Genomic DNA, 103002 nt, shown 5'->3' on the forward strand with positions numbered 1-103002 from the left:
GGCCGCGAACGCGAGCGCGGCGTCGGCGCGCTCGTCGGCGGCGGCCGTGGCGGCGCGGGCGTCTTCCGCCGCGGTCGTCGTGGCGGCGCGGGCGTCTTCCGCCGCGGTCGTCGTGGCGGCGCGGGCGGCAACACGGGTTGTGGTGGTGACCGTCGGCGCGCCGGCCGTGTCGGCGAGCCACGCGAGGGTGATGCCGTCGGTGAGGGCGACCAGGTGGGCGGCGGTCTGATCGGTGCCGGCCGGCCACGCGCATCCGCTTCGGGCCGCCGCCTCGGCCAGGGCCTCCGCGGCGAGGCGGCGGTAGCGGGCGTACTGGCGGGAGGCGAGCGGCTGCATGCCCTCGGTGCGCATGGCGTACTGGGTGAGCTCGAACATGGCGCGCTCCCGGGCGGGGTCGGCGCGCACGCCGTCGAAGTAGCGGCGGAGTCCGGCCGCGAGGATCTCCTCGAGGGTGCTGCCGACCGTCGGTTCGAGTTCGAGCGCGGTCGCCTCGGCGTGCACCACCTGCTCCACGAGCTCGCCGAGCAGCTCCTCGCGCGAGGCGAACGCGTAGTGGAAGCTCGCGAGCTTCATGCCGGCCTCGTCGACGATGGCACGGGTGGTAGCGGCCCCGACGCCCCCGCGCGCGATCACGGCGAAGGCGGCGGCGAGCAGTCGCTCGCGGCGCTCGGCGACAGGCAGACGCGACATCGTCCCCCTCGAGGTCGGCAGGTGTGGGTCAGTTGACCCAGTTGCGTCAGTATGCCGCAGGGCGGGTCGCGAGTCCATGCTTCGCCTCCGAATTCCCTCACAAAGGCCGAGGGGTCTTGGTTCACGCCGCGCGGTCTGGCTGAATGATGTGAGGTGTCGGGATCGCAGAAGTGGCGGGGGGAGGCGACGTCGCGCACGCGTGACGTCGCGACCGGTCGATCCCGCGAACGGCCTGCATCGATGCGCCGAGCCGCACACCGCGCTCCGGCGGTCTCTCCGTCCAGGGTTCGCCGTGCCGCAGGACCGCTGCTCCTGGTCCTCGCCACCATCGTCCTCCTCGGCCCGCTGTTCTCGGCGCCCTCGCTGGCAGCCGCCGCGGCTCCGGCGACATCCGAGACACCCGCTCCGCAGCCGGAGCCCGCTCCCGACGATGCGCCCACGAGCGGCCCGGACCTGACCGCCCCGCCGACCACACCGCCCCCGCCTGCACCCGCCCCCGAGCCCGCCTCAGCCGTCATCACCTCCCCCGCCGACGGCGTGCTCCTCGACGGCGCCACGACCGTCGCCGGCACGGCGGAACCGGGTTCGAGCGTGCAGATCAAGCTCGGCGGGTCGGCCGAGCCCGTCTGCATCGACACCGCCGACGCATCCGGAGCCTTCGCCTGCGACGTCTCCGGCCTCGCCAGCTCCCCTGCCACCACCGTGCGGGTGGTCGCCCTCAGCACGGGCGCCGAGCCCACCGAGGCCTCGGTCACCGTACGGGTGCTCACGGCGCCCGTCGTCTCCGGCGGACCGCGTGGATCGCTCACCAACGGCGTCGTGCTCGGCTCCGCCTACCCCGGTGCGAGCGTGACCGCCGTCGCCGGGGCGTTCGAGTGCACCGCCACGGCCGATGCCTCGGGGGCCTGGACCTGCCCCCTCGGCGGCGGCATCACCGACGGCGAGCACCTCGTCTCGGCCGCCCAGTCCACGAGCTGGAGCGGCGGCGCCTCGGCCGTGAGCCCCGCCGTCGCGGTGCAGGTCGACGCGACCGTGCCCTCGGCCCCCGCACTGCAGTCACCCGCCGGCCCCGGAACGCTCCCTGCGACGGGCGCGGTGTTCAGCGGGCTCGGTGAAGACGGAGCCAGGGTGTCGGTGTTCGCCGGTGCCCACGTGCTGTGCGAGACGGTCGTCGCCGGCGGATCCTGGTCGTGCCAGGCCGGAACCGTGCCCGCCGGCAGCTACAACGTCGCCGTGCTGCAGCAGGATGCTGCGGGCAACGTGAGCGTGCAGTCGGGCGCGCTCGTGATGACCTTCTCGGGGTCGGTGCCGAGTCCGGGCGCCACCCCCGGGGCCGCTCCGCAGCCCGGCCCCACGGCGACGTCGCCGGGCAGCGCCGCGCCCGTGCCCGGAACCGAGGGCGGAGACGCTTCCGACGCGCCCGGCTCAGGCTCCGGCTCCGAGGCGGGCTCCGGCACGGGCTCCGGATCGGGCGGGCGGCCAGGCGATGGGTCCACAGGCCCCGGCGCCGTGGCGCCGATGCCTGACGGCTGGGCCGACGGCACCCCCTTCTCCGCTTCTCTGCAGCCCGCGTTCGGTTCCGCCGCCGCACCGCTCTGGTGGGTGGCTCTGGTCATGGCAGGAGCCGCCCTGCTGCTGCTCGTGCTGCCCGCGCGCCTGCTCGAGAAGGCCCTCCGCGGGCCGCGCGGCACGGCGGCAGCCGTCGCCCCCGACCCGGGCCGCCCAGCACGCTCCTCGGCCGCATCCGCGCTCGGGCGGCTGACGGGCCGCAACCGTTCGCGCGAGGAGTTCGAGCGCGCCCCCGACGTGCGCGTCAGCCCCTGGGTCTCACGCGCCGCCACCCTGCTCGCCTCGGCGGCGATCGTGACGCTGTCCGGCCCCGTGACGGGCGAGCCCGCCTACCTGCGGCTCTACCTCGCAGTGGTCGCGGCGGTGGTGGTGGTGAACGTGGCCGCCACCGTGCTGCCCGCCGTCATCGCCCGGGCGGCGTTCGGCATCCGCTCGACTCCCCGGCTTCGGCCCGCCCTGCTGCTCGTGTCGGTCGCGTTCGCGCTCGTGTCACGGATGGCCGGGATCGAACCGGCCCTCGTGTTCGGGCTGGTCGCCGCCCTCGTCCTCGCCGCGCCGGCCGCCTCCGCCCGCAGCGAGCGCGCGACCCTGGGGCGGTTGGCGACCGTGCAGCTCCTCGTGCTCCTGCTGGTGGGCGGAGCCGCCTGGGTGGCTGCCGGACTCATCACGGGCCTCGCCGGTGATGGCGCCCCTGGTTTCTGGGTCGTGGCCGCCTCCGAGCTGCTGCACACGATCGTGCTCGCCGCCCTCGGCTCGGCGTCGCTGCTGCTCGTGCCGGTGGCACGCACGAGCGGGCGCCGCATCCTCGACTGGTCGCCCGCCCTCTGGCTCCTGCTCGCCATCGTCTCGTTCAGCTCGCTCACGATGCTGTTCGTGCCCTCGCTCGCCGCCACCGCAGCCGCCGGGGGCGTGCTGCCCCTCGCACTCGTGGCCCTCGGTTTCGCGGCGCTCTGCGTCTCGGTCTGGGTCTGGCAGCGCTTCGTCGCGGCAGCGACCGACGACGACTGAGCGGATGCGGACCACTCGGGCTCTGTGACGGAATCTGACACCGGGCATGCGCTCACCGCACCCTCCGCGACCGATCGTCTTAGGATCGCCGTATGACGAACGCGCAGACCTCATCCGACGACCGCGATCGCAGCCGCGAGCCCGACGCCGCCCCCACCGAGCACCAGTTCGCGGAGTCGGTGACGCCCGACGAGTTCAAGGCGGCGTTCCGCAACCACCCCGCCGGCGTGGCCGTCATCACCGCTGACGCGGGCGACGGCCCGGTCGCCCTCACCGCCACGAGCGTCTTCTCCGTGAGCGTCGCGCCTCCGCTCCTGGTCTTCTCGGTCTCCGAGCTCTCCTCCTCGACCCCGACCATCCGCCGCGCCGACACCGTCGTGGTGCACCTGCTCGGTGCCGCGCAGATCGACATCGCCAAGCTCGGGGCCACGAGCGGCATCGACCGCTTCGCCGACACCTCGATCTGGGAGCGCCTCCCCACGGGCGAGCCGCACTTCCCTGCCGCGCACGCGTGGATCCGTGGCCGCGTGGTGAACACGATGGATGCCGGGGGCTCGACGGTTGTCGCCGTCCAGGCGCTCGAGACCCACGCGCCGCCCGCGGGCGACCCGTCGGCCGATGCCCGCGAAGCCGAGCCGCTCGTCTACCACAACCGCACCTGGCACCGTCTCGGCGACCACTCCAAGATCGACTGACGTCCGCTCCTGCGGACAACGACAAACGTCGCGCCGACCGGACCCGAAGAGGGCTCAGTGGGCGCGACGTTTGTCGTTGTCTGCAGAACGCCGCGATCAGCCGTGCTGGGCGCGCAGCCGCGGCAGGATCTCCTCGCCATAGAGCTCGATGAACCGCGCCTGGTCGGCGCCCGGCCCGTGGAACACGAGGTGCCGGAAGCCCAGCGCGATGTACTCGTTGATGCGCTCCACGTGCTCATCCGGATCCGTCGACACGATCCAACGCGACGCCGCCCGCTCGATCGGCAGCGCGTCAGCGAGGCGCTGCATCTCCATCGGATCCTCGACGCCCATCTTCTCCTCCGGCGTGAGGGCGAGCGGAGCCCAGTAGCGCGTGTCCTGCAGGGCGCGTTCCCGGTCGTGGTCGAACGACACCTTCATCTCCATGAGCGTGTCGACCTCGCCCTCGGCGCGGCCGCCCTTCTCGATGCCCTCCTCGAGCGCCGGCAGCAGCGTCTCGGTGTAGAGCTCGCGCTTCTTGCCGGAGGTCGTGATGAAGCCGTCCGCGATCCGGCCGGCCAGTCGCGTGGCGGCGGGGCCTGAGGCGCCGATGTAGATCGGCACGGGCGTCTCGGGGCGGTCGTAGATGGTGGCGTTCTCGGTGCGGTAGAACTGGCCGTCGAAGGTCACGCGCTCCTCGCTCCAGAGCCGCTCGATGAGCTGGATGGCCTCCTTGAGGCGTGCGAACCGCTCCTTCACCTCGGGCCACGGGATGCCGAGCGCGACCTCGTTGAGCGCCTCGCCGGTGCCGACGCCCAGGATGACGCGCCCCGGGTAGAGCGCCCCGAGCGTGCCGAAGGCCTGGGCGACGACGCCGGGGTGGTAGCGGAACGTGGGGGTGAGCACGCTCGTGCCCATGACGATCGTGGAGGTGCGGGCACCGAGCGCACCGAGCCACGGCATGGCGGCCGGTGCGTGGCCGCCCTCGTGGTTCCACGGCTGCAGGTGGTCGGAGACGAAGATCGAGTCGAAGCCGGCCTGCTCGGCGAGCACGCCGTACTCCAGGAGCTCCCCGGGCCCGAACTGCTCAGCCGACGCCTTGTACCCGAACCGGATGGGAGTGCTCATGCCTGTGGTCGCCCTTCGCTCCGCGCCGACCGTCGGCCCGGACGTCCATTCTAGTGACGGCGAACAGGTCAGCTCCGGATGAGCGCGACCGCCTCGTCGAAGCTCGTGACCGGTGTCATCATCGAGCCGACGTCGTGCGCGAGACTCTCCCCGGACCCGTTCGAGACGACGATCACGCGCGCGTCGGCGAGCCGGCAGACCCTGATCTTGTAGTTGATGGAGACCCGCTCCCCCTCGCGCTGCTGCACGATCACGACGTCCGGCGGGAACGCCGGGTCGGTCAGCATCTGGCCGAGCGAACCGGCCGCGATCCTCAGATCGACCCCGGGCACCTGCGAGAGCACCTCGGCGCGCTGGGCCAGAACCCCGGCGTCGGCGTCGAACAGACCCACCGTGGTCTGCCCGCTGCCGATCCCGGTGGCGGGCATCATCCCATTGCTCATCATCGAGGCCTCTCGGGTCGCCGGTCGTCATACCGACTCCCTCAACTTACGACGATAGCGACCCGGTTGCACTACCGAGACCGTAACGAGGCCTCTGCCGCTGCCTGCGCCTCGACCTCAGGGAGCGCCGCGCAGGCTCTCGCAGGGGATGCCGTCGTTGTCCTGGTCGAGCTTCGCGATGTCTCCGTACCAGGGGTAATACGTGTCGAACCAGGCCTTGGCAGACGCGTAGTCCGGGAAGTCGCCGCAGTTCTTCGAGTCGCCCGGGTTGCTTGGCGCCGCGGGCGGTGCGGGCGGCTGCGGCGCAGGCGGCGCAGGCGGCGCGGGCGGCGGGGGCGGCGGCGCACACACCTCGAGCCGCGTGGCCGCATCGCTGACGGACGCCTGTCCACCGAACACGATCGGAGTGCCGGCCCCATAGGCCTGCACACGATCGCGGATGGCCTCGGTCACGCAGGCTCCGGGAACGACGAGCAGCGGAGACTTCACGCTCCCGGCGAGCACACCGCCCGAGAGGGCGTCGGCGAAGGTCTTGCCGGTGGCGAAGAACACCCGGTCGGCAGAGGGGATCGCGTAGGAGTTGAGTGTCACCGAGACCTCGTAGCGGTTCTCGCCGCCGCGGCGCACCGTCGGGGCCACAGCGGAGAACGCCGACTCCACGCTCGTCGGCACCGAGGCCGTGCCGCCCGCGATGACGATCTTGCTCGGCCGGAGCTTCTGGGCCAGGGCTGCGGCCCGCCCGTCGAGACCCGGCTCCCAGCCGTTCACGAGCAGAACGGCGCCACCCGCCGCGGAGGCAGCGGGGCTGGCCGAGAGCGCATCCGGGAACGTGACTCCGGTGGCGACGTAGAGAAGCGGCGCTCCGGATGCTCCGAAGGCGTCGTCCACGACGGCCCGGGAGACCTCGTAGCGATCGGCACCGCCCAGCCGCACGACCTCGGCACCGGGAACGGCGCTCTGCACGGCGGCGAAGACGGCCCCGCTCACGGAGGCCTGGCCACCCACGATCACGACGCGCCGGGGCGCGAGCCGCCGGAGCTCGGAGGCGACGGACACGGGCAGGGCCTCCGCCTTGGTGAGCAGAAGGGGGCCGCCCTGCTTCACCGCTGCAGGACCGGCACTCAGCGCATCGGCGAACTTGGCGCCCGCCGACAGATAGACCACCGGCACGCCGGCCGGCCACTCGCGGGCGATCGAGACCGCCACCTCGTAGCGGTCGCTTCCGCTGTAGCGCGCTCGCGACACCCCTGGTGTGGCGAGCGCAGCGGATGCCTCGAGTGCGTCGGCGTCTGTCGCCTCCTCCGGGATGGGGGCCGGGTCGGGGGTCGGAGCGTCCGATGACGCTATTCGACGGCAGTAAAGGTGCGACAGCCCCCGTTCGAGTGTCCGGGGGTGCGGTTAGGGTCGGCTTGCGCGGGCCGGCGCGAGGAGGAGACCATCACCCGAGAGGAACACCCGTTGCCCGACTGGCGCCCTGTGCAGAGCATCCTGCCGATCGAATTCTACTACCCCCGGCCCGGCACGAAGGAGCCGTTCGCCATCATCCGCTGGGTCGACCTGCGGCTCGAAGGCGAACCGGTGTCGCGGTGGCGCGCGGTGACATACCGGGAGCCGCGCCGCCTCATCGGCGACGGGTACTTCCAGGAGCTCGACGACGCGGCGACGGCCTGTCATCGGCTCGCCATCACCTCCACCGTGCCCGCCGCGCTCGACGTGCAGCGCCGCTGAGCCGGGTGGGAACGCAAACACCCCCCGCCGGGTCGCAGCCCCCACGCTGCGACCCGACGAGGATGCTGGGTATTCGGAGCCGACATCCGATCGGATTGGGTCGTTTCTGTCGAGACGTGCCGCTCGGCTCGCCGGGGAGTACTTTGGCCAACGGATGGGGGTTCCGCGTGGGGTAAGGGCCCCCATCCACCGTCCGCGCGCGAGTCGAATCCGGGCGCGTGCCGAGCGAGATGAGTCTGAGAGGGCAGTGACGCTCATCGATGTGGGGGAATCGACGCGCGCCACTGCCCCGTCTGAGGATCGAGCCGAGGTCTAGGACGCGAAGGTGCCAGTGTATGTCCTTCGGCTGCTCGCCATCGACCTCGCGCCTCGGCAACTCCGCGTGTGGGAGGCATCCGCAAGGCCCTGGGCCGCACGGAGTGGAGCCCCGCCCTACCCATGGGCGGGGCTCCTGAGTGCCGGGGTGGGGATGCGGCACCGACCCGAACCGGGACCGCTTACCGGGCTTCTCGTTGACCAGTCTCGCCGGGGTGTGTGCAGCGGGGTAGAGCCTTAGGTCACTGGCATGAGCGGGCATCGGGTACCCCCAGAGGGATTCGAACCCTCACTCCAGGTCAAGAACGCCGACTCTAAGTCGCAAGTCCCGCGTATTTCCGGGATACTTCAATCATACAGACGTCGTTGAATCATGCCCTCTATCGCCAAGTGTGGGCAAAGTGTGGGCACGTGCGTAGGCCTGGAATCGTCATGGGCGCACCCAGAAGCGGCTGGCAGGCTCTCCCTACTGCCCGCCACGCGGAGCTCACTCCGGGTTCGCGCTCGATCGTCAGAAGCAGATGTTAGTCACCCAGAGTTGTCCAACAGCCTGTTGGGCAACTCTGGGTGACTGTGGGTAAAGCTGTCGGCCCGGGACTCCAGGAGTTCCACGGCCGCTCGGTATCACATTCATGCACCCGTACCGGAGTCTCCTCCTGGGACCACTGATTCGGGACGAGCGAACCCTAGTGACCGGCCTCGCGAGCTGTGGCCGATGGTCAATCAGAATCAAGGCGCGCCGCAGCCCAATTAGCGAGAGCTATCGCACGCGATCGCGTCAAGTCGTCACGAAGAACATCGGGGTACTTAAGTTGCCGAACGGCATACGCGAGCACCAGGGCCGAGTACTCTCGAGCGGACGAAAAGGATTGATTTGACCAGTCGGCAAGGAACGCAAAGTAGTCAGGAGCTGGACAATCGTCAAGGAAGGCGTCCGTGGCGAACTGCCCGCATTGATCAATGGTTGGCCACGCTGCGCCGAAGAGTGGGGAATCCGGGTGGAATAGGGGCCCTAGATGAAGTGCGAGGACGTCGACGAGCGCACTGCCGCTCGTCTGGCTATCGAAATCGATGATGACAGGGTGGCCGTCTGCCACTAGAACGTTGCCGGGATGAAGGTCGCCGTGGCGCGGCGCGGACCTCGTCGCCGCAATCCGAGAGCCCGGCGGTACATGGATGCCGAACCTCACTCCGCGTTCGACTACTGTCGACCAGGGCGCGAATGGCGCCGCGATCTCTTCGATCGACACGTTCGCTCGCTGGCCGCTTGACATCTGCCCGAGACTGTCTCGAAGGATTCCAATTGCCGCAACGGCCGTCGCCTCGTCAGTATCAATCAAGTCAAGGAGTGGAGTAGGGCTGGAGCCCACAAGTTGTTGGATCGTGACGTAGAAACCGCCGCAAAACCCTTTAATCGTATCTACCACGCCCGCGGTGATCTGGGCCGGACACAGGTTCTGAAATCCTCCTGGCTCGCGTGTTTTGATCTGTCGCTTGGCGACGACGCGGGCGATAGAACCGTGATCGCTCTCGACCGTGCACAGCCAAACGGGTGAGCCCGTTAGTCCGCCGCTGAGTGTATGTGCGTCGATCGAACTCCCGCCGAACTCAAACGCAACACGTCGAAGCAACCGCCGATTGTGCGCCGTGAGTTCGGCGGGGTCGACACCAGTGATCTGAATATCCTGCAGAGCCGACAACGCATGGTGCACCCTCCCCACGTACTCATCGAATTCGAGGGACTGACCTTTTTCGAAGAGGCGCACTCGGTCGAAGACAAATGCGTCGTTCCCGAGTGACACGATCCCGCGCTCGGTTGTTGCGAACTGCAGATGCTCAAAGCCGGTATGCCCGCTGAAGACGATTGCAGCTAGGTCCGGATGCTTCAGCAACATAGCTGTGAGCAGGTCATCGCCCACTTCGTCGCTCGGCGCCTCGCCGGGGCGGAAGGGAAGTCGCCGGTCTAGGACCAGGAGATCGATGAGGTCCGCTGTCGAATCGACGTGCTCCTGCGCAGAGAGCGCGTCGGCGTAGACCACGACATCGAAACCAGCCGCTTCCAACGCATCAGTCGTGAACTGTGCCGCGGTCGGCTCGTCTTCAACGAGAATGGCTCGGAATCTAGGCACGAAATCTCTCTCCCCGCAGTGAAAAGACCACGGTTCCTCCGCTTGCCTGAAGCGTGAAACTGTATCGCAAGCGGTCGGCGGCCATTCGCATCGCGGTGACACCGAGTCCTTTGTGGCTGTCCTTCGTCGAAGCGCCCGTCTGCGCGACATGCTCCATCTCGAATGCCTGGCCCTGGAAACGATTAGTGACGGTAACCCAAAACTGCCGGTCACTGACTCCATGCCGCACGAGGATCGGAGCTCCTGGCAGCCCTGCTGAAGCTTCCTGCGCGTTCAATAGCGCATTACCTACGACGATGGCGAACAACCCGGGATCTGTATCGATTGAGTCGTCGTCGCCTGTGTTCGCCTCGACAACCTGCTCAGGAAAGCCTTCTGGTTGGCAATCCACGATGAGATTGAGGAGCGACGTTCTCGAATATCTCGGCAGGCGATGTGCCGCAGCCAGCGTCTCGAGACCCAATAAACGGCGTCGTAGGAGATCGATGTTCTTGAACGTCTCGCTCGCTTCGTAGCGGTCTCCGATCTCTTTAGCCGCACTCCGCCGAATCCACCCGATGATAGGTTCTGTCTCGTGTCGGATTAGACCGCTCAATGCGTCGAGGATGTCCGGGGAAGCGGGAGCTTCCTGAGGTTGGTCGCCGACGGCTGGTGCCGGAGTCTGCTGGGCCTGCCGCGCGGCAGCCTCCAGCAATCCCCGCACCGCGGGAACTGTCTCTTCCGCGATGGCAGTAGTCAACAGGCCGATGTCGCCAGGTGCTGCGTTCCGCACATACCAATCTGCGGCAGTGACGCGCTCAGACGGCAGCCGACTACGCAGTGCTTCGCTCGGGGGCTGATTAATTGGACTCAACCTCGTGCTCCGCGTAGAACTCGGCTCGACGGAGGAAAGCATCGCGCCCGCCTTCCATCAACCCAGTAATCGTGTCCACGATCGGCTGCGACTCGAATGATCCTCGATTAACCACGAAGCCCCGGGTGCCGTCGCTTTCAAGCGAAAGGACGACCTCCGCAGACGCCAGCACTGGGATGTTTGCGTTGTGCGTTGCGACGACTGTCTGCGCGCCCCGTTCTTCGCGCATCATCAAGGACGTAATGATGTTCTTTACCAGATACGCATTATCGAGGTGGTCCTCGGGCTGATCCAAAATGAGAATGCGAGATCCTTCAGTGAGCACGATCGGAAGAGTTACGGCGCACTTCTGCCCCGTCGAAAGATCTTCGACACTCTTCTGGATCGCGCCGTCGATCAACCGAAAATCGACCCGATCATCGAGTGTCGCTTCTGCTAGCGACGACACACTCTCCTCGTTTTGTAGGGCTGCCAAGACACGAGTTGCGCGATCAGTTCCCACATTGGTCGCTTCGGATAGGCCAACGAGATCGTTGTTCTCTACGTACGAGAGCAGTTGGCGAGGCAGAAGCGACCGAGCCATCGAGTCCGCAAGTGCTCGGTATTGGAGTCCCGAGCCTTGTAGAAGTTCGATCAGAAGGTCGCGGAACTTCGTCGAATCAGCGAGATGATCAACGCTGACTACTACTCGTGACTCCAAGTCCTCCGAAACGGCCTGGGCAACCGCTCGGCGCGCTTCGAAAAGTCCTTCCTGCCAATTCTCATACTCATCGAGCAATTGAGATCGCTCGGAGACGAGCTCGCTGGCCGACGCTTGCAACTCGAGAAGCGCAGCCTCCAACCGAGCGACTTCAGCAAGCTCTGCATCTATGTTTCGAAGTCTGGCAGTGATCTGGCCCAGTCCGCGCTCCGCGGTCTCCAGCTCTGCCCGGACCGGCGCCGCCTTCAGTCGTAGCCGATTTTGCTCATCGAGCAAGTCTCTGCGAACAAGGTTGAGTGCAGACTCGAGCTCGGATATCCCGCTGACCAGCTCCTCACCTAAACGAAGAAGCGATGAGACCCGAGGTTCCACCTCAGCAGCAACGGCCACCCCATTTTCTCGCGACGGAACCGCCCCAATCGCCGCTTGCAGTCGCTGGGCCAGGGCGAAGGCGTCTGCGATGCGGCTTGTGGTTCGTTCGCTGGCTTCTGCGTGGCCACTAACGGCGAGCAACTCCGCTTCTAGGGCTCGGAGCAACTCGCGTCGTTCTCCAAGATCCGCCGAGGAGTCAATCAATAGCTCGCGCTCCTGGTCAGCAAGCGCCGTGCGATCGGCCTCTAAGAGCGCGCGTCGGGATGCCTGCTCCCTTGCCTGCTCCGCGTCTTGTCGTACCCGAGCCAAATCACGTGTCAGGCGTCCGGCGAGTTCCAAGCTTGGAGGTGCTGCCGAGACGACCGCGCGCAGATCGATGAGATTCAGCCGGCTGGCGGAATTGGATGCAATCCGCTCCAGCTCGTTTTGCCCAAGCGCGAGCGCGGCAGTAGAGAGCTCGCCAGACCGGCCATTCCCCTGCGCGTCAACAACCAGATGGTACGAAGAGTGTTCGTCCTCCACATCCAGCACCACTTCGCCTGCGCCAAGAAGGTGAGTGATGGCCTTTCGCTGGCGCTTAGCCTCGGCTTCGTCCGCATGCTCGATTCCAAGCGCGTGCCGGATTAGTTCGAGTAGCGTGGTTTTACCAGATCCTCGCGGCCCGATGACGACATTGAGTCCCCGCGATAGCTCGACGTCGAGCCCGGCAAGGAATCCACCATTCACGCGCACTCGCGATATCCACACCTCGCTATCTTCTCGTGATTTGAGCGGGAGACCAACCACGATCCGAGGCACCCAGTCCTCAGACGGAGCTCACGAGTGCCACCCAAGCTCAGTCAGCAACGAGAATGGCTACCAACCCATGACCGCGCAGCCTGCAGATACGACTGCGAAACGGGATAGCGGTTACGCGATACATCCACACCGCGACTGAATCCTAGATGGCTCACGATCAGGTTGAATTTTCGCGAGGAGCCCTGAGGTGGGGGCCGTCGAACGCTGTTCTAGGAGATGTGCGCATCAGTTCTCCGACATGATTCTCGAACGCGATTGCCGGGGCGGAACCGAAGCCATCTGCTTCCCAGCTGCACGTGGCATCCATCTGAGGGGTTCGATACTCGGCCGTGAGTCTCCCGAAGATGAACGCTAGTGCTTCGATCAACGCTTCCATGACCTGAGCGTCGTCGGGCGCTCTGAACGCCCAACCAATGGCGGGGTCGCCATCAGCTCCCTCCGGGACCCTTCCGGCGCGGCGAGAGAAGAGCACAATGTGAACAGGTTGCTTTGCACTTCCGTTAGTCAGCCAATCGAAAGTCGCGTGCCCAGGCGAGTGATCGAGCACGGTCCGGAAGTCCCTGGCGGACATTAGTGCCCGGTACGAGGAGTTGCGTCGGCGCAGATACCCGGATCTAAGAAAGTCGATGAACTTTGCAATCGACCGGGTTGGGACATCTGCGCGCGTGACTCGCTTCGCATAGTTCAGGAACGCCGCGAGAGCAGAGATCGTCGCGTAATACGTCTGGAAGAAGTCCTGGGTCGTGTCGAACAGATCGTGCTGTTGCGCCTCCGAAGGCGCCACAAGGCCGAGTCCGGTGCGGGGAATTCGCGCGCGAACGGCCTCAATCGCTTTCCGTTTGCGTTCGAGCCGATGGAGCGACTCCTCCAAATGGCGAGTGGCCTGACGGTGTTGAGGACTCAGATCGCAGTGCGAGGCGTGATGCAGCCAATATGTGATTTGGCTGTCGTACGGTTCCACGTTCGCATCCTCTCACGAGCCCACGTGGTAGACGACTTGCACAAGCCGAACGCTGCACTCGGATGCCCCGCGCCAAGACCTATCACTCTTGTTCGAATTACGCGCCATCGTCAGATCCGCTCGTACAACGACGTTTCTCTCCACACCGAATGCTCACCCTCTTCACCACTTCCCACCCCGCCCCGTCTGGCTGTTTGCCTGTCGCATATCCAACTCACTTCTTGCCTGCGCCACCGCAACCCCTCTACTTCCCAACCTCCGTCAAAATGCAACGAAGTTTGGGGGAGGTTGGGAAGCGAGCTCCGCTCGGGGGTGGCGGTGGCGCAGGCAAGAAGAGGGATAGACCCTTCCGGTACCCATTCCCGCCTAGGGAAGAGGTAACGGCACCCCCGCCCAGCGAGGTGTTGACGCCCGAATATCGTGCTCAAATCTGCCGCAATCGCGCCTCGCGCGTACTGCTCCAGTTCTGCTCCTTCCTGTTCTCTTCTTGTTAAGGGGGCAACTGAGTGGTCCCCTGATCGATAAGTTTTTGGTCCCCTTAGGGGGTCAGAGACTCGCCCCCTACGAGGACCATTCTGTGGACCCCTAGCCGGTGGAAGATGGAATGGAAGATCGGGGAAGGGGCGACACCACATGGCGACGATCACGCCGTATGAGACGAAGGCTGGGAAGCGATACCGGGTGAGGTATCGCAAGCCGGACCACTCGCAAACCGACAAGCGAGGATTCACTACGAAGCGAGAGGCCGAGATCTTCGCGGCGAGCATCGAAGTCGCCAAGACTACCGGCGCCTTCGTCGACGCCACCGCAGGTCGATCGACGGTTGGCGCACTCGGCGCCACCTGGCTGGCCCACAAGGTGCCCATGAAGCCCTCTGCACGCAACTCCCTGCAGATAAGCTGGCGCGTTTACGTGGAGCCTCAGTGGGGCAATCGCGCGGTGTCGACGATCAGGCACAGCGAAGTGCAAGCGTGGGTCACTGCGATGACCTCGGGTGCCGCGCGAACCGCCTACCGCACTCCTGGCCCGCGGGGTGCGTCGACCGTCATCCGCGCCTACGGAATCCTGGCGGCCGTTCTCGATGTGGCCGTGAAGGATCGGCGACTCTCATCCAACCCCGCCCGCGGCGTGGACCTCCCTCGGAAGATCCGTAAGCCTCATCCGTACCTGTCACACGAGCAGGTCGAGCTCCTCGCCCAAGCATCGAAGTCGAATGGCACGCTCGTGCGCGTTCTGGCGTACACGGGTCTTCGATGGGGTGAGGCGACGGCACTCAGAGTCCGTGACGTCGACGCGCTGCGCCGCCGGCTCCAGGTCCACGAGAACGCGGTGCTCATCGGCGGGAAGACATCGTCGGATCTCCGAAGAGTCATGAAGCTCGGAGCGTGCCGTTCCCGAAATTCCTCATCCAGCCGTTAGCGCAGCTGTGCGAGGGTAAGCGTCGTGAGCAGTTGGTGTTCGGGAATGGAGACCAGTACACGCTGACCCCCTCGACACGTGACGGGTGGTATCAATCTGCCATCGCGCGGGCTCAACGAGCTGACGAATCGTTCCCCAAACTCACTCTGCACGATCTACGACACACGGCCGCCAGCCTCGCCGTCTCTGCCGGCGCGAACGTGAAGGCTTTCCAGCGGATTCTCGGACATGCCTCGGCCGCCATGACATAGGACACCTATGCCGATCTGTTCGACGACGACCTCGACGCAGTTGGAGACGCCCTCGATGACGCACGGGATCTTTCAAATGTGGGCAAACCGTGGGCAGAACCTGAATTGGCCGGGGCCGAATCAGCTCACTTCCGCGGAAATAAGAGGATCTGCGAAACCTTTCATGGGTACCCCCAGAGGGATTCGAACCCTCACTGAAACGATTTTAAGTCGTCTGCCTCTGCCGGTTGGGCTATGGGGGCGGGTGCTTCATGGTACCCGGGCGCACACGACTGCGCCGCGCATCCGGGCCCCGGGGGGCGGATGCGCGGCGCAGGTGATGGAGGGGCTACTCGCCGGCGGGCGACGACTTCGCGGCGGCCTTGGCGCGCGGCTTCGACGCGGCCTTCGCCTTGGCGGGAGCAGCGGATCCCGCCGCCGGCGATGAGGCGGGGGCGTTGTCCGGCGACTCGGGCGCCGAGTCGGTGGCCGCGACGCCGTTGACCGCAGCCGTGGCCGCGGGCTCCGACGAGTGCGAACCGGGCAGCTCGGGGTTGCCGGGCGCCGAGCTCGACTTCGTGGTCGTGGGCGCTGCCGCTCCGGCCGGGATCGGAGTGCCCGCCGCCTTCACCGCAGGCGTCGACGCCGTGGCCGGTGCCGACTTGGGCCGCGCCGCGTACTGCTCGAACGCCGCCCGCGGCTTCACGCGCGCCTCGAGCGAGACGTTGTCGCGGCCGAGGAAGAAGTTGTGGATCCAGCCCCAGATGACACGGATCTTGCGCTCCCACGACGGCATCGCGAGACCGTGGTAGCCGCGGTGCGCGAACCAGGCCAGGAGGCCCTTGAGCGCGATCTTGCCCGACTGGAACACGCCGATGCCGAGACCGAGGCCCGCCACCGCGCCCATGTTCTTGTGGAAGTAGTCCTTGACGCCCTCGCCCCGCAGCGAGGCCACGATGTTCTTCGAGAGCAGCTTGCCCTGGCGCACCGCGTGCTGCGCGTTGGGCACGCAGAAACCGCCCACGCCACCACCGGTGAGATCGGGCACGGCCGCCACGTCGCCCGCACCCCAGGCGCCCTCGACGATTCCGTCGTCGCCCTCGACCCGCAGGTCGGCGCGCACGCGCAGACGCCCGCGCTCCTCGATGGGGAGGCCGTAGTGCTTGATGTCGGGGGTCGCCATGACGCCGGCGGTCCAGATGATGACGTCGCTCTCGAACGACTCACCGGTGGAGAGCTCCACGACGCCGTCGACGGCCGACTTCAGCTGGGTGTCGAGGTGCACCTGGGCGCCGCGCTCGGCGAGGTTGTCGATGACCCAGAGCGAGGTGGGCAGGCTCACCTCGGGCATGATCCGGCCCATGGCCTCGATCAGGTGGAAGTGCGTGTCCTCGAACGCGATCTCGGGGTAGCTCTTGATGAGCGCCGAGACGAACGAGCGGAGCTCGGCGAAGACCTCGATGCCGGCGAAGCCACCACCGACCACGACGACCGTGAGCAGGCGCGTGCGCTCGGGACCCGGGGGCATCGTGGCGGCCTTGTCGAAGTTGGTGAGGATGCGGTCGCGGATGGCGGTCGCCTCCTCGATGGTCTTCAACCCGATGGCGTTGTCGGCGACACCCGGGATCGGGAACGTGCGCGACACGGCACCTGCGGTGACGACGATCTGGTCGTACGACTCGTCCCACGGCTCACCGATCTCGGGGGTGATCGTGGCCGTCTTCGCGGCGTGGTCGACGGCGGTGACCTTGGCGGCGACGACGCGCGTCTTCTTGAGGTGACGGCGGAGACCCACCACGGCGTGACGCGGCTCGATCGATCCGGCGGCCACCTCGGGGAGGAAGGGCTGGTACGTCATGTACGGCAGCGGGTCGACGACCGTGACCTCGGCCTCACCGGAACGGAGCCATTTCTCGAGCTTCCAAGCGGTGTAGAAACCGGCGTAGCCGCCGCCGACGATCAGGATTTTGGGCACGATGAAACGATCTCCTCAGTACAGGGCCTGCGTACAGGCTACTACTTGCGGAGCAGCCCCCTGAAATGCGAGACGGCCCCCAGAGCGAACGTCGCCATCAAGATGAGGAACCCGAGCAGGAGCCCCAGCGGCACCGCCCAGTGGATCAAATTGTACACCCCGGCGTCGGACGAGTCCGTGGGGCCCGCCGCCTCCGGGTCGCCCGCGTCGGGCGCGCCCGAACTCGGGTCGGCCGACGGCGCCGGGATCACGAGCGTCTCGAGCGACGTCGTGCTCGAGGAGGGCCGGTAGGTGGCGATCCACGCCGCGAGATCGCCGATGGGGTTCGCGCTCACGGGCTCGACCGCGGTCGTCATCGCCGACGCCGCATCGATAAGTCCGTAGCCGTAGATGGGCCCAGGCACCGGATCGCCCTTCGGCGTCGCGGTCGCGATGATGCGGTTGATGACATTGGCCGCGTCGAGCTCCGGGTACGCCGAGCGCACGAGCGCCGCGAGACCGCTCACGAGTGGCGCCGCCCCCGAGGTGCCGCCCCAGAGCACGTAGCCCCCGCCCGGCACCACGCCCACGAGCTGCTCGCTCGGGGCCGCGACGGCGATCGTGATGCCCTGCGACGAGGAGTCGAGGCTCGCGTCCCCCGCCTGGTCGACACCCGCCACGGTGACGACTCCGGGGATGGTGGCGGGAGCACCGACCTCGGTGGTGCCGCTCCCCCGGTTGCCGGCGGCCGCCACGACCACGACGTCGTTGTCGAAGGCGTAGGAGAACGCGTCGTCCCAGCTCTCGGGCCAGTCGAGGCTGTTGCGGGTGAGCGACATGTTGATGACGTCGGCGCCGTGGTCGACGGCCCAGCGCACGGCCTCGGCGATCTGCTCGTCCGAGCCCACCGAGCCCTCGCCGAGGTCGACCGAGATCGACAGCAGCGACGCCTCGGGTGCGACACCGATCACGCCGCTGCCGAACGACGTGCCGCGGCCGGCGATGAGCGAGGCCACCATGGTGCCGTGCTCGGGGCTCTCGCCCACCGGCGTCTGCCCGTCGGGCGAGCCGGCGCCCGAGAAGTCTGCTCCGTCGACCACGGCGCCCTGGAGCTCGCGCACGCTGCCGTCGATCCCGGTGTCGATCACCGCGACCACGGCGCCCTCGCCCTCGGTCGTGTTCCACGCCTGACGGAAGCCGTAGTCGGCGAGCCAGTACTCCATGTCGCGGATCGAGTCGGCACGCGCGGCCTCGAGGCCGCCCACGGGCGCGATGACGCCCACGACCACCATCGTCGAGGCAGCCGCCGCCGCGAACGCGGCGACCCTCAGACGGCCGAGGCGACGGATGCCCATCAGGGCTCGATCGCGTAGTCGACGCACTCGCACACGGTCGGCGACCAGTCGCCGCGCTCGAGCGCGAGATCGCCGATCGGGTTCACGCCTGGGCCCGCCGCGAGCGAGTGCGCGGCGAGGGCGTGCAGGCACTTGACCCGCACGGGCATGCCGCCGGCCGAGATGCCGGAGATTTCGGGCACCTCGCCGAACTGCCCGCGGTCGGCGAGGTACGCGGCGTGGGCAGCGTGATAGGCGGCCGACGTCTCGTCGTCGCCCAGCGCATCCTGCAGCTCCACCATGACGTGGTCGGCCTCGAGGTCGCTCATGGCGGCCGTGGCTGCAGGATGCGACAGGTAGTAGAGGGTGGGGAACGGAGTGCCGTCGGCCAGCCGCGGGGCCGTGGCCACGACGGTGGGGTTGCCGCACACGCAGCGCGCTGCGATGCCGAGCACGTTCCGCACCGGTCGCCCGAGCTGGGCGGATGCCACGGCGATGTCGTGCTCCGTCGCGGGCTCGAAGGGCGGGGTGGTCATGGGGTGATTCCGTTCGCGTCGAGTTCGGCGGGCGTGGCGTCCGAGAGCCCCGCGGTCATGCCGGAGGCGAAGAGCGACGAGAGCCAGTCGACCTCGGTGGTGCTGATGGTGTCGCTGACACCGCCGGTGGTCTGCTCCGGCTGCTGCTGGTCGTCGATCACGAGGAAGCTCGTCTCGCCCGGCATGACGTAGTAGAGCCGGTCGCGGGCCTCGGCCTTGATGTAGGCGGGATCGCTCCAGCGGGCGATCTCGCTCGTGAGGTCGTCGTTCTCCTCGACCCGCGCATCCACCGCCGCCTGCAGGGCCGCGAGCTCCTGTCGCTGCTCGACGTAGACCCGGAGACCGGGGGCGATGATGACCACGAACATCACGATGACCAGGAACATGAGCACCGTGAAGCCGGAGAAGCGGATGCTGCGGAGCCAGCTCGCGCCCACCGCACCACCGGATCCCGGCTGCGCGGCACCGGACTGCGGCAACGCCACCGGCACCCGGGCTGCCCGAGGGGAACCCGCTGCCGGTGGTCGCTGCCGCATGAAACTGCCTTCGATCGGATCTCCTAAGCGGAGAAACGGGGGAACGCGCCGCGGCCGGCGTACACCGCGGCCTCGGCGAGCTCTTCTTCGATCCTCAGCAGCTGATTGTACTTCGCGACACGCTCGCTGCGGGCAGGCGCACCGGTCTTGATCTGGCCGGCGTCGACGGCCACGGCGAGGTCGGCGATCGTGGTGTCCTCGGTCTCGCCCGAACGGTGCGAGAGGATCGCGGTCATGCCCGAGCGCTGCGCCAGCGAGACGGCGTCGAGGGTCTCGGTGAGCGTGCCGATCTGGTTGACCTTCACGAGGATCGAGTTGCCGGTGCCCTTCGCGATGCCCTCGGCGAGGCGCGTGGGGTTGGTGACGAACAGGTCGTCGCCGACGAGCTGCACCTTCGAGCCGATCTCGGAGGTGAGGTGGGCCCAGCCGGCCCAGTCGTCCTCGTTCAGCGGGTCCTCGATCGAGACGAGCGGGTAGTTCGCCACGAGGTCGGCGAAGTAGGCCGACATCTCCTCTGCGGAGCGCTGGGTGCCTTCGAAGGTGTACGAGCCGTTGTCGTAGAACTCCGAGGCGGCCACGTCGAGCGCGAGCGCGATGTCCTTGCCGGGGGTGAAGCCCGCCTGGGTGATGGCCTCGAGGATGAAGTCGAGCGCCTCACGGTTGTTCGGGAGCTCGGGGGCGAAGCCGCCCTCGTCGCCGAGGCCGGTGGAGAGCCCCTTCGACTTCAGCAGCGACTTGAGCGAGTGGTAGGTCTCGACGCCCCAGCGGAGGGCCTCGGAGAAGGTCTCGGCGCCGAGCGGCACGGCCATGAACTCCTGGATGTCGACACCGGTGTCGGCGTGCGCGCCACCGTTGACGATGTTCATGAGCGGCACCGGGAGGGTGTGCGCGTTGGGGCCGCCGACGTAGCGGAACAGCGGCAGGTCGGAGGAGTCGGCGGCGGCACGGGCCACGGCGAGCGAGACGCCGAGGATGGCGTTGGCGCCGAGGCGCTTCTTGTTGTCGGTGCCGTCGAGCGCGATCATCGCGGCATCGACGAGGCGCTGATCGGTGGCGTCGAAGCCCTCGAGCGCCGGGCCGATCTCGTCGATGACGGCGTCGACGGCCTTCTCCACGCCCTTGCCGAGGTAACGGCCCTTGTCGCCGTCGCGGAGCTCGTAGGCCTCGAACGCGCCGGTGGAGGCGCCGGAGGGGACGGCGGCGCGCGAGACGACCCCGTCATCGAGAAGGACCTCGACCTCGACGGTCGGGTTTCCTCGTGAGTCCAGGATTTCGCGAGCGCCAACGGCTTCGATAAGTGCCACGGGTGATTTTCTCCTCATACGTACGGCAGAACCCGGCGGACGGCGTGCGTCGCGGTCGGGCAGCAGCGTGCACCAGAGCGTGCAGCCGCCGGTGGCTAGTCTACCGATCTCACCGGGCTTCGAGTCTGTCGTTGAAGGCGGCGAGCAGGCGCACGAACTCGCGCACGTCGTCGTCGCTCCAGTCGTCGAGCACCCCCGCGTAGGCGGCCTGCACCTCATGCCGGATGTCGTCCATACGCTTCAGGGCCGCCCGCGTGGGCTCGTAGAGACTCGCACGCCCGTCGGCCGGATCCGGCACGCTCGTGACGAAGCCGAGGTCTTTCAGGAGCCGGAGGTGCCGGCTCACGACGCTCTTGTCCATGCCCACCTGCGCCACGATCGCACCGGGAGCGACGGGGGCGTTCTTCACGACGTAGCGCAGCACCCAGAAGCCCGAGGGCGGGAGCTCCGAGGAGAAACGATTGGCGTTCTCGAGCAGGAACGCCCGGGTCGCACGCGCGATCCGGGCCATCTCGCCCTCCACGGCGAGAATGGCCTCGGTACGTTCCTCGGAGCTCACGCCCTCCAGGCTAGCGGGAGCGGTCAGCGGTCTCGGCCTCCTCGTTCGCCACGCTCGCGGCCCCGGCCTCCGCCTCGATGTCCTCCAACGGGATGCCCTCGGTGTCGGCCGCGACCTCGGCGCCCGAGACGGCCACCATGATCGACGCCGCCTTCTCCTGGTCGGCGATCTGCTCGACCGAGGTCTTGGTGCCGAGGGCGCGGTTGGGCAGCAGGGCGATCGCGATGATCGAGATCACCGCGAGCGGCACGGCGATGAGGAACACGTCGGCCACCGCCTCGCCGTAGGCCGACTCCACGAGGATGCGGACGGGCTCCGGCAGCGTGCTGAGATCCGGGATCGCTCCGCTCGAGAGCCCGCCGGTCTGCGACGGGTCGACGCCCATCTTCGCGAGGCCGTCGGCCACGAGCGTGGTGATGCGGCTGCCGAGCACGGCACCCATGACGCTCACGCCGATGGTGCCGCCGAGGCTCCGGAAGAACGCCACCGAAGCGCTCGCGGTGCCGATCTGCCGCGGGTCGACGGCGTTCTGCACGATCAGCACGAGGTTCTGCATGACCATGCCCACTCCCGCGCCCATCACGAACATGTAGACGAAGACGAGAGCGAAGTCGGTGTCGTAGCGGATGGTGCCCATGAGGGCGAGACCGATGGTGAGCAGCACCGATCCGGTCACCATGTAGCGCTTCCATCTGCCGGTGCGGCTGATGACCTGACCGATGATGATCGACGACACGAGCACGCCCGCGATCATCGGGATCGTGTAGATGCCGGACTCGGTGGGGGTCTTGCCGCGGGCGAGCTGCATGTACTGGCTGAGGAACACGCTCGTGCCGAACATGGCCACGCCCACCGAGATGCTCGCGACGACCGCGAGCCAGAAGGTTCGGTTCGTGAACAGGGCCATCGGGATGATGGGCTCCTTGACCTTGAGCTCGGTGAGCACGGCGAGGCCGAGCAGCACGACGGCCCCCACGACCATGAGGACGCTCGTGGCGGAGAGCCACTCGAAGTCGTTGCCCGCGAGGGTCACCCAGATCAGCAGCAGCGAGACGCCGGCCGCGATGAGGGCAGCACCGAGATAGTCGATGCGCACCTTGCGCTTGTGGGTGGGGATGTGGAGGGTGCGCTGCAGCACGATGATGGCCGCGATGGCGAAGGGCTCGGCGATGTAGAAGTTCCAGCGCCAGCCGATCGAGTCGGTGATGACGCCACCGAGCAGGGGGCCGCCGACCGTGGCCACGGCCATGACGGCGCCGAGCAGGCCCATGTAGCGGCCGCGCTCGCGCGGCGGGATGATGTCGGCCATCACGACCTGCACGAGGGCCGTGAGGCCACCGGCGCCGAGACCCTGCAGCACGCGGAAGAAGATGAGCATCTCGGTGCTCTGCGCGAGCCCGGCGAGGCCGGAGCCGACGATGAAGATGAGCAGTGAGAGCTGGATGAGCAGTTTGCGGTTGGTGAGGTCGGCGAGCTTGCCCCAGATGGGCGTCGAGACGGTCGTGGCGAGCAGGGTCGAGGTGACCACCCAGGTGAAGCCGGCCTGGGTGCCGCCCAGGTCGCCGATGATCTTCGGCAGCGAGCTCGACACCACGGTGCTCGCGAGCATCGCCACGAACATACCGAGCAGGAGGCCCGACAGCGGCACCAGAACCCGGCGTCGCGAAGCGGCGTCGGCGGTCTGCACCGGCGCGTCAGAGGTTTTGAGGGACACCGTTCTCCAAACAGTAGAAAGTTGATCGACGTCAACTATATCTGTTTGATTGACGTCGATCAACTAATTACTGCAGAGACTGCAACTTTTCTACTCGCCGATGGTGATGGCCTCCGCCTCGACCAGCTCGCCCTCCTCCTCGTGGTCGACGTGCGCGATGGCGCGGTGGCCGACGACGATGATGAGCGAGGCGATCACGACGGATCCGGCCGCCACGTAGAAGGGGGTCGCCGCCGTGAACGCGCCCGCGATGACCGAGGCGAGCGGCGGAGCGGCGGCTCCGCCCAGGAACCGCACGGCCGAGTAGGCGGAGGAGGCCACGGGCCTCGGCAGATCCGTCGCCGCCATGACCGACTCGGTGAGCACCGTGTTCATGACGCCGAGCAGGGCGCCGCCCACGATGACGCAGGCGATCAGCCCGCCGGTGCTCTGCACGAGGAGGCCCGCGGCCACGAGGTCGGCGCCGAGCAGGAGCAGCACCGTCCAGAGCACGCGCGTGCGCGGCAGCCGCCTGGTGAGCAGCGGCGCGGCCCAGACCGAAGTGACCGCCACCGCGAGCCCCCAGCCGAAGAAGGTGAGGCCGAGCCCCATCTCGTCGAGTCCGAGCGGGAACGGCGTGTAGGCCAGGAGGATGAAGAAGCCGATGTTGTAGAACAGGGCGGCGACGGCGAGGATGGCGAGCGCCGGCCGGGTGAGCGCCTTGAAGGGCGCCGAGACCGGGCTCGGCACGGGCTTCTCGGTGGGCTTCTTCATGAGGGTGGCGATGGCGATGAAGCCCACGGCCATGAGCACGGAGGTGCCGAAGAACGGCCCGCGCCAGCTGATCGAGCCGAGGAGCCCGCCGAGCAGCGGGCCGATCGCGATGCCGAGACCGAGGGCGGCCTCGTAGAGGATGATCGCCGAGCTCGCTCCCCCGCTGGCCGCGCCCACGATGGTGGCGAGCGCCGTGGAGATGAAGAGCGCGTTGCCGAGGCCCCAGCCCGCGCGGAAGCCGATGACCTCCTCGACGGTGCCCGAGAGGCCCGCCGCGAGGGCGAAGGCGACGATGAGGGCGAGGCCGATGAGCAGGGTGGTGCGGGCGCCGATGCGGGTCGACAGCCAGCTGGTGAAGAGCATCGCGGCACCCGTGATGAGGAGGTAGCTCGTGAAGAGCAGGCTCGTCTGGGTCTGGGTGGCCTCGAGGCTGTCGGCGATGGCCGGGAGGATGGGGTCGACGAGGCCGATGCCCATGAAGGCGATGACGCAGGCGAAGGCCACGGCCCAGACGGCCTTGGGCTGGCGGAGGATGCTGTTGCCGTTGCTGCCGGTCTTTCCGCTCATCACGCGGCCATCAGCGATCCGCCGCGCACCGACCCTGAGGCGCCGTTCTGGTCGGTGCACTCGTGCAGGAGGTCGAGCGCACGGGTGATGACGTCGAGGTCGGCGGGTGCGAGGTCGTCGAAGAGCGGGGCTAGGGCGTCGCCGAGCTTCTCGCGCCAGTCGGCGAGGGCACGGATGCCCTTGGGGGCGAGGGCGATCTGCCAGGCGCGGGCGTCGTCGACGTCGGCGATCCGGCGGATCCACTCGACTTCGTTGAGGTTGGCGACGATCTTCGACATGGCGGGCTGGCTCACGCGGGCCTGTTTGGCGAGTTCGCCTAGGCGCATCGGGCCGAAGGTGCTGAGCACGCTGAGCGTGCGCCAGGTGGCCGGCGAGACGCTCTGGCGGGTGGGGTCGTGGGTCGCCTCGGCGGCGATCCGGGTGAGGCGGTGCGTGACCGACATGAGGTCGGAGAGCAGAGCGGGGAGTTCGGGAGAGCTGCTGATCTGTGTGTTCACGAGGATCTAGTTTACATGCGTAAACTATGTAGCGGTCACTCCGGCGAGGATTGCCCGTTCGGCTGTTCGAACGGCTTGATGTCGAGGTCGTCGACGCCGTCGGCGCTGCGGTTGAGCAGGGCGAACGCGTGGAACCCGGCATCCTGAGCGCGCTGCAGCAGCGGCGCGAGGTTCTTGGTGCGGCGCTCGAGTCGCACGCGGTGGCCGCGGGCGATGAGGTCGCGCTTGAAGCGCAGCAGGCGCTCGGGGTCGTCGGCCTTGTCGTGCACGAGCACGAGGCTCGTGGCGTCGTCGGCGGCCGGGTCGGCGATGAGGTCGATGATGCGCTCGAAGCCGATAGAGAAGCCGCAGGCCGGCACGTCCTCGCCGAGGAAACGGCCGATCATGCCGTCGTAGCGCCCTCCCCCGCCGAGCGAGAAGCTGAAGTCGGGGTGCTCGATCTCGAAGATCGTGCCCGTGTAGTAGCCCATGCCGCGCACGAGGAACGGGTCGAAGACGAGCTCGCCCTCGACGCCCGAGGCGCGCAGGGCATCTTCGATGCGCGCGATGTCGGCGCGGGCCTCCTCGGCCCGGCCGCTCGGCAGTGCCTTCACGGGAGCGTGCAGCCACTCGGAGAGCGCCTCGACGGCGCCCTCGGTAGCGCCCTTCGCGGTGAGTTCGTCGATGACCCCGGACGGGCCCACCTTGTCGAGCTTATCGATGGTGATGAGCACGGAGTCGTGCTCCGCGTCGTCGAAGCCGAAGCTCTCGAGCAGGCCGAACAGCACGCGGCGGTCGTTGATCCGGATGCGGCAGCGCTCGAGACCGAGGGCGTCGAGGGTGGCGAGGGTGGCGGTGAGCAGCTCGATCTCGGCGAGGATGCCCGGCTCGCCGATGATGTCGATGTCGCACTGCACGAACTGACGGAAGCGGCCCTTCTGCGGTCGCTCGGCCCGCCAGACGGGAGCGATCTGCACGGCTCGGAACACCTGCGGGAGCGCGGCGCGGTGGGTGGCGTAGAAGCGAGCGAGCGGCACCGTGAGGTCGAACCGCAGCCCGAGGTCGGCGAGCGCGTCGGGGTCGTCGGCGTCGGCGGCGGCCTGCAGCGCTGCGGCGTCGAGCCCGCGCTTCATGACGTTGAAGGCGAGCTTCTCGTTGTCGCCGCCGAGCCCTGAATGCAGGCGGCCGAAGTCCTCCACCACGGGCGTCTCGATCTCGTCGAACCCGTGCGCCGCGTACGCGCTCCGGATGAGCCCGAGCACACGCTCGCGCTTGCCCTTGTCGCCGGGAAGGAAGTCGCGCATGCCGCGCGGTGGAGAGACCTGCATGGAACTAGGGTATAGCCGCGCCGGTCCCCGCCCGGCGCGGGCGACATGTTCGCGTGCGGTCGCTCACGCGGCCGCGCGCTCACTCTGGGTCGTCGGGTATGGCCTGCTGGGTTGGTCTCAGGCTGTGGGGGTTTCAGCCGCCTGGATGTCGGTGCGGAGGGCGCGGAGGGTGGTGCGGAGGGCTCGTTCGGCGTCGAGGCCCTCGGTTTTCGCTGCCGCGACGAGGGCTAGGAGCTGGGCGCCCAGGGCGGCTTCGTCGGTCGGGGCGGGAGCGGTGGGGGCGACCTCCACGCCCACTTTGCGGGCCTTGCCGAGGAGCTTGTCTGCCAGGGCGAGGGAGGGCATGCCGAGGGGGATGCCATCGAGCACGCTCGTGCGGGAGGGCTTCTCGGCCGCCTTGAAGGAGTCCCAGGCGTTCTCGACGTCGCCCGCCGTGGCCAGGTCGAGGTCGGCGAAGACATGCGGATGCCGGCCCACCATCTTGGCGGTCATGTGCGCCGCGACGTCCTCGATCGTGAAGTCCTCGCCGGGGGTGTGCGCCGCGATGTCAGCGTGGAAGACCACCTGGTAGAGCACGTCGCCGAGCTCCTCGATCATCTCCTCCCGCGAGCCCGACTCGATCGCCTCGATCAGCTCGTGGGTCTCCTCGGTGAGGTACTGCACGAGGCTCGCGTGCGTCTGCTCCGCATCCCACGGGCACCCGCCCGGCGCCCGCAGCAGCGCGGTCACCGCCACCAGTCGCTCGAGCTCGGTCGCAGCATCCGGGATCTCAGCCATGCCAGCAGTGTATTTCTCGCCGACGCGGCCTGCTCAGCCTGCGCAGAGATCGAGTTCGGACACCGCAGGCGCCAGCGAGGCCGGACCACCGATCAAGGTGACCTGCTTCACCTTCTGCTGGAAGAACGCCGCACTCACCACGGCTGGGAGGCACTCGGCGCGCGACACGTAGAGCGGCGCGCCGAGCTTGCCCGCCCACGCCGACCCGGCCAAGGCGTCGGGGAACTTGTAGCCCGTCACCACGAAGGCCCGTTCGCTCTTGCCGTAGGCGTCGAGGTTGATGGCCGCGGCCGCGCTGATGCGGTCGGGCCCCGCCAGGCGAATGGTCGGGGCGAGCGCCGCAAGCGCCTTCTCGATTCCCGTCGAGACCGATGCCGGTCCGCCTGCGATCTTGATCCGGGTGACGCCGAGATCCCGCAGCTGGGCCTCGGTCTCCGCGTCGAGGGTAGGAGCGGATCCCCGCACAAGCAGTACGGGCGCACCCGCGTTGCCCGCAGCACCTCCGGCCGCGAGGGCGTCGGGGAAGTTCTCCCCGGTTGCGATGTACACGAGCCCGGATCCTGCACCGACTCCTGTGAACGCATCGGCTGCGAGAGCGCGGGAGGCGGCGTAGCGGTCAGCCCCTCCGATGCGATGCACCGTCGCACCGGTCGCTTCGATCTGAGCGACGACCTCGGCCGAGACCGAGTCCGGACCGCCCACCACGTACACGTCCCGAACGGCGAGGTGCGCGAGCACCTCGGCCGCCGCAGGGGGAAGAGAGTCCCGCTTCGTCAGGAGCAGGGGTGCGTCGCGGTGCACGGCTGCCGGCCCCGCCGAGAGGGCGTCAGGGTAGTTCGCTCCGGTCACGACGAACGCCGTGTCCGCCCCGTCGGGGAAGGCCCGGTACGCGACGGTGGCGGCCACCGAGTAGCGATCGGCCCCCTCGACCCGGTCGACGGCCGGGTGGATCGACGGCACGAGCTCCAGGTAGGCCTGCACCGAGAAGGTGCCGTTCGGGAGGCCGGATCCTGCCGGCGAGAGATCGACCTGCATCGTCAGCGGGCGACTGGTCTCGCCATTCGGGAAGTACGGCGTGAGGGATGCGCGGGGAATTCGGACGGTGACCGTCGAGCCGTCGGCCGAGGCGGTGCCGGGGAGGAAGCCGAACGACGCCGATCCGCCCGGGGCGAACAGCCCCGCGCGGATCGGAGCGGGATTCGCCCAGTCTCCGTCGGGACCACGGGTCCAGGTGCCCGGCTTCGACGTGATGGTCACCGTGCTGCCCGGAGCGACGCGCGCATTCTGCGGCGACGAGCCGTACATGGTGGAACGGCCGTACCTGCTCGCGGTGGCCTTCGTGAGCGCGATGTTCGCAGATGTGGCGTTCTGATCGGCCCGGACGCGCAGGATTGCACTGAACGTCACCGGCACCGGCACGGAGGTGCCGCTCTGGTAGTAGTCGGTCACGACGAGCTCGACCTCGGAGAACCCGCGCAGCGACTGCGGCACCGGGGCGCTGAAGCGTCCGGTGCTCGCATCCACCTGACCCGACGACAACGTCTGTCCGTTGTCCCGCGTGCGCACGGCGAATTCCCACGGCTCACCGAAGCGGCTCGAGAGCTCGGCGGGGAGCGTCACCCGTAGCTCGACGACGTCGTCGGCCACCACGAACCCACCGATGCCGGGCTCCATGAAAGAGCCCCAGGCCCCGCTGATGGAATCGAGCATCGGCGTGGGGTTCTGAGTGACACGGGCCGCCGGATCAGCCATCGAGGTGGAGGGCTCGACCACAGGATCGACGTCGGCCATCGCCGGCACGGCGGTCAGGCTCCCGAGGAGCACCGCCGCCGCTGTCGCCATCGTGCTCCAGCGCATGCGTCGTCGCATCCGTCTCCCCCAGTTCGCCCCCGGTGCCGCCGATCGACACGTGTGCATCAGCGTAGTGCCTGAGCGGGCGGCGCCCGACCGCCCTAGGTGGTCGCCGGGGCGGGGGTCGGGAGGGGGACGATGGCGTCGAGGAAGGCCGCCACCCACGCGATGAGGTCGGCGTCGGCCAGGGGGACGCCGTCGACCACGGGCATGGGGACGGAGAGGGCGGAGGCGGCCTGGAAGTACTTGGCCGTGGGGTACAGGCGCTTCAGGCGCACCTGGATGGAGTCGGGCAGGTCGACGGGCGCCACGCGCAGGTTCGAGCCCATCGTGACGACCTCGCCGAGCGACGACTTCTGGGCGCGGCGGCGCAGGCGCGACACCGCGATCAGGTTCGAGACCTCGGCGGGCGGCTCGCCGTAGCGGTCGGTGAGCTCCTCGATCACGCGGTCGATCGAGTCGTCCGAGGCATTGGGCGCCGCTGCCGCCGAGAGCTTCTGGTAGGCCTCGAGGCGCAGCCGCTCGCTGTCCACGTAGTCCTCCGGGATGTGCGCGTCGACCGGCAGCTCGAGCCGCAGCTCGGTCTGGCCCTCCGCCACGTCGCCCCGGAACGTCGAGACGGCCTCGCCGATCATCCGGAGATAGAGGTCGAAGCCCACGCCCGCGATGTGCCCGGCCTGCTCGCCGCCGAGCAGGTTGCCCGCACCTCGGATCTCGAGGTCCTTCAGCGCCACCTGGATGCCCGAGCCGAGCTCGTTGTTGGCCGCGAGGGTCGAGAGCCGGTCGTTCGCCGTCTCCGAGAGCGGCTTGTGCTCGTCGAACAGCAGGTACGCATAGGCCCGCTCGCGCCCACGGCCCACCCGCCCGCGCAGCTGGTGCAGCTGCGAGAGGCCGTACTTGTCGGCCCGATCCACGATCAGGGTGTTCGCATTGGCGATGTCGATGCCGGTCTCGATGATGGTGGTCGAGACGAGCACGTCGAACTTGCGCTCCCAGAAGTCGACGATGACCTGCTCGAGCGCCGTCTCGCTCATCTGCCCGTGCGCCACCGCGATGCGCGCCTCGGGCACGAGCTCGGCGAGCTGGGCGGCGACCCGGTTGATCGACGACACGCGGTTGTGCACGAAGAACACCTGCCCCTCACGCAGCAGCTCGCGCCGGATCGCGGCCCCCACCTGCTTGTCGGAGTACGGCCCCACGAAGGTCAGGATGGGGTGCCGATCCTCCGGCGGGGTCGCGAGCGTCGACATCTCCCGGATGCCCGTGACCGCCATCTCGAGCGTTCTCGGGATGGGCGTCGCGCTCATGGCGAGGATGTCGACGTTGGTCTTGAGCTTCTTCAGCTGGTCCTTGTGCTCCACGCCGAAGCGCTGCTCCTCGTCGATGATGAGGAGCCCCAGGTCTTTGAAGGCGATGTTGTCGCTCAGGATGCGATGGGTCGCGATCACGACGTCGACCGTGCCGTCGAGGAGCCCCGCGACCGTCTCGCGGATCTCCTTGTCGGTCTGGAACCGGCTCAGCGCCTTCAGGTGCACCGGGAATCCGGCGAAGCGCTCCTGGAAGGTCTCCATGTGCTGGCGCACGAGCAGCGTGGTGGGCACGAGCATCGCCACCTGCTTGCCGTCCTGCACCGCCTTGAACGCGGCCCGGATGGCGATCTCGGTCTTGCCGAAGCCCACGTCGCCCGAGAGCAGGCGATCCATCGGGATCGGCCGCTCCATGTCGGCCTTCACCTCGTCGATCACGGTGAGCTGGTCGGGGGTCTCCTGGAACGGGAACGCCTCCTCGAGCTCGTGCTGCCACGGGGTGTCGGGGCCGAACGCGTGGCCCTTCGACGCCATCCGCGCGGAGTAGAGCTTCACGAGCTCCACGGCGATGTCGCGCACAGCCTTCCGTGCCTTGCTCTTGGCGCCGGCCCAGTCCGATCCGCCCATCTTGCTGAGCGCCGGGGCCTCGCCGCCGACGTAGCGGCTGAGGAGGTCGAGCTGGTCGGTGGGGACGTAGAGCTTGTCGCCCGGGTAGCCGCGCTTGGAGGGGGCGTACTCGATCACGAGGTACTCGCGCGTGGTCTTGACGGCGTTGCGGCCGCCGCTGGAGACCTCGCGCTGGGTGAGCTCGAGGAACTTGCCGATGCCGTGCGTGGTGTGCACGACGTAGTCGCCCGTCTTCAGCTGCAGCGGGTCGACCACGTTCTTGCGGCGGCTCGCGAGCTTCTTGACCTGGCGGGTGTCGTAGCCCACGGTGCGGCCGAAGAACTCGGTCTCGCCGATCAGGGCGAGCTTGAGCTCGGCCAGCTCGAAACCGTGCTCGACGGCGGCGCGCAGCACGTGCGCGATCCCCGGCTCGGCGTCGACCGGGTAGTCCTCCACCTGACGGGCCGGGATGCCGCGCTCGGCGAGCACGTCGGCCGCGCGCTCGACGAGGCCCTGGCCCTTGGCCACCACCGCGACGGTCCAGCCGTCGGCGAGACGCTCGGCGACGTGGGCGAGCGCGCCGTCGGCGTTGCCCGAGAAGCTCGGCACGGCGTCGGCCCGCACGCGGATGGTGAGGTGCTCCTCGAGCTCGCGGTGCTCAGGCAGCACGTCCTCCTCGGCGGGGCCCTGCTGGAACTCGCTGAAGGTCCACCAGGCGCGGTCGACACCCGCTGCAGCGCGCAGGTCGGTGAGCGAGATGAACTCTCCCGACGCGAGGTCGATGGGCGCCTCGGCGCCGGCGGTGGCGGCCACCCAGGCGGCCGAGAGGAACTCGCGGTTCGTCTCGGCCAGGTTGATGGCGCGGGTGGCGACGCGCTCGGGCGAGACCACGGCCACGGCGCATCCGCGCGGCAGGTAGTGGGCCACGGTCACGAGCTCGTCGACGAGCGCGGGAGCGAGGGACTCCATGCCCTCCACCGGGATGCCCGCGCCGATCTTCTCGAGCATCTGCGCGAGGCTCGGGAACTCGTGCTGCATCTCGCGGGCGCGCTGGCGCACGGCGGCGCCGAGCAGGAGCTCACGGCTCGGCGGGAGGCTGATCGCACCGACCTCACCGCCCTCATCGTCAGGCAGGGAGCGCTGGTCGGCCACGGAGAAGGCGCGGATCTCGTCGACCTCGTCGCCGAAGAAGTCGACGCGGTACGGGTGCTCGGCGATGGGCGGGAAGACATCGAGGATGCCGCCGCGGAGGGCGTACTCGCCTCGGCGGGTGACCATGTCGACGCGGGAGTAGGCGAGCTCGACGAGCTGCTGCGAAAGGGTCGAGAGGTCGAACCCCCGCGCGCCCTTCTCCAGGCGGATCGGCTCGAGGTCGGCGAGGTTCGAGGCGAGCGGCTGCAGGGCGGCGCGCACGGACGCCACGACGATCATGGGCATCGGCGGCTCGCCGCCGGCATCCGTGATGCGCTGCCACTCGACGAGGCGGCGGAGCGCGTCGATGCGCTTGCCGACGATCTCGGCACTCGGGCTCAGGCGCTCATGCGGCAGCGTCTCCCACGCAGGGAACTCGACGATCTCGCCGCCGGGCAGAAAGCTCGCGAGCGACTCCCGGAGCTTCTCGGACTCCCGCCCGGTGGCGGTGACGACGAGCATCGCGGCGGGCAGTCCCCGCTCGATCCGCCGCTCCATCATGGCGGCCAGGAGCGGCGCCCGGAGACCTTCGGGGAGCGAGAAGTCGCTGTCGCGCCCGGCGTTCGCCAGGGCCTTCTCGAACGTGGAGGCGCGCGAGAGCGCGGAAATCAAGCCCTGAAGCATCACTCGTGAGAGTTTACGCCCCGCCCCCGACACTCCCGTCAGGAGGCCGTGTGGACCTTGAGCTGCGCAGCCGTGAGGCCGTCGGTCGCGATGAGTTCGACCGCGTCTGCCGCGTCGACGATGACGTTGGGGAGCGTCTTGCGCTCCTCGGCGCTGAAGTTCTGGAGGACGAAGTCGGCCGCCTGCATGCGGCCCGGTGGGCGGCCGATGCCCGCGCGCACGCGGAGGAAGTCGGGGCTGCCGGTCGCCGCGATGATGTCGCGGAGGCCGTTGTGACCGCCGTGCCCGCCGCCCTGCTTGAGCTTCAGGGTGTCGAACGGGATGTCGAGCTCGTCGTGCACCACGATCAGCCGCTCCGGCGTGAGCCCGTAGAACTTCAGCAGACCGTTGACGGGGCCGCCGGAGACGTTCATGTACGTGTTGGGGTTCGCCACGACGAAGCGCGGACCACCGGGGACGATGCGTCCCTCGGCGACCCGCGCGTTCGTCTTGTGCGACCTGAAGGCTGCGCGCATCCGCTCGGCCAGTTCGGCCGTGACCATCTGCCCGATGTTGTGGCGATTGGCGGCGTAGCCGGGCCCGGGGTTGCCGAGCCCGACCACGAGCCAGAGATCAGCGGTGCTCACGGGCGGGTCAGAGGGATGCCGTCGCAGGAATCGCAGGAGAGCGATGACTACTCGGAGTCGGGAGCCGGGCTGACCGACTCGGCGGCGCCTTCGCCCTCGGCGGGCTCGTCGGCGGGCTCCTCCTCGGGGATGCTGACGCCGACGATGACGGTCTCCCCATCGGTGATGAGGGTCGCACCGGCGGGCAGCTCGATGTCGGCGGCACGGACCACGGCGCCTTCTTCGAGACCCTCGATCGACACGGTGACGCTCTCGGGGATGTGGATGGCCTCGACCTCGAGCAGAACGGTCTGCGAGTCCTGCGTGGCCATGGTGCCGGGAGCCGACTCGCCCTCGAGGTGCACGTTGACCTCGACCTGGACCTTCTCACCCTTGCGGATGACGATGAGGTCGATGTGCTCGATGATCTGGAGCACGGGGTCCTTCTGCACGTCCTTCACCAGAGCGAGCGACTCGACGCCGTCGATGGTGAGCTCGAGCACCTGGTTCGACTTGCGCAGGATCAGCGCGGTCTGGTGACCGGGCAGGGTGATGTGCTGGGGCTCGGTGCCGTGGCCGTAGATCACGGCGGGGATCTTTCCGGCGGCGCGGACGCGGCGGGCGAAGCCCTTGCCGAACTGGGTGCGGGTCTCGGCGGTGACCTTGGTGTCGTCAGCCATGTTCTTGCTCCTTGATTCGCGAGCCTCTGGGCCCGCCTCGTGTGTGTGGTTTCAACTCGACCGCGTGAAGCGAGAGGAAAGACGGTTTAAGGCCCAGTCCACCGCGTCGATAACGGATGCTCGCGACTGCGTGTGCATCCCTCGCCGAAGTTCAGTCACCCACTCTACCGCATCCGCTCGCGGGAGCATCCGCTCTACTACGCTTGGGGAGTCCACGTCTACAAGGAGCATCACGCATGTCAGAAGCGTCGGGAACCGCCAACATCGGAGTCGTCGGGATGGCGGTGATGGGCTCGAACCTCGCCCGCAACCTCGCCAGCCGCTCGGGGAACACCGTCGCCGTCTACAACCGCTCCCCCGAGCGCACCCGCAAGCTCGTCGCCGAGCACCCCGAGGCGGGCTTCGTGGCCTCCGAGTCGATCGATGACTTCGTGGCGTCGCTCCAGAAGCCCCGCACCGCGATCATCATGGTGCAGGCCGGGGCCGGCACGGATGCCGTCATCTCCGAGCTGGCGTCGCGTTTCGAGCCGGGCGACATCATCGTCGACGGCGGCAACGCCAACTTCCACGACACCATCCGCCGCGAGAAGGACGTCTCGGCCTCGGGCATCCACTTCGTGGGCACCGGCATCTCCGGCGGCGAGGAGGGCGCGCTGAACGGCCCATCGATCATGCCCGGCGGCACCGCTGAGGCCTACAAGACGCTGGGGCCGATCCTGGCCTCCATCGCCGCGGTCGCCGAGGGCGAGCCGTGTGTGACCCACATCGGCACCGACGGCGCCGGGCACTTCGTGAAGATGGTGCACAACGGCATCGAGTACGCCGACATGCAGCTCATCGCCGAGGCCTACGACCTGCTGCGCACGGTGACCGGCCGCGCGCCGGCCGAGATCGCCTCGGTGTTCGAGACCTGGAACTCCGGCGACCTCGAGTCGTACCTGATCGAGATCACCGCCGAAGTGCTTCGCCAGGTGGATGCCGAGACCGGCAAGCCGTTCGTCGACATCGTGCTCGACCAGGCCGGGGCCAAGGGCACCGGATCGTGGACCGTGCAGAACGCGCTCGAGCTCGGCGTGCCCGTCGGCGGCATCGCCGAAGCCGTCTTCGCGCGCTCGCTGTCGTCGAAGCCGGAGCAGCGCGCCGCCGTGCAGGCGACCATCACGGCGCGGCCCTCGGTCGTCTCGGTCGACGTGGACTCGTTCGCCGACGACATCCGTGCCGCCCTCTACGCCTCGAAGGTCGTCGCGTACGCGCAGGGCTTCGACGAGATCATCGCCGGGGCTGCGCAGTTCGGCTGGGAGATCGACAAGGGCGCCGTGGCGAAGATCTGGCGCGCGGGCTGCATCATCCGTGCCCAGTTCCTCAACCGGATCGTGGAGGCGTACGAGAACAACCCGTCGCTCGCGACCCTGCTGGAGGACCCGTACTTCGCTGCGGCTGTCGCCTCAGGCGAGGAGGCGTGGCGGCGCGTCGTGTCGACCGCAGCGCTCTCGGGCGTGCCTGTTCCCGGGTTCGGAGCCGCGCTGTCGTACTACGACTCGCTCGCGTCGGTGCGACTGCCCGCCGCCCTCGTGCAGGGCCAGCGCGACTTCTTCGGCGCGCACACCTACAAGCGCGTCGACCGCGAGGGCACGTTCCACACCCTGTGGTCGGGCGACCGCACCGAGATCGAATCGGCGCCTAGTACTCATTAGTGCGCCGCCGCTTCTGCGGCGCACGCGACATGCGTTGCCGCCGTCGGATCACGTCGCTTCGCGGCGCGCTCCGGCAGCGGTAACGCTCCGGGTCATCGAGTACGGCCCATTGCGTGGAGACACCCACCCGCGCGAAGCACGGCGCCACCGGCAACTAGCTCTTCCCCACTCGCTGGCCTACTACTGCCGAGACGCCGTCCTGGCGCATGGAGACGCCGTACAGGGCGTCGGCGATCTCCATGGTGCGCTTCTGGTGGGTGATGACGATGAGCTGGCTGGTCTCGCGGAGATCCTCGAAGATCGTGAGGAGACGGCCGAGGTTGGCGTCGTCGAGGGCTGCCTCGACCTCGTCCATGATGTAGAACGGGCTCGGGCGGGCCTTGAAGATGGCGATGAGGAGCGCGACCGCCGCGAGCGAGCGCTCGCCGCCCGAGAGCAGCGAGAGGCGCTCGATCTTCTTGCCGGCGGGCTTCACGCTCACCTCGATGCCGGTCGTGAGCATGTTCGTCGGATCGGTGAGCTGGATCGATCCGGTACCGCCCGGGAAGAGCACGGGGAAGACCGTGGCGAATGCCTCCTGGGTGTCGGCGAAGGCGCTCTCGAAGATCGTCTGCATGCGCTCATCGATCTCCTCGATGATCGTGAGGAGGTCTTTGCGGGTGTTGGTGAGGTCGGTGAGCTGTTCGGTGAGGAAGCGGTGGCGCTGCTCGAGGGCGTCGAACTCCTCGAGGGCGAGGGGGTTCACGCGGCCGAGCTCGGCGAGCTTGCGCTCGGCGCGCGCGAGGCGCTGCTTCTGCTCGGCCCGCACGAAGGGGCGGCCCGTGGGGGGTTCGGGGGTGGAGCCCTCGGAATCCTCACCCCACTGCCCCGACTTGACAGTAGTTGCGCCCAAGACCGCCGACTTGGCACTTCTTGTGTCAAGTGGGGCGTTCTCGGCGCCACGAGGGTCATCGACGGGGTCGGAGTCGCCGCCGCGGGGATCGGCGAGGGCCGACGCGAGCTCGGCGGTCGCAGCCTCCACGGCCTCCGCGCTCGTGTCGATCACGGGAACGGCGTCGTCGTCCGGAATGAGCTGGTCGGGGCCGTACTCCGCCACGAGCACGTCCTCCACGAGACCGAGCTCGGAGGCGGCGCGCTCGAGCAGGCTCGAGAGGTGCAGCTTCTTCTCGTAGATCTGCAGCTCGAGGCCGTGCACGTTCTCGGTGATCGCCTGCAGGCGTTCCCGCAGCGACGCCTCGTCACGGCGCAGCGCCACGAGCTCCTCGTTCTGCTCGGCGCGCTCGGCCTCGCGCTGCGCGAGCTGGAGCTTGGCCTCGGCCACCGAACGGTCGACCGACTCGAGCACGGGCGGCAGCGCCTCGGTGACCTCGGTCGCGGCGGCGATCTGCCGGCGCCGGATGACGGCTCGGCGGGCGGCCGCCTCGGCCGCCGCCCGATCGGCCTCGAGCTGCTTCTCGAGCGACGCCGTGCGGGCCTGCTCCGCACGCACCCGCTCCCGGGCCGTCTCGACGCCGAGGCGCGTCTCGACCTCGCGGTCGCGCGCCGCCTCGAGCTCGGCGAGGAGCCCGTCGCGCGAGGAGACGTCGAGGATCGGCCGCGGCCGCTCGCGCACGGCCTCGAGCTCGGCACGCGCCCTCTCGGCGGCCTGCTCGGCCTGCTGCACGGCATCCTGAGCGAGCTGCGCAGCCTTCTGCAGGCGGTCGAGCTCCCCCGACCCCGCCTCGACCTGAGCCTTCAACCGGCTGAGCCGCTCGGTGCGCGCCGCGAGCTTGGCATCGAACTCGCGGAGGGCCGAGAGCGCGGCCTGCGACTGCTCCTTCGCGACCTGCACGATGCCGCGCTGCTCGGCGAGCGCGAAACGGGCGCTCGAGATGGCGGTCGTGCGCTCCTCGAGCGCCACGGCGGCGGTGTCGCGCTCGGCCACGAGCTCGATCCGGGAGCGCGTGGCCCCCGACCCGCCACGCAGCACGTAGCGGGTGAGCACCTCCCCCGCCCTCGTGACGATCGTCAGGGTCGCGGATGCGGCGGCGTCGGCGTCGAGCGAGTCCCACGCCCGGCGCGCGGCATCGAGGTCGTCGGCGATCGCGACGGCGTCGAGCAGGCCGAGGAGACCCACGGGGCCGGAGACGACGGTGGAGGCGGCGACGAGGCCGTCGACTCCGGCGAAGGCGACCCCGGCGGTGGAGGCAGACGCACCGGACCCACTCGACCCGGCGGGCGCCGCGATCACGAGCTCGACGCGGCCCATGTCTCCGGTCGCCGCCGCGGAGGCCGCCGCCACGGCGGAGGCCAGGTCGTCGGCGAGGACAGCGTCGGCGAGGCTCCCGAGAGCAGCGGCCACAGCCGCCTCGTAGCCAGGGTCGACTCGCACGTGGTCGGCGACGAGCCCCCGCACCCCCTCGAGGCGGGCGGCGACGAGCTCGGCCGAGCCGTCCTTCTGATCGAGCGCCATGGTGAGGGCGCTCGTGCGGGCGGCCAGCGCATCCCGCTCGCGCTCGTGGGCGTGCAGCTCGTCGCGGAGCCGCTCGATCTCCGCCTCGGCCTCGAACACCTGGGCCTGGGCGAACTCGTAGCCCTCGTCGAGGTCGGTGGCGTCGACCTCGTTGCCGGCCGACTCCGCCTCGGCGAGCGCGTGCTCCTGCTCGGCGCTCTCCCGACGGGCGGCCGCGGCGTCGAGGGCGTTCTGCTGCCTGAGCACCTCGCCGCGCACGGTCGCGAGCCGGGTGTTGGCCGACTCGAGCTGACCCGTGAGCTTCGAGAGCTCGAGGTCGTGCTTCGACACGAGCGACGACTGATAGGCGATCTGCTCGTCGAGGGCGTCGAGCGACCCACGCGCCCTGAGCGTGCCCTGCTGCGCGGCCTCCCAGGCGGCCTGGGCGCCGGTGACCTCGGCGAGGAGCCGCTTCACCTCCTCGCGCGAGTCGGCGACCATGGTGGGTGTCACGCTCGGCCCCGCATCCGGAACCCCCTCTTCGCTGCCGAGCAGCGCGAGCCGCTGGTGGGCGAGGTTGTAGAGGTTCCGCAGCCGCTCCTGCACCGACTCGAGGCCGAAGCTCGTGCGGCGGGCGAGGTCCACGGCGTCCCCCACCTGCGCCTGCTCGATGCGGCCGACCCTGAGCTGGTTCTGCTCGAGCCGCTCCTGCAGCACGAGCCGCTCGGTGTGCCGCTCGCTCTCGCTGCGGGCGGCGGCGTCGAGGGCGGTGCGGAGCTCGACGACCTCGTCGGCCAGCAGGCGGGCCTTCGCATCGCGCACGATGGCGGCGATCGACTGCGCCTCCTTGGCGATCTCGGCCTGGCGCCCGAGGGGCTTCAGCTGGCGGCGGATCTCGCCCGCGAGGTCGCTCAGCCGCGTGAGGTTCGCCTGCATGGCCTCGAGCTTGCGCTGGGTCTTCTCCTTGCGGCGGCGGTGCTTCAGGATGCCGGCGGCCTCCTCGATGAAGCCGCGGCGGCCTTCAGGGGTGGCGTGCAGCACGGCATCGAGCTGCCCCTGGCCCACGATCACGTGCATCTCGCGGCCGAGCCCTGAGTCGCTGAGGAGCTCCTGCACGTCGAGCAGCCGGCAGCTGTCGCCGTTGATGGCGTACTCGCTGCCGCCGTTGCGGAAGAGCGTGCGGCGGATCGTGACCTCGGAGTACTCGATCGGCAGCGCGCCATCGGCATTGTCGATCGTGAGGGTGACCTCGGCGCGGCCGAGCGGGCCTTTGGTGGAGGTGCCGGCGAAGATGACGTCCTCCATCTTGCCGCCGCGGAGGGTCTTGGCGCCCTGCTCCCCCATCACCCAGGCGAGGGCGTCGACCACGTTCGACTTGCCGGATCCGTTGGGGCCGACCACGCACGTGACCCCGGTCTCGAAGGCGAAGGTGGTGGGGTTGGCGAAGCTCTTGAATCCCTTCAGGGTCAAGCTCTTCAGGTGCACGGGCCGCCTTCCGTCTGCACGTCGTGTCCACGTCGTCTTCGCGTTGGGACAACGGTACCGGTATGCCGGGCGAAGTACGCTGGAACGATGAGCCTGCCCGCCCTCGTGTCGCCCGGTCCCGAACTCACCCGCGAGGAGCTCGTGCGCTACGCCCGCCAGATCTCCCTGCCGCAGATCGGCGTCGAGGGGCAGCGGCGGCTCAAGGAGTCGCGTGTGCTCGTGCTGGGTGCCGGCGGCCTCGGCTCGCCCGTGCTGCAGTACCTCGCCGGGGCCGGGGTGGGCGTGATCGGGATCGTGGACCACGATGTCGTGGAGGTGTCGAACCTGCACCGTCAGGTGGTGCATCCGCTCACCTCGGCGCGGAGCGGGGTGCGCAAGGTGGCCTCGGCGGCCGCGGCCCTGCGTGCGCTCAACCCGCTCGTGGAGGTCGTCGAGCACGACGTGGAGATCACGCCGTCGAACGTGCTCGAGCTCGTCTCGGAGTACGACGTGGTCGTCGACGGCACCGACACCTTCGAGGTGGGGCACATCGTCGACGCGGCCTGCGCGCTCGTGGGCAAGCCCATCGTGTGGGGGTCGGTGCTGCGGTTCGACGGGCAGGTCACGGTGTTCTGGGCGACGGCGCCCGGGGAGCTGGCGCGCACCATGTCGGACCTGTTCCCCACTGCAGCGGCCGACGCGGATGCGGAGTCGTGCGCTGTGGCCGGGGTCGTCGGGCCGGCGTGCGGGGCCGTCGGGTCGCTCATGGCGGGCGAGGTGCTCAAGCTGCTCGTGGGGTTCGGGACGCCGCTGCTCGGGCGGCTGCTCGTGCTCGACGCGCTCGACGCGACCTGGAGCGAGGTGCCGTTCTCGCACGTCGAGCGGCGGCCCGGGCGGTCGTCGGCTGCGCGGGGGGCGTCGAACATCGGGGAGCCGTACAGCTACGCGAACCAAGGGGCTGCGGGAGTGAGCCCGGCGACTCGGCTGTTCGAGCGGCAGGGGGCGGCGGGTTCGGGCGATGCGCTGGCCTCGGGGGGCTCGGCGGCTGCTCCTGCTGCTGCTCCTGCTGCGCCCGCTGCTCCTGAGTCGATCTCGGTGCAGGAGCTCAAGGAGCTGCTCGAGGCGCGTTCGCGGGACGAGGCCGACTTCGTGCTCGTCGACGTGCGCGAGACGTACGAATACGAGGTCGCGTCGATCGAGGGGGCGGAGCTCGTGCCGCTCGGGCAGCTCTTCACCGATGCGGCGCGGGAGATCCTGCCGCCGCAGGAGCGCGTGATCGTGCACTGCCACCACGACGGGCGCTCGCGGCACGCGGCCGAGGTGCTGCGCTCGAAGGGGTGGGAGGACGTGGTGTTCGTGCGCGGCGGGATCGACGCGTGGTCGACGGAGGTCGATCCGTCGGTGACGCGCTACTAGCGCTTAGCCGGCTGTGTCAGGGCGCTCAGCCGCCCGCGAAGGGCGGGAGCACGTCGAGGGTGTCGCCGTCGGCGAGCACGATCGTGCGGTCGGCGGTGGCGGTGCGGTTGTGGATGAAGGTGCAGCGGGCGAGGATGCGCTCGATCGTGGCCGCGTCGGTCCCGGCGCCGGATCCGGACGCCGCCCCCGATCCCGTGGCGGCCTCAGCCGAGGCCTCGGCGGCCAGCTCGCTCAGGAGGTCGGCGATCGTGGTGCCGGCGGCGCGCTCGTCGGAGGCGCGGCCGAGGGCGGCCTTCGCGGCGGCGAAGTAGCGGATGCGGACGCCCATCAGCCGCCGATCGCGCTCATGGTGCGTTCGGGCTGGGCGAATCCGACGGCGTTCATCTCGTGCCCGGCGGGCTTGCCCCACATGGCGGCGCGCCAGAGGTCGGCGACCACCGCGTCCGGGGCCCCGCTGCGCATCGGGCCGAGGAGGTCGGTCTCCTCGTGCGAGAAGAGGCAGCTGCGCACACCGCCCTCGGCGGTGAGGCGGGTGCGGCGGCAGTCGGCGCAGAACGGCTCGCTGACCGAGGCGATGATGCCGACGAGGCCGAGCATCCGGCCCTCGTTGCCCTCCGTGAGCTCGCGCACCTGGAAGAGCTCGGCGGGGGCGCCGTCGCGGGGAGCGTCGTCGGGGGTGAGGAGGTAGCGGGTGCCGAGGCGCTCGCGGATCTGGGCCGCCGTGATCATGGTGTCGCGCGCCCAGGTGTGGTCGGCATCCAGCGCCATCTGCTCGATGAAGCGGAGCTGGTGGCCGCCGGCCAGCGCCCACTCGAGCAGCTCGACGGCCTGGTCGTCGTTGATGCCGGGCATGAGCACGGTGTTGATCTTGGTCTGCACGAGGCCGGCGGCACTCACGGCGTCGATGCCCGCGAGCACGCGGCTGAGGAAGGGGCGGCGGGTGATTGCGGCGAAGGTCTCGGGGTGCACCGAATCGAGCGAGACGTTGATGCGGTCGAGGCCGGCATCGGCGAGGGCCTGGGCGCGGGATGCGAGGCCGATGGCATTCGTGGTGAGCGAGATCTCGGGGCGGGGGTCGAGCGAGGCGACGTCGCGCACGATCTCGACGAGGTCTTTGCGCAGCAGGGGCTCGCCGCCCGTGAAGCGGATCTGCCGCACCCCGAACTCGGTCACGGCGATGCGGGCGAGGCGCGTGATCTCGTCACGGGTGAGGAGTGCAGGGGGCGGGAGGAAGGGGAGTCCCTCGGCGGGCATGCAGTAGGTGCAGCGGAGGTTGCAGCGGTCGGTGAGGGAGATGCGGAGGTCGGTGGCGGTGCGGCCGAAGGTGTCGAGCAGGGCGGAGGCGTCGGGCCGGGCGGCCGGGAGGATGCCCGTGGCCGCGGCGGCGCCCGCTGCCCGGGGCGCAGCGATGCGCAGCGAGGGGATGCCGAGTGCGACGCTCATGCCGAAAGCCTACGCGGCTCCGAGGCGGCGTCGGCCGGTGCGGTGGTGGAATGCACAGAATGTGCGGCACCGAGGCCCCATAAGGGGTCGGTCCCCCGCATTCTGTGCAAGATCTACCACCGTGTCGGCGTGGACGTGCGTAATGGTGGAAATGCGAGGGAGCGGTCACCTATGAGCGGTCGGTGTCGCGCATTTCTGCCGTTACTCGGTCGGGCGTCCCGAGTAAGTACGCAAATGCGGGATACCGATCGCATATAGGCGGTCGGTCCTCCGAATTCACGTAGTTACAGATCACGGTCGCCGGTGGCTCCGGGAAAGCGGCGCTCGCGGCACGATGCGGCAGACTGGGACGATGCGCACGATCGACGACCATCGAGCCGAGATCACCGCGCTCCTCGCGCCGCTCCGGGGGTCGCTCGGCAGCGAGTGGCTGCCGGTCTCCGGGGAGTCGCTCTCCGCGGATCCCGCCCGATACCTCCGCCGCGTGCTCGCCCGCGACCTCGTGTCGCCCTCGAGCCTCCCGGCCTTCGACAACTCCCAGATGGACGGCTTCGCCGTGCGCGCCGCCGACCTCGCCACCGCCACCGCCCACTCCCCCGTGTCGTTGCCCGTCGCGCCGCGCGTCGCCGCCGGTGACGTCTTCGGATCCCATGCCGCGGGCACGGCGACCCCCATCATGACGGGCGCGGGACTGCCCGAGGGAGCGGATGCCGTGGTGCAGATCGAGAAGGCCGTGCCTCCGGTCTTCCCGACCGCTTCGGGTGACACTCATGTCTCGTTCGTCGAGCCGGTCGCCGCCGGCACGTTCGTGCGGTCCGCGGGGAGCGACGTGCGCGAGGGCGAGGTGCTGCTGGCCGCCGGCGCGGTGCTCGGCCCGGCGCAGTTCGGGGTGGTCGCGGGCACGGGCGCCGTGCGGGTGGAGGTGCGCCGGCGCATCCGGGTGCTGCTCGTGTCGACGGGCCACGAGATCCGGGATGCGGGCACGGCGCTTGCACCGGGCCAGATCTTCGATGCCAATACGGTGTCGCTCACGGCGGCGCTGCTCGGCGCGGGCTGCGAGGTGGTCGCACGGCCGTGCCGGTCGGACGATGCGGACGACCTGCTCGATGTCATCCGGGACGAGCCCGACGTCGACCTCGTCGTGACGGTCGGCGGTGTGAGCGCGGGGGCGCGGGAGGTCGTGCGCGATGCGCTCGGGCCGCTCGGTGTGAAGTTCATGAAGGTCGCGATGCAACCGGGGGGCCCGCAGGGGTTCGGGCGCATCGAGGTGGCTGTCGAGGGCGCCGCTGCCGCGCTGCCTGTCGTGTGCCTGCCCGGGAACCCCGTGAGCGCTCTCGTGTCGTTCGAGGCGTTCCTCCGCCCCGCGCTCCTCCGGACGCTCGGCGCGGAGCCCCTCCGCGAGACACGCCGTGCCCCCTCCGCCGAGGCATTCGCCTCGCCGCCGAACCACCACCAGCTCCGCCGGGGCGTGCTCGAGCCCGACGGCCGCCTGCGCCTGCGCGGCGGACCCTCGAGCCACCTGCTCCACTCCTACGCCGAATCCACCGTGCTCGTGCACGTGCCCGTCGGCACCACCCGCGTCGCCGAGGGCGACGAACTCGACTTCTGGAGGATCGATGGCTGACGGCCGCGAGCTCACCCACGTCACCGCCGACGGATCGGCCCACATGGTCGACGTGACCGACAAGGCGGTGACCCGCCGCGTCGCCTCCGCCCAGGCCGTGCTGCACACGCGAGCCGACGTGATCGCTCTGCTCGTGGCCGGCGAGCTCCCCAAGGGCGAGCCGCTCGCGGTCGCGCGCGTGGCCGGCATCATGGCGGCCAAGCAGACCTCGGCGCTCATCCCGCTCTGCCATCCGCTGCCGATCAGCGGGGTGACCGTGGAGTTCACGGTCGACGAGTCGAGTGTGCGGATCGTCACGACCGTCAAGACCACGGGCGTGACGGGGGTCGAGATGGAGGCGCTCACGGCGGCGTCGGTGAGCGCGCTCACGCTCTACGACATGATCAAGGCGGTGGATCGGGGGGCGCGGATCACCGACATCGAGGTGCTGTCGAAGTCGGGCGGCGCCAGTGGCGACTGGAGCCGGTCGTGACGCACAACGGGGTGGGTGCTGCACCCGAGTCGGCGAGCGGTGCGCCAGCCTCGCCCCGCGACGCGCGGGTCATCGTGGCGTCGAACCGCGCCGCGGCGGGGGTGTACTCCGACACGACGGGTCCGGTCATCGTGGCCTGGTTCGAGGCGCGGGGGTGGGCTGCCGAGGTCGAGGTGGTCCCGGATGGCGAGCCGGTGGGCGCCGCGCTCCGGGCGGCCGTCGCGTCGGGCACCGCCGCGATCGTGACGACGGGTGGCACGGGCGCCTCCCCCACCGATCGCACGCCCGAACAGACGCGGGAGGTGCTCGACTTCGAGCTGCCGGGGGTGGCGGAGGAGATCCGCCGCGTGGGGCGCGAGCACACTCCGCTCGCGGTGCTCTCGCGCGGGCTCGCGGGGGTGGCAGGCAGGAGTCTCGTGGTGAATCTGCCGGGATCGACCGGTGGCGTGAAGGACGGGCTCGGCGTGCTCGACGGGCTGCTCGAGCATCTCGTGGATCAGATCGGCGGAGGTGACCATGTCCGGGTCGGCTGAGAGCGGAGCGGTCGACGCGGTGCGCTTCGCGACCGTGAGCGCCGAGCCGATCGCCGTGGAGCAGTGCATCGACGCCGTCTCGCGCGACCACGCGGGCGCTGTGGTGAGCTTCGCCGGTGTCGTGCGCGACCACGACGAGGGGAAGGGCGTGACGGCGCTGTCGTACACGGGGCATCCGTCGGCGCAGGACGCGATCGAGGAGGCGGCGCGGCAGATCGCGGCGGCGCATCCGGAGACCGTGGTGGCGGTCGCGCATCGGGTGGGCGACCTCGTGGTGGGCGACATCGCTCTCGCCTGCGCGGTGTCGAGCGCGCATCGGCAGGAGGCCTTCGCGGCGTGTTCCGAGCTGGTCGACCTGGTGAAGCAGACGGTGCCGATCTGGAAGGAGCAGCTGTTCGACGACGGCAGCTCGGAGTGGGTCGCCGCGCTCGGCTGAGGTCCTCTCCTGCACAACCCGACGCCCACGGCTTCCTACCCCCAAAACGGGTCGACGTTACATCGCAGACACATTGCTGAGGTCTACTGATACTGCAACTCGACCTCGAACGGAGATCGTCGTGGATCTGAACACCATCACCGCCATCCATCCGGCGCGGCACCGCGACGACCTGGCCGCTCTCGGCGCGGCCACGGCACCGCTCGCCGGCGGCTCGTGGCTCTTCTCGGAGCCGCAGAACCACCTCACCTCCCTGGTCGACCTCATGGCCTTCCGGTGGCCCTCGCTCACGGTGCTCGACGCCGACGCCGAGGTGCCCGCCGACGCCGGTGCCCTCGAGGTAGCGTCGACGTGCACGCTGGCCGAGCTCGCGGCGATGCCGGATGAGCACGGCTGGCCCGCGCATCCGCTGTTCCGTCAGTGCTGCACGGCGCTGCTCGGCTCGTTCAAGGTGTGGAACGTGGCCACGGTGGGCGGCAACATCTGCGCCGCGCTGCCTGCCGGGCCCATGACCTCGCTCTTCTCGGGGCTCGACGCCGAGGCCCTCATCTGGCGGGCCGACGGCAGCGACGAGCGCACGCCGGTGGCGCAGTTCGTCACAGGCGACGGAGCGACCGTGCTTCGCGAGGGCGACGTGCTGCGGTCGCTGATCGTGCCGCGGACGTCTCTCGAGGCGCAGACGGCGTATCGCAAGATCGCCCTGTCGCCGCTCGGTCGCTCGGGAGCGGTGATCATCGGTCGGCTCGATCGCGACGGATCGTTCACGCTCACCGTCTCGGGGGCCACGCTGCACCCCGAGCAGCTCCGCTACGACTCGGTGCCGAGCGCGGAGGTGCTGACGCACGACGTCGAGGCGATCGAGACGTGGTTCACCGATCCGCACGGGGCCGCCGACTGGCGCCGCGCCGTGTCGGCGCTGCTCGCGGTCGAGATCCTGGAGGAGCTCCGATGAGGTTCATCATGAACGGCGAGCAGCTCGAGGCCGAGCCCGCTCCCGGCCAGTGCCTGCGCACCTTCATCCGCGACCAGGGCAACTTCGAGGTCAAGAAGGGCTGTGATGCGGGCGACTGCGGGGCGTGCTCCGTGATCGTCGACGGGATGGCGGTGCACTCGTGCGTGTTCCCTGCGTACCGGGCGGAGGATGCGGTGGTCACGACGGTCGCGGGGCTCGGCGAGCCGGGCGACCTCAGCGCGGTGCAGTCGAGCTTCGTGGAGAACGCCGGGTTCCAGTGCGGGTTCTGCACGGCCGGCATGGTGGTGACGGCGTCGACGCTGAAGCCCGAGCAGCTCGACGACCTGCCGCGGCTCATGAAGGGCAACCTGTGCCGGTGCACGGGGTACCGGGCCATCGAGACGTCGATCCGGCAGGGGGTCTGCGCCTCGGCGGGTGGGGGCGGATGCGCGAATGTGTGCGGGTCGGCGCCTCATGGGGCGGCGAAGGCGGGAGTCATCGAGCCCGTGGCATCCGCGCAGCATGCCGCGACGGCAGAGGCGGTGGAGCCCCTGGAGGCGCCCGCCAGCGTCGCGGCCCCCAAGTCGGTGGGCCGGTCGGTCGGTGCGCCGGCCGGCCCGAGGATCGTGAGCGGGCGCGAGCCCTACACGCTCGACGTCGCCGTGCCGGGAGTCACGCACCTCAAGCTCCTGCAGAGCCCGCACGCGCACGCGCGGATCGTCGCGATGCGCACCGAAGCCGCCGAGGCACTCCCCGGAGTGCACGCCGTGCTGACCGCCGCCGACTCCCCCGAGCGCCTCTACTCGACGGCGCGGCACCAGTTCCGCACCGACGATCCCGACGACACGCGGCTGTTCGACACCGTCGTGCGGTTCCGCGGCCAGCGCATCGCCGCCGTCGTGGCCGACTCGATCGCGATCGCCGAGGCCGCCTGCCGTCTCATCGAGGTCGACTACGAGCTCCTTCCCGCGGTCTTCGACCCCGAGGAGGCCCGCTCCGCGGGGGCGCCCCTCCTGCACGGCGACAAGTCGACCGCCGAGTCGCGCATCGCCGAGCCCGAGCGCAACGTCGTCGCCTCGGTGCACTCCGAGATCGGCTCCGTCGCCGAGGGCTTCGCCGCCGCCGACGCCACAGTCAGGGGCACTTACCAGACGCATCGCGTGTCGCACGCCTCGCTCGAGACGCACGGCTCGGTGGGCTGGCTCGACGAGGCGGGCCGCCTCGTCATCCGCACGAGCTCGCAGGTGCCCTTCCTCGTGCGCGACGAGATCGCCCACGTCTTCGATCTCGATCCGGCCGCGGTGCGCGTGTTCACGGCACGTGTGGGCGGAGGCTTCGGGGGCAAGCAGGAGATCCTCACCGAGGACCTCGTGGCCCTCGCGGTGCTCACCACCGGGCGGCCGGTGCAGTTCGAGTTCACCCGGGTCGACCAGTTCACGCTCGCTCCGTGCCGCCACCCCATGCGCGTCTCCGTGGCCGTCGCGGCGACGAGCGACGGCCGGCTCACGGCCCTCGCGGTCGACGTGCTGAGCGACACCGGGGCCTACGGCAACCACGGCCCCGGAGTCATGTTCCACAGCGTGGGCGAGACCGTGAGCCTCTACAACGCGCCGAACAAGAAGATCGACGCGGAGGTCGTCTACACGAACAACATCCCCTCCGGCGCCTTCCGGGGCTATGGCCTCGGGCAGGTCGTGTTCGGCATCGAGCAGGCGCTCGACGAGCTGGCGCGCGAGCTCGGCATCGATCCGTTCGAGTTCCGTCGCATCAACACCGTGAAGCCGGGAGACCCGCTGGTGGCCGCTCACGTGGAGGGCGACGACCTCGTGTTCGGAAGCTACGGACTCGACCAGTGCCTCGACCTCACCGAACAGGCGCTCCAGCGCGGCAACGGCGTCGCGGCACCGGTGGGCCCGGAGTGGACAGTCGGCACGGGGATGGCATCGACCATGATCGCCACGATGCCTCCGCGCGGCCACTTCTCCGAGGTGAGCATCACGCTCGAGGCCGACGGCGGTTACCTGGCCGGGGTCGGCACCTCGGAGTTCGGCAACGGCACCACGACCGTGCACACCCAGATCGCGTCGAGCGTGCTGGGCACGACTCCGGATCGCATCCGCATCCGGCAGTCGGACACGGATGCAGCGGTGTTCGACACGGGCGCGTTCGGATCGGCGGGCACCGTCGTGGCGGGCAAGGCGCTGCACGCGGCAGCCGAGGCGCTGAAGGGCACGATCCTCCGCACGGCCTCCGAGCTCGCCGGCGAGTGGAGCCAGGGGCACCTCGAGGCCGACGGTGTGCGGATCGGCGACACGCTCGTGCCGCTCGCCGACATCGCGGCAGCCGCCGGAGGTTCGATCACGGAGTCGGGCAGTGAAGACGGGTCGAAGCGGTCGCTGGCTTTCAACGTGCACGGCTTCCGCGTGGGGGTGAATCGGGCGACCGGTGAGGTGCGCATCCTGCAGTCGGTGCATGCCGCTGATGCGGGCTTCGTCCTCAACCCGGAGCAGCTCCGCGGCCAGGTGGAGGGTGGGGTGGCGCAGGCCATCGGATCGGCGCTGTACGAGGAGATGCTGCTCGATGAGGGCCTCGTGAAGACGCAGGTCTTCCGCAGCTACCACGTGCCGCAGATGGTCGACGTGCCCGAGACGGAGGTGCTGTTCGCAGAGACAGACGACACGGTGGGGCCGTACGGGGCCAAGTCGATGAGCGAGGCCCCCTACAACCCGGTGGCCGCGGCCCTGGCCAACGCCGTGCGCGACGCCACCGGAGTGCGCCCGCACGAGCTCCCCATCTCCCGTGACCGCGTGTGGAGGATGCTCCGCGCCTGAGCGCACCGCCGCCGCCTGCTGCTCCGGCACCCGCGCGACGCCGGTGCAGCGGGACGGACTCGTCGTGCCGCCCTGGGTCTCAGCGCCACGGGCGGAGGGGGCGGAGGTCGGTGCGGGCGGCCGCGGCCACGGTGGAGGCGACGAGGTCGAGGGTGGCGGTGCGGAGCTGCCACTGCTGCCAGTAGAGCGGCACGTCGAGGTGGGCGCCAGGGTCGAGCTGCACGAGGTCGAGGCCCGCGCTCTGAGCCTCCGGCACCATGCCCCAGCCGTAGCCCGCCGCCACCGCCCGCACGAAGTCGGCAGACGCCGGCACGAAGTGACGCGGCGGCTCCGCTCGGGGCTTGCCATCGCGCCCCACGCCGGCCGCGGGTGGCGCGGTCGGCGACTCATCCCCCTGGGGCTCGCCTGCTCGCGCCGAGCCCAGCTCAGGTCGCGGCACCGACGGCTCGTCCGCCCCCGGCACCTCAGCCCGCGGGTCGGCGGCGCGGCGGAGCAGGTAGTCGTGCTGGAGTTCGTCGCGGTGGTCGAACACCACCACCGGCGCCGACCTCAGCGACTCCAGCGACGCCCGGCGCGCACCCCGTTCGAGCTCCGGGAACCACCGCTGCACGAACCCCCGGGACGCCACCGGCGCGTACCGCATCACGCCGAGACCCATCGACGTGCAGCCCTGCACCGGTTCCGCCACCGCCGAGACCGCCGCCATGACGGTGCCGTCGCGGAGCAGAGCCGTGGTGTGGCTCTCGTCCTCCCGGTGGAAATCGAAGTCCATCGACCCCGCCAGTTCGGCGAGCGCCGGCAGCAACCAGGTCGCGAGCGAATCGGCGTTCACCGCGAGCGGCACCCGGATGCGCGGAGCCGGGGCCGGCACCGCCAGGTCACCAGCCTCCCCGCCGGCCTCCCCACCCAGTTCCCGGGCCACATCGTCGGTCAGCACCGAGAGCTGACGCGCCAACCTCAGCAGCACCCGACCGGAATCGGTGGCGGCAGTCGGCTTCGAGCGCGTCAGCAGCACGCGCCCGACCGAGTTCTCGAGAGCCCGGATGCGCTGACTCACCGCTGACGGCGTGATGCGCAGCCGGCGGGCCGCGGCCTCGAACGTTCCCTCGCTCACGGCGGCATCGAGGGCGGCGAGCTGGGAGGGGTCGAGTTGCATGAAGCAACGCTAATGCATCCGTAGAAACATTAGCTGGACTGCGGGCGCGCGGATGCCTAGCGTCGAAGGGTGCTCGCATCCCTCGCCCCGCTCGATCCGCTCGCCGCTCTCGCCGGTCTCGGCTTCGGGCTCTCGCTCATCGTCGCCATCGGCGCCCAGAACGCCTTCGTGCTGCGGCAGGGACTGCTCCGCCGTCACGTGCTGGCCGTCGTCGCCGTCTGCGCGATCTCGGACGTCGTGCTGATCGGCCTCGGCGTGAGCGGCATCGGCGTGCTCGTGGAGCGCCTGCCGGCCCTGCTCGTCGCCGCTCGCATCGGCGGAGCCGTCTTCCTCGTCGTCTACGGCCTCCTCGCCGCCCGCCGCGCCCTCCGCCCGGGCGCCGCCCTCACGCCCGACCTCGCCGCCCCCGAGGTGGGCGAGGGCCGCCGCGATGGGGGGATAGTCGGCGACGGCATCGCGCCCGGCGAAGCCGTCGGAACCGACCACACCGCGACCGGAAGCGCATCCACCACCACGAGCACCGCCCCTGCCACCCGCCGCCGCACCTCCCGGGCCACCGGCGGCCTCCTCGCCGCGATTCTCACGGCCCTCGCCCTCACCTGGCTCAACCCGCACGTGTACCTCGACACCGTCGTGCTCCTCGGCTCGATCGCCAGCACGCACGGCGACTCCCGCTGGATCTTCGGCGCCGGAGCCGCCCTCGGCAGCATCATCTGGTTCACCGCCCTCGGCTACGGCGCACGCCTCCTCCGCCCGGTCTTCGCGAAGCCCGTCGCCTGGCGCGTGCTCGACGGCATCATCGCCGTCATGATGATCGCCATCGCGGCCTCGCTCCTGCTCGGCCTCTGAGCCGCACCCCCTACCGCCCCCGCAACTCCTCCACGGCCCGCACGACCCCCCGCGCCACCGCCTGTCCGTCCACGTGCACGAGCTCTCCGTCCCGCACCACGGCCGATCCGCCCACGAGGAGCAGCGCCAAGGGCGGCGGCGCCCCGAGCGTGAGTGCCGCCACCGGGTCCGCGATCCCCGCGTGCTCGACCCCGTCGATCCGCCACAGCGCCAGGTCGCCCAGTTTGCCCACCTCGATCGACCCGAGCTCCGCCGACCGCCCGAGCACGCGCGCCCCGCCCATCGTCGCCACCCGCAGCGCCTCCCGTCCGCTCAGCGCCCCAGCGCCTCCCCGCAGCCGCCCGGCGAGCACCGCCATCCGGATCTCGGAGTCCAGCCGGCCCGACTCGTTCGACGCCGATCCGTCGACCCCGAGCCCCACCGGAACCCCCGCCGCGAGCAGCTGCGGCACCGGGGCGATGCCCGCCGCCAGCCGCGCGTTCGACGACGGGCAGTGCGCCACCCCCGTGCCCGTCGCCGCGAAACGCCCGATCGCATCGTCGTCGAGGTGCACGCAGTGTGCCATCCAGACGTCGTCGCCGAGCCACCCCAGGTCGTCGAGGTACTGCGTGGGGGTGCGGCCGAAGCGCTCGAGGCAGAACGCGTCCTCCTCCACCGTCTCGGAGCCGTGCGTGTGCAGCCGCACAGCCCCCGGCAGCGAGCGGGCGAGCACAGCGGATTCGCGCAGCAGATCGGCCGTCACCGAGAACGGCGAGCACGGCGCGAGGGCGATCTTCACGAACGCCTCACGCGAGGGGTCGTGGAAGCGCGCGACCGCCTCCGCACTCGCCTCGAGCGCTGCGGCGGTGGTCTCCACGGCGAAGTCCGGCGGCAGCCCGCCCTGCGAGCGCCCGAGGTCCATCGATCCGCGCGTCGCATGCAGCCGCACCCCGACAGCACCGGCCGCCTCCACGATCGAGCCGAGGATGTCACCGCCCCCGCGCGGGAACACGTAGTGGTGGTCGCCCATCGTCGTGCAGCCCGAGAGCGCACCCACCGCGAGCCCGCCGAGCGCGCCCGGACCGACGGTGTCGGCGGTGATCCGCGACCACGTCGGGTACAGCGCGGTCAGCCAGTCGAACAGGATCGCATCCTGGGCGATCCCCCTGGTCAGCCACTGGTAGAGGTGGTGGTGGGTGTTGATGAGGCCGGGCGTGAGCAGGTGACCGGTGCCGTCGATCCTGGTCACGGATGCGCCACCGCCGAGCTGCTCGTCCGGCACGGCTCCCGAGCCCACCGCCACGATCTCGGCCCCTTCGAGCACCACGTAGCCGGACTCGTGCTCCGTCCCGACGGCATCCACCGTGACGACGTACGCGTTCTCGATGACGACACGCGCGGCACTCACGGCGCCTCCCCCACGACAGGCGCTCGATCCACGACACGGTCGACCGGCACAGCGTCGACCCGGTGAATGGGCCCGGATGCGACGCGGAGCGACGCGCCCGACGCACCGTTCCGTGCGGCGATCACCTCGGCCAGGATCGACACGGCGGTCTCCTCGGGCGTCGATCCGCCGAGGTCGAGCCCGATCGGCGAGTGCAGCGACGCGAGCGCCTCGTCGTCGAGACCGCGCGAACGCAGCGCCGCGACGCGACGGTCGTGCGTGACGCGCGAACCCATCGCCCCCACGTACGCCACGGGCAGCGCGAGCGCCGCCTCGATCAGCGGCACGTCGAACTTGTCGTCGTGGGTGAGGATGCAGACGACCGTGCGCTCGTCGACCTCCGTCTCGGCGAGGTAGTCGGTGGGCCAGCGGTTGACGACCTCGGCGTGCGGGAAGCGGTCGGCGGTGGCGAACACCGGACGCGCGTCGCACACGGTCACCCGGTAGCCGAGCAGCGCCGCGGCATTCGACAGCGCCACCGAGAAGTCGACCGCGCCGAACACGATCATCCGCGGCGGCGCGGCGGCCACCACGAGCACCGCCTCGACCACGACCCCGTCGCACTCGATCTCCCGCCGCTCGGTGCGCCCGCGATGCAGCGCACCGAGCAGCGCCGCCTGCAGCGCCGCCGGCACCGCAGGCACGAGCACAGCCGGTCCGAGCGCACCGGCATCGCCCTCCCACGTGTCGTGTGCGACCATCAGCCGAAGTCCGTCCGCCGGCCGCCGACCCTGCTCGTCCACATCCTCGGATGCCTGTGGCAGCACGAGAGCGACACCCGCGGCCCGACCCTCCCGCGCCAGCGCCAGCTCGCCGAGCAGCGCCGTCGAGGCCTCGTTGCGCATGCCGGCAGGCGCGAGTTCGTGCACCGCGACGGTGATCCGGCCGCCGCACGACAGCCCCACGGCGAACGCGTCGGCGTCGCTGAAGCCGAACGCGCAGATCTCCGCTTCGCCCGTGTCGAGCACACGGCCGCACGCCTCGTAGACAGCGCCCTCGACGCAACCGCCCGAGATGCTGCCGATCACGCGACCGGCGTCGTCGACGGCCATCGAGGTTCCGAGTGCCCGCGGCGCACTGCCGTCGACGGCCACGACGGTGGCCACGGCGAGCCTCCGCCCGGTGGCGAGCGACTCGAGGAGTGCTGCGGCGAGTTCGAGCATGGAGCCCCCTCCGGTTGACTGCGAGTGCGTGTGCGTGCGGCGTGTATGCGACGAGCTGGGGGCGAGTGCCCACGACGACCCGCCCGCACCCGCCTACGACACGAGCCTGACACATCCGCGTGTTAGAAATCTCGCATGCTCATCATCCACGACGCGGCCCGGATCGTGATCGACGCCGAGACCGAGCTAGGCCCCGGCGACTTCGCAGTCGGCAGCACCGTGCCGCGCGAGCAGCCGGGCTCCCAGCCCGACCCCGAGCCCCCGGCACCCACCCCCGACCACCTCGACGCCTCCGGCTGCATCATCACCCCCGGCCTCGTCAATGCCCACCACCACCTGCTGCAGACCGCCTTCCGCACACTGCCCGGCACCCGCGGTGTGCCCATGCACGTCTGGCTCCCCACCATGGCCGCCGCCTACTCCGCGGTGGGTATCGACCCCGAGCTCGCCCACGCCGCCGCCCGAGCGGGCATCGCCGAGGGACTGCTCGGTGGCGTCACCACCGTGGCCGACCACCACCTCACCTGGCCGAACGGCGCCGGCGAGGCTCGCGCCTCCGTCGCCCTCGCCGAGGCCACCGCGCGGGCCGCTCGCGAGCTCGGCGGCCGCCTCGCGTTCGTGCGCGGCACCGCGCGCGACGATCCCGAGGAGGCCGCCCTCTCGGCCGAGGCCCTCGCCGACGCCCTGGTGCCCGGCGCCACCAACGGCGTGACGGCCGACGGGATGCTGCAGCTCGCCGTCGGTCCGGCCGGTGTGCACAGCGACAGTGCCGACACCTTCCGCCTGCTCGGCGAGGTGGCCGCCCGGCGCGGGCTCCGCCGCCGCACGCAGGCCAACGAGCAGGTCGACGTGGCGATCGCGCTCGAGAAGCACGGCCGGCGCCCGATCGACCTCCTCGACGAGTGGGGCTGGCTCGCCGACGACGTGACCCTCGCCCACCTCTGCGCCGTCACCCCCGACGAGATCGCCCTCCTCGCCGCCCGCGGCGTCACCGCCACCCACGCCCCGGGCTGCGACCTCCCGATGGGCTGGGGCATCGCCCCCGTGGCCGCCCTCCGCGAAGCCGGCATCGTGGTGGGCCTCGGCACGAGCGGGGGCGGCAGCAACGATGCCGGCCACCTGCTGGCGGATGCCCGCCTGGCCCTGCAGGTCGCGCCGCTCGTGGGGCCGCCGATCCCGGCCCGTGACATGCTGGGCATGGCGATGGAGGGCTCGGCCACAGGGCTCGGGCGACCCGAGCTCGGTCACCTCAGGCCGGGAGCCGCAGCCGACCTCTGCGTCTGGGACGTCTCGGGCGTCGCCGATGCCGGTGTCGCCGATCCGGTCGCGGGCCTCCTCTGGGCCTCGCCCGGCCGCCGCCCGCGGCACGTCGTGGTGGCGGGCCGCGTGGTGGTCCGCCACTACGAGCTCGTCTCCCACGACCAGCGCGACCTCGCCGCCGACCTCACGACCCTCCTCGCCGCCCGCCGCACCTGACCTGCCCTCTGCCGAACCGTCACTTCTCACGCCGAAACGGCCGGGGATGTGTGGAGAGTGACGTCTCGGCAGACTTCGGGAGGGGTCAGAGTTCCAGGACGAGGCGGGGGCAGGCCGCCCGCGAGACGCAGATCATCATGACCTCGTTGGCCTCCTGCTCGTCCGGGGTCAGCACCGAGTCTCGGTGGTCGACCTCACCCGAGACCACGGGCGTCTCACACGTGCCGCACGTGCCCTCTCGGCACGACGAGAGCACGAGCACACCCGCCTCCTCCACGACGTCGAGGATGCTGCGATCCGGCGGCACCGTCACCGTGGTGCCCGTGAGCTCGAGCTCCACCTCGAACGACTCGTGCCGCACCGGCTCGGCCACCGAACGCGCCTCGAAGCGCTCGAGGTGCAGTGCACCCGCGGGCCATGGCGTGCCCCGGACTCCCGCACCGGATGCCACGCTCTCGAGCTCGGCGAGCATCCGTGCAGGCCCGCAGCCGTAGACGTGCGTGCCCGGCGCGACCTCGAGCGTCGCCAGGTCGAGCCGCCGCCCGGGCTCAGCCGTGTGCACCGACACCCGCGATCCGAAATCGGTCACGAGCTCGTCGACGAACGGCATGCGCTCGAGCGAGCGCCCCGCGTAGGCCAGCCGCCACGACGCACCGGATGCCTCCACCGCCCGCACCATCGGCAGGAGCGGCGTGATGCCGATGCCACCGGCCACGAACAGGTACGACGCACCGGCCACGGGCGGCACGAGCGGGAAGTGATTGCGGGGGCCGCGGATGCGCAGCTCACTGCCGACGGCCACGTGGGCGTGCACGTGCTCCGAGCCGCCGCGCCCATCGGGGTCCCGCAGCACCGCCACGAGGTAGTGCGACAGATCGTCCGGGTCGCCGCAGAGCGAGTACTGCCGCTCGACTCCCGGCTGCACGAGCACGTCGAGGTGCGCACCCGGCTCCCAGGCCGGCAGGGTCGAGCCGTCGGCGGCCCGCAGCTCGAGCAGCATCACGTCGGCGGCGACCAGGCGCGCGTCGTGCACCACGACGTCGATCTCGAGGAGCGCACCAGCACGCGCACCAGCACCGGCAGCAGCACCGGCGACGCCGCTCACGAGCCCGCCCTCCGCTGCTTGACGATGAACAGCCGGTACTCCTCGCCGTCGGCCGACCACCACCGGTGCAGGGTGCCGCCGGCGTAGTGGATCGAATCCCCCGTCACGAGTTCGAACTCCCCCTCGTCGGCGAGGTCGACGAGCACGCGCCCGCCGACGACGTGCAGGAACTCGTCCTCTTCGTGGGTGTAGAACTCCCCCGGCAGCCGGTTCGACCCCCGGAACTCCATGGGCACGAACGGCGCCTCGCCGTGCACGAGGATGCGCGCCTCACCGCCGCCGAACGGCCCCTGCGGCCCTTCGGCCCGCCGCACCACCGAGACCCTCCCGGCACCGGCGTCGGGCACCGGGATGTCGGCCGACGCGGCGATGAGCTCGATCTGGCTCGACCCGAGTGCTCGCGCGATGCGCTCGAGCGAGGTCATGCTGGGCCTCGCCTGCCCGCGTTCGAGCTGGCTGAGGAACGGATGCGAGAGGTCGGCGAGCCGTGCCAGTTCCACGAGCGTGAGCCCGCGGGCACGCCGGAACGAGCGGATGCGCGCACCGAGGCGCACGGTCTGCTCGTCGAGGGCGAGGCTTCCGGATGAGATGGCGGACCCCTTTCGGTAGCGGTCACACAGACAGTAACCACGAATGGAGTCGTGTGCGAAATCGCCCTCAGGCGCAATTTACATTCGGAAATCTTTGCGTTACGCAACGGAAACGCGCCGTCCGTAGCGTGGCCCATGTTGAAGCCATCAACATCCGACCGAGCAGGAGATCGACTCGATGACCATGCTCCCCCGCCCGCTGACGCGGCTCACGGATGCGACGCTCGCCGACGGCCGCCGGGTCGACGTCGAGATCACGGGCGACACCGTGACCGGCGTGCATCCGGCCGGCACCCTGCGGGAGAACGCATCGGCGACCGACCCGGCCGGCCACCTCGACCTCGACGGCTTCCTCCTCGTCACGGCCCCCGCCGAACCCCACGCGCACCTCGACAAGGCGCTCTCCTGGGACCTGATCGAGCCGCCGATGGGCGACCTCGGCCTCGCGATCGACTCCTGGAAGCGCTACTCGGCCGAGATGACCACCGAGGGCATCGCCGACCGCGCCCGCCGCCAGGCGCTCGCGATGCTACAGAACGGCACCACCGCCATCCGTTGCCACGTCGACCTGCTGCAGGGCGACGACCCGATGCGCGGTGTGCGGGCCCTGGCCCGGGTGCGCGAGGAGCTCCGCGACCTCGTCGACATCGAGCTCGTGGCCCTCGCCGGCCCCACGGTGCCCGACCAGCACGTTCTCGACGCCCTCGACCTCGGTGTCGACCTCGTGGGCGGTGCGCCGCACCTGGCCGACGACCCCGACACCGACCTCAGGCGCCTGCTGGCCCTCGCCGACCTCCGCGCGGTGGGCGTCGACATCCACACCGACGAGAGCCTCGACGGCGCCGTCACCCTGCTCGCCCTGGCCGAGGTCGTGCGCGACTGGCCCGAGGGCCGGCCCGCCACGGCCGGACACTGCGTGCGCCTGGGCACCCTCGACCCCGAGAGCCGCGACGCCGTCATCCGTGAGGTGGTGCGGAGCGACGTCGGCATCGTGACGTTGCCCATCACGAACCTCTACCTGCAGGGCTGGGGTCACGCCGTGGCGACTCCCCGCGGCCTCACGGCCGTGCGCGAGCTCCTGGATGCCGGGGTGCGGCTCGGAGCGGGGGCCGACAACGTGCGCGACCCGTTCAACCCCGTCGGCCGGAGCGACGCCCTCGAGACCGCCTCCCTGCTCGTGACCGCCGGGCACCTCACGCTCGACGAGGCCTACGCCGCTGTGAGCGCGGGAGCCCGCTCGGTCATGCGCCTGCCGGAGGCCGGTGTCGCGGTCGGCGCCAGGGCAGAGCTGCTCGCCGTGCGCGGCGGCAGCCTCTCCGAGGTCGTCGCCGAGGCCTCCGCCGACCGCTTCGTCGTGCACGCCGGGCGCCTGGTCGCCCAGAGCTCCGTCACCCGGCAGATCGCCGCCCCCGCCGTGTCGCCCGTCGACGCCCTGACCGAAACGAGGTGAGAAGCTCCATGACCATCGCAGCTCCCCCCGTCGCCCCCGCGACGAAGACCGACCAGCTCCTCAACTTCCAGGACGTCGCGATGACGTTCCCCAACGGCACCACCGCGCTCTCGGGCGTCGACCTCACGGTCGACCGCGGCGAGTTCGTGACCGTCGTCGGCCCCTCGGGCTGCGGCAAGTCGACCCTGCTCCGGATCGCCTCCGGACTCACCCCCGCCACCGAGGGCCTCACCGAGGTCGACACCACGCGCATCGGCTACGTGTTCCAGGATGCGACGCTGCTGCCGTGGCGCGACGTGCAGTCGAACGTGGAGCTGCTCGCCGAGCTCAACGGCGTGCCCAAGGCCAAGCGCCGGGTCACCGCCAAGGAGGCGATCGACCTCGTGGGACTCACAGGCTTCGAGAAGCACCTGCCGAAGACGCTGTCGGGCGGCATGCGCATGCGCACGAGCCTCGCCCGGAGCCTCACCCTCGACCCCGAGCTGTTCCTCTTCGACGAGCCGTTCGGCGCGCTCGACGAGATCACCCGCGAGCGCCTCAACGACGAGCTCATCAAGCTCTTCACCGAGCAGCAGTTCGCCGGGCTGTTCATCACCCACTCGGTGTCGGAGGCGGTCTACCTCTCCACCAAGGTCGTGGTCATGTCGGGGCGACCCGGCAAGATCGTCGACACCTTCCCGGTGGACTTCCCGTTCCCGCGGGATCCCGAGATCCGCTTCACCGCCGAGTTCGCCGAGCTCTGCGGCAAGGTCTCCCACGCACTCCGAGAGGGACACCACTGATGACCGTCGCAACTCCTGCCGCGCCGAAGAACCGCACCATCATGCGGCCCGGCACCGTGAAGACGAGCCGAAGGAAGTCGGCCACCTGGGTGCCGCCCCTCCTCGTGGCCCTCGGCATCATCGCCGTCTGGTACCTCGTCTCCTACGTCTTCCTCGACGAGCAGCGGCGCTTCCTCCTCCCGCCCCCGCACGAGATCTTCACCGACGCGTTCTTCCAGCCCGACGTGATCAGCGACATCATGGTGGCGCTCGGCCGCACCGCCGTGGTCGCCCTCGTGGGGCTCGCCATCGCGATCGTGCTCGGCGTGGCGTGGGCGGTCGCGATGAGCCAGGCGCGCTGGATCGAGCGCTCGACCTTCCCCTACGCCGTCATCCTGCAGTGCATCCCGATCCTCGCCCTCGTGCCGCTGATCGGCTTCTGGTTCGGCTTCGACTACCCGGCCCGCATCATCGTGTGCATCATGATCGCGCTGTTCCCGATGGTCTCGAACACCCTCTTCGGCCTGCAGTCGGTCGACAAGGGCCAGCGCGAGCTCTTCCAGCTGCAGAAGGCCGGCCGCTGGACCGTGCTCACGAAGCTCGAATTCCCCGCCGCCCTCCCGGCGATCTTCGCCGGCATGCGCATCTCGGCGGGCCTCGCCGTGGTGGGCGCCATCGTGGGCGACTACTTCTTCCGCCGCGGTGAGCCGGGTCTCGGCTCCCTCATCTCGAACTACCAGTCCCGCGTGCAGTCCGCCGAGCTGTTCGCGGCCATCATCACCGCCAGCCTCTTCGGCGTCGTGATCTTCGCGTTCTTCGGCTGGCTCGGCAAGCGCGTCGTCGGCAAGTGGTACGACTTCTCCGCCAGCTGAGAACCGACCCGACACCGCCCGGCCCGGCCGCCATTCGTCCAGCCCCCATCCGTCCCACCGCACCACAGCCCTGCACCACCTGATCCACCTAGAAGGAGAAGACATGCGCAGCACCCGAACCCGGCTCGTCCTCGCGGCGGGCCTCGTCGCCACCACAGCGGTCGCCCTGAGCGCCTGCAGCACCGGCTCCGGAGCCTCCGAGTCGACCGCCTCGGCCGATCTCGAGATCGGCTCCGTCGATCTCGCGGCTGCCGGTTGTCCCGCCTCGGTCGTCATCCAGACCGACTGGAACCCCGAGGCCGAGCACGGCCACCTCTACCAGATGCTCGGCGACGACTACGAGATCGACGCCGACAACAAGCTCGTCTCCGGCCCGCTCATGTCCTCCGGCGAGTACACGGGCGTCGACGTCGAGATCCGCTCCGGCGGCCCCGCCATCGGCTTCCAGACGGTCTCGAGCCAGATGTACACCGACCCCGACATCATGCTCGGCTACGTCTCCACCGACGAGTCGGTGCAGCTCTCGGCCGACATGCCCACCACCTCGGTCTTCGCGCCTCTCGACATCAGTCCGCTGATGATCATGTGGGACCCGGAGACCTACCCCGAGGCCGAGACGGTCGAGGACATCGTGGCCGACGGCGCGGTCATCCGCTACTTCGGCGGATCGGCCTACATGGAGTACCTGATGTCGGCCGGCGTCGTGCCCACGGCTCAGGCAGACGGCTCCTACGACGGCACCCCGGCGACCTTCGTGGCCTCGGGCGGCAAGGACGCCCAGCAGGGCTTCGCCTCGGCCGAGCCCTACATCTACGAGAACGAGGTCTCGGCGTGGGAGAAGCCGATCGCCTACCAGCTCATCAACGACACCGGCTACCCCTTCTACATGTCGTCGATGGCCGTGCGCACCGACGACCTCGAGGCGAACAGCGAGTGCCTCGCGGCCCTCGTGCCCGTGCTGCAGCAGGCCGAGGTCGACTACTTCGCCGACCCGGCCACGACCAACTCGCTGATCCTCGACCTGGTCGAGCAGTTCGACACCGGCTGGGTCTACTCGCAGGGTGTCGCCGACTACTCGGTGAAGACCATGATCGACGAGGGCATCGTGGGCAACGGCCCCAACGACACCATCGGCGACTTCGAGGACGCCCGCGTCTCGGAGCTGTTCGACAAGATCGTGCCCGTCTTCGAGGGCCTCGGCACCGCTCCGGCGGAGGGCCTGACCGCCGAGGACATCTACACCAACGAGTTCATCGACACCTCGATCGGCCTCAAGTAGCCATGACGCTCCCCACCGTGACGGAGTCCCGGCTGCAGGGGCCACGGCTCCTCGGCAAGAAGATCGTCGTCGCCGGTGGGGCGCGTGGCATCGGAGCCGAGATCGCCCGGCGGTGCGCGGTCGAGGGCGCTGAGATCAGCGTCCTCGACCGCCTCGCCGAGGAGGGCTCGGCGTTCGCCGCCGGGATCGGCTGCCACTTCGTGCCCGTCGACCTCACCGACGAAGCGAGCACCAGGGATGCCCTCGGCGAGGCCATCGCCGCGCTCGACGGCATCGACGTGCTCGTCAACAACGCGGGCATCCTGCGCTTCTCACCGCTTCTCGAGATCAGCCTCGAGGAGTGGAACACCATGTTCGCCATCAACACCACGGCGATGCTCCTCACCACCCAGATCGCGGCCCGCTCGATGATCGAGGCCGGCACCGGCGGCAAGATCGTGAACCTCGCGAGCATGGCCGGCAAGACCGGCGGCGCGGGCCAGGGCCACTACGCCGCGTCGAAGGCGGCCGTGATCGCCCTCACCAGGGTGACCGCCCTCGAGCTCGGCGCATCCGGGATCACCGCCAACTGCATCTGCCCCGGCTACGTGCTCACCGACATGGGCGCGGCAACCCGCACCGAGGCCGACGTGGCCGAGTGGTCGAGCTACTCACCGCTCGGCCGGCTCGCCGAACCCTCCGACGTGGCCGGCGTCGCCGCGTTCCTCGCCTCCGCCGACTCCGATTACATGACCGGCCAAGCCGTCAATGTGACCGGCGGCATGATCATGCACTGAACCAGAACCGAAGGATCCACCATGAGCGCCACACCCGACCAGATCGCCGCCCTCGCCGCCGAGCTCACCGAGCTCCTCGGCCCGCGCGGAGTCACCACCGAGCTGCGGGGCCGCGAGAAGGCCTCGGTCGACGGCGCGAAGATGTCGCCCATCCTCGCCGAGCAGCTCCCGCTCGGCCTCGCCGACCTCGTGGCGTTCCCGGCGAGTGCCGAGCAGATCGCCCAGACCGTCGCCGCGGCCGTGCGCCACGGCGTCTCGGTGACCCCCCGTGGCAAGGGCACCGGCAACTACGGCCAGGCGATCCCGCTGGAGGGCGGTCTCGTGCTCGACATGTCGAAGGCCCGCGCGGTCGTGGAGGTCGGCGACGGCTGGCTCACCGCCGAGGCCGGCACCCCCATGGTCACGATCGAGCAGGCCGCCCGCGAAGCCGGCCAGCAGATCCTGATGTACCCCTCCACGGCCCAGTCCTCGCTCGGCGGGTTCCTGTCGGGCGGATCGGGAGGCACGGGCTCCATCAAGCACGGCTCCACCATGAGCGGCGACTACGTCAAGGCGCTCGACGTGGTCCACGCCTCCCCCACGGCCGAGCTCGTGCACGTCGAGGGCGCCGACGCGCAGTCCTACGTGCACACCTATGGCACGGCCGGCATCATCGCCCGCGCCACCATCGCCCTCGAGCCGATGCAGGACTGGGTGGGCTTCTACGCGAGCTTCCCGGCGTTCGAGGATGCGACGGGGGTCATCCGCCAGATCGGCTGGCTCGAGCCCACGCCCCGCCTCGTCTCCGCCGACCTGCCCGAGATCTCCGATGCCCTCCCCGACGACCCGGCCATCCCCAAGGGCCGTGCCTCCCTCCGGGCCATTCTCGACCGGGAGTCCGTCGCCGCCGCGGCAGCGCTCGTGGAGGGCGCGGGCGGGCGCGTCGAGGAGGTGCGCGAGGGGCCACAGGCCACCGTGAAGATCTCGATGCTCTCGTACAACCACCCCATCGAGTGGCTGCAGAAGTCGAGCGATGAGCCGTACTTCCACGTGGAGGTCTCGGGCGCCGCCCTCGTGGAGCGTCTCGACGAGGTGCACCAGGTCTACCCCGGCGCCATGCTCCACATCGAGGCCCAGCGCGACCACCCGATCGGCATGCTCGCAGCTCCCTACGTGAGCCCGGAGGCCGTCTACCTCGGCTACGAGCGGCTCACGGCGATCGGGGTGGGCTTCCACAGCCCGCACCAGTGGTTCGTCGACCACGAGGTCGAGCGCACGCGCTCGCTCGCGGCCGAGACCGACCCGGAGGGCCTGCTCAACCCCGGCAAGCTGCCCGCGCGGGAGACCGTCTCGGCCGTGCCGACCGGGGTGAAGCCGGTATGAGCGCATCCGGGCCGGCGCCGGCCACCCGTCGTCTCGCCGAGCTGTCGGGCACCGCGGCGGGCGCAGCGCTCTCGGCCGACTCGATCGTGGTGCTGCCCACCGGCGCCATCGAGCACCACGGCCCGCACCTGCCGCTGATGACCGACCACCTCATCGCCGACAGCGTCTCGAACGCCGCGGTCGACGCGGCCGCTGCCGCGGGGCTCGACATCTGGATCCTGCCCACCATCGCCTACACGAAGTCCGACGAGCACCACTGGGCGCCGGGCACGATGTGGATCGGCTGGGACACGCTCATGCAGACGGTCGTCGAGCTCGGCTCCTCGATCGCGGCCGCGGGAGCCACCACGCTCGTGTTCTTCAACGGCCACGGCGGCAACCTCGCGCTGCTGCAGGTGGCCTGCCGCGAGCTGCGGAGGCGCTTCGGCCTGCAGACGTTCCTGATGGGGGCGACCGTCCCGGCGGGTGCCCACGACGGACCGGAGGAGCTCGGCCTCGGCATCCACGCCGGGCACGCCGAGACCTCGCTGGTGCTGCACCTGCGCCCCGACCTCGTCGACCTCTCGCTCGCCGAGCGCAGCGTGCCCGAGCATCTCGCGGACTTCGAGCACATCGGCTTCAAGAAGCGCGTGACCTTCGGCTGGCTCTCGAACGACTTCGGCACCAACGGCACCCTCGGCGATCCCACCGGCGCGAGCGCCGCCTACGGCCGGGAGCTCTTCGACCTCTCGGTGGCCCAGGCCGTCGAGGCCTTCGCCGAGATCGCGCGCTTCGACCCGGCCGGAGCGCCGCGATGACCGCGGCGGACGCAGCCGGTGCAGCCGGTGCGGCCGGGGTGTTCCCCGGAGCCGGTCCCGTGCATCCGGTGACCCTCAGCCCGTCGGCCCTCGCCGAGTCCGCGACGCTCCCCGACCCGTTCGAGCTCCTCGCCGACTGGCTGCCCGCGAACGACGACCCCGCCCGGCCGCTCATGACGCTCGGCACGGTCTCGCCCGACGGGTTCCCGGATGCGCGCACCGTGCTGCTCAGCGAGTTCGACGAGCGCGGCCTGCACTTGCACACCGACTCCCGCTCACGCAAGGTCGGCGACCTCGCCGCCACGCCCCGCGCCTCGCTCACGCTCGTGTGGCCGGGCCGCCAGATCGTGGTGCAGGGCGTGGTGTCGCGCGTGAGGGCCGAGCAGGAGCATGCCGCCTATGCGCGCCGCTCGCGCTACCTCCAGCTGCTCGCCTGGCTCAACACCGACGAGTTCGCCGCGCTCCCGCTCGAGGAGCGGCTGGCCGCGTGGGCGGCCTACGGCGAGGAGCACCCATCGCTCGCGGCTCCCGAGACCTGGGTGGGGTTCGTGGTCGAGCCCGTGCGCCTGACCTTCTGGGAGGGCAGGCCCGAGACCGCCGGCATCCGGACCGAGTTCCGGCGCGACGGCCTCGAGGCGGCCTGGAGCGTGACGACGCTCGCGGGCTAGCTCCCGGCTAGCTCCGGGCTAGCTCCCGGCGCCAGCTTCCTGTGCTGGCTCCCTGTGCTGGCTCCCTGTGCTGGCTCCCCCGTCAGCTTCCTGGCGTGCCGGCGGCGGCCGCCGCTGCGGCGGCGATCGCGTCGGTCAGCACGGTGAGGAGGCGCGGCGAGTCCATCGGCGGCAGCACGACCTCCACGAGAACCGCCTTGTCGGTGGCCGACCGGGCGAGCGCAAGCGCCGCCACGAGCTCCTCCTCGGTCGCGGCCTTCGTGGTCAGCACGCGGTCCCCCGCGCCGAAGGCGGCCGGGATGAGGGTCCAGTCCCAGGGGGCGATGTCCTGGTAGACGGCCTTCGGGCTCTGGATCTTCCGCTCCACGGTGTAGCCGTCGTTGTTGAGCAGGAACACCACGGGCGTGTAGCCGCGGTGCAGCACGGTCGAGAGCTCCTGCACCGTGAGCTGGGCCGCGCCGTCTCCCACGAACAGCACCGCCCGGTGCGAGGGCTCCGCCACGCAGGCGCCGAGGGTGGCGGGCACGGTGTAGCCGATCGACGACCAGACGGGCTGGCCGAGGAGGGCCGAGTCGTCGGGCAGCACGAGGTCGAGCGCGCCGTAGAACGAGGTCCCGGCGTCGGCGATCACGGTCGTGCCGGGCTCGAGCCAGTCCTGCACGGCCGCCCAGAAGTACTCCTGGCTGAGAACGGCCCCCGGGGTGGGCGCGGCCGCCGAGACCGGATCCGGATGCCCCACAGGGACGACGGGTGCGCGACCGGCCCCGTCGGGGCCGGCATCCGCCGTGCGCCCGAGCACCGTGTGCAGCACCCGCAGCGAGTCCTCGAGCCGCACGCCGTAGAACGTGGTGTCGGCGATGCGCGCGGAGGTGAGGCCGAGCTCGATCGCGGCGTCCTCGTCGAAGCGTTGGGTGAAGAACCCGGTGAGGAAGTCGCTCATCACGGTGCCGGCGAGCACGAGCAGCGGCGCGTCGTCGACCGCGGCGCGCGCCTCGTCGACGCGGGTGAAGGCGCCCATGTAGGTGCCGAGCGAGGCGGGGTGCGACTCGTCGAGCACGGCCTTGGACATGTTCTGCGACGCCACGTAGACGCCGTCGTGGTCGGCGATCTCGCGCACGAGCGGCTCGAGCGAGCGGCGGTGCACCTGGGGGCCGACGAGGAGCGTCACCTGCGGCTGCGCGGCCACGACCTCGGCGAGGGCGGCCTCGAAGCGCTCGAGCTCGCCGCTGTCCGAGCGGGCCGCGACGAGCGGGGTGCGGAGGTTGGCCGCGTGCACGGGGGCGATCGCGACGTCGGCGGGGATGCCGAGGTAGACGGGCTTCGACTCGCGGAGCGCGGTCATGAGAGCCGCGTCGATGTCGCGCGTGGCCGTGGCGGCGCGCACGATCGTGGCCGAGGCCGTGACCTCGCGGTAGGCCCGGTAGAAGTGCTCGTAGTCGCCGTCGATGAGGGTGTGGTGCAGGTGGAGCCCTGCGGCCTTGGCGGTCGTCGAGGGCATTCCGGTGATCTGCACCACCGGCACGTCCTCCGAGAAGCTGCCGGCCACGCCGTTGATGGCCGAGAGCTCACCCACCCCGAATGTGGTCACGAGTGCGCCGAGCCCCCTTCGCAGCCGGGCGTAGCCGTCGGCCGCGTAGGCGGCGTTCAGCTCGTTGGTGGAGCCGACCCAGGTGAAGCCTTCGACCGTCGTCATCTGATCGAGAAGACTGAGGTTGAAGTCGCCGGGCAGTCCGAAGACGTGATCGGCGCCCTGCTGCACGAGGCGGGTGGCGAGGTACTGTCCGACGGTGACGGTGGTCACGGGTGTCTGGTCGCTCATGCAGACAGCATCGCATAGCGGCTACCGCGATCCGGTGCGCTCCAGCACCGCGGCCTGCCACCCGCGCTCGGCCGTGGTCCGCCGCTTTGGGATCGTGTGCCATCCGGTGAGGTTCTGGAGCATTCCCATGGTGATGCCTGCTTTCTGGAGGTGTCGGAGAGGGATAGGGCTACTGACCGGGGGCGCCGTCGGGCGGCGTGCCGCCCTGCCCGCCGGTGGGTGGGGTGCCACCCTGGCCGCCGGAGGGCGGGGTGCCACCGCCACCGGCACCGCCGCCGCCGGAGGGAGCGGCGCCGGCAGTGGGGGTGGTCGTGGTGTCGACCCGCACCGTGAGCGCCGCCCGGTAGCCCGAGGTCGCGTCGCCGGTCACCGTGGCGAGCTGGAGGGCGCCGCCGTCGTCGCCGAAGACGTTGTCGGAGTCGAGGCTCACCTGGGCGAGGTTCCCTGTCGAGCCCTCGTAGCCCGAGAGGGCGTAGACGGTCTCGCTCACGTCCTGCGGCAGTGCCACCTGGGAGGTTGCGATGGCGTTCGCCGAGTCGCCGATGTCGTCGAGGGTCGGGTAGACCTCGAAGTGGATGTGCGGCCAGCGGCCGGTGTAGCAGGCGGGGAAGATCGAGGTGTACGACACGGTGCCGCTCGAGTCGGCCACCTGCACCCCGCGCAGGTAGGTCTCGTTCTCGATGCCGTCGGAGTACATCGAATAGCCGCCCGCGGCGTCGCAGTGCCAGACGTAGACCGCCACGTCGGCGAAGGGCACGTCGCCGTTCGCCGAGTCGAGCACCGTCAGCGCGAGCGCCATCGGCACCCCCTCGGCGGTCGTTCCGCCGCCGATGCTCGAGCGGATGTCGCTCCGCACGATGCCGGAGTCGGCCAGGGCGTCGGGCCCGTTCGATCCGTCGCCCGGGTAGGGGCCAGCGGTCTCGTCGGGGATCTCGCCGGTGGCGCTCGTGGAAGTGCCGGTCGCGGCATCCGTGGCCGTTCCCGACGGTGCCGCGCCACCGGTGTCGGTCGTGCACGCGGCGAGCGCCACGACGCCCACCCCCAGCCCGAAGACGCTCAGCACCGTGCGGCGGCTCACGAGGGTCCGGATGTCGAAGGCGGCACCCTGGTCGACCACCTCCTCGTCGGCGCGGTCGAGGAGCCGGCCCTCGTAGGCCGGGCCTCGGGGGGTGGATTCTGGTTCGGGGATCCTGCTCATGTCGCCTCGCTCGGGTCGTCTGACTGATTCGTGCCATCCTGTGCGGGACGTCAGGCAGCCTCCGATGGGCGGGCTATGAGCCGACTAAGAGTCTGGAAGGCTCGCCGCCCCGCCCGCGTTCAGGCCCAGCCGGTCGGCCACCACCCCCATCGCCTCGGCGAACGCCACCTCTGCGCCGTCGGCGGCGCCGCCCGAGAGATTCACCCCGGCCACGCCCTCGACCTGCAGCAGCTCCTCGCACAGCCGGGTCGTGGCATCCAGACCCGCCCGATGGGGATCGGCGGCGTCGAGGATGCCCTCGAGGAAGCCCTCGGGCAGCACGAGCGTGGTGAACGAGCGCAGAAGGGCAGCACTCCCCCGGTCGAGCACCACGGGCACGCACGCCACGAAGACAGGAGCCGCCCCCGCCTCGTGGCTCTCGCCGATGAAGCGGCGCACGGGCTCGGCGCCGCCGGCGTGGTTGACGAAGCACACCTCGGCACCCGCCCGCACCTTCTCGGCGAGTCGCGCCGCCCGGCGATCCGTCGGCGGCGTGCACGGCGACTCCCCCACCGACACGAGGTGGCCCGCCCGGCGCGCGAGGGCGGCGAGCTCGGTCGAGTCGAGGTCGAACACCGGCTGGGCGTCAGGCCGCCCACCGGTCAGCGTGTGGTCGCCCGTCACGCAGTGCACAGCGGATGCGCCGGCGCCGGTCAGCCCCGCGAGCTCGCCCTCGAGGGCCACGCGATTGCGGTCGCGGCAGTTCAGGCCCGTCCACACCGCGAGCCCGGCCTCACGGATGAGGTGGGCGCGGTAGGCGGGCGGGAACTGCACGCGGCTCCGGCCGGAATCCCCCGCGAGGGCGGCGTCGACCCGGCCTGCGAGCGCCCCCGCGCAGTCGGCCAGGGAGCGCGCGTCGAGCGCCCGGGCCGGGAAGTCGGCCACCACGATCTGCCGAGTGGCGATGAGCGCCCGCATCGCGACGGCGGGTGAGGTGGGCTCGGTGGCCGGCAGGGCCGCCTCTGCACCCGGCCAGCGCACGGTGGGTGTCTCGAGGAAGACGCAGGCGAACTCCTCCACCTCGCACGTGCCGCCCTGCTCGACCCCTCCGCAGGGCCCGAAGTGCATCTGCTTTGGACACGATGCGGGGGCGTCCGGCGCGCTCATGCGCCCATGCTAGCCACGCCGTGTGTCGGCTCTGTTTCCGGCCCGGGTCGACCCGGTTCGCCTAGGCTTCCAGCATGTCGACCACCTACGATCTCGCCATCCGTGCCGACGCCGTGCTCATCGACGGCGCCTGGCGACCGGCCGTCGTCGCGGTGCGCGACGGCGTCATCGCGGCCCTCGCCGAGCACGACGAGGAGGTGCCCGCGCACGCCGTCGTCACCCTGCCCGAGGGCCAGGTGCTCGTGCCCGGCGTCGTCGACACGCACGTGCACGTCAACGAGCCCGGCCGCACCGAGTGGGAGGGCTTCACGACCGCCACGCGGGCCGCCGCGGCCGGCGGGGTCACGACGATCGTCGACATGCCGCTCAACAGCATCCCGCCCACCACGACCCTCGAGGGCCTCGAGGCCAAGCGCGCGGCCGCCGGCCCCCAGGCGAGCGTCGACGTGGGTTTCTGGGGCGGCGCCGTGCCTTCGAACCTCGGCGCACTCGAACCGCTCTGGAACGCGGGCGTCTTCGGCTTCAAGGCGTTCCTCTCGCCCTCGGGTGTCGACGAGTTCCCCCACCTCTCGGGCGCCGAGCTGCGGGCAGCGCTCGAGGAGATCGCCGGCTTCGGCGGCCTCCTCCTCGTGCACGCCGAGGATCCGGACGTGCTCGACCGCTCCGCACCCGCCGCCGACATCGACACGGCCGACCACGCCGACGCCCGCGACTACCTCGCCTTCGTGTCCACCCGCCCCGACCTCGCCGAAGAGGATGCCATCGCGCACGTCATCGCGGGCGTGCGCGCCACGGGTGCCCGCGCCCACATCCTGCACCTCTCGAGCGCCCGCGCGCTCGACCAGATCCGCGCCGCGAAGGCCGAGGGGCTGCCGCTGACCGTGGAGACGTGCCCGCACTACCTCTCGTTCTCCGCCGAGCACATCCCGGCGGGCGCCACGCAGTTCAAATGCTGCCCGCCCATCCGCGACGAGGGCAACCGCGACCTGCTCTGGGAGGCCCTCGTCGACGGCACGATCGACCTCATCGCCTCCGACCACTCGCCCTCCACCGCCGAGCTCAAGTTCGCGGGCGACGGCTCGTTCCAGGAGGCCTGGGGCGGCATCTCGGGGCTCCAGGTGAGCTTCCCGGCGGTCTGGACCGCGGCGCACGAGCGCGGCATCGGCCTCGAGCGCGTGCTCGGCTGGATGAGCGAGGCCACCGCACGTCTCGTGGGGCTCGACGACCGCGGCGGCATCGCCGTGGGCCGGGTCGCGGATCTCGTGGCGTTCGCCCCCGACGAGTCCTTCGTGGTGCAGGCGGATGCGCTCGAGCACCGCAACACGGTGAGCGCCTACGACCAGCGCACGCTCCACGGGGTCGTGCACACCACCTGGCTCGCGGGCGAGGTCGTGCACCAGCTCGGTGCGGGTGCACGTGCTGGCTCCGGTGCTGGCACGGCTGCAGCCCCCGCTGGTCGTCTGCTCGAGCGGCTCGGGAGCGGTTCCAGCGTCTGAGCCCCCACGTAAATTGGGCGTAAATTCCGGGGCCGGCACGTCGCATCCGCCGCTCGTCACACCCTGACGCCGCCAGACTGGGATCGCGCGCCCGACCGAGGCGCGCAGTGAGCAGGGAACCATGGCGATCGTCCTCGGACCGCACCAGTACGGCAAGGCGGAGAACCGCGTCGTGCGCATCTACCGCGACAGCCCGCGGCACGAGATCCACGACGTCAACGTCTCGACAGCCCTCCGCGGCGCGTTCGACCCGGCTCACCTCGTGGGCGACCAGAGCGCCGTGCTGCCCACCGACACCCAGAAGCAGACGGCCTACGCCTACGCCAAGGAGAAGGGCCTCACCTCCATCGAGCCCTACGGCCTCGAGCTCGCGCGGCACTTCGTCGACGACGTCGAGCCCGTCACGGGCGCCAGGATCGAGATCGAGGAGTACGCCTGGGAGCGCGTGGTCGTCGACGGCACCGAGCACGACTTCACCTTCGTGCGGCGCGGCCAGGAGGTGCGCACCGCGGCGGTGACCGTGGAGGGGAAGGGCGACGCGCAGCGCACCTGGGTGGTGGGCGGGTTCAAGGATCTCGTGCTGCTGAAGACGACGGGCTCCGAGTTCCACGACTTCCTCACCGACGAGTACACGCTGCTCGAGCCCACGAGCGACCGCATCATGGCGACGTCGCTCGAGGCCAAGTGGCGGTTCGACTCCGCCGCCCTCGAATCGGCCGCCCTCGAATCATCCGCCGGGTTCGACTGGGAGGGCGTCTACGCGGGGGTGAAGCAGACCATGGTCGAGGTGTTCGCCACGCTGCACTCGCTCGCGCTGCAGCAGACGCTCTATGAGATGGGGAAGGCCGTGCTGGAGCGGTTCCCGATGATCGTGGAGCTGCGGATGTCGGCGCCCAACAAGCACCACTTCCTCTACGATCTGGCGCCGTTCGGGCTGAAGAACCGCAACGAGGTCTTCAATGCCGATGATCGGCCCTATGGGCTCATTCAGGCTTCGGTGCTGCGGGACGACGCTCCTGCTGCGGGGGCTGCTTGGGATGTCGCTGGCGGGTTCGCGTAGTCGTATTCCGTTGCTCGGGGTGGGCGCTCCGGGTTCGTATTGTTGGGGCGGGTGGGCGCCGGTCAGCTGCCCCGGTAGGTGGAGTAGGCGAAGGGGCTGAGGAGGAGGGGAACGTGGTAGTGGGCCGCGGGGTCTGAGAGTTCGAAGACGATGTGCACCTCGGGGTAGAAGGCCTTGATCTCCTGCTCGTGAAAGTAGGTGGCGGTGTCGAAGGTCACGCGGTAGCGGCCTGCGGGGAGCGCCTCGGGGCCGAAGTGCTCGACCCGGCCGTCGGCGTCGGTCTCGGCCGAGGCGAGCATGACCCAGTTGCCGAGGTCGTCGTGCTCGAGGATGACGGGGACACCGGCGGCGGGGTGGCCGATCGTGGCGTCGAGCACGTGGGTGGTGACGTGGCTGCGGGCGGCGGTCATGGCGTCGGCTCCTCCGTGGGGGTGGGGGTGGGGGCGGTTGCCGCGGGTCTTGTCGCCGTCGGGGGGAAGAGGGTCGCCAGGCGGAGCATCGTGATGTCCCGGAGTTCGGAGGCGACCGTGGCGAGCTCGGCGGTGTCGTCGAGGGCGAGGCGGCGGGTGAGTTCGGCGAGGATCTCGGCACGGCCACGACCGGCGGCCCGGATGAGGAAGACCCGGTCGAAGCGGGCCTCATAGGCCTCGTTGCCGGCGGCGATGGCGGCGGCCAGGCCCTCGTCGGAGGCCTCGGCGGCCGACTGCTCCGAGCGGCTGAACGCCTGCGCCCGACCCTCGCCGCGCATCCGCTCGCCGATACGGGGATGGTGGGCGAGCGCCGCCTCGACCTCGTCCGCCGTCAGCGAGCCCGCCACGGGCTCGGCTGCGGCGAGAAGCTCGTCGTTCGAGCCGAACGGCGCCCGCTGCGCGACCTCGTCGATGAACCGCTCGACCCCGAGACACGAACGCAGCGCCTCCCGGAGATCGGCCTCGCTGGTGTGCCGCACGTCGCCGGTCTCCGTCATGGCTTCAGTTTACGATGGGCGCATGAACCCGCCCCCCGCTCCAGGCGCTGCGGCGGGCATCCTGCTCGCGGCAGGCGCGGGCAGGCGGATGGGCGGCCCGAAGGCCCTCGTCGTCCCCGCCGCCGGCGAGGGCTGGCTGCACCGAGGGGTGCGCGTGCTCCTCGAGGCGGGGTGCGATCCCGTCGTCGTGGTGCTCGGAGCCTCGGCCGACGACGCCGCCGAGCTGCTGCGCGCCGGATTCGCCGACGAGCTCGCGGCGGGCCGCGTGCGGATCGCCGTCGCGACGGCGTGGGAGGAGGGCCTCGGGGCCTCGCTCCGGACGGGGATCGCGGCGGTGCGGGCCCTGACTGCGGTGTCCGGGATCTCCGCGGTGGCGATCACCCTCGTCGACCTTCCGGAGCTCGAGGGCGAAGCGGTGCGGAGGCTGCTCCAGGGGGCGGGACCGACGACGCTGCGTCAGGCGTTCTACGAGGGCAGGCCGGGGCATCCGGTGGTCGTGGGCGCCGAGCACCTGCCCGCTCTCACCGAAGCGCTTGCCGGCGACGAGGGGGCACGGCCCTATCTGCGGGCGCACGGGGTCGAGGAGGTCGACTGCAGCGACCTGGGCGGCGGTTCCGACGTCGACACCCCGGGCTGAGCGCCTGCCCGGATCGGGAACACCTGCGCGCATCGCCGCGTTGACTCCCGGCATGACCAGTACAGGAACCACCACCATCGGATTCATCGGCGCCGGAAACATCGGCGGTCAGCTCGCGCGGCTCGCCGTGGCGCACGGCTACCGCGTGGTCGTGAGCAACTCGCGCGGGCCCGAGACTCTCACGGAGCTCGTCGACGAGCTGGGGCCGTCTGCTTCGGCCGCGACGTCGGCGGAGGCTGCGGCGGCGGGTGACCTCGTGGTGGTGACCGTGCCGCTGAAGAACTACCTCGAGGTTCCGGTGGAACCCCTCGCGGGCAAGATCGTGATCGACACGAACAACTACTACTGGGAGCGCGACGGGCGCATCGACGCGCTCGAGCAGGGCTCGACCACCGTGTCGGAGATGCTGCAGGCGCACCTGCCGGAAGCCGCCGTCGTGAAGGCGTTCAACAACATCCTGGCCGCCGACCTCACCACGACGGGCTCCCCGGCCGGCACGCCGGACCGCCGTGCCCTGCCGATCGCGGGCGAAGACGAGGCCGCGAAGGCCCGGGTCGCGGCCCTCCTCGACGAGTTCGGCTTCGACGCGGTCGACGCAGGCTCCCTCGCCGACAGCTGGCGCTTCGAGCGCGACCGCCCGGCCTACGTCGTGCGCATGACGGCCCCCGAGGCCCGCGCCAAGCTCGCGGAGCCCACCCGCTGACGCTCGGCCGGCTGACGCACAGCCGGCCGACGCCGCCCCCGCGTCCCCACCTCGCCGACTTGACACAAGATGTGCCAAGTCGGCGCTTATTCGCGCACCTACTGTCAAGTCGCCAAAGCGCCCGAGCGTGAGGTAGAACGCGACCGAGCGCGCGCGAGGCAGCAACGGCCTGTCAGGGGCTGGACTCGAGCTCGCCGAGGGTGTCGTAGAGGCTCGTGATGGCCGCGATGCGGGTGCGGGTCTCGCGCGTGCGGGCCGCGAGCGCGTTGGCGGCGAGCACGTTGATGAGGCTCATGGCGCTCGCATAGCTGTCGAGCGGCGAGACGCTGTCGATCGGGCACTCCACCCACACGTCCGCGAACTCCGCGTACCGCCGGGCCGAGACGTCGCCGATCAGCACCACGTGCACCCCGCGACCGGCGATGCCCGCGAGCATCCGCCCGAAGCCCTCCGGGCGCCGCCGGAAGCCGAACACCACGGCCACGTCGCGCGCATCCCGCTCGGCGAACTCCTCGGCGATCGTCTGCCCCGGCTGCGGCACGAGCAGCACGCCGTCGCGCCCCTGCGTGAGCTGCTCGCGCAGGTGCAGAGCGAGCGCGTAGCCGTTGCGGAGCCCCACGACCGAGACCGTGCGCGAGCGCACGAGCAGCCCCGTCACCTGCTCCAGCCGCTCCGGACCGAGGGCATCGAGACACCGCCGGAGGTTCTCGACCTCGCGCACGAGATGCGCCGAGAGGTCGGCAGAGGCACCGGGGGTCGCACCGCCCACGGGCGCGCCGGACGAGCGCAGCGAGCGGGCGTGCTCGCGCACCTCCTGCGCGTTCTCGAACCCCAGCCGCCGGAACAGCCGCGACACGGTGGCCTTCGACACCCCGCTCCGCTGCGCGAGCTCGGTGCCCGAGTACACGGCGAGGTCGCTGAGGTGATCGAGGATGAAGTCGGCCGCCCGCTGCTCCTGCGGCGACAGCTCGCCGTAGGAGCGGTCGATCCGCTGCCCGATGTTCATGGGGGCCGTGTCGGTCACGGCGCCGCCGTCCCGTCCGCGGGATCCGCATCCGCCGACACCGGCGACACTGACTCCGACGCCGACGCCGACGCCGCCACGGACGCCGCCGCGGACGCCGACTCCGACGCCGCGAGCGCCAGCACCGCCGCCTCGAACGCGTCGATCGTGGCGGCCACGTCGGCCTCCGTCACGAACTCCTCCGGGTGGTGCGACACCCCGCCCTCGCAGCGCACGAACAGCATCCCGATCTCGGTGATCGACGCGATCGCCATCGCATCGTGCCCCGCCTTCGAGAACAGCGACATCGGCCGCGAGTCACCCGTCGAGCGGATGCCCTCGGCCACGACCCCGCGCAGGCGCTCACTGCACACCGCCGCGGGCGCCGAGTGCGTCTCGACGCTCGACCAGCTCAGCCTCCGCTGCCCGCAGATGTCGGTGAGCAGACCCTGGATGACCGCCCAGATGCGGTCGCGCTCGCTGTCGTACTCGCCGCGCAGGTCGAGACTGAACTCGACCTTGCCCGGGATGACGTTGACCGCATCCGGGAACACCTCGAGGTGCCCCACGGTGGCGATGAGCTGGGCCGAGCGGGCGATCCGCTCGATGGCGATGATGGCATCCGCGGCTCCGGCGAGCGCGTCGCGCCGCCGCTCGTAGGGGGTGCCGGAGTGGCCCGCCTTGCCGGTGACGGTGATCATGAAGCGACGGGCGCCGGCGATCGACGAGACGATGCCGAGGGCCTTGTCGGCGTCCTCGAGGTAGGGGCCCTGCTCGATGTGGGCCTCGAGGTAGCCCACGAACTCCTCGGGCCGGCGCGCGGCGTCGCCGATCCGCGTGGGGTCGAGGCCCCAGGCGGTGAAGGCATCGCGGAGGCTCACGCCGTCCTCGCCCTCGAGCTCCCACCAGGCGTCGTCCCAGGTGCCCGCGAGGGCCCGGCTGCCGAGCAGGGCGCGGCCGAAGCGGGTGCCCTCCTCGTCGGCGAACGCCACGACCTCGAGCGCGAACGGCAGCGCACGCCCCGACGAACGGATGCGCTGCACCACCGCGATCGCCGACAGCACCCCCAGGATGCCGTCGTACCTGCCGGCCGCCGGCACCGTATCGAGGTGGCTGCCGAGGAGGAGCGCAGGGAGCCCGTCGACCGCACCCTCCAGCCTGCCGCAGAGGTTGCCGGCGGCATCCTGCCACGTCGTGAGGCCGGCCTGCCGCATCCACTGCTCGGCGAGGGCGTTGACCTCGGCGTGCTCCTTCGAGAGGTAGACCCGCTCGATCAGGCCGTCGGGCATCGAGCTGTGGGTGGCGAGCTCCTCGCAGCGGGCGAGCACAGCGGATGCGGTGGTCGCGTCGTCCGCGCTCATCACGCCGCCGGATGCGCCGCCGGCGTCGTCCGCGCTCGTCACGCCGCCCCCGCATCCTGGTACACGTCGTACGCGGCGCCCACGCCGCCACCGCCCACGACCGGCGCACCGTGCCGTCGCAGCACCTGCTCGAGGGCCGCGAGCGTGGTGAGCACCGCATCCTTCCGGGCGTTGTAGCCCATGGTCCCGATCCGCCACACCTTGCCGTGCAGCGGACCGAACGAGGTCCCGATCTCGATGCCGAAGTCGGTGAGCAGCTCGCCGCGCACGGCGTCGCCGTTCACCGCGGCCGGGATCTCGACGGCCACGACGTTGTTCATCCGGTGCTCGAGGTCGCCGAACACCGTGAGCCCGAGACCGCCGACCCCGGCGAGCATCGCGGTGCCGTGCAGTCGGTGGCGTTCGACGGCGTTCGCCAGGCCCTCCTCGACCAGCAGCCGCGCGCATTCCCGGGCGCCGTAGAGCATGCTCGTGGCCTCGGTGTGGTGGTTCAGCCGCTTGGCGCCCCAGTAGTCGAAGATCATGGCGAGGTCGAAGTAGTTCGAGCGGATGCGCCGGTCGGTGCTCGCGGCGATCTCGTCGGCGCTGCTCGCGATGCCGGCCTCGATGCTCTTGCGGCTCTCGATCACCTCGACGGCCCGGGGCGAGAAGGTGGCGGGAGCCGATCCGGACGGCCCGCCCAGGCACTTCTGCAGGCCCGCGGTCACGGCGTCGAGCCCGAGCTCGTCGGCGGCGAAGGCATTGCCGGCGAGCGAGGCGGTGACGTCGGTGTAGAAGAGCACACCGTGCTTCTCGCACAGCGCGCCGAGGCCCTCGAGGGGTTGCGCCACGGTGGTGCTCGTGTCGCCGTGCACGACCGCGAGGAGCGCGGGCTTCGTGGCCACGATTGCCCGCTCGATCTCGGCCTCGGTGAACACCGTGCCCCACTCGCGCTCGATCACGTGCACCTCGGCGCCGGCCCGCTCGGCGATCTCGCGGAGGAGGTGCCCGAAGCGGCCGAAGATCGGCACGAGCACGCGGTCGCCGGGTGCCACGAGCGACACGATCGCGGCCTCGATGCCGGCGCGCGAGGTGCCGTCGATGAGCAGGGTCTGCTCGTTCGCGGTGCGGAACACCTCGCGGTAGAGCGCCATCGTCTCATTCATGTACGAGGTCATGGCGGGGTCGTACTGCCCCACGAGCTGCGCCGACATGGCTCGCAGCACCCGCGGATCGGCGTTGATGGGCCCCGGCCCCATGAGCAGTCGCGGCGGCGGGTTGATCGGCAGGCTGGACATGACGGCTCCTCGAAATCTCTGTTTCTCCGCCCCCATCCTACGAAACAAGTGTTTCAGCCGTGTTTCGGTATCGCCGCCGCCGAAACTGATCTATCCTCGTGTTGTTTCCCTCCGACCCAGAAGAGATCAATGAGACACACCTCCAAGCCCTCGCGATGGCGCGTGGCCATCATCGCAACAGCGGCTCTGGCCGCATCCACCCTTCCCGTGCTCGCGGCGCCCGCCGGGCCGGCGTCAGCCATGCAGATCGACTGCAGCTACAGCCCCGGACTGAAGGAGTTCATCGACGGGGGCGGAGTTCCTGGCACCAAGTGCTCCGGCGGAGGTGGCACGGGTACCGGCTCCGGCACGAGCACGGGCAGCGGCAGCGGCAGTGGCGGCAGCGGGTCGAGCGGAGGCACCAACTGTCAACCTCATCAGCAGTATCTGCCCCCCTATTTCATCCAAGACGCGACCAGACACGACAGCACGAGCTACTCCACCTATCTCGACGACGGAGGTCACACGAGCACCACGACGGTGCGGCATTACCTCAACAACCGGTTGAGCGGCTCCCTGCAGATCTTCCGTCAGTTCAGAGACGGACGGACCTCATGGGTGCTCATCTACTCGCTCTTCCAGAAGGGCACCCTGAGCCAGGCGATCTACGCGTCGGGCATGCCGTGCGGCACCGGCTACACCTACGTCGACCCCGTGAAGGCACCGGCACCGTCGGGAGCCGGCGACGTCCGCGAGCACCTCGTGAGCCCAGGACTCCCGACGACCCCGCTGCTCGGCCAGGTCGAGACCCGCGGCTCCATGACGCCGATCCCCGGAACCGGCGATGAGTACTTCGTGCGGGTCGATGTCACGAATCCGGCGGGGCGGGCGCTCACCCCCGTCGATGTCGAGACCGGCTTCGGTGACGGATTCGACCTCGTGAGCATCGCGTCCATCCCGTCCGACGCGGAGTGCGACGTCACCGCCCGAGCACTCGAGCAGTGCTCTGTGGCCGTGGCCGGAGGCCAGACGAAGAGCTTCCTGTTCACGGCGAAGGCCAAGCCCGGCACTCCCGCCGACGCCGAACTCCCCGTCACGGTCGCCAATCTGGGCGTGGTGATGACAGAACTGGAGTACGTCGAGGGGGCGACCCGTGAGCGGCGGATGACGCGACCGGTCACGAACCTCTACAAGCTCACCAGACCAGCGCCATTCGCACCTGTCGTGACACCGGACACACCCGTCTGCAGCGCCGAGGCCGCGGGCGGTCCGACGGCGCTGCCGGGTGGCTCCGACAACCAGAACGTCATCGCCGGACAGGTCACCAAGCTGGTGAAGCACTGCAGCAACGCGACCGGTTTGCCCATGAAGTCGAGCGCCCTTCACGGAACGACGACGATGGATGCCTACGGCTGGGTCAGCTACACGCCCGACACCGGCTACCGAGGCCCGGACACCGTGTCGGTGCTCACCGTGAACCCGGAGACGAAGGCTGAGAGCGCCCCGGCGGCGATCGCTGTGACGGTCGTCGCGCCGGCCGAAGCCACGGCAGACGCCTACACGGTCTCCAGCGACACGACGCTCACCTCCCCCTCGAGCCTGCTGGACAATGACCGGGTTCCCCCCACCGACGGCTGGATGATCCAGCAAGGCACCACGCCGCCGGCTCACGGAACGCTCGAGCTCGACGCGAGGACCGGCCGCTTCACTTACACCCCCGTAGCGGGGTACGTCGGCGCCGACAGCTTCCGCTACCGGCTCAGTGGGCCGGACGGAGCCGTGTCGAACGTGGTCGCCGTCGAGTTCACCGTGACGGCGCCGTGAGGGCGGGCGTCCGCACCCTGCCGGGTGCGGACGCCTACTCCCGCTCGGCAGCCTCAGAGAGGGTGGCCGAGGTCGGCGGCCACCGAGGCCGCGAGGTCGATGAGGGCGAGGTCAGAGCCTCGAGGCCCGACGAAGCAGAGGCCCACCGGATCGGGCACGCGCATCAGCGGCGCCGAGACGGCCGGGTAGCCGCCGGTGCCCGCCACCGAGGTCATGCGTAGGGTGGCCGCCCGCACAGCCTGGATGTCGCCTGGCGTCGCGGTGAGCGCCGGCGCCGCCGACGAGGCCGACGGCAGCAGCAGCACGCGCCCGTCGAGCACCCGATCGAAACGCTCACGAGCCTCGGCGAGCACAGCTCTCGCCTCCGCCTCCGTGTCGGCGGTCACGGCCGCCGCGATGTCGAACCGCTCCGCGATGTCGGGCCCGAGCACGCCGGGGTGCGCCTGCACCCACTCCCCGTGCTGCCGCCAGGCCTCGGCCCCCTGCACTACCCGGAAGGCCGCGAACACGGCATCCAGGTCGCCCAGGTCCACCTCCTCGAGCGGCGGGCTCCCCTGCGCATCATCCACGCCCCGGATCGCGGGCTCCCGGATGAGCGCGTCGAACGCCTCACGCACGCCGGACTCGCAGCTCGCCACGATGTCCCGCGACACGGCGAACCGCCTCGCGAGGCGCGCCGCGCCGCCGACTCGGCCCACCCCGTCCGCGCTCGCGTCGTCGGCACCACCGAGGGTCGCGGCAGCGGCAGCGCGCAGTGCCGCCGCCGAGCGCGTGAGCCATCCCACGGTGTCGAACGTTGGCGCGAGCGGGAGCAGCCCCGTCGCGCTGACGGCGCCGTGCGTGGTGCGGATGCCCCACAGCCCCTGATACGACGCCGGCACCCGGATCGAACCACCCGTGTCCGTGCCGAGCCCGATCGTCGCCTGCCCGAGCGCCACCGCCGACGCCGGACCGCTGGAGGAGCCTCCCGGGATCGCCCCGGTCACGGCGCCGTTCGGCGGAGTCCCGTAGTGCACGTTGCGGCCGGCGATGCTGTAGGCGAACTCGTCCGTCTGCGCGATACCCTGCACCGAGGCGCCGCCCGCGCGCAGTGCCCGGACGGCCTCCGCGTCGACCTCGGCCACCGCGGCCCCCGCGAGGTACTCGGGCACACCTGCACCGACGGCGAAGCCCTCCACGGCGAAGAGATCCTTCACCGCCACGCTCATCCCCTCGAGCGGCCGCGGCCCTGAGGAAGACGTCGGGAGCGCAGGCACGAGCGGCGACCCCGCGACGCGCCAGATCGCACGATTCACCGCGGGCGGTGCGCCGGTGACATGAGCCGAGGTGATGACCCAGCGCCCACCATGGTCACCCCCGCCGTCATGCCGGGGCCGCGCATCCGCGATCCGCTCCCAGAGCTGCGTCTGCAGGCCGGAGCCGCCGGCCACGAAGGCGCTCACCGACACGACCAGCGCGGCCTGCGGCGAGAGCACCCGCACCCGCACCTCCGTGATCGTGCGCCGGGCGACTCCCCCGCGCACGCTCCGGAACGCGCTGATCCGCTCGTGTCCCACCAGCAGTCCGTTCGCGTCACCCCGCAGCGTGTCGGGACCAGGCGCGAACGAACGGTCGAGCACGTCCACGTCGTCGACCATGAGGGCGGCTTCGTAGTGGTGGAACGCCGCCAGCAGCGACTCGAGCTCCGCGGGCTCGAGCTCGGCGACGCCGGTCACGCTCACCGACCCGGTGACTCCGTCCGCAGTCCACCTCCCGGTCGAACCCCCGGGCACCGGCACGGCTCCGTGCCTACCCACGGCGCTCCTCCGACCCGTTCGCGCCATGACGACCTCGACGCACCGCGCCGATCCCGCCGCCGGTGTGCCGCGCGGCCCCCGCCGCCACCCCCGCGAAGTCGGCCACCCGCACCTTCGCGTGCACGCCCTTAACGATGTCGACCACCTGCGAGATGTCGAAGTCGGTCGCCGCGCTCAGATACGCGTAGGCGAGCGCCCGATCCATGCCGTAGCGCGCCTCGAGGAGGCCGAGCGCCGCCCGCACGCAGTTCTGCACGGCCACGTCGAGATCCTCGTCCATGCCCGTGGGCACGAGGAACTCGCTCGTCGACGCCAGCGGCCCAGCCAGCACGCCGAACTCGGCCACCGCATCCGCCTGCGACAGCAGATCGAACCGGATCGTCACCCGCAGCGACGCCTCGAGCGCCGTGAGCGCCACTTCCCCGTCTCCCTGCGCGAAGTGCGGATCCCCGACGTAGGCGAGCGCTCCCGGCACCTGCACGGGCAGGTACAGCGACGACCCCACGGTCAGCAGCTTGATGTCGATGTTGCCCCCGTGCGCCCCGGGCGGCACCGAGTGCGGCCGCTCAGCCCCCGCGACGGCCACTCCCATGATGCCGAGGAACGGCGCCAACGGGAACCGCACCGACCGCTGCCCGCCCGGCACGAGCGGCAGGGTGCCGAACGACGAGCCGTCGAGCGCGTGCTTCAGGTCGGCGAAGATGCTCACGTTCTCCTCCGCAGCCGGCATCTCCCCGGGAAGCGCTCCGCGACCGTGCCGATTCGAGATCACGCCGTACGGCACGCGCGGGGTCGTCTCGAGCACCGTCATCTTCAGCAGGTCGCCCGGCCGTGCCCCTCGCACCGCGATCGGCCCTGTCACCACGTGCGGCCCATCGGATGCGTTCCGCGGGTACTCCGACGCGGCCAGCGCCACGGCGTCGTCGAGCACGAAGGCGCGTTCCACCCCGTGCGCCGCGAAGAACGCCGCGGGATCCCGCCCCTGGTCCTCGAGCACTCCCTCGTGGCTGATCGTGTCGATCGTGACCTCGGTGCCAGGGTCGATCTCGAGCACGGCCCGGTCGGTGGCACACGGAAGCCGCCCCCAGAGCAGGTGGTCGAGGCTCGCCGCCAGGTATTCGGTCGCTCTGATCTCGCCCGTGCCGGGCTGCAGTGCTGCAGACGTAGACATGACGAGAGGTTATCGCCCGTTTGCACCCGGAAGAACGCTCGGGCTACGTTTCAGGTCTCACCTCATACCGACAGGATGGCCGTTGCTCACCAGACTCCGCTCCGACCGCGACAAGCTGCACCTCGCCCTCATGCTCGCCCTCACCTTCTCCACAGGGGTGGTCGATGCCGTCGGCTACCTCGGTCTCGACAAGGTGTTCGCGGGCAACATGACGGGGAACGTCGTCATCCTGGGCATGGCCCTCGCGGGGGCGGACGATCTGCCCTGGATCGGGCCGCTGATCGCCCTGTTCGCGTTCATGTTCGGTGCGGTCATCGGCGGTCGCGTCCTCCGCCCGGTGAAGGCGGGCTGGACGACGCGCACCACCTGGCTCTTCCTCGTGGTCGGCATCGTGCTGGCGGGGCTCGCGGTGACGCTGTTCATCACCGACGGCGCTCCGCCCCAGCCCTGGGAGTACTTCATCACCTTCTTCCTCGCCGCGGCCATGGGCATCCAGGCGGCCACCGCCCGGCACATCGCGGTGAAGGACGTCACGACCGTGGTGGTGACCTCCACCATCACGGGCTTCGCGGCCGACTCGCGGCTCGCGGGAGGCAAGGGGCAGCCGTGGTTCCGTCGTGCGGCGGCCATCGTGCTGATCGCGGCCGGAGCGGCGGTCGGTGCCCTCCTCCTGCTCCTGCACATCGGCTGGGGGGTGGCTGCCGCTGCGCTCATCACCCTCGTGGCGGCCCTCCTCGGCCACATCGCGGCCCACGTCAAGCACGCGTCGGAGCCGAAGGCCTCCGCCGCCCCCTGACGCACCACCCGGCGGCCCGACCCGCCGAAGCACCCCTCGACTTGACAGAAGGTGCGCCTAAAACCGCCGACTTGGCACATCTTGTGTCAAGTGGGCGAGTTCAGGCACCGGAAGTGTCAAGTCGCGGGCGGGGCGGGGGCGGGCGTCGCGCGGGGGGCTCGGGGACGGCGCTGGCAGCGCGGGCAGAGGTGCGACGAGCGGTTCATGAAGGCCTCGCGCACGAGGGGCGTGCCACAGCGCGGGCAGGGCTTCCCCTGCTGCCCGTAGGCGTTGAGGCTGTGCGAGAAGCAGCCCGAAGCCCCGTTCACGTTTACGTACTGCGCGTCGAAGCTCGTGCCTCCCTCGGCGAGGGCCTTGCCGAGCACGAGCCGCACCTCGGCGAGCAGCTCCCGCATGCGAGGCCGCGTCAGCCGGTCGGCCGGATGCTCGTAGTGCAACCGCGCCGCCCAGAGGGCTTCGTCGGCGTAGATGTTGCCGATCCCCGAGATGAGCGTCTGGTCGAGCAGCGCCCGCTTGATCCCCGTGCGCTTGCGCCCGAGAGCGGCGAAGAAGAGCGCTTCGTCGAACGCCGGGTCGAGCGGATCGCGCGCGATGTGCGCCACCTGCGACGGCACGAGCGCAGCCGACGCGGCAGAATCGTCTGACGCCGCCGAAGCCCCGGACGCGAGAACCTCCCCGAAGTACCCACCGGGCTGCCCGTCGGCCGTCGGCACGAGCCGGTCGACCGCCATCGACCCGAAGATCCGCTGGTCGACGAAGTTCACCCAGAACTCCCCCTGCACCGGATGCTCGATGTGCAGCCGGATGCGCAGCAGCCCGTCCTCCTCGACGCCCGGCGTGCGCAGCAGCACCTGCCCGCTCATGCCGAGATGCGTCACAAGGGCTTGAGCACCGGCCGGCCCGGCGGAGTCCCCGAGCGGGAACCACAGGAACTTCCCCCGCCGCCCCGCCCCCAGGATCGTGCGCCCCTCCAGCAGCGCGTCGAACGCCCCCTCGAGCGGGCTGTGCCGCTTGAGCGACCGCTCGTCGAACACCTCCACGGCCGTGATGACCGCTCCGGACACCGCGGGCGAGAGCCCCGCGCGCACGACCTCGACCTCGGGCAGCTCCGGCACGCCAGTCGCCCCTACTCGCCGAGCAGCACGAACGCCGCGGCGGCGGCCTCGGCCTCGGCCTGCTTCTTGCTCGACCCGGCACCCGTGGCGGAGACGGGCTGACGTTTCTTCGCGCCCGCCACGCTCACCGTGGCCACGAAGCTCTTGCGGTGGTCGGGCCCGCTCTCCGCCACCGAGTAGACCGGTGCCTCGAAACCGAGCCGGCCGGCCTTCTCCTGCAGAGCGGTCTTCGGATCCATGCCCACGCCGAAGCGCCGGGGGTCGCGCACGAGCGGCTCCACGAGCCGCAGCACGAGCGGCGTCGCCACGTCCGGCCCCTGGTCGAGGTAGGTGGCGCCGATGAGCGCCTCCATGGTGTCGGCGAGGATCGACGACTTGTCTCGCCCTCCCGTGAGCTCCTCGCCGCGCCCCAGCTTGATGTGCGGCCCGAGCCCGATGGTGCGGGCGATCTCGGCGAGTGCGACCGTCGACACGAGGGAGGCACGGCGCTTGGCGAGCTCGCCCTCCTCGAGGTCGGGGAAGCTCGTGTAGAGCATGACGGTGACCGCCTGGCCGAGGATGGAGTCGCCGAGGAACTCGAGCCGCTCGTTCGTGGGGATGCCGCCGTGCTCGTAGGAGTACGAGCGGTGCGTCAGTGCGAGATCGAGCAGCTCGGGGTCGAGCGAGATCTCCAGGCTCGCCAAAAGGTGCGACCTGCTCTCCTCGATTTCAGAAGACACGGATCGCACCCTTCAGCGAAAAGCTGATGCTATACGTCGGCGACCTTGCGGCCCTTGTACTCCATGAACAGCGGGGTGCCGGCCGAGTCCTCGACGACCTTCGCGCGGTGCGGGAGGCTGTAGGTGGTCTTGCCGTTCTCGATGGTCTTGACCAGCGTGGGGATCTCGGCCTTCCACTGCGAACGACGCGCGTGCGTGTTGGAACGTGACTGCTTCCGCTTCGGAACGGCCATGACTATCTCTCTTCTTCTCTGTCGGTCTCACGACCGGCGGTCAAGACTCCGTGCTTATTTGCTCTCGGAGCCTGTGTCTTCGGAAACTTCATCTCGGTCGTGCGCCAGCCCTGCGAGCGCCGACCAGCGAGGGTCGATCGGCTCGGGTGCAGGCTCCGCGGGATTCTCGGCCAGTCGCTCGCCCGTTGCGGGGTCGAGGCCTGGGCAATCCGGCTCACACACCGGCTGGAACGGCAATGACAGCACCACCGTATCCCTGATCAGAGATTCGAGGTCGACATGGTCGTCTTTCACCTCATGATCAAAAGCTTCGTCAGAAGAATACGCGAAAAGCTCCTGGAATTCGACTTCGACAGGCAGGGTGATGTCGCGAAGGCATCGCCCGCACTCCCCGTCGGCGTCTGCCGAGACCTCCGCGCTCACCAGAATGCCCTCGTGCACCGACTCGAGACGCACGTCGACGTGGAGCTCTTCGCCCGCCTGAACGGCCACGAGGCCCTCGCCGAGCTTCTCCTTCACATCGACGTCGAACGAGTGCTCGCGCATCTCCCCGGGCTTGTGCAGGATGTCGCGCACGTTGACCGTGTAAGGGGTCTTCCTGAATGTGCTCACCGCGAGATTCTACCCGCGTTCCCGGGGCACGGGGTTCCGGTGCACGTTCGCGGCCACCACCGCGGCGGCCTCGGCCCGCAGGGCGTCGACGACGGTGCGCACAGCCAGCCGCTCGGCGCGGTCGGGGCGCATGAGCGCGAAGATGTGCCGCTCGGAGACGATCCCGTGCAGGTTCCGCAGCACGATCTCGCTGCGGTAGGCGCCACCGGCCGTGTAGCACGGCAGGATGGCGATGCCGAGCCCGGCCGCCACGAAGGCCTCGGTCACGCGCGTGTCACCGAAGCGCTGCACGACGTTCATGGGGCTGCCGGCGGCCTGCGAGATGTCGAGGATGGTGCGCTCGAACGGGTAGCCCCAGGGCACCCCGATCCAGTTCTCCCCGATCAGGTCCTCGGGCAGCAGCTCCTCCTTCTCGGCGAGCGGATGCCCGGGCGGAAGCGCGATGTCGAGCGGCTCGGTCATGAGCTTGACGGCCGCGATCTCGCTCGCCTGCCAGTTCGCCGCGGCGGAGGAGGCGGAGTGCGCGAGCACGATGTCGAAGTCGGAGGTGAGCGCCGGGAAGTCGTCGCTCTCGGGGTCACGGTCCGAGCAGTGCAGGGTGAGGCCGCCGACGGCCTCGAGCCGCCGCATGACCCCGGGCAGCAGCATCTGGCCGCCGGTCGGGAAGGTCGCGAGCGACACCTCCCCCGTGGGGTCGTTGCGGAACTCGTCCCAGAGCGCGGTGGCGTGCTCGATGGCCACGGCGACGTCGGCGGCGCTGCGGGCGAGCGCACGACCTGCATCCGTCAGCACGATGCCGCGTCCCGCCTTCTCGGTGAGCGGCAGCCCCGCCTCACGCTCGAGCACCCGGAGCTGCTGCGACACCGCCGACGGGGTGCGGTGCGTGGCGCGGGCCACCTCGGTGATGCTGCCTCGCTCCGCGAGCTCGCGGAGGAGTTCGAGCCGTCGTACGTCCATGTAGAAACCCTACGTCGTGAACGCACGACGGCCCGACCGCACTACAGAGAACGGCCTCCAGAGAACCGCCTCCAGAGAACCACCTCCAGAGACCCGCCTACAGCGAGCTGAACGCCTCGTCGTAGAGCGCGAGCGCCCGCTGGGCCTCGGCATCCGTCACCACGCACGGCGGCACGACGTGCAGCCGGTTGTCGGCGAAGAAGGGCAGGAGCCCGAGCGACAGGAGCTTCGCCTTGAGCGCGCCGACGACGGGCGCGGGCGCCGGCTCCCGCGTCTCGGGGTCTGCCACGAGGTCGAGCGCCCAGAACACGCCGAGTCCGCGCACCTCGCCGATGGCCGCGTGCTTGGCGGCCAGGGCCGCGAGGCCGGGCCCGAGCACGTCCCGGCCGATCCGTGCGGCGTTCTCCACGATGCCCTCAGACTCCATCGCATCGAGCGCCCCCACGATCGCCGCCATGGCGAGCGGATGCCCCGAGTAGGTGAGTCCGCCGGGGAACACGCTCTCGTCGAAGGTCGCCGAGATCGAGGGCGAGATGATCACGCCGCCCGCCGGCACGTAGCCGGAGTTGACGCCCTTGGCGAAGGTGATGAGGTCGGGCTCCACGAGACCGCCCTCCTGCTCGGCGAGCGACTGGAAGGCGAACCAGCCGCCGGTGCGGCCGAAGCCCGCCATGACCTCGTCGAAGATGAGCACGATGCCGTAGCGGTCTGCCAGGGCTCTGACACCCGTGAGGTAGCCGGGCGGGGGCACGAGCACACCTGCGGTGCCGGGGATGGTCTCGATCAGGATGGCGGCGATCGAAGAGGCTCCTTCGGCCTGGATGATGCGCTCGAGGTGGTGCAGCGCGCGGGCCGACTCCTCCTCGGGCGTCGTGGCCCAGAACTCGGAGCGGTAGGCGAAGGGCCCGAAGAAGTGCACGTGGCCGCGCGAGTACTCGTTCGGCACGCGGCGCCAGTCGCCCGTGGCCACCACGGCGGCCCCGGTGTTGCCGTGGTAGGAGCGGTAGGCCGAGAGCACCTTGTCGCGCCCCGTGTAGAGCCTGGCCATGCGGATGGCGTTCTCGTTGGCATCCGCACCGCCGTTGGTGAAGAAGACCTTGTCGTAGGAGGAGCCGGCGCGGTCGAGGATGCGCTGCGCGGCCTTGCCACGGGTGAGGTTGGCGTGGGCCGGGGCGACCGTGGTGAGGATGTCGGCCTGCTCCTTGATGGCCGAGACCACGGCCGGATGCTGGTGCCCGATGTTGGTGTTGACGAGCTGCGAGGAGAAGTCGAGGTACTCGTTGCCCTCGAAGTCCCAGACGGTGGAGCCGAGGCCACCGGCGATCACCATGGGGTTCAGCGCCCCCTGGGCCGACCAGGAGTGGAAGACATGGGCCTTGTCGAGCTCACGGGTGAGCTGGCCGTCGGAGGGGTCGAGAGTCATGGGTGGTGCCTGTCCTTCTGGTCGTGCGGATGGGTGATCCGTCGCTTCGTGCCGCTCAGACGCCGTCGAAGCGGCACGAAGTGACGGATCGGGGGGGGCTAGTTGCCGCCCTCGTTGAGGGTGACCTCGATGGGGGCGTAGTCGGCGCCGATGACGTCGACGCCCTCCTCCTCGAGCTCGGCGAGTGCCTTCTCCACGTACTCGTTGGAGAACGCGGTCGCCGGCGGCTCTTCGGTGATGACGGTAGCGCCGGTCTCGTTGGGGGTGTCCATGGCGATCCCGACCGTCTGGTCCCACTGGTCCTGGTTGATCGTGCCGACGCCGGAGGTCGAGGGCCAGATCAGCTTGTTGACCTCGTTGGTCATCCAGAGCTGGTGGCTCTCGCCCAGCTGCGAGCCCGACTCGGTCACGATCGTCGCGGCCTCCTCGGGGTTGTCGCGGGCGTACGCCCAGCCCTTGATCGAGGCCTTGATGAACTTCACCGCGGTGTCGGCGTAGTCGGCGTCGTCCGCGAGGCGGTCGCTGTCGGCCCAGATCGCATCCTGGAGCATCGCAGTGCCCTCTTCGTTCCAGTCGATCACGTTGAGCTCATCGGGCTGGAACAGCTCGCCGGTGGCCGGGTTGATCGACTCGAGCACCTGTGCGTACTCGTTGTAGGTCATCGCCTGGGCTGCATCGATGTCACCGGCGAGGAAGCCGTTCATGTCGAACGCCTGCGAGACGAGCGAGATGTCGTCGAGCGCCACACCCGCCTTGCCCATGCCGGCGAAGAGCTCCCACTCGTTGCCGTAGCCCCAGCTGCCGACCGATTTGCCCTTGAGGTCGGCGGCGCTCGTGATGTTCGCCTCCTTCATCGAGACCTGGGTGGTGCCGGATCGCTCGAAGATCTGCGCGATGTCGGTGACGGCCGCGCCCTGCTCGATCGAGCCGAGCACCTTGGGCACCCAGGAGATGGCGAAGTCGGCGTCGCCACCGGTCAGCACGTCGATCGGCACGATGTCGGCGGCACCCTCGAGGATGGTGACGTCGAGGCCCTCCTCCTCGTAGAAGCCCTGGTCGAGCGCCGCGTAGTAGCCCGCGAACTGCGCCTGCGAGAACCACTGCAGCTGCAGGCTCACGGGGGTGAGCTCGCCGTCGGCCGAGTCGGTCGAACCGCCGTCGGTGCCTCCTGACGAGCAGCCGGCGAGCGCGAGTGCCGAGACGGCGAGCGCTCCGACGCCGGTGATGAGTCGAGTGCTGTGTTTCATGCTTCCTCCTTTGGTGGTGCTGCGGATGGTGCGGGGTGGAACGGCTAGGTGCTCGGCTTGTAGTGCCGGGTGGCGAACTTCTCGATGCCGAGGGTGACGCAGTAGAAGAGAAGTCCGACGAGGATGGCGCCGAGCACGTAGGCCCAGGCCAGCGGGTAGTTCGACGACGATGCGGCCGAGGTGATCGACTTGCCGAGGCCGCCGACGGGCCCGCCGAAGTACTCGGCGATGAGGGCCGAGATCACGGCGAGGCTCGACGCGATCCGGAGCCCGGTGAAGATGAACGGCAGGGCACCAGGCACCGTCACGGTGCGCGTGAGCTGCCAGGCGGATGCCGCGTAGACGTGCATGAGGTCGCGGTGCACCGGGCGCACCTGGCGAAGGCCCCGCAGCGTGTTGATGTACACGGGGATGAAGACGGCGATCGCGGCGACCAGCTGCCTGGCCGTCTCGGCTCCCGCCCCGAACATCGTGTAGAGAACGGGCGCGAGCGCCACGATCGGCACCACGGCGAGTGCGGCGATGACGGCGGCGCTCAGCTCGTCGATCACCCGGATGAGCGCGGCGATCACAGCGAACAGGATGCCCAGCACGCCGCCGATCACGAGTCCCACGAGAGCGTTGCCGCCCGTCACCACGGCGCCCTGCAGCACCGTGCCGAAGCTGCTGCCGAACTGCTCGCCGATGGCGAGCGGGCCGGGAACGATGAACGGCTTGACCTCGAACACCACGATGAGCAGCTGCCAGAGCGCGAGGGCCACGACGCCGAGCAGCACGGGCGCGAGCACCGTGCGGGCGCTCGTTCCCGGTCGCGGGGTGGTGGTGCTCATCGCGTCTCGACCCCGCGGATGCCCACGGGGGCCTCGCCGTGCAGGAGCTCGCGCACCCGGCTCACGTTCTCGAAGAAGGCCTCGTTCTCGCGCAGCTGATCGGTGCGCTCGGCGGCCGAGCCGAGCGAGACCGTGAGGATGTCGCGGATGCGCCCGGGGCGAGGCGACATGACGACGACGCGGTTGGAGAGGTACACGGCCTCCGGGATGGAGTGCGTGACGAACACGACCGCGGCACCGGTCTCGGCGGTGATGCGCACGAGCTCGGTCTGCATGCGCTCACGCGTCATCTCGTCGAGGGCTCCGAACGGCTCGTCCATGAGCAGCAGGCGCGGGCTCTCGGCGAGCGAACGGGCGATGGCCACGCGCTGCTGCATGCCGCCGGAGAGCTGGTCCGGGTAGCTCTCGGCGAAGTCCGAGAGGCCCACGAGGGCGAGCAGCTCGGCCGAGCGCGCCTTGCGGGCGGGCCCGGCCACGCCGTGCAGCTCGAGCGGCAGCTCGATGTTGCCCGCCACCGTGCGCCAGGGCAGGAGGCCGGCCTGCTGGAAGGCGATGCCGTACTCCTGGTCGATCCGGGCCTGGCGGGCCGTCTTGCCGAAGACCGTGATGGCGCCGGTGGTCGGCGCATCCAGGTCGGCGATCAGGCGCAGAAGCGTCGACTTGCCGCAACCCGAGGGGCCGATGAGCGAGACGAACTCCCCCGGCGCGACCGTGAGGTCGATGTTCTCGAGCGCCGTGACGGTGGCCTTCTTCTTGCCCACGAAGATCTTGTCGACCCCGACGACCTCGACGGCGGCGGATGCTGCGGGTGCGTCGCTCATGCGGGCACTTCCCCTCTGCGGTAACGACGGAGCAGGACTCCGAGCAGTGCGATGAAGCCGGCGGCGACGAGGCCGACCGCGATGGCTCCGAAGATGGGCGCCCAGGTCTTGGCGGGATCGCCGGAGGCCTGCTGCGCGTATTCGATGATCATGCGGCCGATGCCGCCGCGGAGGCCGATCGAGACCTCGGCCACGACCGTGCCGATGACGGCGTTGGCCGCGGCGAGCCGGAGCGCAGGCAGGAGGTACGGCACCGAGGCGGGCAGCCGCAGCCGGATCAGCGTCTTCCACCAGCCGATCCCGTAGCTGCGGAAGAGCTCGACGTGGTTGGCGTCGGGCGAGTTGAGTCCGCGGAGTGCACCGATCGACACCGGGAAGAACGCGAGGTAGGAGGCGATGACCGCCACCGACATCCAGTTCTCCCAGGTGAAGTCGCCGAACTCGAGCTGCGAGCCCCAGCGGCGCACGAGCGGTGCGATCGCGATGAGCGGCACGGTCTGACTGAGGATGATCCAGGGCAGCACCGCCGACTCCGCCGTGCGGAAGCGCTGCATGAGCACGGCGAGGAGCATACCGACCACGACGCCGACGACCCAGCCCACGGCCGCCACACCGAGGGTGAAGACCGAGGCCTCGAGCACCGCCGACCAGACCGGCACGGCGTTCCGGCCGGATCCGGTCTCGCCGAACAGGCGCGTGATCATGTCCCACACGTGCGGCATGGCGAGATCGGTGGTGCGCGGGAGGATCGTGAGATCGCCCACCACCACGCCCTCGGCGGGCCCGACCGCCTTGTAGAGCTCCCAGAGGGCCACGAGCAGCAGCACGCCGCCCACGCCGAAGGCCACACGCTTCAGGGCGGCGTTGCCGCGCGGCGCGTCGTTCGGCCGGGGCGGCTTCGCCCGCGTGCTCGATCCGGGGGCTGCCGTCATGCCTTGGCCGTGATGTGGTCTCGGAGAGCGGGCATCACGGTCTCGCCGTACACGCGGAGGGTCTCCTCCTTGTTGTCGTGCTGGAGGTAGCCGGCGAACTGGGTCACGCCGATCTCCTTGTACTGCTCGAGCTTCTCGATGTGCTCCTTCGCCGTGCCGAGCACGCAGAAGCGGTCGACGATGTCGTCGGGCACGAAGGCCGTGTGCGAGTTGCCGGCGCGGCCGTGCTCGTTGTAGTCGTAGCCCTCGCGGTCCTTGATGTACTCGGTGAGAGCCTTCGGCACGTCGCTGTCGGTGCCGTACTTCGAGACGATGTCGGCCACGTGGTTGCCCACCATGCCGCCGAACCAGCGGCACTGGTCGCGCATGTGCTCCCAGTCGTCACCGATGTACATCGGGGCGGCGATGCAGAACTTGATCTCATCCGGATTCCTGCCCGCGTTCGAGGCGGCCGTCCGCACGGTCTCGATCATCCACGTGGCGATGTCGATGTCGCCGCACTGCAGGATGAAGCCGTCGCCGACCTCGCCCGTGAGTTTGAGGGCGAGCGGGCCGTAGGCCGCCACCCACATCTCGAGCTCGGAGCCGTGGCTCCACGGGAACTGCAGGGTCTGGCCGTTGTACTCCACGGCCCGGCTGCTCGCGAGCTCCCGGATGACGTGGATGGACTCACGGAGCGACTTCAGCGTGGTGGGCGCGCCGCCCGTGACCCGCACCGCGGAGTCGCCGCGGCCGATGCCGCAGACCGTGCGGTTGCCGTACATCTCATTGAGAGTCGCGTAGACGGAGGCCGTGACCGTCCAGTCCCGGGTGGCCGGGTTGGTCACCATGGGGCCGACCTTGATCTTGTGCGTCTCGGCCAGGATCTGGCTGTAGATCACGTAGGGCTCCTGCCAGAGCAGGTGCGAGTCGAAGGTCCAGAAGTAGTCGAATCCGTACTGCTCGCTGAGCTTCGCGAGGCCGACGGTGCGTGCTGCGGGGGGATTGGTCTGAACGACCGCGCCGAAATCCATGTTGCTTCCTGTCAGATCAAGTACTGGCTGAGGCCGCGCTTGAAGTAAGCGCCGTCGCCCTTCTTGCCGAGGTAAGAGTTGTCGTCGACGATCTTCCGCCCACGCGAGAACACGGTGTCGACGTGGCCGTCGATCTCGAATCCCTCCCAGGCGGAGTAGTCCATGTTCATGTGGTGGGTCTTGTCCACCCCGATGGAGGTGTGGCCGTTGGGGTCGTAGATCACGACGTCGCCGTCGGCACCGGGCTGGATGACGCCCTTCTTGCCGTGGATGCCGAACATCCGGGCCGGCGTGGTGCTCGTGAGCTCCACCCAGCGCGGCAGCGAGATCTCGCCCATGACGACGCCCTGGTAGATCAGGTCCATGCGGTGCTCGACCGAGCCGATGCCGTTCGGGATCTTCGAGAAGTTGCCGATCCCCATGTCCTTCTGGCCCTTCATGCAGAAGGGGCAGTGGTCGGTCGAGATCACCTGGAGATCGTTCGTGCGGAGTCCCTGCCACATGTGGCCCTGGTGGCCCTCGTGCTTGGAGCGCAGTGGCGTGGAGCACACCCACTTGGCACCCTCGAAGTCGCCCCACTCCTCGCTCGACGCGCCGAGCTGGTCCTCGAGAGAGAGGTAGAGGTACTGCGGGCAGGTCTCGGCGAACACGTTCTGCCCGTTGTCACGGGCCGCGGCGATCTGTTCCACGGCCTGCTTGGCGCTCACGTGCACGATGTAGAGCGGGGCGCCCGTGAGGTTGGCGAGCATGATGGCGCGGTGGGTGGCCTCCTCCTCGGCCTGCCACGGGCGGGAGGTGCCGTGGTAGAACGGCGAGGTCTCGCCGCGCTCGATGTGCTGCTGCACGAGGAGGTCGATGACCGAGCCGTTCTCGGCGTGCATCATCATGAGCGCACCGTTCTCGGCGCCCTTCTGCATCGCCTTCACGATCTGGCCGTCGTCCGAGAGGAACACGCCCTTGTAGGCCATGAACAGCTTGAAGGAGGTGACGCCCTCGTTGATGAGCTCGTCCATCGCGGTCAGCGACGAGTCCTGCACGTCCGAGAGGATCTGGTGGAAGCCGTAGTCGACCGCGCACTGCCCGGCCGCCTTCTCCTGCCACAGGTTGTACTGCTCCAGGATGTTCTCGCCCGCGTACTGCACCACGAAGTCGATGATCGACGTCGTGCCGCCGTGCGCTGCGGCGCGCGTGCCGGTCTCGAAGGTGTCGCTGGCCTCGGTGCCGCCGAACGGCATCTGCATGTGGGTGTGTGCGTCGATCCCGCCCGGGATGACGTACTTGCCGGTGGCGTCGACGACCTGGTCGACGTTCGACGCCAGGTCGAAGCCGAGCAGGGTCGATCCGGGTGCGAGCACCGCGGCGATGGTCTCGCCGTCGATGAGCACGTCGGCCTGGGCGGTCCCCGTGGCGTTCACGACGGTGCCACCGGTGATGAGGGTCTTGGTCATTCTCAGCTCCGTTGCTCGCTGGTCTCTACGGTTTCGGGATGCTCGTGTACGAGTCGGGACGACGGTCGCGGTAGAACTGCCAATCGTCGCGCACCGCCCGGATCATGTCGAGGTCGAGGTCCCGGATCACGAGCTCCTCGGCGTCGCCCGAGGCGTAACCGCCCACGATGTTGCCCTGCGGGTCGGCGAACTGGCTCGTGCCGTAGAAGGTCACGGCGAGGTCGCCGTACTCGTTGTCCTCCCGGCCGACCCGGTTGGGGGCGGCCACGAAGTAGCCGTTCGCAGCGGCCGCGGCGGGCTGCTCGAGCTCCCACAGGCGGTTGGAGAGGCCGGGCTTCGTGGCGTTGGGGTTGAAGACGATCTCGGCACCGTTCAGGCCGAGCTCCCGCCAGCCCTCGGGGAAGTGGCGGTCGTAGCAGATGTAGACGCCGATGCGGCCGACGGCGGTGTCGAAGACGGGGTAGCCGAGGTTGCCGGGCCGGAAGTAGAACTTCTCCCAGAACCGGTCGACGTGCGGGATGTGGTGCTTGCGGTACGAGCCGAGGATCGTGCCGTCGGAGTCGACCACCACGGCGGTGTTGTAGTAGACGCCGGGCTGATCCTCCTCGTAGATGGGGAGGATCGTCACGAGCCCCAGCTCCTTCGCGAGCGCCGCGAAGCGCTGCACGATCGGGCCGTCGGCCGGCTCGGCGTAGCGGTAGTACTTCTTGTCCTGGGTGATGCCGAAGTAGGGGCCGTAGAAGAGCTCCTGGAAGCAGATGACCTGCGCCCCCTCGGCGGCGGCATCGCGCATGAACTGCTCGTGCTTGTCGAGCATCGACTCCTTGTCGCCCGTCCAGCTGGCCTGGGTGATCGCCGCGCGGATCGTCGTCATTGATGGCCTTCCTCGAAAACAAAGAGGGGCGGATTTCTCACCCCGTTTTGTTATTATTGGCGGTGAACATTTCTCTCGTGTTTCAGATTGTGACGTGAGCGTAAATATGTCAAGGGTCGCCTGCAGCACTGCCTAGGGTGGGAGCCCATGCTCGAACTGATCGCCGACGCGGTGGAACACCGCACGCCGGAGGGGATCGCGGCCGCCATCTCGCGGCTCATCCGCTCGGGTTCGCTCGGCGCGGGCGATCGGCTGCCGACGGTGCGCGACGTCGCCTCCACCCTCGGCGTGAGCCCCGCCACCGTCTCGAACGCCTGGCAGGCGCTCTCGGGCGTGGGGCTCATCACCTCACGCGGTCGTGCGGGCAGCTACGTGCTGCAGGCGTCGGCGCCGTGGATGCCGCCGCACTTCGGCGAGCTCGCCGGGTCGCACGTCGTGGCGCGGCTCGACCTGTCGACGGGCACACCCGATCCGGAGCTGCTGCCCGACCTCGCGGCGGCGCTCACGAAGGTGCCCACCCGGGCCGACACCGCGAGCTACCTCAGCGCCCCGGTGCTGCCCGAGCTCGACCTGCACCTGCGGGCGTCCTGGCCCTACCCCGTGGCGGCCCTCACGATCGTCGACGGCGCCCTCGACGCCATCTCCCGCTCGCTCGAGTCGCTCGTGCGGTTCGGTGACCGCGTGGTGGTCGAGAACCCCGGCTTCCCGCCGTTCTTCGACCTGCTCGACCACCTCGGCGTCGAGCGGATCCCGGTCGACATCGATCGCGAAGGCCTCCGGCCCGACCAGCTGGCCCGGGCCCTCCGGCTGAACCCCGCCGCCATCATCCTGCAGCCGCGCGCCCACAACCCCACGGGCGTCTCGATGTCGAGCGAGCGGGTGCGGGAGCTCGCCCGCGTGCTCCGGGCCAACACGCACGTGAGCGATCCCGTGGTGATCGAAGACGACCACTCCGGCGAGATCTCGAGCTCCCCCGCACACAGCCTCGGCACCTGGCTGCCGCAGCGCACCCTGCACGTGCGCAGCTACGCCAAGTCGCACGGTCCCGACCTCCGGATTGCCGCCCTCGGCGGCCCCGAGCAGCTGATCGACCGCATCGTGGCACGTCGCATGATCGGGCCGGGCTGGACCTCGCGCATGCTGCAGACGATCCTGTACGAGCTCCTCACGGCGAGCGCCTCGCTCGACGCCGTGCACGACGCGCGCCGGATCTACCAGGCGAGGCAGCGGGAGCTGTCGGAGGCGCTCGTGGCGGCGGGTGTCCCCCACACGCCCTCCGACGGCATCAACACCTGGCTGCCGGTGGCCGACGAGAAGACGGCCATCGTGGCCCTCGCCGCCAGCGGCATCAGGGTCGCCGCCGGCTCGAGCTTCATCACCTCGCCCTCCGTCTCCGCGCCCTCCTCCTCGTCGCCGCACTTCCTGCGCATCACGGCAGGCCGCGTGACCGACGACTTCACCCCCCTCGCCGCCCTCCTCGCGGCGGCCTCCCGCGCCACCTGACGCGGGGAATCGACGGGGATTCGGGACAGCGGGCGGAGACGACGGAACCTCGACCCGTTTTCCGTCGACGGGTCCGTCGTCTCCGCCGTGCCGCGTGAGGTTGAATGGGGGCGTGCGAGTGACGGTGATTGCGGGCGGTGTCGGCGGGGCGAGGTTCTTGAGGGGGCTGCGGTCGCACCTGCGCGAGGCGTACCCGAACGGCGACGGCGGGTCGACCGCCGAGATCACCGCCGTGGTGAACACGGGCGACGACATGTGGTTGACGGGCTTGCGGGTGTGCCCCGACCTCGACTCGATCATGTACACGCTCGGGGGCGCGAACGACGACGAGCGCGGCTGGGGCCGCCAGGGCGAGAGCGAGCGCGTGAGCGCCGAGCTCACCGCCTACGGCATCGGCTGGCCGTGGTTCACACTCGGCGACCTCGATCTCGGCACGCACATCGCCCGCTCGAGCTTCCTGCGCGACGGCCTCACCCTCACCGAGGCCACCGCCCGACTGTCCGAGCGCTGGCCGCTCGGCGTGCGCCTCCTGCCGATGAGCGACCAGCCGGTCGAGACCCACGTGGAGATCGTGGTCGACGGCAAGCGCCGCATCGTGCACTTCGAGGAGTGGTGGGTGAAGCACCGGGCTGCTGTGCCCGCCCAGCGGTTCATCCAGGTGGGGGTCGACGCCGCGCATCCGACGCCCGCGGTGCTGCACGCGATCGAGCACGCCGACGTGATCGTGGTCGCCCCCTCGAACCCCGTCGTGTCGATCGGCACGGTGCTGGGGGTGCCAGGGATGCGCGCTGCCCTGAAGGCGGCGAAGGCCCCGGTCGTGGGCGTCTCGCCGATCATCTCGGGCGCGGCGGTGCGGGGCATGGCGGATGCCTGCCTCACCGCCATCGGCGTCGAGACGACGGCCGTCGCGGTCGGCAAGCACTACGGCTCGCGGGCGCGCGGCGGGCTGCTCGACGCCTGGCTCATCGACGAGACGGATGCCCCGGGCGCGGCCGTGCTCGCCGCGGCCGGCATCCCGACCACCGTGGTGCCGCTCTGGATGAACGACCCCGCCACGAGCGCCCAGCTCGCCGCCGACGCCCTCGCCGCCGCCCGCCGCTAGGAGCCCCGCGCCCGCTAGGGAGCCGCGCGGAGCGCGAGGAGGCCCGCGTAGACCGCCATCGACACCGCGTAGAGCGCGATCACGATGGCGTAGCCCGCGAGGTGCACCTTGGCCGGCTGGTCCCGCTTCACCCACCAGCCGAAGAGCTTGAACGCCCACGGCACGAAGAACCACCCGAGCAGCTGCGTCGACACCAGGTTGCCGATGAACAGCGAGAGCCAGAACGGCACCCCGTGATCGTTGAAGAGCGGATCGGCGATGAAGTAGCCCCAGAGGAACACGATCGGGTAGAGCATGAGCAGCACGAGCAGGTTGCTCTTGAAGATCGGATCCGGGAGAGCCGACCTGCTGCCGGTCCAGAACCCGAAGCCGTAGCTCGCCTTCGTGAGCGTGAGCTTCTCGTTGTAGGCGGCACCGGCCTCGAGCAGCGAGCGCCGCTCCGGCGACTCGATCCACGCGTTCAGGTGCTCGTCGGTGTCGAAGCTCAGGATGACCACCCAGTCGTCCTGCACGCCGGGAACGGGTCGCTCGATCTTGTGGCCGAGGAACCCGTCGAAACGGGACTCGACGGCAGAGATCTCGCGCTGCCAGTCGAGGAACGCCGACTCGTCCTCGGGAGCCACGGCGCTCGAGATGAGCACGGAGGCGGCCTCGGACGGGTGCTTCGCCTCTTCGGTGAACAGGTGGACATCGTCGTTGCCGATGAAGTCGTCCTTGATCTCCGCCATCAGGTTCTGCCGCTCGGCGCTCTGCAGCCAGCCGCGGGCCGAGTCGACGTCGCGGAACCGCTGCACGATCACCCAGTCCACCTGGAGCGGCGGCTTCGGCTCGATCACCTGGCGCTCGAGGAAGCCGGGCCAGGAGAGCATCCGCTCCCCCACCTTCTCCTGCCACGCCCGGTAGCGGTCGTAGCTCTCCTCGGCCAGCCGGCGGTGCACGACCAGGGCGACCGTGCCCGCCGACTTCTGCGCGGTGGTGGAGCCGACGACGTCGGTCACGCTCAGGCCTTCTTGTAGGCGCGTTCCCCGGCCACCCAGGTCTCGTCGACGGCGCGCTCGTCGCTGACCATCATGATGCCGAACAGCAGGTCGGAGACGGTCTCGAGGGTGAGCTCGTCGCCGTCCTCGTGCAGCAGGCTCGCGTGCCACGGCGCCGCGGGGGGCCCCGCGGTCCAGTCGAGAGCCACGAAGTCGGCCTCCTTGCCGATGTCGAAGGAGCCGACGAACTCGTCGATGTAGAGCGACTCGGCGCCGCCTCGGGTGAGCAGGTAGAAGGCGCGGAAGGCCGAGAGCTTGTTGCGCTCGGACTCGGCGAGGTTCTGCTCGCTCGGCACGATCGATCCGTCGAGGATGGTGTTGTTGAGCATGCCCACCTTGTAGCCGTCCTCGAGCGAGTTCAGCAGGCTGAAGCGGTTTCCGCCGCCCATGTCGGTGCCCACCGAGACGAGCACGCGGTGCTCGGGGTCGAGGGCCTTGCCGAGGCGGAACAGGCCAGAGCCCAGGTAGAGGTTCGACGACGGGCAGAAGGCCACGGCCGCGCCCTTGTCGCTGAAGCGGCGGAACTCGTCGTCCGAGAGCCAGACCCCGTGACCGCCGGTGAACTTCGGGCCCACGAGGTCGTACTTCTCGTAGACGCCGAGGTAGTCGTGGCAGTCGTCGTGCAGGGCGAGCACGCCGTGGATCTCGGCCGGGTTCTCGGAGATGTGGGTGTTGATCCACAGGTCCGGGAACTCCAGCTTGAGCTTCTGGCAGGCCGCCAGCAGCTCGTTCGAGGCGCCGAAGCCGAAGCGCGGGGTGATGGCGTAGAGGTTGCGGCCCGTGCCGTGCCACTTCTCGATGAGCGTCTTGGAGTCGTCGTAGAACTGCTCGGGGGTGTTCGCGAAGTAGTCGGGCACGTGCCTGTCGATGCCGGTCAGGCCGCCGATCATGCGCATGTTGCGACGGCTGGCCTCCTCGAAGAAGACCTCGTTGCAGGTGAGGTTGCCGGTGGTGAAGGCCTGGGCGGTGGTGGTGCCGGAGGCCAGGAGGTTGTCGAAGAAGTGCTTGGTGCCCTCCTCGGCGTAGGCGCGGTCGGCGTAGCGGTGCTCCTCAGGGAAGACCCACTTCTGCAGCCACGGCAGCAGCTGCTCGCCGTAGGCGCCGAGCACGCGGGTCTGCGGCAGGTGGATGTGGCCGTCGATGAAGCCCGGGAGGATGATGCGGTCCGTGATCTCGGTGACCACCGCATCCGGATGCCGTGGGGAGACCTCGGCGTAGGGGCCGAAGTCGGTGATGATCCCGTCCTCCACCACGAGCAGCCCGTCGACGTGGAAACGCGTCGCAGCCGCCTCGTCACCGACGTGCTTCCAGGGGTCGTCGATGAAATCAAGGAATGTTCCGCGGACGGCCGTCTCAGCCATGAAGTACCCCTTCGTCGATGCGTTGGGGCAATCGTGACACAGCGGCATGGCCGCAAGGGGCTGCGGGCATGCTCCAAAACAGGGGGTACCGGGGCCTCGACGGTGTCGGAGGGGCGGCGTAGTGTGTCGGCCATCGGGTGACCGGAGGGAGACGACATGGGTGAGGTGGCGCGGACGTATCCGCAGGGCGTGAGCTGCTGGGTCGACGTGGAGGCGCCCGACACGGGCGCGGCGGCCGCGTTCTACGGCGGGCTGTTCGGGTGGAGCTTCGAAGACGTGATGCCTGCCGACGCGCCCGGGAGCTACCTCATCGCACAGCTCGAGGGGCGCGACGTGGCGGCGGTCGGCACGCCGGCCTCCGCGCGCACGACCGCCGTGTGGAACACATACTTCGCGGTCGACGACGCGGATGCGATGGCGCGCGAGATCGTGCGGGCCGGCGGCACCGTGGTGGCCGAGCCGGCCGACGCGGGGCCGGGCGGGCGGGCTGCGGCCGGTCGGGACTCGCAGGGCGCCGAGTTCGCCCTCTGGCAGGCGCGGCGGCGGCTCGGGGCGCAGGTGGTGAACGTGCCGGGATCATGGAACTTCAGCAACCTGCGGGCGGGCGACATCCCCGCCGCGAAGGAGTACTACGCGCGCCTGTTCGGCTGGCGCTATCTCGACCTCGGTGAGAGCGTCGAGCACATGATCGCCGTCGACGGGTATGGGAGGCACCTCGCCGGCACCGCCGACCCCGAGATCTACGAGCGCCAGGCCGGCGCCCCCGAGGGCTTCGCCGACGCCATCGGAGCCATCCAGGCCACCGCACCCGGCGAGGAGCCCCACTGGCGGGTCGTCTTCTCGGTGGCGTCTCGCGAGGAGTCGATCGCACGGGTCGTGGAGCTCGGCGCCACGGTGCTCTCCACGTCCGAGACCCCGTGGGCCGCCCTCGCCGACATCGAAGATCCCCAGGGCGCCCTCCTCACCCTCAGCGAGTTCCTGGCCTGATCGCCGCTGGGCGCTCCCACGCAATCACAACGTGTTCCCGAGCCGCTGGGCGCTCCCACGCAACCACAAGGGGCCGCCGCGACCGCGCGCGAGCGCGGCCACGACGGCCCATGTCCCCCGCGCCGCAGAGGCGGCGGCGCGGGATCGACTCACTCCGGGATCGACTCACTCCACGTCTTCGTCGACCCAGTCGAAGGTCTTGGTGACGGCCTTCTTCCAGTTGCGGAGCTGACGCTCGCGCTCGTCGGAGTCCATCTTCGGCTCCCAGCGGGAGTCCTCCTGCCAGTTGGAGCGGAGCTCCCCCAGGTCGGCCCAGTAGCCCACGGCGAGCCCGGCCGCGTAGGCGGCTCCGAGCGCCGTGGTCTCGGCCACGACGGGACGCACGACGGGCACTCCGAGGATGTCGGCCTGGAACTGCATGAGCGTGTTGTTCGCGATCATGCCACCGTCGACCTTGAGCTCCGTGAGGTCGACACCGGAGTCGGCGTTGACCGCATCCAGCACCTCACGCGTCTGGAAGGCCGTGGCCTCGAGCGCCGCGCGGGCGATGTGGCCCTTGTTCACGTAGCGGGTGAGACCGACCAGCGCGCCACGCGCATCCGAGCGCCAGTACGGGGCGAACAGGCCCGAGAACGCCGGCACGAAGTACGCGCCGCCGTTGTCCTCCACCGTCTTCGCGAGCGTCTCGACCTCGGGGGCCGAGGAGATGATGCCGAGGTTGTCGCGCAGCCACTGGATGAGCGAGCCGGTGACCGCGATCGAGCCCTCGAGCGCGTAGTGGGCCGGCTGGTCGCCCAGCTTGTAGCCGAGGGTCGTGAGCAGCCCGTTCTTGGAGTGCACGATCTCGGTGTCGGTGTTGAAGATGAGGAAGTTGCCCGTGCCGTAGGTGTTCTTCGACTCGCCGGCGTCGAACGCCGCCTGGCCGAAGGTCGCGGCCTGCTGGTCGCCCAGGATGCCGGCGACCGGCACCTCGCGGAGCAGGTTCGACGACTCGACGGTGCCGTAGACCTCGGAGGAGGACTTGATCTCGGGCAGCATCGACTTCGGGACCCCGAACGCCTCGAGGATGTCGTCGCGCCACTGGAGCGTCTCGAGATCCATGAAGAGCGTGCGCGACGCGTTCGTGACGTCGGTCGCGTGCACGCCGCCGTCGGTGCCGCCGGTCAGGTTCCACAGCACCCAGGTGTCGGTGGTGCCGAACAGGAGATCGCCGGCGTCGGCCTTCTCGCGGGCACCCTCGACGTTCTCGAGGATCCAGACGATCTTCGTGCCGGAGAAGTAGGTCGCGAGCGGCAGACCCACGATCGGCTTGAACCGCTCCACACCGCCATCGGCGGCGAGCCGATCGACGATCGACTGGGTGCGGGTGTCCTGCCAGACGATGGCGTTGTAGACGGGCTTGCCGGTGTTCTTGTCCCAGACCACCGCGGTCTCGCGCTGGTTCGTGATGCCCACCGCGGCGATGTCGTGGCGGGTCAGGTCGGCCTTCGAGAGGGCCAGGCCGATGACCTCGCGCACGTTGTCCCAGATCTCCATCGGGTCGTGCTCGACGTAGCCGGCCCTCGGGAAGATCTGCTCGTGCTCCTTCTGACCGGTCGACACGATCGTGCCGGCGTGGTCGAAGATGATCGCGCGGGACGACGTCGTCCCCTGGTCGATCGCCAGGACGTACTTCTTGTCTTCAGACATTCTCTGCTCCTTCGTTGGATGAAATGTGCGGGATGGAACTCATGCTCACGTGAGGATCGGCAGGAGCGGGATGGCGGCGAGGCCCGCGAGGACACCACCGATGATGGGGCCGACGACCGGC

General features: G+C 70.1%; 89 protein-coding genes and 1 tRNA gene. 32 read left to right on the forward strand and 58 right to left on the reverse strand.

Annotated elements, in window-relative coordinates; all coding sequences use genetic code 11:
- Positions 1-690 (reverse strand): TetR/AcrR family transcriptional regulator (locus tag N1028_RS16790; protein WP_259530549.1); only part of this gene is annotated, 690 nt, incomplete at its 3' end.
- A gap of 240 nt (positions 691-930) precedes the next feature.
- On the opposite strand from N1028_RS16790, the gene N1028_RS16795 reads away from it, so the two are divergent.
- Together N1028_RS16795 and N1028_RS16800 are read left to right on the forward strand one after the other, a co-directional pair.
- Positions 931-3267 carry an Ig-like domain-containing protein gene (locus N1028_RS16795; protein ID WP_259530550.1) on the forward strand — a complete coding sequence of 779 codons (2337 nt, stop codon included), beginning with the start codon at positions 931-933 and terminating at the stop codon, positions 3265-3267.
- A gap of 92 nt (positions 3268-3359) precedes the next feature.
- Complete coding sequence (locus N1028_RS16800) at positions 3360-3962, forward strand: flavin reductase family protein (protein ID WP_259530551.1); 603 nt, start codon at positions 3360-3362, stop codon at positions 3960-3962.
- Between the two features lie 96 nt (positions 3963-4058).
- On the opposite strand, the gene fgd is transcribed toward N1028_RS16800, so the two are convergent.
- The 3 genes from fgd to N1028_RS16815 form a co-directional block, all read right to left on the reverse strand.
- Entirely contained in the window at positions 4059-5069 is a 1011-nt protein-coding gene (fgd, locus tag N1028_RS16805) for a glucose-6-phosphate dehydrogenase (coenzyme-F420) (RefSeq protein ID WP_259530552.1), read from the reverse strand.
- 68 nt (positions 5070-5137) lie between these two features.
- Complete coding sequence (locus N1028_RS16810; RefSeq protein ID WP_259530553.1) at positions 5138-5500, reverse strand: hypothetical protein; 363 nt, start codon at positions 5498-5500, stop codon at positions 5138-5140.
- 129 nt (positions 5501-5629) lie between these two features.
- Positions 5630-6757 (reverse strand): cell wall-binding repeat-containing protein, encoded by a 1128-nt coding sequence (locus N1028_RS16815; protein WP_259530555.1) that lies wholly within the window; start codon positions 6755-6757, stop codon positions 5630-5632.
- A gap of 213 nt (positions 6758-6970) precedes the next feature.
- On the opposite strand from N1028_RS16815, the gene N1028_RS16820 reads away from it, so the two are divergent.
- Entirely contained in the window at positions 6971-7240 is a 270-nt protein-coding gene (locus N1028_RS16820) for a hypothetical protein (RefSeq protein ID WP_259530556.1), read from the forward strand.
- A gap of 1034 nt (positions 7241-8274) precedes the next feature.
- On the opposite strand, the gene N1028_RS16825 is transcribed toward N1028_RS16820, so the two are convergent.
- From N1028_RS16825 to N1028_RS16840, 4 genes are all read right to left on the reverse strand, one after another.
- Positions 8275-9684 carry a response regulator gene (locus N1028_RS16825; protein ID WP_259530557.1) on the reverse strand — a complete coding sequence of 470 codons (1410 nt, stop codon included), beginning with the start codon at positions 9682-9684 and terminating at the stop codon, positions 8275-8277.
- Complete coding sequence (locus N1028_RS16830; protein ID WP_259530558.1) at positions 9677-10456, reverse strand: GHKL domain-containing protein; 780 nt, start codon at positions 10454-10456, stop codon at positions 9677-9679. Before N1028_RS16830 ends, N1028_RS16825 begins: the two co-directional genes overlap by 8 nt.
- 67 nt (positions 10457-10523) lie before the next feature.
- Positions 10524-12335: an AAA family ATPase gene (locus N1028_RS16835; protein ID WP_259530560.1), complete on the reverse strand. Its 1812-nt coding sequence runs from the start codon at positions 12333-12335 to the stop codon at positions 10524-10526.
- Between the two features lie 229 nt (positions 12336-12564).
- The gene (locus tag N1028_RS16840; protein WP_259530561.1) at positions 12565-13368 is read right to left on the reverse strand and encodes a hypothetical protein; all 804 of its coding nucleotides are present in this window, start codon (positions 13366-13368) and stop codon (positions 12565-12567) included.
- Between the two features lie 633 nt (positions 13369-14001).
- Between N1028_RS16840 and N1028_RS16845 the strand changes: the two genes are divergently transcribed.
- Both N1028_RS16845 and N1028_RS16850 read left to right on the forward strand, forming a co-directional pair.
- A complete protein-coding gene (locus N1028_RS16845; protein WP_259530562.1) occupies positions 14002-14787 on the forward strand; it encodes a site-specific integrase in 786 nt (261 codons plus the stop codon).
- Entirely contained in the window at positions 14754-15038 is a 285-nt protein-coding gene (locus tag N1028_RS16850; RefSeq protein ID WP_259530563.1) for a tyrosine-type recombinase/integrase, read from the forward strand. The genes N1028_RS16845 and N1028_RS16850 overlap by 34 nt, the downstream gene beginning before the upstream one ends.
- Before the next feature lie 168 nt (positions 15039-15206).
- Here N1028_RS16850 and N1028_RS16855 read toward each other — a convergent pair.
- The 16 genes from N1028_RS16855 to N1028_RS16930 all read right to left on the reverse strand — a co-directional run bounded on the left by N1028_RS16855 (position 15207) and on the right by N1028_RS16930 (position 33719).
- Positions 15207-15280 (reverse strand) — tRNA-Leu (locus N1028_RS16855).
- A gap of 86 nt (positions 15281-15366) precedes the next feature.
- A complete protein-coding gene (locus N1028_RS16860) occupies positions 15367-16992 on the reverse strand; it encodes an NAD(P)/FAD-dependent oxidoreductase (protein ID WP_259530564.1) in 1626 nt (541 codons plus the stop codon).
- 41 nt (positions 16993-17033) lie between these two features.
- Positions 17034-18326, reverse strand: coding sequence for a S8 family peptidase (locus tag N1028_RS16865; RefSeq protein WP_259530565.1), 1293 nt, complete (start codon positions 18324-18326; stop codon positions 17034-17036).
- Positions 18326-18841: a DUF501 domain-containing protein gene (locus tag N1028_RS16870; protein WP_259530566.1), complete on the reverse strand. Its 516-nt coding sequence runs from the start codon at positions 18839-18841 to the stop codon at positions 18326-18328. The genes N1028_RS16865 and N1028_RS16870 overlap by 1 nt, the downstream gene beginning before the upstream one ends.
- Entirely contained in the window at positions 18838-19377 is a 540-nt protein-coding gene (locus N1028_RS16875) for an FtsB family cell division protein (RefSeq protein ID WP_259530567.1), read from the reverse strand. The genes N1028_RS16870 and N1028_RS16875 overlap by 4 nt, the downstream gene beginning before the upstream one ends.
- A 23-nt stretch (positions 19378-19400) precedes the next feature.
- Positions 19401-20681, reverse strand: coding sequence for a phosphopyruvate hydratase (gene eno / locus N1028_RS16880; protein WP_259530568.1), 1281 nt, complete (start codon positions 20679-20681; stop codon positions 19401-19403).
- 109 nt (positions 20682-20790) lie between these two features.
- Positions 20791-21240, reverse strand: a complete 450-nt coding sequence (locus tag N1028_RS16885) for a MarR family winged helix-turn-helix transcriptional regulator (protein WP_259530569.1) — start codon at positions 21238-21240, stop codon at positions 20791-20793.
- Between the two features lie 10 nt (positions 21241-21250).
- Entirely contained in the window at positions 21251-22954 is a 1704-nt protein-coding gene (locus N1028_RS16890; protein ID WP_259530570.1) for an MDR family MFS transporter, read from the reverse strand.
- A gap of 90 nt (positions 22955-23044) precedes the next feature.
- The gene (locus tag N1028_RS16895) at positions 23045-24274 is read right to left on the reverse strand and encodes an MFS transporter (protein WP_259530571.1); all 1230 of its coding nucleotides are present in this window, start codon (positions 24272-24274) and stop codon (positions 23045-23047) included.
- The gene (locus N1028_RS16900) at positions 24274-24771 is read right to left on the reverse strand and encodes a MarR family winged helix-turn-helix transcriptional regulator (protein WP_259530572.1); all 498 of its coding nucleotides are present in this window, start codon (positions 24769-24771) and stop codon (positions 24274-24276) included. The genes N1028_RS16895 and N1028_RS16900 overlap by 1 nt, the downstream gene beginning before the upstream one ends.
- A gap of 35 nt (positions 24772-24806) precedes the next feature.
- Complete coding sequence (hisS, locus tag N1028_RS16905) at positions 24807-26078, reverse strand: histidine--tRNA ligase (RefSeq protein WP_259530574.1); 1272 nt, start codon at positions 26076-26078, stop codon at positions 24807-24809.
- A gap of 117 nt (positions 26079-26195) precedes the next feature.
- A complete protein-coding gene (locus N1028_RS16910; RefSeq protein WP_259530575.1) occupies positions 26196-26855 on the reverse strand; it encodes a nucleoside triphosphate pyrophosphohydrolase in 660 nt (219 codons plus the stop codon).
- A 33-nt stretch (positions 26856-26888) separates the two neighbouring features.
- Complete coding sequence (locus tag N1028_RS16915) at positions 26889-28724, reverse strand: cell wall-binding repeat-containing protein (protein ID WP_259530576.1); 1836 nt, start codon at positions 28722-28724, stop codon at positions 26889-26891.
- Positions 28725-28807: 83 nt separating this feature from the next.
- Positions 28808-32437: a transcription-repair coupling factor gene (gene mfd / locus N1028_RS16920; protein ID WP_259530577.1), complete on the reverse strand. Its 3630-nt coding sequence runs from the start codon at positions 32435-32437 to the stop codon at positions 28808-28810.
- 35 nt (positions 32438-32472) lie between these two features.
- The gene (pth, locus tag N1028_RS16925) at positions 32473-33060 is read right to left on the reverse strand and encodes an aminoacyl-tRNA hydrolase (RefSeq protein WP_259530579.1); all 588 of its coding nucleotides are present in this window, start codon (positions 33058-33060) and stop codon (positions 32473-32475) included.
- Between the two features lie 47 nt (positions 33061-33107).
- The gene (locus N1028_RS16930) at positions 33108-33719 is read right to left on the reverse strand and encodes a 50S ribosomal protein L25/general stress protein Ctc (RefSeq protein ID WP_259530580.1); all 612 of its coding nucleotides are present in this window, start codon (positions 33717-33719) and stop codon (positions 33108-33110) included.
- Between the two features lie 236 nt (positions 33720-33955).
- Between N1028_RS16930 and gnd the strand changes: the two genes are divergently transcribed.
- Positions 33956-35413, forward strand: coding sequence for an NADP-dependent phosphogluconate dehydrogenase (gene gnd, locus N1028_RS16935; RefSeq protein ID WP_259530581.1), 1458 nt, complete (start codon positions 33956-33958; stop codon positions 35411-35413).
- 154 nt (positions 35414-35567) lie between these two features.
- Here gnd and N1028_RS16940 read toward each other — a convergent pair whose 3' ends face one another.
- Positions 35568-39329 carry an AAA family ATPase gene (locus tag N1028_RS16940; RefSeq protein ID WP_259530582.1) on the reverse strand — a complete coding sequence of 1254 codons (3762 nt, stop codon included), beginning with the start codon at positions 39327-39329 and terminating at the stop codon, positions 35568-35570.
- Between the two features lie 87 nt (positions 39330-39416).
- Between N1028_RS16940 and N1028_RS16945 the strand changes: the two genes are divergently transcribed.
- The gene (locus N1028_RS16945; protein ID WP_259530583.1) at positions 39417-40724 is read left to right on the forward strand and encodes a ThiF family adenylyltransferase; all 1308 of its coding nucleotides are present in this window, start codon (positions 39417-39419) and stop codon (positions 40722-40724) included.
- A gap of 25 nt (positions 40725-40749) precedes the next feature.
- Here the strand turns inward: N1028_RS16945 and N1028_RS16950 are convergent, their stop codons facing one another.
- Positions 40750-41052 (reverse strand): MoaD/ThiS family protein, encoded by a 303-nt coding sequence (locus N1028_RS16950; RefSeq protein WP_259530584.1) that lies wholly within the window; start codon positions 41050-41052, stop codon positions 40750-40752.
- On the reverse strand, positions 41052-42167 hold the full coding sequence (gene moaA, locus N1028_RS16955) for a GTP 3',8-cyclase MoaA (RefSeq protein ID WP_259530585.1): 1116 nt from the start codon (positions 42165-42167) through the stop codon (positions 41052-41054). The genes N1028_RS16950 and moaA overlap by 1 nt, the downstream gene beginning before the upstream one ends.
- A 352-nt stretch (positions 42168-42519) precedes the next feature.
- Here moaA and N1028_RS16960 point away from each other — a divergent pair, with 352 nt between their 5' ends.
- The 6 genes from N1028_RS16960 to N1028_RS16985 all read left to right on the forward strand — a co-directional run bounded on the left by N1028_RS16960 (position 42520) and on the right by N1028_RS16985 (position 49015).
- A complete protein-coding gene (locus tag N1028_RS16960; protein ID WP_259530586.1) occupies positions 42520-43791 on the forward strand; it encodes a molybdopterin molybdotransferase MoeA in 1272 nt (423 codons plus the stop codon).
- A complete protein-coding gene (moaC, locus tag N1028_RS16965; RefSeq protein ID WP_259530587.1) occupies positions 43784-44263 on the forward strand; it encodes a cyclic pyranopterin monophosphate synthase MoaC in 480 nt (159 codons plus the stop codon). Before N1028_RS16960 ends, moaC begins: the two co-directional genes overlap by 8 nt.
- Positions 44260-44796 carry a MogA/MoaB family molybdenum cofactor biosynthesis protein gene (locus N1028_RS16970; protein WP_259530588.1) on the forward strand — a complete coding sequence of 179 codons (537 nt, stop codon included), beginning with the start codon at positions 44260-44262 and terminating at the stop codon, positions 44794-44796. The genes moaC and N1028_RS16970 overlap by 4 nt, the downstream gene beginning before the upstream one ends.
- Positions 44780-45232: a molybdenum cofactor biosynthesis protein MoaE gene (locus N1028_RS16975; protein WP_259530590.1), complete on the forward strand. Its 453-nt coding sequence runs from the start codon at positions 44780-44782 to the stop codon at positions 45230-45232. Before N1028_RS16970 ends, N1028_RS16975 begins: the two co-directional genes overlap by 17 nt.
- 121 nt (positions 45233-45353) lie before the next feature.
- Positions 45354-46184 (forward strand): FAD binding domain-containing protein, encoded by an 831-nt coding sequence (locus tag N1028_RS16980; protein ID WP_259530591.1) that lies wholly within the window; start codon positions 45354-45356, stop codon positions 46182-46184.
- Positions 46181-49015, forward strand: a complete 2835-nt coding sequence (locus tag N1028_RS16985) for a molybdopterin-dependent oxidoreductase (RefSeq protein ID WP_259530592.1) — start codon at positions 46181-46183, stop codon at positions 49013-49015. The genes N1028_RS16980 and N1028_RS16985 overlap by 4 nt, the downstream gene beginning before the upstream one ends.
- A 79-nt stretch (positions 49016-49094) precedes the next feature.
- On the opposite strand, the gene N1028_RS16990 is transcribed toward N1028_RS16985, so the two are convergent.
- Positions 49095-50171 carry a LysR family transcriptional regulator ArgP gene (locus N1028_RS16990; RefSeq protein WP_259530593.1) on the reverse strand — a complete coding sequence of 359 codons (1077 nt, stop codon included), beginning with the start codon at positions 50169-50171 and terminating at the stop codon, positions 49095-49097.
- Between the two features lie 69 nt (positions 50172-50240).
- Here N1028_RS16990 and N1028_RS16995 point away from each other — a divergent pair, with 69 nt between their 5' ends.
- Positions 50241-51020, forward strand: a complete 780-nt coding sequence (locus tag N1028_RS16995; RefSeq protein WP_259530594.1) for a LysE/ArgO family amino acid transporter — start codon at positions 50241-50243, stop codon at positions 51018-51020.
- 10 nt (positions 51021-51030) lie between these two features.
- Here the strand turns inward: N1028_RS16995 and N1028_RS17000 are convergent, their stop codons facing one another.
- Both N1028_RS17000 and N1028_RS17005 read right to left on the reverse strand, forming a co-directional pair.
- The gene (locus N1028_RS17000) at positions 51031-52407 is read right to left on the reverse strand and encodes an 8-oxoguanine deaminase (protein ID WP_259530595.1); all 1377 of its coding nucleotides are present in this window, start codon (positions 52405-52407) and stop codon (positions 51031-51033) included.
- Positions 52404-53609 carry an XdhC family protein gene (locus tag N1028_RS17005; RefSeq protein WP_259530596.1) on the reverse strand — a complete coding sequence of 402 codons (1206 nt, stop codon included), beginning with the start codon at positions 53607-53609 and terminating at the stop codon, positions 52404-52406. The genes N1028_RS17000 and N1028_RS17005 overlap by 4 nt, the downstream gene beginning before the upstream one ends.
- A gap of 135 nt (positions 53610-53744) precedes the next feature.
- On the opposite strand from N1028_RS17005, the gene N1028_RS17010 reads away from it, so the two are divergent.
- Positions 53745-55085, forward strand: a complete 1341-nt coding sequence (locus N1028_RS17010) for an amidohydrolase family protein (RefSeq protein ID WP_259530597.1) — start codon at positions 53745-53747, stop codon at positions 55083-55085.
- An 85-nt stretch (positions 55086-55170) separates the two neighbouring features.
- Here N1028_RS17010 and N1028_RS17015 read toward each other — a convergent pair whose 3' ends face one another.
- Positions 55171-56190, reverse strand: coding sequence for a PDR/VanB family oxidoreductase (locus N1028_RS17015; protein WP_259530599.1), 1020 nt, complete (start codon positions 56188-56190; stop codon positions 55171-55173).
- Positions 56187-56744: a helix-turn-helix domain-containing protein gene (locus tag N1028_RS17020; protein WP_259530600.1), complete on the reverse strand. Its 558-nt coding sequence runs from the start codon at positions 56742-56744 to the stop codon at positions 56187-56189. Before N1028_RS17020 ends, N1028_RS17015 begins: the two co-directional genes overlap by 4 nt.
- A 214-nt stretch (positions 56745-56958) precedes the next feature.
- Between N1028_RS17020 and N1028_RS17025 the strand changes: the two genes are divergently transcribed.
- The 8 genes from N1028_RS17025 (at position 56959) to N1028_RS17060 (ending at position 64745) form a co-directional block, all read left to right on the forward strand.
- Positions 56959-58230: an amidohydrolase family protein gene (locus N1028_RS17025; RefSeq protein ID WP_259530601.1), complete on the forward strand. Its 1272-nt coding sequence runs from the start codon at positions 56959-56961 to the stop codon at positions 58228-58230.
- 8 nt (positions 58231-58238) lie between these two features.
- Positions 58239-59012, forward strand: a complete 774-nt coding sequence (locus N1028_RS17030; protein ID WP_259530603.1) for an ABC transporter ATP-binding protein — start codon at positions 58239-58241, stop codon at positions 59010-59012.
- Entirely contained in the window at positions 59012-59863 is an 852-nt protein-coding gene (locus N1028_RS17035; protein WP_259530604.1) for an ABC transporter permease, read from the forward strand. The genes N1028_RS17030 and N1028_RS17035 overlap by 1 nt, the downstream gene beginning before the upstream one ends.
- A 103-nt stretch (positions 59864-59966) precedes the next feature.
- On the forward strand, positions 59967-61142 hold the full coding sequence (locus N1028_RS17040) for a substrate-binding domain-containing protein (RefSeq protein ID WP_259530605.1): 1176 nt from the start codon (positions 59967-59969) through the stop codon (positions 61140-61142).
- A 2-nt stretch (positions 61143-61144) separates the two neighbouring features.
- The gene (locus N1028_RS17045; protein WP_259530606.1) at positions 61145-61918 is read left to right on the forward strand and encodes an SDR family NAD(P)-dependent oxidoreductase; all 774 of its coding nucleotides are present in this window, start codon (positions 61145-61147) and stop codon (positions 61916-61918) included.
- Between the two features lie 21 nt (positions 61919-61939).
- Positions 61940-63280: an FAD-binding oxidoreductase gene (locus N1028_RS17050; protein ID WP_259530607.1), complete on the forward strand. Its 1341-nt coding sequence runs from the start codon at positions 61940-61942 to the stop codon at positions 63278-63280.
- Positions 63277-64077 carry a creatininase family protein gene (locus N1028_RS17055; protein ID WP_259530608.1) on the forward strand — a complete coding sequence of 267 codons (801 nt, stop codon included), beginning with the start codon at positions 63277-63279 and terminating at the stop codon, positions 64075-64077. Before N1028_RS17050 ends, N1028_RS17055 begins: the two co-directional genes overlap by 4 nt.
- Positions 64074-64745 (forward strand): pyridoxine/pyridoxamine 5'-phosphate oxidase, encoded by a 672-nt coding sequence (locus N1028_RS17060; protein ID WP_259530609.1) that lies wholly within the window; start codon positions 64074-64076, stop codon positions 64743-64745. Before N1028_RS17055 ends, N1028_RS17060 begins: the two co-directional genes overlap by 4 nt.
- Positions 64746-64827: 82 nt before the next feature.
- Here the strand turns inward: N1028_RS17060 and N1028_RS17065 are convergent, their stop codons facing one another.
- From N1028_RS17065 to N1028_RS17075, 3 genes are all read right to left on the reverse strand, one after another.
- Positions 64828-66564: an alpha-keto acid decarboxylase family protein gene (locus N1028_RS17065; RefSeq protein WP_259530610.1), complete on the reverse strand. Its 1737-nt coding sequence runs from the start codon at positions 66562-66564 to the stop codon at positions 64828-64830.
- A 169-nt stretch (positions 66565-66733) separates the two neighbouring features.
- Entirely contained in the window at positions 66734-67762 is a 1029-nt protein-coding gene (locus tag N1028_RS17070; RefSeq protein ID WP_259530611.1) for an intradiol ring-cleavage dioxygenase, read from the reverse strand.
- A gap of 84 nt (positions 67763-67846) precedes the next feature.
- Positions 67847-68908 (reverse strand): methylenetetrahydrofolate reductase C-terminal domain-containing protein, encoded by a 1062-nt coding sequence (locus N1028_RS17075; RefSeq protein WP_259530612.1) that lies wholly within the window; start codon positions 68906-68908, stop codon positions 67847-67849.
- 74 nt (positions 68909-68982) lie between these two features.
- On the opposite strand from N1028_RS17075, the gene allB reads away from it, so the two are divergent.
- Both allB and pucL read left to right on the forward strand, forming a co-directional pair.
- Entirely contained in the window at positions 68983-70404 is a 1422-nt protein-coding gene (allB, locus tag N1028_RS17080; RefSeq protein ID WP_259530613.1) for an allantoinase AllB, read from the forward strand.
- Positions 70405-70525: 121 nt separating this feature from the next.
- Positions 70526-71464 (forward strand): factor-independent urate hydroxylase, encoded by a 939-nt coding sequence (pucL, locus tag N1028_RS17085; protein ID WP_259530614.1) that lies wholly within the window; start codon positions 70526-70528, stop codon positions 71462-71464.
- Positions 71465-71526: 62 nt separating this feature from the next.
- Here the strand turns inward: pucL and uraH are convergent, their stop codons facing one another.
- Positions 71527-71874 carry a hydroxyisourate hydrolase gene (gene uraH, locus N1028_RS17090; RefSeq protein WP_259530615.1) on the reverse strand — a complete coding sequence of 116 codons (348 nt, stop codon included), beginning with the start codon at positions 71872-71874 and terminating at the stop codon, positions 71527-71529.
- Positions 71871-72431 (reverse strand): 2-oxo-4-hydroxy-4-carboxy-5-ureidoimidazoline decarboxylase, encoded by a 561-nt coding sequence (gene uraD, locus N1028_RS17095; protein ID WP_259530616.1) that lies wholly within the window; start codon positions 72429-72431, stop codon positions 71871-71873. The genes uraH and uraD overlap by 4 nt, the downstream gene beginning before the upstream one ends.
- A gap of 22 nt (positions 72432-72453) precedes the next feature.
- Between uraD and N1028_RS17100 the strand changes: the two genes are divergently transcribed.
- Together N1028_RS17100 and N1028_RS17105 are read left to right on the forward strand one after the other, a co-directional pair.
- Positions 72454-73068 carry a nucleotidyltransferase family protein gene (locus N1028_RS17100; protein ID WP_259530617.1) on the forward strand — a complete coding sequence of 205 codons (615 nt, stop codon included), beginning with the start codon at positions 72454-72456 and terminating at the stop codon, positions 73066-73068.
- Between the two features lie 52 nt (positions 73069-73120).
- Positions 73121-73771, forward strand: coding sequence for an NADPH-dependent F420 reductase (locus N1028_RS17105; protein ID WP_259530618.1), 651 nt, complete (start codon positions 73121-73123; stop codon positions 73769-73771).
- Positions 73772-73943: 172 nt separating this feature from the next.
- Here N1028_RS17105 and N1028_RS17110 read toward each other — a convergent pair whose 3' ends face one another.
- Genes N1028_RS17110 through pucG form a run of 3 tightly spaced genes read right to left on the reverse strand, consistent with a single transcriptional unit; the run spans position 73944 to position 77412 of the window.
- Positions 73944-74795: a MurR/RpiR family transcriptional regulator gene (locus N1028_RS17110; RefSeq protein ID WP_259530619.1), complete on the reverse strand. Its 852-nt coding sequence runs from the start codon at positions 74793-74795 to the stop codon at positions 73944-73946.
- Complete coding sequence (locus N1028_RS17115; RefSeq protein ID WP_259530620.1) at positions 74792-76177, reverse strand: allantoate amidohydrolase; 1386 nt, start codon at positions 76175-76177, stop codon at positions 74792-74794. Before N1028_RS17115 ends, N1028_RS17110 begins: the two co-directional genes overlap by 4 nt.
- Entirely contained in the window at positions 76174-77412 is a 1239-nt protein-coding gene (pucG, locus tag N1028_RS17120) for a (S)-ureidoglycine--glyoxylate transaminase (RefSeq protein WP_259530621.1), read from the reverse strand. The genes N1028_RS17115 and pucG overlap by 4 nt, the downstream gene beginning before the upstream one ends.
- 129 nt (positions 77413-77541) lie before the next feature.
- Here pucG and N1028_RS17125 point away from each other — a divergent pair, with 129 nt between their 5' ends.
- Positions 77542-79215: an Ig-like domain-containing protein gene (locus tag N1028_RS17125; RefSeq protein WP_259530622.1), complete on the forward strand. Its 1674-nt coding sequence runs from the start codon at positions 77542-77544 to the stop codon at positions 79213-79215.
- Between the two features lie 53 nt (positions 79216-79268).
- Here N1028_RS17125 and N1028_RS17130 read toward each other — a convergent pair whose 3' ends face one another.
- Together N1028_RS17130 and N1028_RS17135 are read right to left on the reverse strand one after the other, a co-directional pair.
- Positions 79269-80936 (reverse strand): AtzH-like domain-containing protein, encoded by a 1668-nt coding sequence (locus N1028_RS17130; RefSeq protein ID WP_259530624.1) that lies wholly within the window; start codon positions 80934-80936, stop codon positions 79269-79271.
- A gap of 67 nt (positions 80937-81003) precedes the next feature.
- Positions 81004-82182: an acetamidase/formamidase family protein gene (locus tag N1028_RS17135; protein WP_259530625.1), complete on the reverse strand. Its 1179-nt coding sequence runs from the start codon at positions 82180-82182 to the stop codon at positions 81004-81006.
- A gap of 82 nt (positions 82183-82264) precedes the next feature.
- Here N1028_RS17135 and N1028_RS17140 point away from each other — a divergent pair, with 82 nt between their 5' ends.
- Positions 82265-82978 carry a YoaK family protein gene (locus tag N1028_RS17140; RefSeq protein ID WP_259530627.1) on the forward strand — a complete coding sequence of 238 codons (714 nt, stop codon included), beginning with the start codon at positions 82265-82267 and terminating at the stop codon, positions 82976-82978.
- A 116-nt stretch (positions 82979-83094) separates the two neighbouring features.
- Here the strand turns inward: N1028_RS17140 and mutM are convergent, their stop codons facing one another.
- The 13 genes from mutM to N1028_RS17205 form a co-directional block, all read right to left on the reverse strand.
- Positions 83095-84093: a bifunctional DNA-formamidopyrimidine glycosylase/DNA-(apurinic or apyrimidinic site) lyase gene (mutM, locus tag N1028_RS17145; RefSeq protein ID WP_259530628.1), complete on the reverse strand. Its 999-nt coding sequence runs from the start codon at positions 84091-84093 to the stop codon at positions 83095-83097.
- A gap of 11 nt (positions 84094-84104) precedes the next feature.
- Positions 84105-84812 (reverse strand): ribonuclease III, encoded by a 708-nt coding sequence (rnc, locus tag N1028_RS17150; protein WP_375163430.1) that lies wholly within the window; start codon positions 84810-84812, stop codon positions 84105-84107.
- 29 nt (positions 84813-84841) lie between these two features.
- Entirely contained in the window at positions 84842-85045 is a 204-nt protein-coding gene (gene rpmF / locus N1028_RS17155; protein ID WP_259530629.1) for a 50S ribosomal protein L32, read from the reverse strand.
- A 54-nt stretch (positions 85046-85099) separates the two neighbouring features.
- A complete protein-coding gene (locus N1028_RS17160) occupies positions 85100-85591 on the reverse strand; it encodes a YceD family protein (protein ID WP_259530650.1) in 492 nt (163 codons plus the stop codon).
- A 75-nt stretch (positions 85592-85666) separates the two neighbouring features.
- On the reverse strand, positions 85667-86614 hold the full coding sequence (locus N1028_RS17165; protein ID WP_259530630.1) for a LysR family transcriptional regulator: 948 nt from the start codon (positions 86612-86614) through the stop codon (positions 85667-85669).
- Between the two features lie 97 nt (positions 86615-86711).
- A complete protein-coding gene (locus N1028_RS17170) occupies positions 86712-88037 on the reverse strand; it encodes an aspartate aminotransferase family protein (RefSeq protein ID WP_259530632.1) in 1326 nt (441 codons plus the stop codon).
- 98 nt (positions 88038-88135) lie between these two features.
- Positions 88136-89284: an ABC transporter substrate-binding protein gene (locus N1028_RS17175; RefSeq protein WP_259530633.1), complete on the reverse strand. Its 1149-nt coding sequence runs from the start codon at positions 89282-89284 to the stop codon at positions 88136-88138.
- A 44-nt stretch (positions 89285-89328) separates the two neighbouring features.
- On the reverse strand, positions 89329-90114 hold the full coding sequence (locus tag N1028_RS17180; RefSeq protein WP_259530634.1) for an ABC transporter permease: 786 nt from the start codon (positions 90112-90114) through the stop codon (positions 89329-89331).
- Positions 90111-90935, reverse strand: a complete 825-nt coding sequence (locus N1028_RS17185) for an ABC transporter ATP-binding protein (protein WP_259530636.1) — start codon at positions 90933-90935, stop codon at positions 90111-90113. The genes N1028_RS17180 and N1028_RS17185 overlap by 4 nt, the downstream gene beginning before the upstream one ends.
- Positions 90932-91867: an ABC transporter permease gene (locus tag N1028_RS17190; protein WP_259530637.1), complete on the reverse strand. Its 936-nt coding sequence runs from the start codon at positions 91865-91867 to the stop codon at positions 90932-90934. The genes N1028_RS17185 and N1028_RS17190 overlap by 4 nt, the downstream gene beginning before the upstream one ends.
- Positions 91864-92880 (reverse strand): TIGR03842 family LLM class F420-dependent oxidoreductase, encoded by a 1017-nt coding sequence (locus tag N1028_RS17195; protein ID WP_259530639.1) that lies wholly within the window; start codon positions 92878-92880, stop codon positions 91864-91866. Before N1028_RS17195 ends, N1028_RS17190 begins: the two co-directional genes overlap by 4 nt.
- Before the next feature lie 11 nt (positions 92881-92891).
- On the reverse strand, positions 92892-94328 hold the full coding sequence (hydA, locus tag N1028_RS17200) for a dihydropyrimidinase (RefSeq protein WP_259530640.1): 1437 nt from the start codon (positions 94326-94328) through the stop codon (positions 92892-92894).
- 25 nt (positions 94329-94353) lie between these two features.
- A complete protein-coding gene (locus N1028_RS17205; RefSeq protein ID WP_259530642.1) occupies positions 94354-95202 on the reverse strand; it encodes a nitrilase-related carbon-nitrogen hydrolase in 849 nt (282 codons plus the stop codon).
- Positions 95203-95349: 147 nt separating this feature from the next.
- Here N1028_RS17205 and N1028_RS17210 point away from each other — a divergent pair, with 147 nt between their 5' ends.
- Together N1028_RS17210 and cofD are read left to right on the forward strand one after the other, a co-directional pair.
- A complete protein-coding gene (locus N1028_RS17210) occupies positions 95350-96705 on the forward strand; it encodes an aminotransferase class I/II-fold pyridoxal phosphate-dependent enzyme (RefSeq protein WP_259530643.1) in 1356 nt (451 codons plus the stop codon).
- A gap of 112 nt (positions 96706-96817) precedes the next feature.
- Entirely contained in the window at positions 96818-97807 is a 990-nt protein-coding gene (gene cofD, locus N1028_RS17215) for a 2-phospho-L-lactate transferase (RefSeq protein WP_259530644.1), read from the forward strand.
- A 14-nt stretch (positions 97808-97821) separates the two neighbouring features.
- Here cofD and N1028_RS17220 read toward each other — a convergent pair whose 3' ends face one another.
- Both N1028_RS17220 and guaD read right to left on the reverse strand, forming a co-directional pair.
- On the reverse strand, positions 97822-98805 hold the full coding sequence (locus tag N1028_RS17220) for a putative antibiotic biosynthesis monooxygenase (RefSeq protein ID WP_259530645.1): 984 nt from the start codon (positions 98803-98805) through the stop codon (positions 97822-97824).
- Between the two features lie 2 nt (positions 98806-98807).
- The gene (gene guaD, locus N1028_RS17225; RefSeq protein WP_259530646.1) at positions 98808-100205 is read right to left on the reverse strand and encodes a guanine deaminase; all 1398 of its coding nucleotides are present in this window, start codon (positions 100203-100205) and stop codon (positions 98808-98810) included.
- Positions 100206-100361: 156 nt separating this feature from the next.
- Here guaD and N1028_RS17230 point away from each other — a divergent pair, with 156 nt between their 5' ends.
- Positions 100362-101192 carry a VOC family protein gene (locus tag N1028_RS17230; protein ID WP_259530647.1) on the forward strand — a complete coding sequence of 277 codons (831 nt, stop codon included), beginning with the start codon at positions 100362-100364 and terminating at the stop codon, positions 101190-101192.
- 165 nt (positions 101193-101357) lie between these two features.
- Here the strand turns inward: N1028_RS17230 and glpK are convergent, their stop codons facing one another.
- Positions 101358-102881: a glycerol kinase GlpK gene (gene glpK, locus N1028_RS17235; RefSeq protein ID WP_259530648.1), complete on the reverse strand. Its 1524-nt coding sequence runs from the start codon at positions 102879-102881 to the stop codon at positions 101358-101360.
- Positions 102882-103002: the final 121 nt, after the last annotated feature.

The organism is Herbiconiux oxytropis, from assembly GCF_024979315.1.
Lineage (GTDB): Bacteria > Actinomycetota > Actinomycetes > Actinomycetales > Microbacteriaceae > Herbiconiux > Herbiconiux oxytropis.

Bases quoted from the DNA above. Each gene is read 5' to 3' on its own strand.
- N1028_RS16795 (WP_259530550.1), top strand. From the start codon at position 931: ATGCGCCGAGCCGCACACCGCGCTCCGGCGGTCTCTCCGTCCAGGGTT.
- N1028_RS16800 (WP_259530551.1), top strand. From the start codon at position 3,360: ATGACGAACGCGCAGACCTCATCCGACGACCGCGATCGCAGCCGCGAG.
- fgd (WP_259530552.1), bottom strand. From the start codon at position 5,069: ATGAGCACTCCCATCCGGTTCGGGTACAAGGCGTCGGCTGAGCAGTTC.
- N1028_RS16810 (WP_259530553.1), bottom strand. From the start codon at position 5,500: ATGATGCCCGCCACCGGGATCGGCAGCGGGCAGACCACGGTGGGTCTG.
- N1028_RS16845 (WP_259530562.1), top strand. From the start codon at position 14,002: ATGGCGACGATCACGCCGTATGAGACGAAGGCTGGGAAGCGATACCGG.
- N1028_RS16865 (WP_259530565.1), bottom strand. From the start codon at position 18,326: ATGGGCATCCGTCGCCTCGGCCGTCTGAGGGTCGCCGCGTTCGCGGCG.
- N1028_RS16870 (WP_259530566.1), bottom strand. From the start codon at position 18,841: ATGACCACCCCGCCCTTCGAGCCCGCGACGGAGCACGACATCGCCGTG.
- N1028_RS16875 (WP_259530567.1), bottom strand. From the start codon at position 19,377: ATGCGGCAGCGACCACCGGCAGCGGGTTCCCCTCGGGCAGCCCGGGTG.
- N1028_RS16895 (WP_259530571.1), bottom strand. From the start codon at position 24,274: ATGAGCGGAAAGACCGGCAGCAACGGCAACAGCATCCTCCGCCAGCCC.
- hisS (WP_259530574.1), bottom strand. From the start codon at position 26,078: ATGCAGGTCTCTCCACCGCGCGGCATGCGCGACTTCCTTCCCGGCGAC.
- N1028_RS16910 (WP_259530575.1), bottom strand. From the start codon at position 26,855: ATGGCTGAGATCCCGGATGCTGCGACCGAGCTCGAGCGACTGGTGGCG.
- N1028_RS16915 (WP_259530576.1), bottom strand. From the start codon at position 28,724: ATGCGACGACGCATGCGCTGGAGCACGATGGCGACAGCGGCGGCGGTG.
- N1028_RS16930 (WP_259530580.1), bottom strand. From the start codon at position 33,719: ATGGCTGACGACACCAAGGTCACCGCCGAGACCCGCACCCAGTTCGGC.
- gnd (WP_259530581.1), top strand. From the start codon at position 33,956: ATGTCAGAAGCGTCGGGAACCGCCAACATCGGAGTCGTCGGGATGGCG.
- N1028_RS16945 (WP_259530583.1), top strand. From the start codon at position 39,417: ATGAGCCTGCCCGCCCTCGTGTCGCCCGGTCCCGAACTCACCCGCGAG.
- N1028_RS16950 (WP_259530584.1), bottom strand. From the start codon at position 41,052: ATGGGCGTCCGCATCCGCTACTTCGCCGCCGCGAAGGCCGCCCTCGGC.
- moaA (WP_259530585.1), bottom strand. From the start codon at position 42,167: ATGAGCGTCGCACTCGGCATCCCCTCGCTGCGCATCGCTGCGCCCCGG.
- N1028_RS16960 (WP_259530586.1), top strand. From the start codon at position 42,520: ATGCGCACGATCGACGACCATCGAGCCGAGATCACCGCGCTCCTCGCG.
- moaC (WP_259530587.1), top strand. From the start codon at position 43,784: ATGGCTGACGGCCGCGAGCTCACCCACGTCACCGCCGACGGATCGGCC.
- N1028_RS16975 (WP_259530590.1), top strand. From the start codon at position 44,780: ATGTCCGGGTCGGCTGAGAGCGGAGCGGTCGACGCGGTGCGCTTCGCG.
- N1028_RS16985 (WP_259530592.1), top strand. From the start codon at position 46,181: ATGAGGTTCATCATGAACGGCGAGCAGCTCGAGGCCGAGCCCGCTCCC.
- N1028_RS16990 (WP_259530593.1), bottom strand. From the start codon at position 50,171: ATGCAACTCGACCCCTCCCAGCTCGCCGCCCTCGATGCCGCCGTGAGC.
- N1028_RS17005 (WP_259530596.1), bottom strand. From the start codon at position 53,609: ATGCTCGAACTCGCCGCAGCACTCCTCGAGTCGCTCGCCACCGGGCGG.
- N1028_RS17010 (WP_259530597.1), top strand. From the start codon at position 53,745: ATGCTCATCATCCACGACGCGGCCCGGATCGTGATCGACGCCGAGACC.
- N1028_RS17025 (WP_259530601.1), top strand. From the start codon at position 56,959: ATGACCATGCTCCCCCGCCCGCTGACGCGGCTCACGGATGCGACGCTC.
- N1028_RS17030 (WP_259530603.1), top strand. From the start codon at position 58,239: ATGACCATCGCAGCTCCCCCCGTCGCCCCCGCGACGAAGACCGACCAG.
- N1028_RS17035 (WP_259530604.1), top strand. From the start codon at position 59,012: ATGACCGTCGCAACTCCTGCCGCGCCGAAGAACCGCACCATCATGCGG.
- N1028_RS17040 (WP_259530605.1), top strand. From the start codon at position 59,967: ATGCGCAGCACCCGAACCCGGCTCGTCCTCGCGGCGGGCCTCGTCGCC.
- N1028_RS17045 (WP_259530606.1), top strand. From the start codon at position 61,145: ATGACGCTCCCCACCGTGACGGAGTCCCGGCTGCAGGGGCCACGGCTC.
- N1028_RS17050 (WP_259530607.1), top strand. From the start codon at position 61,940: ATGAGCGCCACACCCGACCAGATCGCCGCCCTCGCCGCCGAGCTCACC.
- N1028_RS17055 (WP_259530608.1), top strand. From the start codon at position 63,277: ATGAGCGCATCCGGGCCGGCGCCGGCCACCCGTCGTCTCGCCGAGCTG.
- N1028_RS17060 (WP_259530609.1), top strand. From the start codon at position 64,074: ATGACCGCGGCGGACGCAGCCGGTGCAGCCGGTGCGGCCGGGGTGTTC.
- N1028_RS17065 (WP_259530610.1), bottom strand. From the start codon at position 66,564: ATGAGCGACCAGACACCCGTGACCACCGTCACCGTCGGACAGTACCTC.
- N1028_RS17070 (WP_259530611.1), bottom strand. From the start codon at position 67,762: ATGAGCAGGATCCCCGAACCAGAATCCACCCCCCGAGGCCCGGCCTAC.
- N1028_RS17075 (WP_259530612.1), bottom strand. From the start codon at position 68,908: ATGAGCGCGCCGGACGCCCCCGCATCGTGTCCAAAGCAGATGCACTTC.
- allB (WP_259530613.1), top strand. From the start codon at position 68,983: ATGTCGACCACCTACGATCTCGCCATCCGTGCCGACGCCGTGCTCATC.
- pucL (WP_259530614.1), top strand. From the start codon at position 70,526: ATGGCGATCGTCCTCGGACCGCACCAGTACGGCAAGGCGGAGAACCGC.
- uraH (WP_259530615.1), bottom strand. From the start codon at position 71,874: ATGACCGCCGCCCGCAGCCACGTCACCACCCACGTGCTCGACGCCACG.
- uraD (WP_259530616.1), bottom strand. From the start codon at position 72,431: ATGACGGAGACCGGCGACGTGCGGCACACCAGCGAGGCCGATCTCCGG.
- N1028_RS17100 (WP_259530617.1), top strand. From the start codon at position 72,454: ATGAACCCGCCCCCCGCTCCAGGCGCTGCGGCGGGCATCCTGCTCGCG.
- N1028_RS17105 (WP_259530618.1), top strand. From the start codon at position 73,121: ATGACCAGTACAGGAACCACCACCATCGGATTCATCGGCGCCGGAAAC.
- pucG (WP_259530621.1), bottom strand. From the start codon at position 77,412: ATGTCCAGCCTGCCGATCAACCCGCCGCCGCGACTGCTCATGGGGCCG.
- N1028_RS17125 (WP_259530622.1), top strand. From the start codon at position 77,542: ATGAGACACACCTCCAAGCCCTCGCGATGGCGCGTGGCCATCATCGCA.
- N1028_RS17135 (WP_259530625.1), bottom strand. From the start codon at position 82,182: ATGTCTACGTCTGCAGCACTGCAGCCCGGCACGGGCGAGATCAGAGCG.
- rpmF (WP_259530629.1), bottom strand. From the start codon at position 85,045: ATGGCCGTTCCGAAGCGGAAGCAGTCACGTTCCAACACGCACGCGCGT.
- N1028_RS17160 (WP_259530650.1), bottom strand. From the start codon at position 85,591: ATGCGCGAGCACTCGTTCGACGTCGATGTGAAGGAGAAGCTCGGCGAG.
- N1028_RS17165 (WP_259530630.1), bottom strand. From the start codon at position 86,614: ATGGACGTACGACGGCTCGAACTCCTCCGCGAGCTCGCGGAGCGAGGC.
- N1028_RS17170 (WP_259530632.1), bottom strand. From the start codon at position 88,037: ATGACTCTCGACCCCTCCGACGGCCAGCTCACCCGTGAGCTCGACAAG.
- N1028_RS17175 (WP_259530633.1), bottom strand. From the start codon at position 89,284: ATGAAACACAGCACTCGACTCATCACCGGCGTCGGAGCGCTCGCCGTC.
- N1028_RS17180 (WP_259530634.1), bottom strand. From the start codon at position 90,114: ATGAGCACCACCACCCCGCGACCGGGAACGAGCGCCCGCACGGTGCTC.
- N1028_RS17185 (WP_259530636.1), bottom strand. From the start codon at position 90,935: ATGAGCGACGCACCCGCAGCATCCGCCGCCGTCGAGGTCGTCGGGGTC.
- N1028_RS17190 (WP_259530637.1), bottom strand. From the start codon at position 91,867: ATGACGGCAGCCCCCGGATCGAGCACGCGGGCGAAGCCGCCCCGGCCG.
- N1028_RS17195 (WP_259530639.1), bottom strand. From the start codon at position 92,880: ATGGATTTCGGCGCGGTCGTTCAGACCAATCCCCCCGCAGCACGCACC.
- hydA (WP_259530640.1), bottom strand. From the start codon at position 94,328: ATGACCAAGACCCTCATCACCGGTGGCACCGTCGTGAACGCCACGGGG.
- N1028_RS17205 (WP_259530642.1), bottom strand. From the start codon at position 95,202: ATGACGACGATCCGCGCGGCGATCACCCAGGCCAGCTGGACGGGCGAC.
- N1028_RS17210 (WP_259530643.1), top strand. From the start codon at position 95,350: ATGCTCGAACTGATCGCCGACGCGGTGGAACACCGCACGCCGGAGGGG.
- guaD (WP_259530646.1), bottom strand. From the start codon at position 100,205: ATGGCTGAGACGGCCGTCCGCGGAACATTCCTTGATTTCATCGACGAC.
- N1028_RS17230 (WP_259530647.1), top strand. From the start codon at position 100,362: ATGGGTGAGGTGGCGCGGACGTATCCGCAGGGCGTGAGCTGCTGGGTC.
- glpK (WP_259530648.1), bottom strand. From the start codon at position 102,881: ATGTCTGAAGACAAGAAGTACGTCCTGGCGATCGACCAGGGGACGACG.